The 83,442-nt window shown below is 55.0% G+C and carries 109 protein-coding genes and 4 tRNA genes (1 of these 113 cut by a window edge); 20 read left to right on the top strand and 93 right to left on the bottom strand.

Going from position 1 to position 83,442, the window contains the following annotated elements:
- Both EU556_RS19700 and EU556_RS19705 read left to right on the top strand, forming a co-directional pair.
- Positions 1–1,004, top strand: partial view of a site-specific integrase gene (locus EU556_RS19700; protein WP_135435849.1) — the 3' portion only. 268 nt of this gene lie to the left of the window's left edge; the window shows 1,004 of its 1,272 coding nt (coding positions 269–1,272); its start codon lies beyond the left edge, outside the window; the stop codon is at positions 1,002–1,004.
- A gap of 97 nt (positions 1,005–1,101) precedes the next feature.
- Entirely contained in the window at positions 1,102–1,341 is a 240-nt protein-coding gene (locus tag EU556_RS19705) for a hypothetical protein (protein ID WP_135435850.1), read from the top strand.
- A 468-nt stretch (positions 1,342–1,809) separates the two neighbouring features.
- Here EU556_RS19705 and EU556_RS26690 read toward each other — a convergent pair whose 3' ends face one another.
- The 14 genes from EU556_RS26690 to EU556_RS19770 form a co-directional block, all read right to left on the bottom strand.
- The gene (locus EU556_RS26690) at positions 1,810–1,938 is read right to left on the bottom strand and encodes a hypothetical protein (RefSeq protein WP_262709644.1); all 129 of its coding nucleotides are present in this window, start codon (positions 1,936–1,938) and stop codon (positions 1,810–1,812) included.
- A gap of 29 nt (positions 1,939–1,967) precedes the next feature.
- On the bottom strand, positions 1,968–2,321 hold the full coding sequence (locus EU556_RS19710) for a DUF3307 domain-containing protein (protein WP_135435851.1): 354 nt from the start codon (positions 2,319–2,321) through the stop codon (positions 1,968–1,970).
- A 2-nt stretch (positions 2,322–2,323) separates the two neighbouring features.
- The gene (locus tag EU556_RS19715; RefSeq protein ID WP_135435852.1) at positions 2,324–2,779 is read right to left on the bottom strand and encodes a hypothetical protein; all 456 of its coding nucleotides are present in this window, start codon (positions 2,777–2,779) and stop codon (positions 2,324–2,326) included.
- 608 nt (positions 2,780–3,387) lie between these two features.
- Positions 3,388–3,753 carry a hypothetical protein gene (locus EU556_RS19720; RefSeq protein ID WP_135435853.1) on the bottom strand — a complete coding sequence of 122 codons (366 nt, stop codon included), beginning with the start codon at positions 3,751–3,753 and terminating at the stop codon, positions 3,388–3,390.
- Positions 3,754–3,780: 27 nt separating this feature from the next.
- The gene (locus EU556_RS19725) at positions 3,781–4,251 is read right to left on the bottom strand and encodes a M15 family metallopeptidase (protein ID WP_135435854.1); all 471 of its coding nucleotides are present in this window, start codon (positions 4,249–4,251) and stop codon (positions 3,781–3,783) included.
- Between the two features lie 3 nt (positions 4,252–4,254).
- Entirely contained in the window at positions 4,255–4,533 is a 279-nt protein-coding gene (locus tag EU556_RS19730) for a hypothetical protein (protein ID WP_135435855.1), read from the bottom strand.
- Complete coding sequence (locus tag EU556_RS19735; protein ID WP_135435856.1) at positions 4,533–4,718, bottom strand: hypothetical protein; 186 nt, start codon at positions 4,716–4,718, stop codon at positions 4,533–4,535. Before EU556_RS19735 ends, EU556_RS19730 begins: the two co-directional genes overlap by 1 nt.
- The gene (locus EU556_RS19740; protein ID WP_135435857.1) at positions 4,715–5,401 is read right to left on the bottom strand and encodes a hypothetical protein; all 687 of its coding nucleotides are present in this window, start codon (positions 5,399–5,401) and stop codon (positions 4,715–4,717) included. Before EU556_RS19740 ends, EU556_RS19735 begins: the two co-directional genes overlap by 4 nt.
- A gap of 12 nt (positions 5,402–5,413) precedes the next feature.
- Positions 5,414–5,614, bottom strand: coding sequence for a hypothetical protein (locus tag EU556_RS19745; protein WP_135435858.1), 201 nt, complete (start codon positions 5,612–5,614; stop codon positions 5,414–5,416).
- A 170-nt stretch (positions 5,615–5,784) separates the two neighbouring features.
- Complete coding sequence (locus tag EU556_RS19750; RefSeq protein ID WP_135435859.1) at positions 5,785–7,518, bottom strand: IPT/TIG domain-containing protein; 1,734 nt, start codon at positions 7,516–7,518, stop codon at positions 5,785–5,787.
- A gap of 2 nt (positions 7,519–7,520) precedes the next feature.
- On the bottom strand, positions 7,521–8,552 hold the full coding sequence (locus EU556_RS19755) for a hypothetical protein (RefSeq protein ID WP_135435860.1): 1,032 nt from the start codon (positions 8,550–8,552) through the stop codon (positions 7,521–7,523).
- Positions 8,552–9,697, bottom strand: coding sequence for a collagen-like protein (locus tag EU556_RS26135; protein ID WP_167855647.1), 1,146 nt, complete (start codon positions 9,695–9,697; stop codon positions 8,552–8,554). Before EU556_RS26135 ends, EU556_RS19755 begins: the two co-directional genes overlap by 1 nt.
- Complete coding sequence (locus tag EU556_RS19765; RefSeq protein ID WP_135435861.1) at positions 9,697–10,995, bottom strand: hypothetical protein; 1,299 nt, start codon at positions 10,993–10,995, stop codon at positions 9,697–9,699. Before EU556_RS19765 ends, EU556_RS26135 begins: the two co-directional genes overlap by 1 nt.
- A 77-nt stretch (positions 10,996–11,072) precedes the next feature.
- Positions 11,073–14,171, bottom strand: coding sequence for a hypothetical protein (locus tag EU556_RS19770; RefSeq protein WP_135435862.1), 3,099 nt, complete (start codon positions 14,169–14,171; stop codon positions 11,073–11,075).
- A gap of 211 nt (positions 14,172–14,382) precedes the next feature.
- On the opposite strand from EU556_RS19770, the gene EU556_RS19775 reads away from it, so the two are divergent.
- From EU556_RS19775 to EU556_RS19790, 4 genes are all read left to right on the top strand, one after another.
- Positions 14,383–14,730: a type II toxin-antitoxin system RelE/ParE family toxin gene (locus tag EU556_RS19775; RefSeq protein ID WP_135435863.1), complete on the top strand. Its 348-nt coding sequence runs from the start codon at positions 14,383–14,385 to the stop codon at positions 14,728–14,730.
- 67 nt (positions 14,731–14,797) lie between these two features.
- On the top strand, positions 14,798–15,124 hold the full coding sequence (locus EU556_RS19780; RefSeq protein WP_135435864.1) for a helix-turn-helix domain-containing protein: 327 nt from the start codon (positions 14,798–14,800) through the stop codon (positions 15,122–15,124).
- 502 nt (positions 15,125–15,626) lie between these two features.
- A complete protein-coding gene (locus EU556_RS19785; RefSeq protein WP_135435865.1) occupies positions 15,627–15,902 on the top strand; it encodes a hypothetical protein in 276 nt (91 codons plus the stop codon).
- Positions 15,903–15,908: 6 nt separating this feature from the next.
- Positions 15,909–16,382, top strand: coding sequence for a hypothetical protein (locus tag EU556_RS19790; protein ID WP_135435866.1), 474 nt, complete (start codon positions 15,909–15,911; stop codon positions 16,380–16,382).
- Positions 16,383–16,388: 6 nt separating this feature from the next.
- On the opposite strand, the gene EU556_RS19795 is transcribed toward EU556_RS19790, so the two are convergent.
- From EU556_RS19795 to EU556_RS19910, 25 genes are all read right to left on the bottom strand, one after another.
- On the bottom strand, positions 16,389–19,931 hold the full coding sequence (locus tag EU556_RS19795; protein ID WP_135435867.1) for a tape measure protein: 3,543 nt from the start codon (positions 19,929–19,931) through the stop codon (positions 16,389–16,391).
- Positions 19,931–20,200, bottom strand: a complete 270-nt coding sequence (locus EU556_RS19800; protein ID WP_135435868.1) for a hypothetical protein — start codon at positions 20,198–20,200, stop codon at positions 19,931–19,933. The genes EU556_RS19795 and EU556_RS19800 overlap by 1 nt, the downstream gene beginning before the upstream one ends.
- 65 nt (positions 20,201–20,265) lie before the next feature.
- Entirely contained in the window at positions 20,266–20,673 is a 408-nt protein-coding gene (locus EU556_RS19805) for a hypothetical protein (RefSeq protein WP_135435869.1), read from the bottom strand.
- Positions 20,674–20,678: 5 nt separating this feature from the next.
- The gene (locus tag EU556_RS19810) at positions 20,679–21,101 is read right to left on the bottom strand and encodes a phage tail protein (RefSeq protein ID WP_135435870.1); all 423 of its coding nucleotides are present in this window, start codon (positions 21,099–21,101) and stop codon (positions 20,679–20,681) included.
- Between the two features lie 12 nt (positions 21,102–21,113).
- On the bottom strand, positions 21,114–21,542 hold the full coding sequence (locus tag EU556_RS19815) for a hypothetical protein (protein ID WP_135435871.1): 429 nt from the start codon (positions 21,540–21,542) through the stop codon (positions 21,114–21,116).
- A gap of 62 nt (positions 21,543–21,604) precedes the next feature.
- Positions 21,605–21,814 carry a hypothetical protein gene (locus EU556_RS19820; RefSeq protein ID WP_135435872.1) on the bottom strand — a complete coding sequence of 70 codons (210 nt, stop codon included), beginning with the start codon at positions 21,812–21,814 and terminating at the stop codon, positions 21,605–21,607.
- Complete coding sequence (locus EU556_RS19825) at positions 21,811–22,185, bottom strand: HK97-gp10 family putative phage morphogenesis protein (protein ID WP_167855649.1); 375 nt, start codon at positions 22,183–22,185, stop codon at positions 21,811–21,813. Before EU556_RS19825 ends, EU556_RS19820 begins: the two co-directional genes overlap by 4 nt.
- Positions 22,148–22,480 (bottom strand): phage head completion protein, encoded by a 333-nt coding sequence (locus tag EU556_RS19830; protein WP_135435874.1) that lies wholly within the window; start codon positions 22,478–22,480, stop codon positions 22,148–22,150. The genes EU556_RS19825 and EU556_RS19830 overlap by 38 nt, the downstream gene beginning before the upstream one ends.
- A gap of 1 nt (position 22,481) precedes the next feature.
- Positions 22,482–23,069 (bottom strand): head-tail connector protein, encoded by a 588-nt coding sequence (locus EU556_RS19835; RefSeq protein WP_135435875.1) that lies wholly within the window; start codon positions 23,067–23,069, stop codon positions 22,482–22,484.
- Between the two features lie 6 nt (positions 23,070–23,075).
- On the bottom strand, positions 23,076–23,417 hold the full coding sequence (locus tag EU556_RS19840) for a hypothetical protein (protein WP_135435876.1): 342 nt from the start codon (positions 23,415–23,417) through the stop codon (positions 23,076–23,078).
- A 2-nt stretch (positions 23,418–23,419) separates the two neighbouring features.
- Positions 23,420–24,643: a phage major capsid protein gene (locus tag EU556_RS19845; protein WP_135435877.1), complete on the bottom strand. Its 1,224-nt coding sequence runs from the start codon at positions 24,641–24,643 to the stop codon at positions 23,420–23,422.
- A 15-nt stretch (positions 24,644–24,658) separates the two neighbouring features.
- Complete coding sequence (locus tag EU556_RS19850) at positions 24,659–25,375, bottom strand: HK97 family phage prohead protease (RefSeq protein ID WP_135435878.1); 717 nt, start codon at positions 25,373–25,375, stop codon at positions 24,659–24,661.
- A gap of 146 nt (positions 25,376–25,521) precedes the next feature.
- Positions 25,522–25,788, bottom strand: coding sequence for a hypothetical protein (locus tag EU556_RS19855; RefSeq protein WP_135435879.1), 267 nt, complete (start codon positions 25,786–25,788; stop codon positions 25,522–25,524).
- A 75-nt stretch (positions 25,789–25,863) separates the two neighbouring features.
- A complete protein-coding gene (locus EU556_RS19860; RefSeq protein ID WP_135435880.1) occupies positions 25,864–26,094 on the bottom strand; it encodes a hypothetical protein in 231 nt (76 codons plus the stop codon).
- Between the two features lie 2 nt (positions 26,095–26,096).
- Positions 26,097–26,303: a hypothetical protein gene (locus EU556_RS19865; RefSeq protein ID WP_135435881.1), complete on the bottom strand. Its 207-nt coding sequence runs from the start codon at positions 26,301–26,303 to the stop codon at positions 26,097–26,099.
- Between the two features lie 399 nt (positions 26,304–26,702).
- Positions 26,703–27,443, bottom strand: coding sequence for a phage minor head protein (locus EU556_RS19870; RefSeq protein WP_135435882.1), 741 nt, complete (start codon positions 27,441–27,443; stop codon positions 26,703–26,705).
- A complete protein-coding gene (locus tag EU556_RS26855) occupies positions 27,443–27,802 on the bottom strand; it encodes a BC1872 family protein (RefSeq protein WP_167855650.1) in 360 nt (119 codons plus the stop codon). The genes EU556_RS19870 and EU556_RS26855 overlap by 1 nt, the downstream gene beginning before the upstream one ends.
- Positions 27,803–27,804: 2 nt before the next feature.
- The gene (locus tag EU556_RS19875; protein ID WP_135435883.1) at positions 27,805–28,062 is read right to left on the bottom strand and encodes a hypothetical protein; all 258 of its coding nucleotides are present in this window, start codon (positions 28,060–28,062) and stop codon (positions 27,805–27,807) included.
- A gap of 21 nt (positions 28,063–28,083) precedes the next feature.
- The gene (locus tag EU556_RS19880) at positions 28,084–28,416 is read right to left on the bottom strand and encodes a hypothetical protein (protein WP_135435884.1); all 333 of its coding nucleotides are present in this window, start codon (positions 28,414–28,416) and stop codon (positions 28,084–28,086) included.
- Positions 28,417–28,530: 114 nt separating this feature from the next.
- A complete protein-coding gene (locus EU556_RS19885; RefSeq protein WP_135435885.1) occupies positions 28,531–28,770 on the bottom strand; it encodes a hypothetical protein in 240 nt (79 codons plus the stop codon).
- A gap of 2 nt (positions 28,771–28,772) precedes the next feature.
- Complete coding sequence (locus EU556_RS19890; RefSeq protein ID WP_135435886.1) at positions 28,773–29,102, bottom strand: hypothetical protein; 330 nt, start codon at positions 29,100–29,102, stop codon at positions 28,773–28,775.
- A complete protein-coding gene (locus EU556_RS19895) occupies positions 29,099–29,377 on the bottom strand; it encodes a DUF7352 domain-containing protein (protein WP_135435887.1) in 279 nt (92 codons plus the stop codon). Before EU556_RS19895 ends, EU556_RS19890 begins: the two co-directional genes overlap by 4 nt.
- Positions 29,378–29,380: 3 nt before the next feature.
- The gene (locus tag EU556_RS19900) at positions 29,381–29,689 is read right to left on the bottom strand and encodes a hypothetical protein (protein ID WP_135435888.1); all 309 of its coding nucleotides are present in this window, start codon (positions 29,687–29,689) and stop codon (positions 29,381–29,383) included.
- A gap of 7 nt (positions 29,690–29,696) precedes the next feature.
- Positions 29,697–29,951, bottom strand: coding sequence for a hypothetical protein (locus tag EU556_RS19905; RefSeq protein WP_135435889.1), 255 nt, complete (start codon positions 29,949–29,951; stop codon positions 29,697–29,699).
- A 58-nt stretch (positions 29,952–30,009) separates the two neighbouring features.
- Positions 30,010–30,564 (bottom strand): hypothetical protein, encoded by a 555-nt coding sequence (locus tag EU556_RS19910; RefSeq protein WP_135435890.1) that lies wholly within the window; start codon positions 30,562–30,564, stop codon positions 30,010–30,012.
- 87 nt (positions 30,565–30,651) lie between these two features.
- On the opposite strand from EU556_RS19910, the gene EU556_RS19915 reads away from it, so the two are divergent.
- Positions 30,652–30,852, top strand: coding sequence for a hypothetical protein (locus tag EU556_RS19915; RefSeq protein WP_135435891.1), 201 nt, complete (start codon positions 30,652–30,654; stop codon positions 30,850–30,852).
- Here the strand turns inward: EU556_RS19915 and EU556_RS19920 are convergent.
- The 34 genes from EU556_RS19920 to EU556_RS20080 form a co-directional block, all read right to left on the bottom strand.
- Positions 30,849–31,292: a hypothetical protein gene (locus tag EU556_RS19920; protein WP_135435892.1), complete on the bottom strand. Its 444-nt coding sequence runs from the start codon at positions 31,290–31,292 to the stop codon at positions 30,849–30,851. The genes EU556_RS19915 and EU556_RS19920 overlap by 4 nt on opposite strands.
- A 415-nt stretch (positions 31,293–31,707) precedes the next feature.
- On the bottom strand, positions 31,708–31,968 hold the full coding sequence (locus tag EU556_RS19925; RefSeq protein WP_135435893.1) for a hypothetical protein: 261 nt from the start codon (positions 31,966–31,968) through the stop codon (positions 31,708–31,710).
- A 241-nt stretch (positions 31,969–32,209) separates the two neighbouring features.
- On the bottom strand, positions 32,210–33,571 hold the full coding sequence (locus tag EU556_RS19930; RefSeq protein WP_135435894.1) for a phage portal protein: 1,362 nt from the start codon (positions 33,569–33,571) through the stop codon (positions 32,210–32,212).
- The gene (gene terL, locus EU556_RS19935; protein WP_135435895.1) at positions 33,568–35,031 is read right to left on the bottom strand and encodes a phage terminase large subunit; all 1,464 of its coding nucleotides are present in this window, start codon (positions 35,029–35,031) and stop codon (positions 33,568–33,570) included. Before terL ends, EU556_RS19930 begins: the two co-directional genes overlap by 4 nt.
- Before the next feature lie 2 nt (positions 35,032–35,033).
- Positions 35,034–35,555, bottom strand: a complete 522-nt coding sequence (locus tag EU556_RS19940) for a hypothetical protein (RefSeq protein WP_135435896.1) — start codon at positions 35,553–35,555, stop codon at positions 35,034–35,036.
- A 69-nt stretch (positions 35,556–35,624) separates the two neighbouring features.
- The gene (locus EU556_RS19945) at positions 35,625–36,161 is read right to left on the bottom strand and encodes a hypothetical protein (RefSeq protein ID WP_135435897.1); all 537 of its coding nucleotides are present in this window, start codon (positions 36,159–36,161) and stop codon (positions 35,625–35,627) included.
- On the bottom strand, positions 36,158–36,415 hold the full coding sequence (locus EU556_RS19950; RefSeq protein WP_135435898.1) for a hypothetical protein: 258 nt from the start codon (positions 36,413–36,415) through the stop codon (positions 36,158–36,160). The genes EU556_RS19945 and EU556_RS19950 overlap by 4 nt, the downstream gene beginning before the upstream one ends.
- Before the next feature lie 17 nt (positions 36,416–36,432).
- Positions 36,433–36,705, bottom strand: coding sequence for a hypothetical protein (locus tag EU556_RS19955; RefSeq protein WP_135435899.1), 273 nt, complete (start codon positions 36,703–36,705; stop codon positions 36,433–36,435).
- A 50-nt stretch (positions 36,706–36,755) separates the two neighbouring features.
- Complete coding sequence (locus EU556_RS19960; RefSeq protein ID WP_135435900.1) at positions 36,756–37,043, bottom strand: hypothetical protein; 288 nt, start codon at positions 37,041–37,043, stop codon at positions 36,756–36,758.
- Positions 37,040–37,621 carry a hypothetical protein gene (locus tag EU556_RS19965; RefSeq protein ID WP_135435901.1) on the bottom strand — a complete coding sequence of 194 codons (582 nt, stop codon included), beginning with the start codon at positions 37,619–37,621 and terminating at the stop codon, positions 37,040–37,042. Before EU556_RS19965 ends, EU556_RS19960 begins: the two co-directional genes overlap by 4 nt.
- Positions 37,622–37,647: 26 nt before the next feature.
- Positions 37,648–37,911 (bottom strand): hypothetical protein, encoded by a 264-nt coding sequence (locus EU556_RS19970; RefSeq protein ID WP_135435902.1) that lies wholly within the window; start codon positions 37,909–37,911, stop codon positions 37,648–37,650.
- A gap of 42 nt (positions 37,912–37,953) precedes the next feature.
- On the bottom strand, positions 37,954–38,382 hold the full coding sequence (locus tag EU556_RS19975; RefSeq protein WP_135435903.1) for a hypothetical protein: 429 nt from the start codon (positions 38,380–38,382) through the stop codon (positions 37,954–37,956).
- Positions 38,383–38,385: 3 nt separating this feature from the next.
- Positions 38,386–38,592 (bottom strand): hypothetical protein, encoded by a 207-nt coding sequence (locus tag EU556_RS19980; protein ID WP_135435904.1) that lies wholly within the window; start codon positions 38,590–38,592, stop codon positions 38,386–38,388.
- A 3-nt stretch (positions 38,593–38,595) separates the two neighbouring features.
- On the bottom strand, positions 38,596–39,450 hold the full coding sequence (locus tag EU556_RS19985) for a hypothetical protein (protein ID WP_135435905.1): 855 nt from the start codon (positions 39,448–39,450) through the stop codon (positions 38,596–38,598).
- Complete coding sequence (locus EU556_RS19990; protein ID WP_135435906.1) at positions 39,422–40,444, bottom strand: hypothetical protein; 1,023 nt, start codon at positions 40,442–40,444, stop codon at positions 39,422–39,424. The genes EU556_RS19985 and EU556_RS19990 overlap by 29 nt, the downstream gene beginning before the upstream one ends.
- Positions 40,441–41,136, bottom strand: coding sequence for a GIY-YIG nuclease family protein (locus EU556_RS19995; protein ID WP_135435907.1), 696 nt, complete (start codon positions 41,134–41,136; stop codon positions 40,441–40,443). Before EU556_RS19995 ends, EU556_RS19990 begins: the two co-directional genes overlap by 4 nt.
- 270 nt (positions 41,137–41,406) lie before the next feature.
- Entirely contained in the window at positions 41,407–41,760 is a 354-nt protein-coding gene (locus EU556_RS20000) for a hypothetical protein (protein ID WP_135435908.1), read from the bottom strand.
- A gap of 158 nt (positions 41,761–41,918) precedes the next feature.
- On the bottom strand, positions 41,919–42,533 hold the full coding sequence (locus tag EU556_RS20005; protein WP_135435909.1) for a nucleoside triphosphate pyrophosphohydrolase family protein: 615 nt from the start codon (positions 42,531–42,533) through the stop codon (positions 41,919–41,921).
- 2 nt (positions 42,534–42,535) lie between these two features.
- Complete coding sequence (locus EU556_RS20010; RefSeq protein ID WP_135435910.1) at positions 42,536–42,778, bottom strand: hypothetical protein; 243 nt, start codon at positions 42,776–42,778, stop codon at positions 42,536–42,538.
- A 2-nt stretch (positions 42,779–42,780) separates the two neighbouring features.
- On the bottom strand, positions 42,781–43,287 hold the full coding sequence (locus EU556_RS20015) for a hypothetical protein (protein WP_135435911.1): 507 nt from the start codon (positions 43,285–43,287) through the stop codon (positions 42,781–42,783).
- Complete coding sequence (locus EU556_RS20020) at positions 43,284–43,544, bottom strand: hypothetical protein (protein WP_135435912.1); 261 nt, start codon at positions 43,542–43,544, stop codon at positions 43,284–43,286. Before EU556_RS20020 ends, EU556_RS20015 begins: the two co-directional genes overlap by 4 nt.
- Positions 43,545–43,780: 236 nt before the next feature.
- Positions 43,781–44,656, bottom strand: a complete 876-nt coding sequence (locus tag EU556_RS20025; protein WP_135435913.1) for an adenine nucleotide alpha hydrolase family protein — start codon at positions 44,654–44,656, stop codon at positions 43,781–43,783.
- Positions 44,657–44,962: 306 nt separating this feature from the next.
- On the bottom strand, positions 44,963–45,349 hold the full coding sequence (locus EU556_RS20030; RefSeq protein WP_167855652.1) for a DUF551 domain-containing protein: 387 nt from the start codon (positions 45,347–45,349) through the stop codon (positions 44,963–44,965).
- A gap of 234 nt (positions 45,350–45,583) precedes the next feature.
- On the bottom strand, positions 45,584–45,748 hold the full coding sequence (locus EU556_RS26145; protein WP_167855653.1) for a hypothetical protein: 165 nt from the start codon (positions 45,746–45,748) through the stop codon (positions 45,584–45,586).
- Positions 45,749–46,031: 283 nt separating this feature from the next.
- Positions 46,032–46,304 (bottom strand): hypothetical protein, encoded by a 273-nt coding sequence (locus tag EU556_RS20040; protein ID WP_135435916.1) that lies wholly within the window; start codon positions 46,302–46,304, stop codon positions 46,032–46,034.
- Positions 46,305–46,308: 4 nt separating this feature from the next.
- Complete coding sequence (locus EU556_RS20045; protein WP_135435917.1) at positions 46,309–46,713, bottom strand: hypothetical protein; 405 nt, start codon at positions 46,711–46,713, stop codon at positions 46,309–46,311.
- A 4-nt stretch (positions 46,714–46,717) separates the two neighbouring features.
- Positions 46,718–46,990: a hypothetical protein gene (locus EU556_RS20050; protein ID WP_135435918.1), complete on the bottom strand. Its 273-nt coding sequence runs from the start codon at positions 46,988–46,990 to the stop codon at positions 46,718–46,720.
- A gap of 11 nt (positions 46,991–47,001) precedes the next feature.
- Entirely contained in the window at positions 47,002–47,241 is a 240-nt protein-coding gene (locus EU556_RS20055) for a hypothetical protein (RefSeq protein ID WP_135435919.1), read from the bottom strand.
- Positions 47,242–47,316: 75 nt separating this feature from the next.
- Positions 47,317–47,493 (bottom strand): hypothetical protein, encoded by a 177-nt coding sequence (locus tag EU556_RS26150; protein ID WP_167855654.1) that lies wholly within the window; start codon positions 47,491–47,493, stop codon positions 47,317–47,319.
- 33 nt (positions 47,494–47,526) lie between these two features.
- Positions 47,527–47,865 (bottom strand): hypothetical protein, encoded by a 339-nt coding sequence (locus tag EU556_RS20060; protein WP_135435920.1) that lies wholly within the window; start codon positions 47,863–47,865, stop codon positions 47,527–47,529.
- A 27-nt stretch (positions 47,866–47,892) separates the two neighbouring features.
- Entirely contained in the window at positions 47,893–48,642 is a 750-nt protein-coding gene (locus tag EU556_RS20065) for a methyltransferase (protein WP_135435921.1), read from the bottom strand.
- Between the two features lie 137 nt (positions 48,643–48,779).
- Entirely contained in the window at positions 48,780–49,100 is a 321-nt protein-coding gene (locus EU556_RS20070) for a hypothetical protein (RefSeq protein WP_135435922.1), read from the bottom strand.
- Positions 49,101–49,103: 3 nt separating this feature from the next.
- On the bottom strand, positions 49,104–49,823 hold the full coding sequence (locus tag EU556_RS20075) for a Rha family transcriptional regulator (RefSeq protein ID WP_135435923.1): 720 nt from the start codon (positions 49,821–49,823) through the stop codon (positions 49,104–49,106).
- A gap of 24 nt (positions 49,824–49,847) precedes the next feature.
- On the bottom strand, positions 49,848–50,186 hold the full coding sequence (locus EU556_RS20080; RefSeq protein WP_135435924.1) for a hypothetical protein: 339 nt from the start codon (positions 50,184–50,186) through the stop codon (positions 49,848–49,850).
- A gap of 418 nt (positions 50,187–50,604) precedes the next feature.
- Here EU556_RS20080 and EU556_RS20085 point away from each other — a divergent pair, with 418 nt between their 5' ends.
- Complete coding sequence (locus EU556_RS20085) at positions 50,605–50,994, top strand: hypothetical protein (protein ID WP_135435925.1); 390 nt, start codon at positions 50,605–50,607, stop codon at positions 50,992–50,994.
- Positions 50,995–51,280: 286 nt separating this feature from the next.
- Here the strand turns inward: EU556_RS20085 and EU556_RS20090 are convergent, their stop codons facing one another.
- Positions 51,281–51,589: an ArsR/SmtB family transcription factor gene (locus EU556_RS20090; protein WP_088845163.1), complete on the bottom strand. Its 309-nt coding sequence runs from the start codon at positions 51,587–51,589 to the stop codon at positions 51,281–51,283.
- A gap of 233 nt (positions 51,590–51,822) precedes the next feature.
- On the opposite strand from EU556_RS20090, the gene EU556_RS20095 reads away from it, so the two are divergent.
- Positions 51,823–53,052 (top strand): Glu/Leu/Phe/Val dehydrogenase dimerization domain-containing protein, encoded by a 1,230-nt coding sequence (locus EU556_RS20095; protein ID WP_135435926.1) that lies wholly within the window; start codon positions 51,823–51,825, stop codon positions 53,050–53,052.
- Between the two features lie 135 nt (positions 53,053–53,187).
- Positions 53,188–54,333, top strand: a complete 1,146-nt coding sequence (locus EU556_RS20100; protein WP_135435927.1) for a mechanosensitive ion channel family protein — start codon at positions 53,188–53,190, stop codon at positions 54,331–54,333.
- Positions 54,334–54,431: 98 nt separating this feature from the next.
- Here EU556_RS20100 and EU556_RS20105 read toward each other — a convergent pair whose 3' ends face one another.
- A complete protein-coding gene (locus EU556_RS20105) occupies positions 54,432–55,310 on the bottom strand; it encodes a TerB family tellurite resistance protein (RefSeq protein ID WP_135435928.1) in 879 nt (292 codons plus the stop codon).
- Between the two features lie 313 nt (positions 55,311–55,623).
- On the opposite strand from EU556_RS20105, the gene EU556_RS20110 reads away from it, so the two are divergent.
- A tRNA-Val gene (locus tag EU556_RS20110) sits at positions 55,624–55,698 on the top strand.
- Positions 55,699–55,723: 25 nt separating this feature from the next.
- Positions 55,724–55,798 (top strand) — tRNA-Val (locus EU556_RS20115).
- A gap of 63 nt (positions 55,799–55,861) precedes the next feature.
- On the opposite strand, the gene EU556_RS20120 is transcribed toward EU556_RS20115, so the two are convergent.
- A complete protein-coding gene (locus tag EU556_RS20120) occupies positions 55,862–57,145 on the bottom strand; it encodes a hypothetical protein (protein WP_135435929.1) in 1,284 nt (427 codons plus the stop codon).
- A 90-nt stretch (positions 57,146–57,235) separates the two neighbouring features.
- On the opposite strand from EU556_RS20120, the gene EU556_RS20125 reads away from it, so the two are divergent.
- The 3 genes from EU556_RS20125 (at position 57,236) to EU556_RS20135 (ending at position 61,735) form a co-directional block, all read left to right on the top strand.
- A complete protein-coding gene (locus tag EU556_RS20125) occupies positions 57,236–58,861 on the top strand; it encodes an ArnT family glycosyltransferase (protein ID WP_135435930.1) in 1,626 nt (541 codons plus the stop codon).
- Between the two features lie 7 nt (positions 58,862–58,868).
- Positions 58,869–60,488: an ArnT family glycosyltransferase gene (locus EU556_RS20130; RefSeq protein ID WP_135435931.1), complete on the top strand. Its 1,620-nt coding sequence runs from the start codon at positions 58,869–58,871 to the stop codon at positions 60,486–60,488.
- A gap of 71 nt (positions 60,489–60,559) precedes the next feature.
- Positions 60,560–61,735: a GNAT family N-acetyltransferase gene (locus EU556_RS20135; protein WP_135435932.1), complete on the top strand. Its 1,176-nt coding sequence runs from the start codon at positions 60,560–60,562 to the stop codon at positions 61,733–61,735.
- 52 nt (positions 61,736–61,787) lie between these two features.
- On the opposite strand, the gene coaE is transcribed toward EU556_RS20135, so the two are convergent.
- The 8 genes from coaE to EU556_RS20175 form a co-directional block, all read right to left on the bottom strand.
- Positions 61,788–62,393 (bottom strand): dephospho-CoA kinase, encoded by a 606-nt coding sequence (gene coaE, locus EU556_RS20140; protein WP_135435933.1) that lies wholly within the window; start codon positions 62,391–62,393, stop codon positions 61,788–61,790.
- Positions 62,394–62,504: 111 nt separating this feature from the next.
- Positions 62,505–63,467 carry a YbbR-like domain-containing protein gene (locus EU556_RS20145; RefSeq protein WP_210116331.1) on the bottom strand — a complete coding sequence of 321 codons (963 nt, stop codon included), beginning with the start codon at positions 63,465–63,467 and terminating at the stop codon, positions 62,505–62,507.
- A gap of 13 nt (positions 63,468–63,480) precedes the next feature.
- The gene (gene yajC, locus EU556_RS20150; RefSeq protein WP_135435935.1) at positions 63,481–63,813 is read right to left on the bottom strand and encodes a preprotein translocase subunit YajC; all 333 of its coding nucleotides are present in this window, start codon (positions 63,811–63,813) and stop codon (positions 63,481–63,483) included.
- Between the two features lie 170 nt (positions 63,814–63,983).
- Positions 63,984–64,505 carry a DUF1573 domain-containing protein gene (locus EU556_RS20155; protein WP_135435936.1) on the bottom strand — a complete coding sequence of 174 codons (522 nt, stop codon included), beginning with the start codon at positions 64,503–64,505 and terminating at the stop codon, positions 63,984–63,986.
- A 110-nt stretch (positions 64,506–64,615) separates the two neighbouring features.
- Positions 64,616–65,620: an isocitrate/isopropylmalate dehydrogenase family protein gene (locus EU556_RS20160; RefSeq protein ID WP_135435937.1), complete on the bottom strand. Its 1,005-nt coding sequence runs from the start codon at positions 65,618–65,620 to the stop codon at positions 64,616–64,618.
- Between the two features lie 195 nt (positions 65,621–65,815).
- Entirely contained in the window at positions 65,816–66,127 is a 312-nt protein-coding gene (locus EU556_RS20165) for a YtxH domain-containing protein (RefSeq protein ID WP_135435938.1), read from the bottom strand.
- 77 nt (positions 66,128–66,204) lie between these two features.
- Positions 66,205–67,389, bottom strand: a complete 1,185-nt coding sequence (gene nusB / locus EU556_RS20170; RefSeq protein WP_135435939.1) for a transcription antitermination factor NusB — start codon at positions 67,387–67,389, stop codon at positions 66,205–66,207.
- 144 nt (positions 67,390–67,533) lie between these two features.
- Entirely contained in the window at positions 67,534–68,625 is a 1,092-nt protein-coding gene (locus EU556_RS20175; RefSeq protein ID WP_135435940.1) for a Glu/Leu/Phe/Val dehydrogenase dimerization domain-containing protein, read from the bottom strand.
- A gap of 380 nt (positions 68,626–69,005) precedes the next feature.
- On the opposite strand from EU556_RS20175, the gene EU556_RS20180 reads away from it, so the two are divergent.
- The gene (locus tag EU556_RS20180; protein ID WP_135435941.1) at positions 69,006–70,790 is read left to right on the top strand and encodes an ABC transporter ATP-binding protein; all 1,785 of its coding nucleotides are present in this window, start codon (positions 69,006–69,008) and stop codon (positions 70,788–70,790) included.
- Positions 70,791–70,863: 73 nt separating this feature from the next.
- Here the strand turns inward: EU556_RS20180 and EU556_RS26155 are convergent, their stop codons facing one another.
- Complete coding sequence (locus tag EU556_RS26155; protein ID WP_167855655.1) at positions 70,864–71,166, bottom strand: T9SS type A sorting domain-containing protein; 303 nt, start codon at positions 71,164–71,166, stop codon at positions 70,864–70,866.
- Between the two features lie 526 nt (positions 71,167–71,692).
- On the opposite strand from EU556_RS26155, the gene EU556_RS20190 reads away from it, so the two are divergent.
- Positions 71,693–71,766 (top strand) — tRNA-Pro (locus EU556_RS20190).
- A gap of 104 nt (positions 71,767–71,870) precedes the next feature.
- Positions 71,871–71,944: transfer RNA gene (locus EU556_RS20195), tRNA-Pro, on the top strand.
- Between the two features lie 163 nt (positions 71,945–72,107).
- Here the strand turns inward: EU556_RS20195 and EU556_RS20200 are convergent.
- Complete coding sequence (locus EU556_RS20200; RefSeq protein WP_135435943.1) at positions 72,108–72,626, bottom strand: hypothetical protein; 519 nt, start codon at positions 72,624–72,626, stop codon at positions 72,108–72,110.
- Between the two features lie 12 nt (positions 72,627–72,638).
- Positions 72,639–73,793: a zinc-dependent alcohol dehydrogenase gene (locus tag EU556_RS20205; protein ID WP_135435944.1), complete on the bottom strand. Its 1,155-nt coding sequence runs from the start codon at positions 73,791–73,793 to the stop codon at positions 72,639–72,641.
- Between the two features lie 386 nt (positions 73,794–74,179).
- On the opposite strand from EU556_RS20205, the gene EU556_RS20210 reads away from it, so the two are divergent.
- Complete coding sequence (locus EU556_RS20210) at positions 74,180–74,827, top strand: hypothetical protein (protein ID WP_135435945.1); 648 nt, start codon at positions 74,180–74,182, stop codon at positions 74,825–74,827.
- A 71-nt stretch (positions 74,828–74,898) separates the two neighbouring features.
- On the opposite strand, the gene EU556_RS20215 is transcribed toward EU556_RS20210, so the two are convergent.
- The 5 genes from EU556_RS20215 to EU556_RS20235 all read right to left on the bottom strand — a co-directional run bounded on the left by EU556_RS20215 (position 74,899) and on the right by EU556_RS20235 (position 80,031).
- Positions 74,899–75,420, bottom strand: a complete 522-nt coding sequence (locus EU556_RS20215; RefSeq protein WP_135435946.1) for a hypothetical protein — start codon at positions 75,418–75,420, stop codon at positions 74,899–74,901.
- A gap of 99 nt (positions 75,421–75,519) precedes the next feature.
- Entirely contained in the window at positions 75,520–77,295 is a 1,776-nt protein-coding gene (locus tag EU556_RS20220) for an ABC transporter ATP-binding protein (RefSeq protein ID WP_135435947.1), read from the bottom strand.
- Between the two features lie 87 nt (positions 77,296–77,382).
- The gene (truA, locus tag EU556_RS20225) at positions 77,383–78,174 is read right to left on the bottom strand and encodes a tRNA pseudouridine(38-40) synthase TruA (RefSeq protein ID WP_135435948.1); all 792 of its coding nucleotides are present in this window, start codon (positions 78,172–78,174) and stop codon (positions 77,383–77,385) included.
- A 44-nt stretch (positions 78,175–78,218) separates the two neighbouring features.
- Complete coding sequence (locus EU556_RS20230) at positions 78,219–78,758, bottom strand: GNAT family N-acetyltransferase (RefSeq protein WP_210116332.1); 540 nt, start codon at positions 78,756–78,758, stop codon at positions 78,219–78,221.
- 73 nt (positions 78,759–78,831) lie between these two features.
- Positions 78,832–80,031 carry a thiolase family protein gene (locus EU556_RS20235; RefSeq protein WP_135435949.1) on the bottom strand — a complete coding sequence of 400 codons (1,200 nt, stop codon included), beginning with the start codon at positions 80,029–80,031 and terminating at the stop codon, positions 78,832–78,834.
- A gap of 94 nt (positions 80,032–80,125) precedes the next feature.
- On the opposite strand from EU556_RS20235, the gene EU556_RS20240 reads away from it, so the two are divergent.
- The gene (locus tag EU556_RS20240) at positions 80,126–80,602 is read left to right on the top strand and encodes a DUF4293 domain-containing protein (protein WP_135435950.1); all 477 of its coding nucleotides are present in this window, start codon (positions 80,126–80,128) and stop codon (positions 80,600–80,602) included.
- Positions 80,603–80,680: 78 nt separating this feature from the next.
- On the opposite strand, the gene EU556_RS20245 is transcribed toward EU556_RS20240, so the two are convergent.
- A complete protein-coding gene (locus EU556_RS20245; RefSeq protein ID WP_135435951.1) occupies positions 80,681–82,984 on the bottom strand; it encodes a GH92 family glycosyl hydrolase in 2,304 nt (767 codons plus the stop codon).
- Positions 82,985–83,442 lie beyond the last annotated feature (458 nt).

The following is an 83,442-nucleotide window of genomic DNA, read 5'->3' on the forward strand; positions in this document are numbered from 1 at the left end:
AGCAAGTGTATGATAGTCTTAAAAGTCAGGGCCATGATCCTACCCCCGCCGAAATTCGGGAGGTGCTACGCGGCTCAGGCTCCCGCACGCAGAAGAAGCAGACCTTGCTGGATTGCTTAGAGCTGCTATACACGCACCTATCAGATAAAGAGCGGCAACCTTCTACTCTCACCAATGCCCGCCTCGTCATTGGGTTTGTAAAGGAATACTTAGCGGTGCTGCGCAAACCCAACCTCCCAGCCGTGCAGGTAGACCGCAAGTGGTGCCGGGCCTTGGAGCGCTGGTGTATTGCCCGTCCCATGACGGGGGCTTCCATCCGTAAATACATCAGCTTCATCATTCGAGCCGTCAACATGGCTATTGACGAAGGATGGCTAAAGGACAACAAGCTGGCGGGCTATCGTTACGTGTCGGAACTGGAGTCCGCAGAGAAGCGGTATTTGACCCAAGACGAGCTGAATAAGCTACGGGTGTTCTGTTTCACTACGGACACGAAGAATCAGACCTTGGACCAGGTGCGGGACCTGTTCGTGTTTTGCTGCTATACAGGACTCTCTTTTGTAGACTATGTGCGCTTTGCCCGCACTCCCGATACGTTTCTTTCTTCCGTACCGAACAAGGCTGGCCAACCCGTGCAGGGTATTGGTATGTCCCGTCAGAAGATTCAATACTTAGGCAAAGGCTTTTGGGTGCCCCTATTCCCCGTGTCGAAGGAGCTTCTGTTCACCAAGTACGCTCGTCAGCTCCCAATTTATGAGTCGTCCTATGTGAACGAGAATCTAAAACACATTGCCCGCTTAGTTGACCTGAGCCTACTGGACTTGAGTCATAAGGATGCCCGCAGCACGTTCGCTCAGATGATGCGTGACCAATTTGGGTTGAAGCTAGCGGCTGAGATGGCCGGGCACACAGAGGCAATGGCGAATGCTCGCTACTCCAGTGCCAGCCCGCAATACATTATCGAACAGCTATCTATTCTTGGCGCCCCTCTCACGCACAACTAATGCCTACTCCCCTCACCTCCCGCAAACGACTCTACATCTTCCGCTGGTGGCGTACGGCTGCTGGTCGGGCTAGCAATGTGTATTAACAAACACCACTATGTTTTGCAACACAAAAGAGAACCCCGCCTCCCTGTGGGTAGGAGACAATTACTTTGCTATTTGGCAAGAGGATGGTGGCATTCGAGCGGAGATACCCAACCAAGGCGGTACGTGGTGGCACCAGGCCAAGCAGCCCCACCGCAATCTAGAGGAGGTACTCGACAGCATGTTCCCCGGTTGGCCCGTTGCCTTCAATGTAGCCGTACGAGGGGCTCAGTTCTGTGAGCCTTATATATAGACACACGAAACCCCCAGCTGGTGCGCTTCTAGGAGTGGCGTCCGGGGGTTTATTTGTGTGTTATAGATAAGCGCTGCCAGTCTGATACACGCAGGAAGCTGGCTAGCTGTCATCTGTCGCGGGCTCGAACCGCGCTCCTTCCATACCCCAAGTATGGCGGCCAACCTTTGCCATCAGATGATAGAGTAAATATACACAAAACCCGGCGGCTTCTGCACTCCCAATCGAGTACCGCCTATCCGGGTTGTGGTTAAAACAGGGCAAGTCCAAGAACCCCTGCCTGACGGAGAACGCACTGGCTACTTCGTAGTCCAAGCACCCGTGTTTGCCGGTAGCTAAGCGGCTTGTGCATACGAATATACGACAACTGAAGGACATTGATGCCCCTCAGTTAGATATAAGAAAGCCCTGGCACTACTTGGGGTAGGCTAGGGCTTTCGGTTGTCGTTATGGTAAGGGAGAGTAGGGTTACCAAAAATACCAGATAGCTGCAATGGCTATCACTGTATAGGTAAGCCAGCCTAGTTTCGTGGTGGGGTTGAAGAACAGCAGGAAGCCATCAACTAAGCCTTCTAGGTAATCGTCGTGGTCGTCCATAGCTTACTTTGTCTGATTCTAAAAGGGGGCTACAGCCAGCGCATAGCTGCGTAGTTGATTGTTAAATGCAGGGTATTATCAATGATTACCATAAGCCAGAACGCCATGTAGGGCGGCTTACTTTCGGCATATCCAAAAGGCCCCACTACCTCAATCCGATTATATATTCGTATCCAATACAACGCCAACCGATAGCGGTCAATCAGGAAGTGTGTGCCAAATAAGACAGCCCAAGCCAGCGGCGAAGGTGCAATTAGGGTAAAAGGCAGCGCGTACAGCAGAGCGTGAACAAAGGCGGGCCAATGGGCTTTTGTCTTGTTCTGTGCCATCCAATCGTTTTGCAACACGTAGTCGCCCAACAAGTGCAGGAGTATTTGCTCCATACTTATGTGTTAGTAGTAAGAATTGGTTGCTTCATAATCTTCTGGCAGCCGGGGCATACATACCCAAAGCGTCCTGTGTTTACCCAGCCCTTTTCGGTGAGTTGGTCAGGTAGGATCAATACACCTTTACCTAAGTCCTCCACCGTGAGGCACACGCCACAGGTGGCAAGCCACGGGTTAGGGTTATCCCAAAGAGAGGATGATGCCTCGCGCGCTACACTCCCTTTCCTTTGATTGGTAGTTGCGTCTGAAGCATCAACAACAACAGGCGGCGCGTCTAAGCAAACAGGATTGCCAGCGGGTTCTGCCCCATAAGAACGTCTTACAATTCGGGCGGCTCTAGCATCCCCCTCTTGGTCGAAGTGCGTGGCAATAAGGGCAGCATAGTTCAACACTTTTTGCGTGTCACCTGCTAGTGCGGCCTCTACAATCTTGGCTACTTGAACGGCGTTGCTCATGTATAAATATACACAGAATAAATGGTTTAAACTATTGATAATCAGTATACTTATCCACAATTTTACCACATATCAACACGAAGAAAGCCGACGTGCACACCGGCCTTCCCTCCGATACAAACCTCGGCGTGACTGTGTGCAATCACTCGGGTTACCCCTACCCGAACGGTCCATCCACATCTGAGCTGGGTAGGGGATGCGTTAGGCCACTTGGTCAAACAGAAGCAGTAATTCAATTGCTCCTACCCAAGCCACAATGCGTAAGATGAGACTAGCCAGTCTCCCTGATGACTTAGGGGTAAGTCTACGGAGTATTCTATCTAATACTGCTGATTCCCCCACTGTGAAGGCAGGCACTCCAACTGTGTGATTTAGCACCACATCAAACACAGCGAGACGTAAGAGCAGTCCCACCCCTGCTAGGTGCAATCCATACTTGCTGGCTACAGCGCCAACAAACAGCCCATAGCATACAGGGTATAGGGTGTGCAGCGACAGGTTCACTGTAGGCTGCTCAACTGGTGGCACATAGCGCCGTGTCAGCCTATTTAATAGGCCTTGAGAGTAAGCATCAGCTAGCACATACGCTAGAAGCCCAAGTGCGCCAACTACTTCCATGTCTGCTGTATTGCGACGGTCTGATCGTATCCTTCCGCATTAGTAAAGGTGTAGGTGGTTGCTAGTTCCTCTGCCTTGGCAGCGGTAGCTTCCTCCCGCACTAGTTCAGGGTCGCGTTCTACGGCGCAGCTAGTGGCACCAGCGGCTAGGAGTAGCAGGGCAACCACAGGCACAATGTCGGTTTTCGCCGAACGCCAGTACACGAATACAAACAGCGCAACACACGATATAGGCCACCAAATAGTAGACAAGTCGCCGTGCCGCTGATAGTCGGTGTAGGTGAGTACAGCGCCCACTATGCCAATTAGGGCAATAGCTAATAGGGTAAATTGAGAGCCTTTAGAAAGACGTTTCATAGGAAAGGACGTAAAGAGTGAAAGGGATTAGGATACTTTCTTGACCTTGCTAGCCCAGCCAGTCACCTCAAAATGAGGCAGGTCTTTAAAGGAGTGGAAGTTGCCGCCCCACGTAATACCCGGGTACCGTAGCACGTAGGCGGCGAACTTCTTGAATAAGGATTCCGACCAGTCTAGCACACCATTACCCTTATCAAAGGCCACATCGAAGGCCATAGCGGGCAGGTAGTTATGCGGACTCTGCCCCCCCTTGGCGTTGGTTACCTTGCGCTTGCCTTCCACCGGCCCGAGCAAGTAGAGGTTCAGGGGTTTGCGGAGTGCATTAACCTTTGCCAGGGGTTCGCGGCCTTGGGCGTAGAAAGCATTCTGCACCGCAGGGCTTCGATAGGTGAAGCTGAGTAGAGGTTTTGGCAGCGTGGGGTTGTCTTTAATAAACTGTGCTTTCGCCTCGGTATAGGCGTGCTGCAGCAGCGAATGGAGTTGGTTGATGTCAGCCATATATCAGAGGTTAGGAGTGACCATCTTTTCTTCGGGCTCCACTGCTGGGGTTATCTGTGAGGCATCATCTACCGCCAGGGAGCAGATAGCCGCAATACCCCCGAACAAGGCAGCAGCACAGGCCAAAATCGTTGGGAGCACCGGTGGCAGCTTATCCGAAATGGTAGCCACCGTGACCGTTAGCGTAGTGAAGGCTGCCGAGGCAGCAGCGGTGCGCTTCTGTACTTTCTTCCAAAAGGCAGGAGTAGGCAGCGAAAGCCTAGCTTTGATTTCGTCGAGCATTAGTGATTCGATTTAGTAGGCGGGTAGTTCTGAGGCCGGTAGGGAGAGAGCCAATCCGGCCGGCGGCTGGTAGTATCCACAGCGGGTTTATAGTTCACTTGGGTAGCGGGCAACTGTCCGTCATTGATGAATTGAGACGTGCGGCACCCCGTAAGCAGGCAGAGGCCGAGAACTAGACGGGTCATAGCCGCGGGGTTTGTCGTCGACGAATCAGCCACACAAGGCCGGCCACAACCAGAAAGAGCAGCAGCCAAAACCAGCTTTTTAGTATCAGCCACAGCTTGGCCCAAAAGCTGGGCTTCTCAATTCGAATAGGCTGCACAGTACCCTGCTTGATGATGGTGGGCACCTCTACCTTGCGCTCCTTGCTAATGGAGCTGACATGTACTACTCCAGTCGGGTCAACCCATGCCTTTACTATCAGATCGCCTACTTCCTGCTTTACTGTATCACGGCTGAGTAGCGGCCGTTCATGCAGGATTTTCGCAAGCCGGGCCTTGGTACGGGCTAGGTCGGCTATACTGGCACTGTCGGCTTGATGGAGTTGATGGGAGGCACTTTGCAGTAGCGAGTCGACCAGGGTTTTATCTGTAGCCGGCGTCGACTTGGCGGGCACCGTTACCGTGATGGTTTCGCCGGGCACCTTCACAATCACAGTCTTTTCAACCACTTTGGTTGTCTCCCCTATCAGGCCGGGGTTCTTCTCGACTAGCCCGGCCAGCTGCTCTTTGGCAGGCAGGCGGGAGACGCGTAATGCTTCATCGGCGGCGGCGCGTTCAGCCCGCTTCACAGAGCGTTTAGCAATCATGCGCTCTGTGCAAGATGAAAGTAAGAGCAGGCAGCAGAACAGGCGAAAGAGGTGTTTCATGGCAAAGTCAGGTTAGGGACGAGCAGCCGGCCGTGCGCCAACTGCAATGCGGATTTGGGTAAGCGTCTCTTGGATTTCGGCGCGCCATTTCTCATCCTTATCGGCCTTGGCCTGGATGGTCGCGTTAACAGCATCTAGTTGCTTGGCAACGGTTGCCTTGTAGTCAGCATCCTCTTTGATGTGAGTTTGCTTCCAACTTTTGAGGTCGGTCACATCTTCCCGTAAACTGTTCCCCCATCCCGCCACAGCCACCAGCAGGGTTAACAGCAAGGCCAACAGAGGCCAAGGAAGTGTTACAGTAGAATCATTGTTGATTTTGAGGCTAGACACGGGGTATACATGAGAGGTGGCACAAGGGCACTAGGTGTGGAGCAGGGAGTAGGTTAGGCAGTCTTGTAGAAGGCCGCATTCGGGCCGGAGGCGGTGAACTTGTCCACCCAGATAAAGCCAGCGGAGGTACCGCCCTTTCGCCGTATGGTCACGGTGCGGCGGCTGGCATCGGGGAAGTTGACCACGCACTGCACATCGGCCGTATCCTGCGCAGCGTACTGAACCGCCGTGCCTACTACTTGCCCGGATACCACTACTTCATATTCCCCGCCAATCGGGGTGGCCGGCGTGCTAACGACCAGCTTGTTGCCGGTCATGTCGAACACGCAGGAGGCTGTATCGGGCGAGCTATTGTTGTATTTGAGTATGCCGTTGTAGGCTAGCGCGTTATTGCCTGGAGCCCACGAGCCCAGGGGGTAGTAGCTCAGGGCCGCGTTATCATCATCGATCACCACTGAATCAGCCGCTACCGTGACCGTGAAGCTATTCGTGCTTACCGCCGTGCCACCCGGCGTTACCACCGACCACACGCCAGAGGTAGCCCCTGCCGGTACGGTGGTTTGAATAGCCGACCCGTTGTTGCTGTTGATGGCGGCCGTTGTGCCGTTCAGCTTGAGCGAGGTGGCCCCCGTTAGGTTCGTGCCATTGATGGTTACCAAGTCCCCTACCGCCCCGCTGGTAGGGCTGAACGAGGTAATAGTAGGCGCGGGCGTAGCCCCTGGGCCGGGCACCGTGTTGGTGACGATCTGCAGGATTTTCTCCCGCGCCATCGTGGCTATCTTCGCGTAGGAGGCATCATCCAAGTGGATGCCATCGGGATAGTTTATGCCATCAATGGTGTGATACGGCGCGTAATTGTCAGCAAAGTTGCGCCAGTTGGCCGCCATCTGACTGTTTACATAATCCTTGCGCGAGGTGAATTCAGCCTGTGAAATGCCGTAAATGGCATCATAGCGCGGCAAGATAGAGGCTACGATGACTTTGATGCCCTGCGCCCGCACCTGTTGCGCCTGGGCTACAATGGCGTCGTAGGCTTGCTGGGCCGATACCTCCCCGTTGGATAGCGATAAGTGGTTGGTGCCTTCCCACAGCACCATGATCCGCAGGCTGTAGGTGCCCGCCAGCATTTTCGGCAGGATTTCCCCCGAGAGGCGGGCCGTGAACTCGGTGGTTTTTTGCCCATCTACCCCGAAGTTTAGGCCCGAGTACCCGTTGCCTAACAGGTTCATGGTTTGGGCGGGGTAGTCAGTTTTAGATAGGTCAATCAGCCCGTTAGGGTGGCTGCCCGGTTGCCAGCCAGTGCTGCCCTTGCCATCGCTCAGGCTGTTTTCGCCAAAGCCAATGAGGGTCGGGCCGCTGGGGGCACTTCCCGCCTGCGTGGTGGCGGATACAGCAGCGGAATAGCCCGAATCACTGTACGAACCAGTACCCAGGGCTTTTACCTGCGCATAGTAGGTAGTCGAAGCGGCAAGACCCGTGAGGCCCAGGCTGGTGGTATTCGCCCCCGTATTCTGCGTGAATACGTTTTGAGTGAAGTTGCTATCCGTCGCTACCCGTACTTGATAGCCGCTGTTGTTGGCCACGTTGTTCCAGCTAGTGCCGATCTGCGAGGCACTGGTAGCGGTAGCTGCGAAGCCGGTGGGGGTAGCAAGTTGAGTGGTAGGTGTGGTACCACCTTGCAAGGCCTTGATGGCATTGACCAGGTTGAGGAAGTTATTGTCTACCTCATCTGGTGTCAGGTTGCGGTTCAGCCCGCTTCGATAAATGATGTCGTCGAGAAAGCCCATAGTTAGTCGTGGGTAGCTAGAAGTTGAATAGTGCCGGCAGAAGCCAGCAGCGCTAGCAGTCCGGTGTTTTTGAGGATTATGGTGCAGCCATTAGCTGTCTGAACTGGAGATGCGGCCAGTACCCACGTCATCCCAAGCAGGCTATTGTTGCCAAGGAGGGCACTGACCGTGTAATTCGCAGAAGGCATAGGCGTATCCCAGGTAATAGCCACCGGCACCGACGCGCCTACCGCCATAGCTGGCGTAACTACCCGCTTGGTTTGCTTGAAGCGGTGCAGGTTGTTGGCGCTGGTGTGTGCATTGAGATCGACACGCACCCCATCAGCCGTGGTCTTTGCTGTTTCCGCAGTGCCTTTGGCTGTGTCCGCAGTTACTTTCACCGCATCAATCCGGCCGGTCTGTGTGGTTAAGTCCGTCCGAATACCATCGGCCGTGGTCTTGGCAGTGGTAGCCAAGGTTTGCGCACTAGTGGCGAGAGCTTGGGCCCCATCGGCAGTAAGCTGTGCCGCGGCGGCCTGCTGCTTCACCTGCGTAATGCGGGCGAATACATCAGCCATGGTTACGTTATCCTCCTGAATCTCCGCCTGTAAGAGGTTGTAGAGTTCTAGCAGCGAGTGCGCGACACCGGGGGTATTGGCGCCCGTGAGCATTTGCACCGTAGGCACGAAGATTTCCTGATGGTAGGCGCTGATAGCATCACTAATCAGGTTGGGCACGGCTTTCTGCAGTGCGTCGTGCTGGGCCTGCAAAGCAGCGTGGTCCGTAAGCAGGTCGCCTACTACGTCTGTTAGGTCATCGAGTCGGCGCGTAACCCGGTTGTTGCTCATCCGCCAGTTGCGGGGCGGCATGGTTTCCTGGCCCGTGATGAGCACCCGGTACTCATCGAGCATGATCTGCATCTGCTCCTTTAGTTGCTCTAGTCGGGCGTCTACCGCGGGCGGGGGCATACCGACGCCATTCCCCTGCGCAACCTGTAGGCCTAGTTGCGTAGCGGCGGTGCTGAGTAGCTGCTTCTGTTTATCTCCGAAGGCCATTACGAACTCACGTATCCAGATTGTACATAGCCCGGCTGCACGTAGCCGTTTCCAGTTGGTGGCGTCACCACGGAGCCCGCAGCCCCGTTCCAAAGGGTCATCCAGATATGGTCGCCCGTGTTCATCTCCGCGGCCACTGCTGGCGAGAAGGTGATAGTGGGAGTGGCTAGCGTGAAGTCACAAGAGAAGTCCCCACGACGCTGGCGTAGGTCTTGGTTGTCATCCGCTACCACATCAAAGACTGCAGTAGTCTTAGGCAGTAGATTGTAGGTGAGCTGGCCAGCTACCCAGGTGATATCCCAGTTAATCGGGCCGGGCAGGTAGGCTTGGGCTTGCTCTAGCTGTGCAATGCGCTGCTCATGGTCTGTTATAGTGGCCGTGTGCTGAGCAACTGTATTTTCTAGCTCTACTATCCGCCCCCGTAACTCGGCGTCATTGTAGCCATCGGGGCCGCCCCCTGCTTCTAGCTCCGCGATGCGGGTTTCGTGCCCATCTACCTGATCCTCTAGCTGGTCTATCTGTTGCAGCAGAGCGACTAGCCCCGTTTCCACGCCGGTTATCCGACTCTTCAGCGGGCCATCATCATAGCCTAGGCGCGTCCAGAACTGCCCCCAGTTGGAGTAGGAACCGGGTTCAGCGGTGGCGTTATCTATGCCTTTGGAGCGGTAGGTAAATCCATCGGAGGCGTAAGAGAGAGTACCTTCTGGTTGTGGACCATGGGTAAAAGGCGGCGCAGGCGGGCCAGCATTCAGACCGTCTTGCCCCGGTTCCCCTTGATCGCCCTTATCCCCTTTCGGGCCGGGCTGTCCATCAGCCCCGGGTTCGCCCGGTTCGCCTTTCTCGCCCTGTTCACCTTGCGGGCCAGCCGGACCAATAGGGCCAGGCGTACCCGTGGCATTACCGCCTTTGTAGACTAGGCCAGCATCCGACAGGTCCGACTCTTTCCACCAGTACTCATCACCAGCTATGTTGACGGTTAAGCCATCATAACGCACCTGAGGCGGGACATAACTACATGCTTGTGCAACCGAATCATAGGGTCGGGACGGTGCCTCTCCTACCTGAGGAAGCGAGTAGTAAGCATCTACCGGGGCAGGGTTAGGTATGCGAAGGCCCGCGCCGGGTTGTAGTTCGGTGCTAGCCATTAGGTGGTAGTAATAAGGTGGCGGTGATTGCTCTGGTAAGGCACTGCCTGCACCTTCGCATACTGGGTGTAATTGGCAGGGGTGCCGCCCGCATCCTCCACACTCACCGTGGAGGGTGCGTAATCAGCCGTGATAACTTGGTTTAGATTATCCAAGTCCACTACCGACACCAGTTGCTTCCCAGGTGGTAGGGCTACCACGAATATTCTCTCTGTAGTGCCAGAGTTGAGAATAAATTGAGTGCCTTGATAGGTGAGCTGCGACCCGGCTAATGCCCGCACCTGCTGAGAGGTGGTTGGCACTACTGGTGTTGGGCCATAGAAAATGCGGTAATACCCTGTGTAGTAGATAACCCCGGATTGGAAACCCACCTCGGCGGCCTGGGGCGCGTTGGGGTTGCGCACTTGTGGAGCGCGGTCATCAGGAGTGTTCCCAGGGGTGATGAGTTTTTTCGGGCCAGCCGCATAGTCGGCTACCGCATACAGTCCCGAGGGCGTGAGGCTGCGCACCATCTGCACCGACACGGATAGCGGGTTGCTGCTACCTGCCCCGCTGGGCACTTGCACCCCGTTGCGGTAGATGCGTAGCTGACTGAGCGGCCCGGCGTCGCTTTGGTTGAAGCTGGCCTGCAGGTTGTTCGTAATGGATTCGCCTAGCTCCCCATCAGCCGGTGCGGATTGCCCGATGTAGATTCCAGCTGTACCGTAGGTGGGGTAGATGGATTCTATTCCGGCATCCTGAATAGCTTGTACAGCAGTCAAGCCAGTCCACGGGGCGGTCTGCCCGTTGGTGTATTTACCGAAGGACTTACCGTTACTAAGTGAGAAAGTAAAGGGGGTTAGAAAGGTATCTCCCCCGCCCCCTGTATTCTCTTTCCGTACCCACCGGGCTAAGGTTTTGTTACCCGTAAACGAACCATCCACCCATACATTCAGCGGGCCCGTGGGGTCGCGCTGCAGTTCGTATTCGGTATTCGATGTGCCATCCTCATCCGCCTCGACCGTAGCAGTAGCGCCTAGACTCAACAGGTTGCCATCCAACTGGTCGAGCGAGGAGGCACCTGGGTTATAGTCTGGTTGGGAAACGGCCTTATACTGCACCGATTTGCGCAGGTCCCGCCGTAGGTTCGGTCCAGGCAGGAACTTGGCGGCAGCTTGCAGTAACACCCCAGCAGGCAGCTTAAAACTGATGGGCTTGCCCGCGGCATCCACCCCTTCGACTTCAAGGGACTTGCCGAGCAAATCCTCCGGCAACGTGAGGCCGGGTAAGTCGTTGATGAATACCTTCGTTTCTGCCATACAGCACGAAACTACCCTTGCCCCTTCCCCACCTAGGGGCAGGGAGGGAACAACTTGTCGAATACCTCGCTTACCTCTTACTCGCTCACCGTACGGTAGGAGTTAAGCGAGGTGTAGCGCGGCCCCAGACTACTATAACGGATTCTGCCTTCTAATTCAGGAGCGGTGATATAGGAGCCTACAGCCAGCCGCCGAACGACAATGGTGGCGTGCATGCTACGCTCATCGTGTTGGCAGCTCACCACCAGAAACCGTCCGTCTTCATCGTAGGGCGCATCCACCATGCATCCCACCCCCAGTCGCCACACCCCCGGCCCGCGGACCGTACCCGTCATGCCCACCCCGGGTACCGTGCGTAAGTCCATACGCTCCACTGCCGCCGTTTCTAAGAGAGGAAGCGACAAGGGAGTAATGCCATTGGATAGGCGCCGCACCCATTCTACGGTTGCAGTCCTAGGAGCTAAGCTCAGCGCATGGCGCCACGCGTCCACATCCATCTGCGAGATGGGCGCGGGTAGCCCGTTCGCCAGGGCTAGCCGGGGAATGTCCGCGTGCACGAGTTCCACTGGGGGTAATTGGTAGTACCCCCGCCGTTGGTTGATCGCCGTGAACTGGTCTTGGTCGCCCCAACTCCGGGCCGCTGGTATGACGGCTAAGCGTATGTATTCTACTAGCACACGAACCGGGTCAGCGGTCGAGGATGCTGGGCCACTAAGGAGTTCGGGAGGGAGTAGCTTTACCCGTAGCTGTCCTTCGCCTAACCCAGCAGGTAGCAGCGTTTCCTGCGTGCTCATCTTCGCCGCCGACTCAAACTCGAAATTGAGAATATCGCCCACGGGTACTCCGTCTACGCTAAGTTCTACGGGCAAGCGGACGACCCGCTTTTCGGGCACGGGTCCACCAGGGTAACTGGTTTGAGCGGGAGTGAACGCACTAATAGACAGCCGCATCGGGCTCAGGTCCTGCCCACTGAGCAAGCGAACGGGGGAAGAAAGCAGCCCGGTAATACTACCCGGCAGGACAGAGCGTAACTCCAGCCAATAGCGCTTTGCTTTTTCCGCATTGACGCGCATAGCCACAATCCCCCCGATAGGAGTCCAGTTCAAGGGCCTGCTCTCGTCTGCGGCCCACGCCTGAAAGTCTGAGTTCTCCAGTAAGCTTTCTTCCAACTGTAACTTCACCGTGGCCTGCACCACGGCAGCCGGGGGAGTTAGTTCAAGCACCTGTCCTGCCTCTATCCAGAACAAATCGTGGTCGGATTCCACCATACCCGGGGGTAGAATGTGAAAGGGCTCTACGATAACGGGCGCAGGCATGGGCAGTCCTTCCCCGGTAAACCCACGGCGCACTGGTTGCCCGTCAATTTCGGGGATGGCTTCTAGCCACCACGCTCCATTGCGTTGGCACAGCTGCAGGAAGAACGGCCGCAGGATGGCTTCGAGCACTTCCCGGCAAGTCGGTGGCTTTAGCTCATCCGTGCCGTAGGCGGTGCGGTGGGCCCATGCTTCAAGCAAGGGTTCTGCTACCTGTGACATCGTGGTTTCCCGCAGGTTCCCTGCTACGTACAGGGGTAGGTTGACATCACAGCGAGACAAACAGTGCAGGATGGTCGAGAGCAGAGGTCGTCTCCCCCGCATGGGCTTGGCCTCGTGGTTGAGGAATTCAATGGTGTCCAGCGGTCCTAGTCCATCCGACGCCATGACGGTCACCTCCTGGCCAGGAGCAAGTAAGGGTTCGCGGTAGGTTTCCGGGGCGACATACCCCCGAAAGACGAGTTCATTGGTAGATGCCCGGTGAATATCTACGCGGTGTTGCCGGTCATCCCGTAGGCTTAAATCTGCAAACTGCTTCGCGCGCTCCGTGCGTAGAGTGAGCGTAACCTGTTGCCCGATGACTTCCGGGAAAGCTCCCTCGGGGTCGTTACCGGCCCCCTCCTGCCCTCGTTGTACTGGTTCTGCTCCCCCGCAGATCGTTTCGACTGCGCCTGTAAAGCCTTGCTCCAGAATAGTTACCCGCAAGGTGTTCCCTTCTAGGTCATCTACGGGCAGCACCCACCGGGGGCGGTAGCGGTCTTCGATTTCAATAGTCAACGAAAGGCTACGCCCCGCGGCATCGGAGAGGGTAACGGGATACTCGCCTTCCGCTAATCTGTTGAACTGGCCGGTGTTGTTCACCAGATCACCCACTTGGTAGCGGATGGGCGGCGCGGGAGTCTCCGCTTCCAACCACAGCCTACCTGTTTGGGTACCTGCTTCGTCAATATCGGTTTTGATGTAGTTGAGAAGCGTTAACTCCCCAATCAATACATCGGTAGCGGGTACAGTTTCCTCAAACCGAATCCCCCCGTTGCCATCGTGGTAGACGCGACGCAACGTTCTGCCATCGGGCAGGGTGTACTTATCAATCTGTTCCCGAATGTTGCGGGAGAAGAACAGTCCTCTCTCTCGTTCGTCGGTAACAATCACATACTCCACTACCTCCCGGGTAGACAGGCGGTAAAAAGAACCCCGCCGTTCGTACGTTATGCCCAGGATTTCGCCGGTCTGGTCGTTGGTTTCTACCAACTCAAACACCGTCCACTTTAGTTGGAGTTCGTCGTCTGTATCCCCGATCCCTCCTAGCGCTGGGTCCCTAGTTGTGATGGTAGGAGCGAGCGTATTACACCCAGCTCCATCTTCTACCGCCACCGTGTAGGTGCCATTGAGCGGGACTAGGAACGAGGCATAAGCACTCCCAAAGTTGTTGGGGGCTGGTATGGCTTGTGGGTTTTGCCCTGGCAGGGTAAACGTGATAGGGTAAACACTGCTGTTTGCATATAACTCCAGCCGCCATTGTTTGGGGTTGCCCTCTACCAAGGTAGCGGAGGGTTGCGCTACTGTAAGGTCACACCCTCTGGGACAAGATGGGCTATTATACACTGGCTCGTCCACACTGATCTCGCCATTGCCCGCATACCGAAATACCAAGAGCGTCCCATATAACGCCGTTGGGTCAGGGTTTGGCCCACACAGTTTTCCTATCTGACTATTTACGGGTAATTCAAACGGGCTGCATTCAAACGTTTCTTCTGTTACCGTTCGCACTGTAAAAGCCCCGTCATCCCAGTAATCAGATACTTGGGTGTACTGGCCGTTAGTTTCCTGACAGGTGCGGCGAAGAAGAATAGGATCGGGCATAGAGTAAAACTACCCCCATGCTATGCCGGGTTGACGCAGGCCCCAGATAACTTGTCGAATACCTCGGGCTACCAATAAACATCACTACAGCGCTCTAAATGCGCATTCCCTCTATGTGTAAACTTTTATTCCCTATATGTGTAAACTTTTTGTATCTTTGTATCGTATTAGTGCTTGTATCATCTTTCAACTAGGCCAAAACACTCCGCCTATGATAAAACCTATTGAGGTCTCGCTCTCCGATGAAGCCGATGAGTTCATAGAAGACCTACCCGCCACCGTTCGCAAGCGCTTCACTGCTGCCTTTGACAAGACCCAATTAGGGATCAAAGGAGATTGGTTCAAGAAGTTACCTGATACCGATGACATTTGGGAGTTCAGAGTAAATGGAGCCAATCACACCTACCGCGTTTTCGCCTTCTGGGATACTCGCGGAGACACAGAGACTTTAATTATCTGCACCCACGGGTTAGATAAGAAGTCACAAAAGACCCCTGTGATGGATATATCCAAAGCAGAAAGGTTCAAATACGATTACTTCCAGAACGGCCCCTCCTAGTGAGGGGCCCCCTCTGCCCTTAATACCCCCGCTCTTTTGTCCCACTTACCCTTGTTCGGTTCCTCCTATGAATGATTCACTCAAAACCAAGGATGAGGCCATACGCCCCATTCGTCTCAAAAAATTCAATGACGTAAAAGATAAATACGTCGGTGCTTCTGGCACTCCCGAAAGGGAAACTTATGAAGCAGAACTTTCAGCTGAAATTGCTGAGACAATTAAATCACTACGAAAAGCCAATAAGTTAACCCAAGAAGAGCTAGGTGAGAAACTAGGTGTTAAGAAATCACAAGTATCACGCCTCGAAAGCTCTACTGCTAATATCACTATTGATACCTTACAGAAGGTAATCAGTGCCTTAGGCGCTAGACTCGAACTCAATATTATAAAATAGAGTAAGTTTTTTTGCCCTGATTTGTCATTAGGTAATGACAAGATTTTAAATATTCTTTTCTCGCTTTAAGCTCAATGAATGCACATTAAAAGGAGTAGAAATTTAGTCTAAGCAATAGACCTTGCGCCGATCTACTAATTAGTGGGTCGGCGCTTTTTTTATCAGGAATAGTTATGTGAATTAGGTTGCAACGAAACTGATTTAGTCAGGTCGGCGCTTTTTCGTATCGTTGTACAAACTATACCCATCTATGCGTCTACTTGCTCTATCCCTTTTACTTACTCTTGCGGCCTGTGGTGGCAAGGGTTCCGACCCAGCGCCCGCGCCAACCCAACCAACTCCGGCGCCAGTACCCAAAGAACACACGCTAGAGCTAACCTATTCCTTACGGTCTAATGGAGATGCCTCTCAACTACCTAGCGAGTCGCCCACTATTACAGTGGTATTGCGAACAGTAGCTCCTATAGCTACAGGTGGGTTTGCTTACCAACCTGATAAGGTTGTGGCCGAAATTAAAGATATAACCACTACCGCAAAGAAAGTGGCTCTACCTAAAGTAACAACCTACGCGGGTGCTCCAGAGCCTTTACTGATTTCAACGGTCACCGTCAAACAGGTCCCGCAAGAAGGATTTCGTCTAGGATATGCAGTAGATGGATTTGCCACTACCGATGGCGTCTATGACGGCACTACGTTGGCAGCTTATTACACAGCTTTCGCGGCCCGAAATCAAGGCACACCACTTACTCATAAGGTAGAACGCAAGATTCTTCACTAGTCTTTTATGAAACGCCTAGTTATACTTTCAGCCTTGTTGGCATCTACTGGTATTGTGGCAAAGCAGACACCACTTACAGTAAACTCGAAAGAGCCATTTAAAGGCGCCAACATTATTGTCATTCAAGCCCCCGATAGCGCTAGTGTGGCCCTGCAAAAGTTTGCGCGCGTCTTGGTTGAGCAAGGATTTTCGGTTGATAAACTTGATCTTAAAATAGGCTACCTAACTACTGCGCCACGCCCCTATGGGCAAATAAGTCCAGCCGAGTATACCTATCGGGCGGTGGTTAGCCCCTCAACAACCGGATCAACCTTGGCTGTGACTGGTTCCTATACTGTTGTGGTTGGCCTTCGTAAAATGAGTGAAGATATGTTCTGGGCAAAAGGTAACCTAACCCAAGGCAAACAGTGCTTTACGACTATAGAAAAAGCCACTAAGGCGTACCCTAGTGGCTCTATACTCTACAGTAAGAAGGACTAACCCCCTTCAATTAAAGCGCTTCGTTCTATACTGGTCTACATTGAGAACCCCACGCAAGCTGGGCCCGTCTTGCCGTAGCGTAACCGGAGCAAACTCCACACTAATCTTTAACTCTTGTGGCTTTACCGATGCAGGGGCGGGTGCCACCGCACCCCCCGATAAAGCCCCAGGTGAAGCACCGCCAGACCCCGTAATTCCTCCTAGCTTCGCGGCGCTGCTTTTCGCTACCGCAGAGGCAATTCCTGCCAACGCCACCAGCCCGATGCCCGCTGCTATCGCCAACGGGCCACCTGCCGGCCCTTTGAACAGCGTGTCTAAGGCGAGCTTACCAATGCCGATGGCAATGAGCTGCTTGCCAAAGTCCGCCATAAAGCCAGCTAGTGCCTGTAGAATTCCACCAAATACGATGGACAACCCATCGCCTATAGACGCTCCGCCTGTCACGATTGCCCCTGCAGCTTCCCCGATAGAGCCCGCAATGCTACTCAGGGCGTTAGACACCGGCCCGGCGAGGTTATCAAACAGGGCTTCAATCTGTTCATTGAAAACGGCCATGCGCTCTACTGTGTAGTTCGACATGCCAGTTACCGCATTCACGACCCTGCTAGTTGAATCCTGAACAACCTTGCTGGACACCTCGAAGTTAATGTAGTCAATTGCTCCCAGGTTAAATGGTTGACTCACAGCCGTGCGGAACCGGTCTAGTTCGTTCCTCTGTTGCGCAAACACATCGGTACCAACCCCTTCGAACTGCAAGGCAGGTAGTGGTGGTAGCGATAAGGCAGGAATAGTATCAGGAAGGTGAGTAAGAACTTGGGTAACCCGCCCAATGGAGTCATCAAATGCTTGTGTGTTCAGGGCGGGTACACTCCCATTTACTGCTTGCGTCAAAGCCGCCCGTAAACGCGCCAAACTATCCAGTGGAGCGCTAATATCCAGCCCACTCACAGGGTCTAGTACCACTCCCTGCGAAGGCAGTGTATCAACTGCCGCCACCAGCTGCTGAATATTCTGAATAGGAACCGTTATATCCAGCCCTTCCAAACCAGGCAGGTCTTCAACGGCAATCCCCGTAAGAGCACTCAGTTCCTGCCGGACTTTTTCTAAGCTGGTCAGCGGCTGGCTAATATCAAACGCCCCGAGTTGTACGCCCGTCAATGAAGAGAGTGTATTCTTTAGGGCCGCAATACTCTGGATAGGTTGCGTTACGTCAATCGCACCTGCATCTGGCAGGTTTGTTAAGCGCGCGGCTAACGCTTCGAGCTCATTTGCACTGGCTGTAAATCCAGTGGTGTCCAGCGGGGGCACTCTAAACCCAAGCCGGGCGAGTTGCTGCTGAATGCGTTGCGTAGCGGAATCGTCTAGCGGGTTTACCTCTACGGTTACCGCCGCCTTTAACTGCGACAGCCCTTTAGGCAACGACGCAGCCACCTCCGCATAAGCAGCAGGTAATGCGCGCAGTTGCGTCAGCAAGCCCTGTACTTCTTTGGATTGAGGGGCAAACCCCGCGCTTACCAAGGTTCTAGCACCGGCTTCCAGGGCGCGAGCCCGTTCTGCCGTGTAGTCATAGCTTTTACCCAAGGACAGCGACAACCTATCTACTGACCGCAGGCTCTCTTGCACCTGGGTATAGGCTTTCGCGGCTTCACTATTGGCAACGCCCAACGCCTGCAACCGCTCTATCTGCTTCTGAATGGCGGCGATGGTCTTATTATACCCCTCTACTTGCTCTTCTGTAGTGGCTGCTTTCTGGGCATCCTGTGCAGCCTTCAGCTTCTTTTGCAGTTCATCCAGCAGTCCATTTAGTTTACCAACCGGTTTGCTGGTTAGCGCGGCTACACTCGATAGACTTAGGAAGGCATCAGGGTTTAGGTTGAGCTTCGGGTCAAAGGTTTGCTTGCTGATGGTTACGAACGTAGCGCGCAGACTTTCCATTTCCTGACGCGTATTGCCAACAGCGAATTGCAGATCGCTCACCTTGCCCTGCAGAGTGCCTACTCCATCTGATGCAGCAAGTGCCGTTGTGCCAACCGAAGTAAAGCCAAGTGCCAGCGCCGCCGTCCCCACGGTGCGAAGCCCACTCCCCAACGGCTCAAGTACTGCTGAGAGCTTATCGCGCAGCGTATTACCAAGTTGCGCGGCCCGGTCGCTAATCTCATCCCAATTCTTGTACAGCAGCACGCCAGCCGCTACTAATCCAGTAATAGCCAACACAATTGGTGCGACAGGACCCAGAATAAAGGTCCATGCTGCCCCAGCAGCCGTTCCTACGGCCCCAAAGGCAGTGCCGAGGAACCCCAACCCAGCAACCACGGCTGGCACCGCCGCCCCAACTGCTCCAATGGCTAATACAACTGGGCCAACGGCCGCGGCTAGGCCTGCTACGACGAAAATAGCCTTCTGAATCGGGGGACTTAAGGTTGAAAAGGCCTCTGCTGCGTTGGTAATCGCATCACTAAAGGAATTGATTATTCCCTCGACGTTAAACGCCTTGTTCAGCGCGGCTCCTACTGTGGCCGCAGACTTTGTAACAGAGTCGCTGGCGTTTTCAAAGCTATTATTCAGCCCGCCTACCACGGGTGGTAACTGGCTTAACCCTGTGATGATAGTATCAACTACTTTCTGGGAGGAAATACCCAACTTCTGTAGTTCTTCGCTGCGCGCTGTACCAAAGGCCTCTTTGAGCAACGGCGTTACCTGCGGAATTGCTTCCTTGATGATGTTCAGGTCTTCCCCCAAGGGGAAGTCTGTATTCGCGAGTTGTTGCAGTCCATTTAGAGCGCGACCAAACTCCTCCCTGCCTTTGCCTACGGTAGCAACAGCATTACCGAATGCTTTGATTGACTGCTGGGCTTTTTCCGCCGAGAAGCCAATGGTTTCTAGGTTAATAGCCCCCTGAACAGATTCCTTTAACCCCAAGCCGGGCAGCTTGGCAACTTGATTTAAGTCCGCAAACTGCTTGGCGGTTTCAGCCAGAATTTGCTGCTGGGAAACTAGTGGGTTCTGTGTTCGCAGTGTCTGCTCAACAACTGCTTTCAAGCCATTTTGCAATGACTCAATGCCCCCGGCTGCTTTCAACGAAGCGGCCCCCGCTCCCAGGATAGGTACGGTTAACCCCAGGGTTAAGCCTTGCCCCACGGATTGCAAGCCAGCGGCTTTGCTGGCTAGCGACTCAAAGCCGCTCGATGCCTTTACAGTGGCCGAACCCAAGTCGCCTGCTGCTTCTGCGGCTAATTTAGCCGAGGAAACAAAGCGCCCATTACTGTCGCGCAGACGACCAGCAGAGTCAACGGTTCGGTTTAACGCTTTATCGAAGTCGCTTAGCCCCCCATTTGCGGCCCGTTGCGCGGCAATACTAACCCCACCCATGCTGGCAGCCGCAGCGGCGGCGGCTTGCCCCATACCCTGCATGGCACCCTGTGTTACTGCGCCAGCCTTCACCGCATCCGCAGCGAATGACTGCACACTGTTAGCCCCCTTGGCTAAGCCGCGTTCTAAGCCGCTGGTATCGGCGCCTAACAGGATATTGAGTTCTTCGGTCGTAGCCATTAGTTCGGGCGGTAGTAGTTACGGCTGGCCATGCGGGCCAGGAATTCAGTATCAGTTTCCTTGGGTTTTGCGGGAGCAGGGTCGGTCGAGAGGTCGAGTAGGCGCCGGCCTTTCAACTCCTTCTTCAGGTCCACTCCCCAGAAAGCGGCCATCCACTCGCCATGCTGGCGGGTGCGCTCCCACTCTCTTGTCTGGCGAAGCTGATAGCCACGGGAGGCGCGCTCCAGATCGTTCCACGTAAAATCTGCCGCCCAGAATTGATCGGGCAACAAGCCAAGCTCGCCAAGGGCGTAGTCTAGCAAAGCGGCCCACGTCTGAGGTGGGCCGCTTTGGGTTACTTCGTCTTGGTCTTGTTGACTGGCTGCCCGGCGGCGTTTCCCGCAGGAGGGTCACCAGGGGCGGTTTGGTTGAGGGCAGCTACTACGGCAAAGAACCGCTGCCACTCCGTAGCTGGCAATTCATCTACGGCAAACAGCCATTCGTCCTCCTCTACTTCGAACGCTACCTTATCTCGGCGGGCTCCTGCCTTTAATGATGACAGCAGCCAGTCACGCAGTAAGTCCTGGTCCTGGATAGCGCCGTTGCTATCAAAGAGCGTGGCCATTAAGCCGCGGTACTCCGCCAACTCAATGCCGCGCATCTCACACAGGATGCGGCCTTGCACGGTTGTCCCTACAGAAAATGGACGCTCAGCTTCTAGGATGGTGAGTTTACCATACCCCCGGATTGCCAGATCACTCATTAGACTTAGGCGTTGGGAATCAAACCATACGGACCATTGCCCGTGAAGTCAGCCGACCAGGTGCACACACCTGCTTCAGGCTTGCTGATGGCCAGGTTCGACAGGTAGGCTTTGCCACCATACCGCTCGCCCAGATCACCGCCGAGGGTAAAGTCAAAATCTAGCTCTGTGCCATCCACTAGGTAGCTCAGCAAGTCCTTATAGGAAATGTTAACTGCTTCTTCGGCCGTGGGGAACACCCGCACAATGGCGCCAATAGAACCCGACCAGCTACGCTCGCCAGGGCTACCTTGGGCCCATCCGCCCGAAGCAGAGCAGGTGGCGGGGTCAATGGTACGGGATACAGTTACGTCCATTGACTGGGCGCAACCCACGACAACGTCGTTTAGGGAGGTTACCACATCCGTGGCGTTGATGATAGAGGCCATGAGGCGAAGTGATTAAGAGTGAAATTCTAGGGTAGTGCGCAGGCGGTAGTAGCGGTGTACATCCACGGTTTCCTTCGCTGTGTCGTCGGTGACGGTACTGGCTTGGGAGAGGAATACCGGGCTCATCTGCCAGCCTTGCGTAAGCGGAAGGCGCTGACCTCCTAAACGCTGCACGAGTTCCGCCCCGAGCTGCAGGGCGGGTAGTTCATTTACCTGTCCGCTGACAGCGAAACTGCTGACGATATCTACTAGTAGGGTGCAGTCCCACCGTTCACAGCCAGGCAGCCATGGCAAAGGGGTAGCAACCCACTGACTTAGCAGGATGTAGGTTGTTCCACTAGCCCCCTGCACAAACACTGGGGCCGCAGTACCACCTCCCCCACTGAGATAACCCGGCCCCACGTACCCCACGCTTACATACCCACTTCCATCCCCAGCCACCAAAGGAGGTGCGGTAAGGGCGGTGTAGATCGCAGTTTGTAAGGGTATCTGAGGGTCGTGCACTAGCAGAAGCGTTTAGCGCGGTAAGAGTCGACGGTGAGCACACCACGAAGGGCGGGGCCATCCATCGTAAGGGAGACTGGCTTGATCTCGCCATGCACCTCAAGTGGCTTCTCTTTGCGGAGCAGGCAAGAAGCGAGCAAGTGCCCGATTCCTAACCCCGTCAGCAGGCAGCCTAGGCAAAGCGAGAAAATGGCGTAGTCCTGAGTCATAGCAGCTTGAAGCGGATAGCCTCTTTGAGTTTTTCAATAAAGCGCGGGCGGTTCAGCTCGAAAGCTCGAAACAGGAACCCCGTGCCAGGCCGGCCGCGGGCGCCGAGTTCCACCCAAATGGCGTACTCGACATCACTGCCCACCGTGCGCTGCAGGGGGCCCGGTTTGTCCGCGTGAATAGAGGCCCGGAGGCGTCCGGTATCCACGGGGGTTAGCTCTTTGGCTGTAGATTCAACTAACAGAGCCGTTTCATCAAGCACCGTTTCTACCCGAGCTTTCGCCCCGAAGCGAAGAGCATTGAGCTTATCAATCAGACTGGCGGCCTGTCCGTTGTTAATCTTTATCGACACCATAGAGCACAGCGTGGTCACGCTCCAGCGTGGGTTGCACGAAGGTTAAGGCCATGCTGCGACCCTTCCAGACCAGCCGTTGCAGGCGGCTGACATCCGGGCCGGGGTTCTGACGCACCACAATGCGGTACACCGTACCCCCTTGCTCCAGACCTAGCCGCAAGGCCTCCGTTCCCCGCAGGGCTTGCACGTTGGCGTACACGGACTCCTCTTTTTCAGGGCCAGTAGCCGTTGCGCCAAAGGGCCCTTGCGTCGAAGGGCCCGGCGTGTAGAGCGTTACCCGCTCGGTCAATTCACCAGCTGCAATGCGTCCCATATCAGACTAGAATAGGGCGTATATCCAGCGGGGCCAACTTCTGGCGGTAGCTCACCGGTAGCTCACGAGAAGCTATGCCAGCGGAAGAAGAGGTTTCCCGGTTACGGTACCACTCCCCCGTTAGCTCAAGAATGGCAATCTTCGCCAGGGCGGGGCACTGGGTAGCCAAGGAATCATCCAGCGTGACCGTAACCGTGTAAGTTTGCGTAGCCGCTTCCCCCACGGATAGCTCCCGGTTGATGGTAGCTCCCTTGCGGTACTCCTCCCAGTTGAAGCCTTTCAGGTCGTCTAGACTCTGGAAGAACCCACGAACGGTCGTAGCCGTGGCGCCCGCAGGCAACGCGTACGGCTCCCGTAGTTCGTAGGTCAGTTCCAGCGTGCGACCACCCGCGAAGTAGCGCCCGGTTCCACCCTCACAGGCTTCGCGGGCGCTACTCAGCAGCAGCTGCAGGTACTCCACTTCTGCTTTGGCCGTATCATCCGTGCTGGTCAGCAAGGATTGCTCTAACCGCAAGTGATTCAGCACGACGCTCATCGAAACGGGCTCCGTGATGGGGTCAGTAGTGGATAGAACAACGGCGGTGGGCATGGGGGCTTACTCGGTGTCGGTTGGGGAATCGGACTTGGTTTCGCGGCCTTCGCCAGGCTTGGGCTTCTTCTTGCCCTTTACCGTTTCGGTCGTAACTGGCTCAGCGTTGAGAGCATCCGCCGCAGCTTGCAGAGAAGCGGCTAGGGCTTCACCCGTTACCACAGTGGCTCCGATAGCGTCGGCGGCTTGCTCCAAGGAAGACTTAGGAGATGACTGGTCAGACGACTCAATCACAAGACCTTGCTCAATGAGTTCGTGGGCGCGGTGAGCCGAAACGGATTTCGTTTCACCGGCCCGCCACATCCCCTCGTTACCATGAAAGGATGTGGCGGCGGTTACGCGTACCATCGTTAGGCGACAGCGTTAGCAGCGGCAATAGCCGTGTCGAAGGTGCCTTTCACGAAGGAAGCGGGGCGGTACACCGCTTGCATCAGGCGCTCTTCCAACACGACCGTTACCAAGTTTTTGATAGCGTCGTCTTCGTTCTGGTCGAAGATGCGGATAGTCAGACCCTCGCGCTCGTACACCTGTGCACCACGGTCAAATGCACCCACGAGGAATTCACCTTCGTTCATGGCATCTACTTCCACGATCTGCACGCGGCCAACATTGGGCAGGGTGCCCGTCAGGACGGTGGGGAGCAGGTAACGACCCTCGGCGTCCTTGGTCAGTTCCAGGGCAGCCACATCGTCGGGGTTCATTAGGATAGCCGTAGCGCGGAACTTAGCGCGGCGCACCTGAGCAACGGCCATGCGCAGAATATCAATGCGCTGAGGAGCGTCTACTTTGATGCCACTGGCGTCGAACGCAGTGGCAATCGGGTAGATACCCTGCAGGTGAGTAGAGGTGTTGTCGCCGTACAGCAACTCAGCATCTTCTACATCCTTGATGGCTTCAGCTGCTTGGGCCTGCATGTACGACACGAAGGCAGGAGCGTCGGCTACCAACTCCGTGGAGAGCTTGAAGTACACGGGGATTTTCTTCACCGTGCCGATTACCTCCTCGAAGGTGAACGACATCTGTGGCTTCTTCACGCCTTCTGCCGTTACAGCAGGGTCACCTTCCTGGCCGATAGCACGGGGGTAGGTCAGCGTGTTGCTGGAAAGGTTGCCAGCGGCAATCAGGTCGCGTACGTGCTGGAAGGCGTTTTCACGGCCTACCAGAGCACCCGTAGCGGTCGGGATGATACGGCCAGGCAGCGTAGCACCCGTGAGCATCGTCACAGCAGCTTTAGCCGACAGGTTGAACTCCACAGCCTTGCCACGCTCACGACCTTTTACCTTGTCGATCTGCTCGGTGTACTCTTCCAGAAAGGACTTGCCTTCGAGCTCCGAACCACCAGAGAGCTTGGCGCGCTTAGCAGCGGTAGCCATCTCGTCAATGCGGTCGTTGATTTCTTTGGCCTGCTTTTCAGCGTTTGCCTTGATCTCTTCAACTGCCTTCTGGGTGTCTTCTGCTGTAGCTTTAACATCGGTGGTGGCCGCCTCTACAGCTTGCTTTACAGCCAGATCAATAGAGGTTTTTACCTCAGCTTTCAGGCGGTCAGCCGCCTCTTTCAATTCTTTTTCGTCCATGACGAGCGGGAGTGATTAAATGAGTTGGAAAAAGGTTGAGAGTGCCTTCTCGCCGCTCGGCTCCGTAGGCTCCGAAGTGGCATCGGCCGGCTTCGGGGTGGCGCTAGGGAGTGAAATCAGTCCTTTGTAGGCGGTTTCTAAGGCATCTAGCTCATCAGCGAGTTGATGCCCCAGTGTATCGGAAATATGCCCGTGTCGCAGGGCATGGGTTAGCTTGGTTTTGCGGTCGGTCACGCGGGCAAAGCCTGCTTCCCGACTCTTGATTCCGACTAGTGGAGTCTCCGCATTGGCGCCCCAGGTCACAGAGGATACCTCCCACAGCTTTAGCTCGGTGAGGCGGCGCACGTAGTTGTCGGGGTCGGTGTTGTCGCCCTCCCACTTGATAGTCTGGAACCCTACCGAGTGCTCGAACAGGTCCAGCTCATACAGGGCTAGGGCATCGTTACCTTCCTGCGTATCCGCAATGATGGAAGTGCACAGCAGGCCTTTGGCGTCCTCCTTTAGTTCGGTGAACTTGCCAATGATGGCGCGGGTGTTGTGCTGCAGCAGGTGTTTAATACGGGGCTGGCGACTGCCCGGCCCGTTCTCCAAGATGGTCTTGGTGTAGGCACCCGGCATGATGATGTCGCCATCACTATCCTCGTTGCCAAAAGCAGAGCCGTAGAACTGCACGGTGCGACCGGTGGCGTCTATGTCCTTAATGCCGGCGTAGGGGCGGGAGAGCTGTTGCATATGCTAGCAAACCTACCCCGTGGGCACCCCTGGCGTGGTACGGGTGCGCCCCAACTTGTCGAATACCTCGCTATAGGGGAATAGTAGGGCATAAAAAAGCCCCAGCCTCGAAAGAGACTAGGGCTGTTAAGGGGGCTGCAATAAGCCTATTGAGCAAACTTCTTGATTCTAGGCTTAGTGAGCTTAAGGGGTTGTACCTCCTTTTCTAAAACGTACACCACATGTATTGTTCCATTGCGGGAGCCTACATACCCTTCATCGTACACATCTGGTATAACTGACTGGCTTGTATGGACAATCTTGAAACCAGCAGCTATGGCTGCCTGAAGCGCTCCATTAATTTGAAGCTCATGGTTGCTGTTTTGCCCTGCGTGATAAGCCTGCAGTACGATCTTTTGCTCTACTTCTGCCATTGTATAATGATTGATTAATGAATCATCAAGCTATCAATATTCCTACTATTCCACTATAAGCAACTTAATGAAGCACTAACCTACAGCGTATTCTTCCACAGCGGTATACTCGTCCTGGTCTTCGCTAATGGGTGTTAACTCCACGTCTTCAGGTGGGGTTACCCCGTAGCTTTGCAGCACATCCCGCAGCATAGTAATGCGTGCACTGGGTACTTCGAACAGTTGCCGTGTCATCTTGAAGCTGACGAGGTGCAGATGTCCGGTAGTGTCGCGAATAGGAAGGTTGATCTTGAGGAGAGCAGGCATTGTTAGTTGGCGCTTAGGCCGGTTAAGGTAATGCGGAAAGACATGATGTGGGCGGTTTTCTGTAGCCATGCTGTCTGATCCAAGGCGAAGGACGTAAGCACGCAGCCATAGCGCTTCCGAATAGCAAAGATCAGCGTCTTGTCATTGGGTGGGCAGGAGCGCTGCACCTCCAACATGTCCATCTCGGCTAGTAGGTATAGGTGCTGCATTAGTTGGCGCTAAGTCGTATGAGGTTGAACCGGACTAAAATAGTGCCATCGGGTAAGTCATATACGGCTTCCGCCCCGACGAACTGCGCTACCCACGAACCAGGCGGCTGTCGTTCAAGAAAGGTAATGAGTGAGAGAGGGTAGCGGTATAGGTTAGGCATTACACAGGATACTTTCTACTGTATGCCTCCCATCGTTTATCCCACGCCGCAACTTCTTCCGCTGATGCCCCAGGCTTTGGGGGTGGCGGGGGAAACTCTGTGATGCGTTTTCTCATGTACTCCATGTGTGCGTTCTTATCCCTCAAGGATGCGGTGAGCATCAGCATAAGGGCCGCAAACAGGGAACCACTCGCTATAACAAACAGGATAAGTTCAGGCGTTGACATAGGGCGTGTGGTTACTCTATTGGCACATAGGTCTGCGTGCACCGGCACCGCGCGCGCTCTCCCACTGGCAGCAACGGGTCACCCGGGTACCGCCCCTGTCCTGCCCCCACGGTAAAGAACCCATCCAAGGCAACCGTTTGCCCGTTGGCGGCGACGTGGGTAGGCCGGGCCCGACCATCCTTGGTATCCAGCCACTTCTTGCGCAGCTTAAGTCCCGTGGCTTGGGCGCCGATTAGGCTACCGAAATTCGAAGAGGCGTTGAGTTCTGTTCGCACAATGGCTGTGGCCCGCTCCCTTGACACCGTAGCCGCTTGCTCCCGTAGCCGTTTGGCGGCATCCTGCACTGATAGTCCGAGGGTTTGTGCTTCTACTAGCACCTCTTGTACGAGTTCGCGGGTGCGCTGCGTCAGTCCGTTCAAGGCTACTCTGCCTTCTTCCCGGATGAAGCGCCGGGCCCGAGCTAGCCAGCCTTCCCGCGCGGTTACAGGGGGTGCGGCTTTCTGCCCTTCCGTTAGCTCGTCATACGTGCGGGTGGCTTCCGCTACGGCTACTGTTCGGTAGAGCTGTTCCAAGACGGTAGCTACGTCGGTTTCCTTCACGAAGGCCGCGGCAAGTACGGGGGTAGCCCCTTGCTCATAGGCTGATACGGCAGGTTCGATGGAGCGAATGAGAGCCGCCCGCAGCTTGGGAGAGAACCTAGCTTCGTAGGCGGTGAGGCGTTGCTCGCGGGCTTCGAGGGTGTCGGTGGGCATTAGATGAGGTTAAGATGCAAGAGCAACGCAGCACGGCAGATAGCTAGCGGGGCAGTATCACCACGACCCAACACGACAATTCCTTCCAACTCCCCTGTTTCTGGCTTTCGTTCAGGTCGGTATACCAACCATTCCCCCTCTTGAGACTTTTCGAGGGGGAAGTGCATGGGTTCGAACAAAGGCCACACGGCGGCTATATCTACCGACAAAGCAGGTGGGTATGGCTGGGACATTACCCCAGAAGGCTCCACCCACCGACTGATGCTGCGACGGTATTCCCAGCCAAGTAATAGTGCTACCAACTTATCTAGCCCCCGCCCCGCTGGCATCTGCTCAATCTGTTCACGTGTCAGGTTCATAGTTAGTACCAGTGAGTTAGTTCAACTATGCGGAGGAAGTCGCGCCTGTTATGCAGCACCCCTCGAAATACAGTGCAATACTCTTTGCGCACCTCTAGCCACTTCTTCATTTCCACCACCCCATTGAAGAGGATAGAAATATTAGTCTCCTCATTATCCGAGTGGTAGAGTTTAGCCGGCCCTTCTGCCAACATCACGCCCGTACCATCTTCGCTATAACCGAAGGCGCGTAAGCGTTCAATACTGGGGGTGTAAGCCATAACAATTCATTTACCGGCCTCTTACCAAGGCAATTCCATGTATTCCCCCAAGGCGGTGATAGTATATTCATCATCTTCTGGTTCAGTGGGTGCTTTTGCTTTAAGCTCCTCCCATATCTTCTTGGGTATATCCCATCTGTACTTTGTGGGGGTTTTAGCTGCCTCAGCGTCTGCGAGGTGGCTCCACTCCTGATAAGCCTGCTTATAGTGCTGCCATGCTATCTCCAGTGCTTCGTTCTTTGGTGTTATGTAGGCCTGCGCCTCTTCCTTCGAAGCGAAGACAGCTACTGGTTTTACTCGTAGGCTAGTACTCGTTTGAGCCCCACTTACTGCACATACAAGCCAGCTTTCCATAGTCGTCATGTTTAGTCACCCTCCCCTACCTACTCACCGACACCTTGTTCCCAACCACTCCCCTAGGTCTCGTACAGAAGCGGGGTATGGCTGTTTCCTAGCGTGGGCTTTCGGTTAGGCGGGCACCCCCAACTCCCTCGTTAACACCTGCTCCAACGCCTGCTTACTGACCGCATCCGCTTGCAGCAGGTTGAAGCCACTTCCCCAGATGAATAATCCAGTGGCTCTCCCATGGATAGCGTGTAAGACGGGATGTTGCTGGTCGGTGGGACGTTGGTAGTAGTTCTCGGACTTCTCGATGAAGCCCCAGGCGCTGAGGGTGGCGTGGTGGTAGTTGGGGTGTGGGATAGGCATGGCTAGCGGTAGTAAGAAGATAGCCAAGCCGTGTGCGAAAGGCACCCGCGGCGCTGGCTATACGTTATCGGTTGACCTTCACGCACGAAATAGTACCCGTTTTGATTAGTGTCAATCCGCTTTGTTTGGCCAGCTTGCTCCACTATCAGTGTGTAATCAGCAGGGGTGTAGTGCGTAGTTGAATGCCCCTTGCTATCGGTGGCATAAGTGGTGTGCGCAGGGATGTACTCCCGGCCAACTACTATGGCAGTCACACGCTCGGTCTTACCGCCAGCGCAATCAGCAATGAACAGCACGGCAATAGCGCATACAGCAAATAGGGTAGCTTTCATCCTACAGCCGGCAAATGGTACACATGAAACACATACGGCCCGACCTTCACCGTATCAATGAACTTGGCCGCCCCGCCGTTGTGGTCGAGTACATGGCCTGTGCCATACACGTAGAGCGTGTGCGTCTCCGTTTCCTGCTGCTGGTCGTCTACCTCAGCATAGACCACGATGCTGTTGTTCTGCTCAACCGCCGACAGTACGCGGCTACCACGGGGCAGTGGCAGAGGTTGTTCGCCGCTGGGCTTGAGGGGGTATTTGTGGATGGTGCGGGGCATGGATTAGGATTTAGACCGCTTGAAGAACATGCTTACCACGACTAGTAGCACTACGATACCACAGCTACCCCGATAAGACAATTCAGGGCCGTTGAAGCTGGCAACTACAGCGTTCCAGCCCCATTGTATAACCCAAGCCACAACAGCGTAGATAATAACGGCTAATAGCACCGCCACTACTACTCCAATGGCTTTACCTGCCATCTCTGTACGGCGGCGCTTCTTGCGGTACGCCTGATAGGCCTCTTCACCACCCAACGCCTTTATTTGGGCTGCTCGTTGGGCTTCTTCTAGTCGTTTGACAAAGCTCATAGTGCAGCTAGTCTACCTGAGTGATGATTACGTCGCCACTGACCTCTGTCAGCTTGCCCGTGGCAGCGTCCATGAAGTAGTACCCATCTGATTGGTTGGCGCTACCTACTTTGCCAGAGCTGGTGTAGGTGCGAACTACCTGCCCACCAGATAGTACTTCCACTTTAAATGAACCACCATACCCACCAAAGTGGGCTTTTGTGGCATCCGTGCAACCGACTAACAGTAGGGCGGCACTGGCAAGAATGAGTAGGTGTTTCATACGTCTCGCTTAGTTACTGCCGCACCACGGGGCGGCGGGGTTTTCGGGAGTGGCTAGGTTAACGCCAGAAGTCACGGCGTTTGCACTTTACCATGCGGCCATCAGGGTGATGCCAGACTACGCCTTCAAAGTTGATACCCTGCATGTAGGCTTTTAACCCATCGAAGTCTGTAGGACAATCAAGAATCTTGTTCTCGCCGTGGCGAATCAAGTAATGCGCCTGCAATGACTCTGCATTGCTTTGCACTTTCGGCCCGCATAGCTCATAGGTACCATCAGCAAACCCACAATCTTCGGGGGTATCACCTGCAATGGCTTCTAAGTGCCAGCGATCAGCGGGGTTGCCTACCTGAACTGGCACCCATCCCGGCCAATGTCCGGTAACAGCATCCGGCTCTTGCGCTGGTATAAACCCTTCGGGCGGCGTCTTACCCCGTTTGGCATCATAGCGCTTATACAGCCGGCCTTCTCTCACTAAGCAGCTTGTGCCATCCCACTTACGGGTAGCCACGCCTTCGCTGCGTTGCACCCATTCCGAACCAGGCACAACTTCGTTGTAAGCGAGTCGGTCACCTGTGTAATCGCGCTGGAATAGAGACTTGATCTTCTGCATATCCAAAGATAACGCTATAGCATTGCTATAGCAACAGCATAGCGAAAGTATTTATTCCTTACTTTGCAGTACTATTCCCTGTACCCTATGCCTGACACCGACAAGCCCGCCAAGATGGACACCCGCAACCAGCGGTCTTACACCTTTGTGTTTGACGAAGTGGGCGACAAAGAGAAGTGGCTAGCCTACGCGCAACGGGTACACCGTATGAAGCTTCCGCAGTTGCTCCAGAAGCTGCTAGAAGCGGACGCAGCGAAGAATGAACCTAGCGGCCCGCCTGCGTCCTAACCTACCAACTCTGGGTAATGCCGCCACTCCCGCACCACCGGCCCGGCTAATACCAGTGTCCAGCACTCCCCTTCTGGTAGTTCAACAATCCGGTGCACCGTATGCGGCCAAATGGTGTGGTACCCACCTGCGGCGCGTAACACCCGTTCGGTTCTACCGTCTTCGTGATAGATGATTTCCCAGTAAGCCCCCTTCAAAACATGGCTATCCATCCTAGTGGGGTGGTCATGCGGGCTTCCCGTGTCGGCTTCCGTCAAACGATGTAGCATGGCCCACCGTCCGTCCGGCATCTGCCCAAGGGTGTACTTGGTCAGCGGCCCGAACTGCTCCACCTTAAAGGGGTTAATAGGCCACAAGGGTTGTAGCAACGCCTGCAGCACCTCACCATGCGTGGACAGCAGCTGCTCTAGTTCCTCGACTACGGGTGTGTGGCTGTTCATAAGTCCGATATCCAGATTTGTAACATACTGGTGACTTTGCATTCGGGGTAGCGGCGCTGCCACCAGTCAAGAGAGTGCACGGAGTTTTGCCCTACATCATAGACTATACCCCTGTTGTATATCAACGCCCACCAGCAGCCTTTCCACCCCCACGAATCGGGCACCTTCACCCGCATAATGCAAGGCCAGGGTGTGGCAGGGTCCCATTTAATGAACCGAGGAGTGGTATTATAACCTAACAGCCGCGCCACCTGACTAAAGCTACTGCCTCGCCAACTACGGGCGTTATGCAGTGCAGCAGGGAGCTTATCCTGTATCTCCTCTTTGGGTAGGCCTGTGATAGTAGCCAGCAAGGAGAGATGATAGTCGGTATCAGTCTCGCTCGCTACAAGCTCTATTTCGTAAGCCTGCGCGCTCATTTCACCACTTGGCGCCGGCCGTTACCTACCAAGGACTCCTGTATATCCCAGATGCTGTCAATGCGGTGCTTGGCTATCAGGTGGCCCCGTTCGTTGAACTCACAGGCAATGGCTACCCCCGGGCGGGGTGTGAGTGTCAGGAAGTTACCCGAGGTCATGGCGCGGAAGTACGACCGCGTTGGGTAGGGTTGCGCGGGGCTGTTGGTCTTGAACCCGAGGCGGGTTAGTTCTTCTTCGGAGGGTTGGAATCCAGGCATGGGGAGAGAGTTAAGATGTTGCACGATTTGTCAAACGGTACCATACATAGGCCCAAAACACGCCGCCCTTTAGCGCGAAGTAGTACAGCGCCCACCACCGAAATCGAATCTCAATATTCAGTTTATTAGCACTCTCTGACCTGAGTGACGTAATCACGAACGGACTGAACCACTTCTTCATAGTGCAATTTTGTTTAGTATAATACCGGGCTTACAGAACCAACTTCACGGGAATATGCAATTATCCACCCGTGCCCACACTGGGGTACTCTTCAAAGCGGCGACTCTTCTCTCCCTCTGGCAAGGCATCAGAGGCTTCTAACCCAGCGGGGATGTAGTACTTGGGCAGGGTGTTGTCCACCTTCGCTCCTACCATTTCCTGCTTCTCTTGGGTGCTGACCCAGTAGGCATCCTTCAGCCAGGCCACGAGGGCAGCCTTATCGGCTTGCAGTTCCGCTACTCCACTCGTGTCCACCTGCAGCCACGTCCCTTGCTCGAACATCGGGCAGGCCCACCGGCTCCACTCGGGTAGAATCACTTCCAAGTAGGGTAAAACCCCATCCGTATAAGCCGCCTTGCGAGCTTCTGCCACGTTGTTGTAGGTGCTTTTCTCCTTGTCGCCAACGAGCTCCGAAGGGACTCCCCACCAGGAGCAGATAGCCCGGAAGTTGGCCTCGGTCACGTTGAGTATATCCAAATCAACCGCCGACACTCCAATCCGCACGAACTCTACTTTTTCCGTCACCACGGGCAGGGCTCCCTTCTTGGTGGGGCCGGTATAGTCCTGCTTCAGCCGCTCGCGAAGCTGTTGCTTCTGCGGCTCTGACAAGGCAATGGTAGTGGTCCCATCGGGCGGGAAGGATACAATACCTACTGGTCCTTGATTCTGCAGCTGACTTACTTGGGTAGTCGTAGTCGCCAAGTCCAGCGTCACTTCCCGATTAGCCGATTGAATGGTGCTTACCCCCATCACTTCCCCGGGCAGTGGGTCGTTTTTTAGGTGCAGCACATCCGAGGCAGGCAGGTCCAAGTACTCCCCGGGCTTACCCAGGTCAGGTGTAAAACGGTAGAAGTCCACGGGAGACATGGCATCCCCACCCATTGGTTTGGTGTGCCCATCGGGCAGAATCCAGAACTCCTGCGCTTGCCCTTTGCGGGGGCCGTCTTCCAACCGGTTAGCCCAAATAAAGACATTGCCCGCCCCGTGGTAGAGGGTGCACTGTTGCCGCATAAACGCCACCTGCCCGACCATCGGGTTGGGTTGCCAGAGGCGTTCTAACAGGGGGCTGTTAGGAGGTAGTTGCTGGGGCTTGCCATCGGGGCCGTTCCGCCAGAGCGTCCACGGCAGGGCAGCGGCTTTCTTGGCGAAGTAGCTGTTGACTCTGCCTACCTGTCCCACGAGACGAGCACGCAATGCCTGCCCGGTAGGGCTCACCCACTGGGCTGTACCTCCCACGTACTGGTAGTTCACCGGGTTCAGACGCCCGATGCTATCCGTGCCTACGAGGGCTTTTTGCAGCAGAGAGGTATCGTAGGGCGTAGGAGCCTGTGACCGGAGTCCAAGCGCTTGTAACCCAGCATCAACAAGAGCAGGTAGATTCATAGTATCTGTACTTCGCGGGTTTTTCTGATTTGGCCCGTGGTGTGGCGCTGAATAGCCTGCACCAAGAGGTCGGCGCTTTCGTCGTGGGCAGCGTTGGGGAAGGCGGACAGCTCTTCGATAAAGGGGGTGTTCCACGCTCCATCAAGCAGGACGACCCGCAGCGACTCCACGAAGGGAGCCACGCTGTTGACGCGCGTTACCTTGCCTTCCGTGGGAGAGGGAGCTTCCGCTACGTTGATCTTGGTGTACTCCCGGATGGTCTGCACCGTGCTCTTGCCGTTGGCCTTGGGCTCGATGTAGAGCATGCTTTCGGAGGTGTAACCGTGGCGCTCCACGAACCCGGCGATATGGCGACACAGGGGCCCGATTTCCAGCCGCACCCAATCCACGTAGCGGATGTACAGGGTTCCGCCGACGTAAGCCGATGACATGAGTCCGGTGGGGTCGTTCTTCTGGTCTTCCGTCATGGCCGTGTCCGCATCGAACTGCCACACCACGGGCAGTCCTTTGGTCAGCAGCTCGAACCCCTGCCAGCTGATGGTTTTGAACCACGCCTTCTTGAGCTTGCCACCCCCCTCGGGGCTAGGGCGCTGTTGAAACTGACCAGCATAGCCGTAACTCCCCAGGTCTTGCTTGGCCTTGATAATGGCCTCTTGATCGAGTCGGTTGGTATCCAGCAACCCGTTGGTGTAGCGGGCCCTGGCCTCAACTGGTCTAATGTCGTCGCTGGCTTCCGCTGGCAGGCAGATATGCCGCAGGTTGGGCTTCTTATTCAGCCACTCTCCTGCGGGGTCTAGCTCGTGGAGGCGCTGCATCACCATGATGGTCACGGTGCGCTTCTTGTTGGTTTTCCGAGTCGAGAGGGTCTTCCCCACAAATCGGTTGGCCCGTACCCGGGTGGTTTCCGATTCGGCTTCTTCGGGGTTGATCGGGTCGTCTACGATGATGAAGTCCCCGTGCATACCCGTTACCCGACCTCCCGTAGAGGTGGTAAAGCGCTGGCCCTTGCGGGTGTTGCGATACGCAGTCTTACCTCCTTCGTCGGCTTTGATTTCCACGAGGCCCGGAAACACAGCCCGGAACTTATCACTCAGCAGGCAGTCACGGGTTTTCACTGCGTGGGCGGTGCTCAAGTCTGCTGCGTAGGAAGAACTAATGACGCGAATAGCTGGGTTCTTCACCCACAGCCAGGCGGGGAAAAGCTGCGTGACTGTGGTAGATTTACTACTACCCGGGGGGACGTTAATGAGTACGTCGGGCTGGCTTTCGCCGCGGGCCCACGTCTCGTACACTTCCTGCAGGTGGTCGCAGATGTATTCGATGTGCCAGTTCGGGACGAGGTCGGCGGCTTCAATTGTCTCCCAGAACTCTAGAAAGAAGTCGTAGAAGCGGTCGGTGCAGAGCTGCGCCACAAGTTGCTCTTCGGTGGGCAAGTCCACCAGCATCTCTTCCACTAGCATACTCACGAGCCACCCCCCTCCTCGGGCTTCATCTTCCGACGGATAGCGAGCAAGGCCTGCAGGTCTTCGCGGCTGAGTTTGGAAGTGTCGGCAGGCGGGACTAAGGGGGCGCCATCCTTGCCTGTGACTTCACTGCGGTCTTTGTACTTCTCAGGGCGGTGTGCCTTCAGCAGCGCCAGAAGCACCGAGTCACTGCCTACGTGCTCGTAGTAGGGCTCCCCGGTTATCGGGTGCAGGATGGGATTGCCTGCTTTATCGAACTTATACTGAATGCCTTCAAAGTTGGCGCGAGCCCAAGCTCGCTCCTCCAACTTGTCAGCCGCCTCTTCCAGTGCACTATCCCACTCCTCGGCAAAGCTGGGGTCATTGGCGCGACACTCGTAGCAGTACTGCCGGTTTACCTCGGCGGCGCGGGCGGCTTTGCTGACGTTGGCGCAGTCGGCCAATACAGCCAAGAAAGCCTTCCGCCATACAGCCAAGGGCTTCTGCGCGTGCGTTGAGGTGTCGGGTTTTGTCGGAGTCACCAACGAAACTACCCCGCCCACCCACGCAGCGCGGGACAGGTGGGGTAGAACTTGTCGAATACCTCGCGCTTACACAGGGTGCAGGCGGTAGTACCCCGGGGCCCCCACTACCTCCTCGCCTAGGCGGAACTGCAGGCGGGAGCGCACTTGCCGGGGCTGGCCTACGCCAATCGGACGGGAGAAGTGATCACGGTGCAGGTTGTGAGAGGTGGCAAACTCATACCGGCTGTCAGTTGTCTTAGGAAGCCGACGCCCTGCGGTGGGGCGGGTATCCAAGTGCCAGATACCATCGGTATGCCCTCGCCCGGTGGCTGGGGGTACTAACTCTACGGGGCTGCCTTTCCCAAACTTGTTGGCCTGTTTGGCTAGCGTCTCCCCTGGTTGGCGCTTGGCGTCGTTTACTTGTTTGACAAGTTCAGACGACAAGGTAACGCGGTTGGGCAGGCGCACCGATAACAGGGGTTCGGCAAGGTGAGTGCGCTTGGGGGCGGGCTTTACTGGCGCCGCTGGCACCTGCACTACCCGTGCTCCCGTTACCTGTGGATGGATAGAGGTATGGGGGTTGTTTAGGAAGGCGGTAGGACCGTGTGGGGGTTTACTAGTCATATCTTGATAAACTCATTTTGTATATCCGATAAGACCTTTTGTTTTTCCTTGATATAAAGGCTCATTGCCTCAATCAACACCGTTTGCGAGACGGGTAATTCCGCTGGGCTAGCCCGCTTGGGGATTACAATAAACCCGTTCTCTGATTCGTCTTCCGTCCAATCAGTTAGGTCTTTCGCTTGCTTTATCTGGCGCTTCGTTAACTCAAATCGCTCCCGGTTTTCTTTCGCCTTGAGATAAGTTTCTTCTGTCATCTCTCTCACTGTCTTCGTTATACTTCCCGCACACCCAGCGCTTGGGCGGCGGCTTTTAATCCTTGGGCCTGCTCTTCGGTAAGACCATGGGCGACGAACCGTTTCCCGTTGAACCCCTCGAACGTGCCTACTTGGAATTGAGGACGTAGGCGGGCGGGAGTCGGGTCGGGCTTTTTACCCGTGTTTTGTCGGTCTTCCTGCGACGCGGGGCCTTGTGCTGGTGTCGTCGTAGCCTCTTGGGTTCTTGGGTTCGTGGTGAGGCTGTTTTGCGCTCCTTTCAGCGGACCCATGGTTTTCGGGTCTATGCCCTTCTCTCGAAGCTGAGCCTCCATTGCTGGCGTCATCCCACCCCTCCCTTCTGCAACACTTGCTTTACAAAGCGGTTAGCGGCCAACGCCAAGGCAGCTTTATTTCTGGCTACCTCGTCATCGTAGCGGTAGAAAACGCCTTGGTAGCACATATCCAGCCGTGTATAGCTGTATTTGTCGTTCATCATGGACTCTGCCCCCACAATGCCAGCTGGGTGGTAATAGTCGCCTTTGATGCCACTCCATTCGCCAGGCGCATCCTTTATGGTTTCGCGGACATAAAAGGCTGGGCGGCTGATTTTAAAAGAGGTGATGATCATCCCTCCACCCCTCCCTTCTTGCACGCTCCACAGGGGGTGGGGCAGGTGGTCTTAGGTGGTGCTGGTACTGGCATCCAATGGCTATACCAATGGCGAGGCTCGTCGCAGCCGTGTGCAGCATCATACCAACTTTCCGCCCCTGGTTCGTAATGCCGAATGCCAGGTGGGCGGCCTAGCCCATACACATACACCGGATGCGACAGGCGGTCATTCCATCCAACCTCTGGCAACCGCTCTTTGGTAGATACCCACCTCTCTTCTTCCTGTGTGGCGTGGTGGAGCTGTTCGGAGAGGGAGGCGGCGTGCTGGAAGGCGTCTTCTGCTACCTTCTGAGCATCGGTTAGCTGTTTGCGAAGTTTGATGCTATGAACACCATCTGTTCCTAGGTTATGGCCCACTGCAATAGAACCAGTCGGGAAGTCCTTTCGAAACCGCATCACAGCTTGGCTAGGGTCTTGGCCTTCAATAAACACACACTCGGATTGCACCCAGTACCCACGAATGCCATTGTACTCGGCTGGCTCATTGGTGTGAGCGGGGAGCCCTTGGGAAATACGTTCGGTCTTGTTCTGTTCCATAGGATTGTTCTTTGTCTTACAGGGGGCTAGGAAAGGGGTGTTCTGTCCTTAATCACCACTCGCATGTTGGAATCGTGACTGGACAGCGTCACGTCGTTCTTCCCGTCATCAATCCAGTTAAACTCACTGAATCCCTTTAAAACCTCAGCTTTCATCTGCTCAGGTATCTCTTCACTTTCCTTCACATGGACTGCGGTAGCTAGCAACTTTGCTACATCAATCAGCAGCGTTTGCAGGTTGTCGGACTTCGCTACCTGAATCAGGTCAGCAATCGTTTTGATGTGTGGCATATCGTCTTTCCGGTATCGTTGATCTTCATGGTCGGGGGAAGGCTAGGCAAACAGCGGTAGGGCTCCCTGTTTCGCTAGTCTAGTAGCGCGGGCCTTGGCTTGGTGTCGTTCCCGATCGAGGTAGAGGTGGCAGGACTGGCACAGGGCCGCTAGTCGGTCATCGGGGCAATCCAGCGGGCCATCATTCGGGCCGGGCGGGCCGGTGCGGTCGAGGTGGGCAATAGTCAGCACCACACTGGTAGGCCGGTAGTCGGAATCATCTTCACCTAAGTCGCAGCCATTTGGGTAGCGCCACTTGAGGCGGTCGTCTTTGCGGCGGTAAATGACTTCGTGGTTGGGGACTCCGCAGTGTTCACAGGTGGCTTCGCGGAAGATGCTGCCTTTGTCATCGAGCATTTGACCAGCGCGGGCTAGCACCCGGTTGCGGCGCTCTTTCCAGTCAGCAGGGTATTGAGAATAGTCGCAGGGCATGGCTTAGTAGAGAGTGCACTGTGATAGAGAAATTGCCATTAGCCATTTTAGAATTGATTCCGGCAAGGATTCACCGATAAAACAGCCGGAATCTTGCCCGTGGGCCACAGTGCGTTTTTGCAGGCTGATTCGCTTCCATTCCCAGGCATGGCCCAGATGAATAGCCTCATAGCGATATCCGTTTAATTCGATAGCAACAGGTTCATGCATGGCTTAGGCAGCATTAGGGTCTTGGCGGTGTACTACTTCCATTTTTGGCGGCTCAGGCTTGAGCACATCGGAAGCCTTGGGTATTCCTTTGGCCGCAGCGAAGTGCTTCACGGCTTCGGCTTCTAGGTCGGGGGCTGGGTAGTTGGCCGCGTCATACTCTCCTATGAGGGCGCGGGCCTTGGCGCGGGCTTCCTCTATGCGCTCCGCTTGCTTTTTCACTTCTAGCTGGCGCGAGGCGACCACCTCTCTGGCCACCTCGATTTTGAGGGCGGCCTCTGGGGCTTCTGGGTGGCGTTCAAACCAGGCTATACCCTCCTGTAACTCTTCATCCGTGCGAGTTTCCAGGGCTAACCGAGTGTAGGCGCGGAACATGTCGTTGTTCAGGGCGCGGCCCGATTCGATAGCGGCGTAGCTGGCCAGCTGGTTTTTGGCGTCGGTTTCCATCACGCCAGCTTGTATTTGCTCTTCGTAGGCAATGCACCACTGGCCTACTACCTGTGCATCGAATCGGTCTAGTATCCGGTTCTTTTCCCCTAGGCGGCCCGCAATGCCTTCGCGTAGCATCACAATGAACTCATCCAGGCGCCAGTAGTAGTAGCGCTTCATCAAATCCATCGTTAGGAGCGCTATCTGCACATTGGTCAGGTTGCGCACCACGTTGAGTTGAGCCGCGGCGAAGGTGAGCAGGTTGCTGAGCGCCTCGGAGGTGGCTTCTGGAGCCTGCCGACTTAAGCCGGATATTTGGGGGGAGGTGCGGGCAATTTCAGGGGTTAGCGCCCCCTGCCGACGTGCCAACCGCAACGCCAGGGCGGGGTGTTGGGCTACCCTGTCAGAATGGGATGTCTGATCGGTCGGCATTCGCTCCGAAGACTGCGCTAGCAAGGGCGCTAGCCATTTGCCCCGCTCGGGCGTCAGGCTTCTGACCTCGGATAGCGCTGTTGAAGCCGTTGTTGCGTGTTGAAGCTGCATGACGGTTGAGATTGAGGTGAGCGTTTTCGGGTTTAGCGGCGAGGTACTCGGCAAACTTGCGGTCGGTGTCCTCGTAAATCAGGCCGGTGTAGCCGTTGGTGATGGCCTTGTCAAAGAGCCTGCTGCTGAACTCTTCGTCGTAGGTGCCGAGCTTGTCGAGCATCTTTTGCAGGGAGGCGGGCTTAAGCTTGTCGCGCTTGCCCTGCCGGAAGTCCACCCACTGTTGCCACTCAGCGCGGAAGGTGTCGGTAGCCCAATCAGGGAAAACCAAGTTGACCGCCGCGCCCCCTGGTGTGCGAAGCCCACGCGGCTGGGTCTTCAGGGTGGCAACTTCCTCTGCCAGCTTATCCCGCTCGGCAGTCATCAAGACCAAATCAGATTGAGCCGAGGCAAGCGCGGCGCGAAGCGTCGCCAACTCTTCATCTTTGTTTACTAGAACCGTTTTTAAGTCTTCTACCTCTTTAGTCTTAGAGTCTATAAGTTCTTTATTGCGGTCAGTAGAGGGAGCTATAGAGGTATCGATAGAGGTGTCTATAGATTCCCTGTAGAAGGCCAGTAGATTACCTATAGAGGTACAGAAATGGACTTCTATAATTGGCACAGTAAACCGGTTAGCGCCTGGGGTGTAAGTCAGAAAACCCCATTCTTCAAGTTCCTTTAGCGCTGTTAAGTAGGTTGACTTAGAACCTATACCTGATAACTCCATCCCGGTCTGGTAAGGGAGCGTATATCGACTCATGCCACCCTTGTTCTTGCAGATAGTGGCAAGCGCGAAGTAAAGGGCGTGGTGATGAGACTTAACCTCGGGCGTAGCATAGGCAAAGGCTGCCCAACGGTCCATCATTTGGTAGATGGGAAACACGGGTTTGGCTTCGCTGCTCATAACTGCATGAGCGCGTTAACATCCTCTACTGAAAGGGCAAACCATTCACCCCGGATACGCTTCTCAGCATATAGCTCGTGCAGCTCACGTTCCTTAGCAGTGGTACCCACAAACCACGTGAGCATCTCAATTTCTGGCTCCTCGGCTTGAAGGGTCTTTTCGCGAAACTTGGGCACCGTGGAATGGCCTATTTTATAGTACCCGTTGCGCTTATTAAGCATCAGATAAACAAACCCATCTTTAGCAGCTCGTTTTGCCGTTGGCGGCAATACAGGCATAGCAGGAGCTTCAGGAAGCTTCTCTAAATGTGGAGTCTTGTTAACCTCGCCATACAAGGCCCTCATTGCACCTGTAGGCCAATACATGGTAGTGCCCACTTGAGAATCCAGCCAACCTTCTACCATAAGACTGATCAAAGTCTTTCTAGCAAGTTGAGGCGTAGTGCCATGAGCTTTGCCCATCGCAATCGGATTACCATCAACTGGGTATTCACCAGAAGCATGGTAGTCTGAGCAAACAGCGGATAGCATCATCTGCGCTAAGCGGCTGAATTTCTTACCTGGCAAGTGGTAAGCAGCATATCTAATGCGCTGCTCCAGCTGCTGGTTGTATTCGTGCAGTTCGGCTTGGGACATCATATGCTTTAGGTTTATATAAAGATACTGCATTAACAGTGTTAATGCAAATACCATGCTTTGTTAATTCTTGTTTATCTTCGTGGAAATACCACATGACTATGGCAGCCCGACCTAAATCCGATAAGTCCGCCCGCAACCTGCGAGCCTTCACTTTCTACTTTGAGTCAGAGGAAGAGAAGACTTCTGCCACTGAACTTGCGAAGGCTCGCAGGAGGCCACTGGGTGCTTTAATCAGGGATTTGCTTCATGAGGACATGCAGCAACTGCAGAAGGGCAACTAGTCCTAGTTCTTTTTCTTCTGGTAGGTAGAGGGAAGGCAAGAGGCTAGGCGGCGGGTAGATACCCGTTTGAGGCATCTTTACGCACCGTCTCTTCTATACACATGGTGTAGATGCCCCGACCACGGCCATAGATGGCAAAGCGTCGGGTAACCAAGTGAGGCTTGCCCATGATGGTTGTTGAAACCTGTATGTCTGATATGCGGCAGGTTCCATGCGAAGGGTAAGCGGCACAGTAGCGCGTTAATTCGTCCTGTAGCTGCTGGTGTACCTGCTCAATAGTTAGGTCACTAGGGTCCGCTAAGTGGCAAATGGCATACAGCACCATATGTGCTTCTGTCCGGTTGCGTATTTTGCCAGCATTGGACTGGTAGAACCGGTACTGCTCAAGCGTTTTCATACCCCTACCACCTCCTTCCCTACCCCTACAGGTTCTCCTACTACTACTCGTAGGGTTCTAGGTGGGGCCTTGTCGGTGTCAGAGGGGTCCCGCTGGGCAATGGCTTCGAATAGTTTCCCGCCTAGGCTAGCGAGATAGAGAAAGGCAGCTAGCATGGCTTAGTAGGCTTTACCGTGAAGACGTTCCCGCGTGGCATTGTAGCGCAGCTTTAGGTCGATGTGGGTGGCTAGGTCGACGTGATGTTGACGGGCCAATACCTCAATCCAAGTCAGCGCATCAGCCAGTGGCCCTTCCATGCAGTTGTTGGCAAATCCGGTGCGGAGCCGCACCTTCTGCATATCCATAACCGCCTGTACACAAGTCAGCAGTGCGTCGCCAAAGTTGTCAGTTCCAATAACCCAGTGGTTGGGGTCGCACTTTTGGATGCTGATTAGCGCCAAGTCTAGATTAAACCCACCAGCGAAGTCACAGAGCCGGATATAGGCGTCGGCTAATTCGTCGCCTACGGTATCCTTTACCGTGCTTTTAAAGAACCAAGGATAATCTTCTGAGCTTTGGGGCGCGTGGTAAGTACCGTTAGACATAGCCACTAGGCGGTCAATGTCTAACGCCCCTGCGTTGCGACCCTTTCGGTCGGCTTCTTGTGCCTCTCCTAATTCTCCTATAACCAGCATTAGTAGTTGCCCAGCGTTCGGGCGTACATCCCAAAACCCTTTGGCTTTCGCCGCTTCATGGCACCGGGGAATGAGTTCAAGTAGGTTGATGGTCTGCATGGTTACCGGCGACGTTTAGAAGGTGTAGGAGTGGCTGTTAAGGCTTGTAGTTCCGCAATGGTGCGCGGGGCGGAACCCGCTGGGGCGCCTGGCTTGGTGGCCTTTAGGTAGGCCAGCCGGTCAGGGTGGTTGAAGTCAAGACCCCGCATGTAGGCGGCTAATCCAAACTTGGGTTCTGGTTCTTTATCACCACGGGCAATGGCTCGTTCGCGGCGCTGCTCAGTGAGGGTGTTCTTGGTAGGCATGGCTAGTCTTCTGAATAAGGGGTGGGGGCTGGGATGTACACGAGGTTGGCTTTTGCCATCTCCTGCATGTGTGTCATGGCGGCTTGCTTCTGGCCAGCATCCAGGCTGCAGAAGAGGCGCAGGGCCTCCCCTACTGAGTCGCTGAGCTGGTTGAAGTAGTCTGAATCCTCTAGCCCGAAATGCGCCTGTATGGCGACCATCAGCTTATCGACGTGGGCGGTGGTAAGGCCTAGCTGTTGTTTGGCCGCCTGCTTCATCACGCCGAGGTAGGTCATCTGGCGCAGGCTGTAGTCCAAGGAGAAGGCCGAGCCAGCCATCAGTTCGATCAACGCCCCAGCACGTTGGCGCTTCTCAGGGTCGAGGTTGTTGGTAGGGCGTGGGCGGTGCGTATGGATGCGGCCAGTAGCGCGGGAGCGTTGGGCCATGGTAATTGGTGCTTCTGCCGTAGTGGTGGCAAAGAGGGCGGCGGGCGTAGCAGGCGCCATGCCCAGGGTTTTCAGGGTACTCATGATTCAATGATTCTGGTGAAGCTTCCGAAGTCCAGCAGGCGCTGCAGCTGGTTGGGGTAAGCATCGGGGTTGATGGGATAGGCCGGGCGCCACGCGGTTTCTGTGGGCAGTCGGCGTTGCATTTGCAGGGTGGTATTGGACCGGTCAGTGTGGGTGACTCTGTACACCAGTTGGTCGGTGTGGCACTGATAGAGGCCACACAGCGGGCTCGGCGGGTTAGGCTCGGCGGCTTTTGGCTTGCTTGACTTGGGCGGCATCACGTTTCGGTTTAAGCCACTCCCATTCATCATAAGCAGCGGTTGCCCATGCCTCTGGTTTACTGAGGGCTTCCTGTCCTAGCTTAGCTACCAAGGACTCTAGCAGCGCCAGGCGGCTTGGGAAGGGTGGCAGGCGTTCAGTTTGCTTCTTCGGCTCCGACTTCGGGCGGTGGCCCGTGCTGCCGAACGGGTTGCGTGTCCCGCCCGGCAGTCCATAGTAGTTGCGGCCCATAGAGTTAATCGCCGCAGAAGCAGCTAATAGGTTGAGGTGGGGCTTCTAGTAAGGCGCGGCGCTGGTCTTCAATGGGGCGCCGGCCAACACGGTTGAGAAATGCTTGCAGCGGGAGCTTATCAATGAAGGTGGTGCGAGTAGCTTCTTCTGTCTCGGCAAGCACTTGCGCTGCAATAGGGGTCTCATCGGTTAAGAGCTGCAGTTTTGCCTTGTTCTTTTCAAAGCAGAAGCGGCAATTACCCTCGTAGCTTTCAAGCTGCAGATCAAAGGGTTGGCGTCTCCAAAAAGCCCGTACATCCTTTTCTGTGATACCTGCGTCGGCTAGAGGGTAAACATTGTCCCAGCGGGGCTCTTTGCTATCCTTGCTCTTGTGTAGCCGGTGGGGCTCGTCAGCACGAATACCTTGCACCATTTGCCAGTGTGTGTATCCTTGACTGCGCATAAAGTCGCGCATCACACGCACCTTCAATTCTTGGGTGCAGAACTTAGCCGCAATATTGGGCAGCATCAGCACCTCTCGTATCCGATTGGGCTCCTGGAACAGTGGGTAACCTTTTGCTGCTCTGGCTTTAGCTTTGTTATCACGGGGCTTGCCAGGGGAGAGATACGCGGCCATGATCCGACGCCAAAAGGGGGAATTAGCAATGGCTTGCCGGAGGTAGGCTACATCGGTACTAAACCAGTCTACTCGGGCGCAGGTGTCATAGGTTACTTCCTTCCACCCATTAACAGCGCAGTACTCTAGGTAGCGAATGGGAGCCCCCCAATACAGTTGCTGATCGCGGAGGAAGTCAAGACTGCGGTTATCCTCCCAGCCTGTATTGACAAACAAGATGTAGTCATCAGGGCCTAAGCCTTTCTGTATTTCCAGGTACGTCATGACACCTGAGCTGCGGCCGCTGCTATCTGATATTACTCGTGGAATACCCATAGATCAGAGATGTAGCAGTGAACCCAGTAGGGCGAAGAAGGCGGTACCTAACAGCACCAAGGGGAGCGGTAGGATGCGCTGCACGGGGCGGGTTTCTAGGGCTCTCATAGGGTGGCAGGTTTTACTTTGTAGTAAGATTTCCCACCACAGCGCGGGCAGGCTAAGTCACGCACTACTGGGTCTTTTGTGGGCACCCAAACCCGTTCATCGTAGGGATGCACATTGCGGCACCGCGTACACTTGCAGGTCTCTGGCTTACTCACCTTCCACCCCTCCTTTCTTTCCTACTGTGGGGGCCTGGGGGAGTGGTTGCCAGTGAGTTACTTCCCATAGGCACCAACCGTCCTCTAGTAATTCCCAGTTAGTGCCATAACCTTTGCATACCGCCACCAGCACCTTGAACTCGCTTGAGTTGCTGAATGGGCGGGCATACACTAGCACCTCTTCAGACCGACGCACATTCAGTGCATCCTCTTCGTCGTAATCATCTTCATCGGGGGCGCTGCCGTAGGTAACTTTATCAGGCAGTATCTCCGGCAACCTATCCTCTACACTCACCCACTTCTCTACTTCTGGCGCTACCGTGGTGGGCTGTTGGGCTAGGGCACGGAGAGGCGTTGCAACATCGTGTCTGCCTAGCATCTCAAGAACACTTATTGCGTTTTCGAGTGCTGGCGCTACCGTGGTGGGGTGGGACGAGAGAGCGATAATTCCACTGAGAGCATCACATACTAGGCTACGAGGTACTAGCCGGCCTTTGCCCTGGCCTATCAGCTTCTTTACGTGCTCTAATTGCTCTATTGTATTGCTCATTACCTTCGTATTGTTATTAGTGGAGTACCAGAGCCAGCAGGTCGTATCTGCTGGCTCGTTTCATTAGCGGCGACGATGCAGCGAGAGGATGGTAGGCTGATCGTTGGGTAGGCCAGGATTGGTAGCCGCAGTGGGCAGTACTACCGCCTGTTGGTAGGCTCGTTTCTTGGCCGTGATGTGCTCCCCTAGGGTGGGGAGCTGGTAGTCTTTCTTGGTGGGGAGGGCCATGGCTAGTTGGCTTCTGGCATGGGATGGCCTGGGCACCCCGTTTGATAATCCCACTTATCACAGTCCCCCATAGGCAGGACTCGCTTGCCCTCCCGTTGAGCCTGTCGCAATTCCTCTTTGGCTTCTTGGGCTGTTAGGTCACGACCTGTTTCAGTGTCCGTAAAGAGGTTTTTTAGTTGACTCTTAGTCATGTTGCGGAGAGCACCTTCGACGCTCAATCCCATGTGGCGAGTGTACATTGTCATACTTGTAGGCACTTTAGAAAGCTGAGTAACTGAGAGGACTAGGCGGCGGCAGAGGCGACTACTTGCACCGTGTAAGGCTTGACAGGGGCCATAAACTCTAGCTCGGCATCGGGCAAGGCCTGCTCCAGATGGGCGTAGATGGGTGCATAGGCGGCTTGCTCTTCCTCGTATTTCTCAGCGCGGAAAGCATCAACTACTTCTAGGTAGTCGGTATCGAGGCCGGCCTGAAACAGGCGCTCCCGTAGTTCGTTGAGGGCGTTGGTGGCGCCAATGGCTTTGTTAGCGGTGGCGTATTCTGCGGTAGTAGGCATAGGATTAAGCAGCTAGTCGTTGGAGGGATTGGCGTTCGTTGTAGCGGCGGTCAGTTTCTTTCCGCACATTCTTGAGCCAGCGTAGGAGTTCAGACCAATCGGAGCGGGTTTGCAGGTTGGTCTCTATCGTCTCTATCTCTTCTGGCTCGTAGACCGAAATGGCGTTCTTGGCCTTGGTCTGCTTGAGGATGAGCTTGCGCAGCTCGGCTAGCACCACGAATTCAGCGAGGTCGGGCTCTCTTCCGCAGCGCAGCGCGTGTATGGTTTGCGCTACTCGCAGCCGGTCTTGCCACTCAGAGGGGTTGACGTTCTTCGGCAGCAGGGCCAGCGCTTCCCAGGCGGCGAACTTGCCTTCTGTCTGGTAGAGTAGCCCCCGTAGGCGCTGCTGGTCGTGGTAGCTGGTTGCCATCGGGCTAGGCCTCGTACTTCACCCCGCAAAAGGGGCAGTAGGTAAAGTGGACAGCGATAGTCTTCTTTTCAATGCGCCCCGGCGTCTTGTCCTTTTTAATGCGCTGATAGTTGTATCTGTAATCGAAGTGGCCCCTCCACACCCCAGTTCGCATGTTCACAACTAGGTTTTGAAAGCCATTACTTGCATCTCCCTTTTCAATGAGAGCAGATTCACCAGCCCGGTCTTTCAGCCATTGGAGCGTGCTGGCCTCGTTATCAATAATGCAGTTACACATAGTCGTATCAGTTAGAGAGAGGCAGCGCTGATGTGCAGCTGGGTTTCGTTTTCCTCAGCCGCTTTGAACTCGGCTTCCAGGTAGGCGGCCTCATCGGTGAGGTCCATGTTGTCATGCAGCTTGGCGTACACCACAATGGCTTGCATGGCCTGGTAGCGGCAGCCCACGGCGCAGGCGGCTACGGATTGGCGCAGGTAGCGCAGCTCTACCGGATTGATGCGGGGCTTGATAGTTGAAGGCGCAATCGTCATCTTTGCAGTCGTTAAGTAGGTTAGTGAATGGCCCCGGTTTTGTGTCCAGCAGCACCGGGGCTGTTTGTTTTTAGGTTAGTCGTTGAAGCCAGCTAGCGGGCTGGTGTAGTAGATCCGGGCATCTTCAGCGGCCCATGCCTGCGTGAATGCAGTCCAGCACTTGTCGCACATGGGCTTGTTGCCTTTCCAGCTGATGAAGGCAGTGCGGCACTTTATGCAAAAGCATTGCTTAGGGGCGGTGGCGCTTCTCATAGCACGCGGGGCTGTTTGTGTGTAGAGGGGCAGCTAGGGGTGGATAAGGCCTAGGTCAAGCAGGTACATGACCCCAGCGGGCGTAATCATATTGAAGCCGTGCCCGCGAGTAGCTAGCCCGGCATCTACTAGCCATGTGCGGTCGGATTTGCTGATGAGGTCACCATCCGCCGTGCATTGCATTAATTGGAGTAAGCAGGCTTCAATGGGCTTAGCCGTGGCGGGGTCGAACAAGGGAGTAGTGTACCCCTTGGCGATGCTGCGCAGGTTATCTACTGTGTCAGCCAACTCGACTATGGCGCCGCTGCGCTCATCTATGTGTTGCGTTGGACCGTAGTAGTTGCGTAATTCTTGAATGCGATCTGAGTTCATGGTGGGGGCTGTTTGTGTGTAGAGGGGTTAGGCGTTGGGGGCAGTTAGCTTGACCAGTACCGTCTGCACATTTGTGCCACTCTCTTTGAAGGCACCCGCTTCGAACCATTCCACCACTCTGCCGTGGGCTTCCACGAAAGCGGCGAACTCAGTGCAGGCTGTTCTAGCTGAGTGCAGGAAGGCGGGGCTCATAATGGCTAGCAGGGTGCCGCCTGGCTTGAGGAAATTGAAGGCATGGCGCACATGCTTCATGTCTTGACCCTTCGTAAAAGGAGGGTTCATAACTACCATCTGGTAGTCTGGGGCGGCCTTCACGGTGAGAAAGTCGCAGTTCATTACATCGTATCCTTTACCCCGAAGGATAGCGACACTGTCAGCGTCTATCTCGCAGCAGTCCACGTCACCGCCTGCTTTATACAAAGCATCAGCGATGGCGCCTTCGCCAGCAGAGGGCTCTAGAATCACACCTTGGCGGATGTTGGGGCAATGCGCTAGTACACGGGCCACCACTGCGGCAGGGGTGTAGAAAGCTTGCGTTGCCTTCTTTGTGCTTACTACCGTTCCGCCTGCGAGTAATTGGGCTAATTGCTCACGAGGGTCACGTTGAAATAGAAAGGCTTGACGCTTGGTGTTCCACTTACCGCCAGCGGCTTCTAATACCTTCTTGAGCTCGTTGTACAACTTAGGTTCTACCCGCTCAACAGGGGGAGTTACCATGTCTGCGGTTTGCGTGCAGCGGGCGAGTAATTCGGCGGCTTGTGTGCTAATGTTCTTCATGGCGTTCTAGCTACTGGTGTGGTGGCTGCCCCCAACTGGGGGTGTGCCGGTGCGGTGATTCAAAGGTGAAATATTTACGTATAATTACCAAATGTTCTACGTAAATATTTCACCTGAAAGGGCAAAAAAATATCTGCTTAGAAGGGAGGCGCTAAGTTGTTAGGTAAATTATTCCCGTGTTTTTCATCGTATTCCTTATCAAATGCCGCCATTTCCGCTAGCCTTTCCTCTTTACCTTCCTTTGGCATAAAGGTGCCGTGGGGCTGAGCTTTTAAGAAGTCATTCAGCATATACACCATAGAGGGATGTATATGCAACTCTATTTTTTGGCCCTCTGGCTCACTACGGAACTTTAGAATCAACCCCTCAGGAACCACTTTCAGCTTAAACCCCGCCTCAGAATCAAGCCAACATGCATTTAAGGCGCCAGGGCCTTCCTCGATCAATACAGTTATCATGACTTATCCGTTAAGCTGTGTGGGGCGAAAGCCTAGTTGTAAAAGGCCCGCAAATACTTGAGCGGCTTGGGTAGTCACCACAGAAGCCTGCTCAATCGTAACACGGCCCTGCCCAGTGCGTACTATTTGATCTGCTAGGGACATAGCACATGCCGTTGCGGGCTGCGTGTGGCGCAATACCTCTTTCGCAGACGTGCGCAACTTGGAAGGCAAGCCCTTCTCTTTGGCCTCCTTTACAATGGCGTTGGGTCGTTTACCTGTGTGGGCTATGCAGTTGGCCCGGTTGTACTCAATTACGGAGCCCACGCCACCTAATAGGAACTGATGGTTGTTGATGCTCTTCGAGTTGGCTACCTGTACCTCCCGGCTGGTGTGCTCTAGCAGATTAATAAGTGGGCTATCATGCTCAATGGAGCGCAACTGGCTTTCCATCTTATTGAACTGCTCTATGTAGTCCTGCTTGAACTGAGCCGCCCGCTTGCCTGTGAAACCCATCACCAACATGGTGAAGCCTTCTTTGGTCATTATGATGCAGCGCTGTTTCTTACCGCGTTGGTCGGTGTAAGTTCCCGGCGCAAAATTGAGCCGCGAGAATTCAGCGTCGCATTCTAGGTTGTCAATGGCTCGTAACACATTCTTGTGTGTCTTAGAGAAGCCCTTCGCTACTCGCAGCGAGTCGGTGGCTGGGTTGCCTTTCTTCGTTGGAAAAACCAAATCTTCCATGTGACTATATAATGAAAGTGAAAACTATGCGGCGGCTTGCAATGCAGCTTGAACCTTGCGCCCTGGGCGCGGCTCCCAAGTGCGTAAAAACTTGCGTGCGTCCTTCTCGCTGCGGATTTTATCGGGATGGTACTGCTTAGCGAGTTCTTCCAATACATCTACTATAGCCGGGTTGTCGGGCATATTCCCATCATTCTTAAGGCTATACAGCTGCTGGTCGGTGATTCCGTAGTGTCCCTTCTGACGCAGGCGGTCTTGGGCTAGGGCGGCATAGTATTTAGGCAGGGCCGGGCTAAACTGCGCCCAACGAAGCAGAAATGCGGCATACCGGGCCCGATAGGATTGCAGGGGTGGCTCTTTCATTATTCCGTAAAAGGTTTGGTAATACGTAAATCTTTCCTACGTTTGCCGTAGAACACTTGGTAAATATACCAAAGTTCATCAGCAGCCACAAAACTTTACGTAAAAATATATGCAAACGGTTAACAATCGTTTGGCGTCTCTACCCGATCTTTTAGGGTATGATTCGCCAGCCGCACTTGCGAAGGCGGCGGGGATTGACCCTAACACTCTGCGTAAGGCCATGCAGGGGCCAAGCAAGCCAAGCTTCGACACGCTGGAAGCGATCACTAATCGTTGGCCTAAACTGTCGGCTGCATGGCTTTTATCGGGGAAAGGCGAACCGTTTGAGCAAGAGTCTACAAAAGCAAATGACCGAGTAGAATTCCTACCCGGTGGTGCCCTTAATAAGATGGGCGCTACTGTGATGCCTAGGGGTGGTATGCCAGACATCCCAATGGATGACGCCTCGGAAGATGCACCGATACCCAAGAAGCGTGGCCTACCCGTAGTGCAGACCGACCAGGAGTTTCGGGATATGCTGATTCAGCAGCTCAACAAATACAAGGAGGATGCTCAACGGCACCAGAGCGAAAACGAAAAACTGCACCGCATCATTACAGACCAACAGGGTACTATTCGCTTCCTACAAGAACAAGTGCAGCAACTGCAGTCTATGGGAAAGATCGACGGTAATCATTACGATGCCCCTGATACCCTAACTGTCGCTGCCGAGCCGATCAATCCCATTGGATTCGGGCGCGTGCGGTCTATGTATCCAAACGGCTTGCCCGACGTGGTACATGGGACTTCGCATAAAGCAGCAGCTTAGGTGACCAGATTGATTACCATGGGTTGTTGAAGCGCAACAACTGGGCAGACTATCAAGCACTTACATAAGAGCCCTTACCTCCGGCGTGGAAGTAAGGGCTTTTTAGTGCCCAAGCGTTTCCGCACTAGTGCAGCAAAGGCAGTTTCCGTTTTGGTCTTCTCGTTAGGATAGGCCTAGGCCACCGCTATAAACACAAAAGAGCCCGCCGGAAATACTTTCGGGCGGGCTCTTTTGTGTAGGCTAGCTGAAAACCCACGGGCGTGCGCCAAAGCGCAGGCCTTCTCCCTTACATGGAGTCGCAGCAATCCTCTAGTGAGTCGATTACGTCGAGCAGCTTCGGGATGGAGAGGGAGTAGTAGATTTTGGTTCCTACTTTAAACGACGACAGAATGCCGCGGTCTTTCAGAGTAATCAGGTGCTGCGAGGCAATAGCCTGAGGTAAGTCGAGAGAACGGTAGATTTCCGTAACGGTCATCTTTTCCTCTTTACCAAGCAAATCTACAATGGCTAGGCGCTTCGGGTGAGCCAGCACTTTCAGCATGGCAGCAGCCTTATCAACCTTTTTTGATTCTACGCGGGCAAGCAATGGTTTCATAAGAAGTTACAACGGTGGTTGTTCGGGAGAGGGGTATTCAGGAATATCGGTAATACGATATTCGAGGGCAGGTAAGTTCCTTGCCAACGTACCAGCACCCGAAAAAATTTACAAAAGCAGGAATATTGTACCTGACATACCTTGTACGGACCAGCTCCAACAAAGGACAAACCGGCTTGCCGAGGGCTGCTTACCTTTGCGCCCACTATTTCCCACCCCACCTTGCCTATCGTATGAAAGAGCTCCTGGCTAAATTTGAGAATAAGCGGCCCGAAATCGTGTTTGAATGGAAAGATTCGGAAACCGAAGCCGAGGGCTGGGTAGTCATTAATTCCCTTCGTGGAGGCGCCGCCGGCGGAGGCACGCGCATGCGTAAGGGCCTCGATAAGCGCGAGGTAGAAAGCCTGGCCAAAACCATGGAGGTGAAGTTCACCGTTTCAGGTCCGGCCATTGGGGGCGCTAAATCTGGTATCAACTTCGATCCGCAGGACCCGCGCAAGCGTGGCGTGCTGGAGCGTTGGTACCGGGCCGTTATTCCGCTGCTGAAAAATTATTATGGCACCGGCGGCGACCTGAACGTGGATGAAATTCACGATGTAATTCCCATCACGGAGGACTACGGCCTCTGGCACCCCCAGGAAGGCATTGTAAATGGGCACTACCGTGCTACCGAGCCCCAGAAAATTCAGAAGCTAGGCCAGTTGCGCCAGGGCGTGGTGAAGGTGCTGGAAGATGCCAGCTTCTCCCCCGACCTCAGCCGCAAATACACCGTAGCTGATCTGATTACAGGGTACGGCGTAGCTGAAGCAGTACGCCATTACTATGAGCTGTGGGGCGGCCGCTCAGTAGCCGGCAAACGGGCCATTATTCAGGGCTGGGGCAACGTAGGCGCGGCAGCAGCCTACTACTTGGCTACGCAAGGAGCCCGCATCACCGGCATCATCGACCGGGCAGGTGGCCTACTCAAGGAAGATGGTCTCTCACTAGAGGAAATCCGGGCGTTGTTCCTGAACCGTGATGGCAATGCCTTGACCGCCGACAATTTGCTTTCCTTCGAGGAGGTTAACCAGCGCGTATGGTCTTCGGGTGCGGAGATTTTTATTCCGGCGGCGGCTTCTCGCCTCGTTACTCGCGGGCAAGTTGATGCGCTGGTGGCGGGTGGCCTAGAGGTGATTTCCTGCGGCGCCAATGTGCCCTTCCAGGACCCCGAAATCTTCTTCGGCCCCACCGGCGAGTTTGCCGACGACCACACCAGCGTCATCCCCGATTTTATTGCCAACTGCGGCATGGCCCGGGTATTTGCTTACCTGATGGAGTCCAACGCCGAAATCACCGACCAAGCTATTTTCCAAGACACTTCGCGCATTATTCGCTCAGCGCTGGAGCGTACGCGCCATCAGAGCGAGGCTCGCACGGGTATCGCGCAGAAGTCGTTTGAAATGGCACTGCGGCAGTTAGTATAGTGGGGTTTGGAGTCTTAGGGGCTTAGCATTTTGGTTGATATTCAACCCTGGCAATGACATTCTGTTGCCAGGGTTGAAAACCAAGCTGCTGAGTTTCTAAGGCCCTAAGTCCCTAAGCTCCCAAGACCCTCACCAATGAATCTTCAGGAATTTCTGAACCTGCGCATTCTCGGCAACAACGTGGGTGCCTACCTGACGTGCGTCGGTATTCTGCTGTTTGGCTACGTCTTTAAAACGCTGCTTTCGCGGCTGCTCTCCAAGCTGGTCTTCCGTTTCATTCGAAAGCGGACGGAGGGCGTGAGCGAGGCCCAATTTCAGGCTTTGTTGATTCAGCCGGTATCAATCGTGGTTTTCTTCGTCACAATTTACTTGGCGTTTCAGGTGCTGGATTACCCGGTCCGGAGCTCCGAAATCACGCGCCATGAGCCGTGGCCGAAAGTTGCCCTGTTCCGCCTGTACCAAGTAGGCCTGATTACCGGAATGGCCTGGATAGCCTTGCGCGTGGTAGACTTTTTGGTGTTGGTATTCCAGCGGAAAGCCGAAACCAACGTCTCTCGTCTCAACAACCAGTTGATTCCTTTCGCCAAAGACTTGCTCAAGGTCTTGGTCCTGACAATGGCCTTCCTAGTACTCTTGAGCAAAGTATTTGGTGTCAACGTTACGGCTCTCATTGGGGGCCTGGGCATCGGTGGCCTAGCCGTGGCCTTCGCCGCAAAGGAAAGCCTGGAGAACCTGATTGCTTCCTTCACTATCTTCCTCGACCGGCCCTTTGCCGTGGGCGACTTAGTGGAAGTAGGCGCTGTGACGGGTACCGTAGAGAAGGTAGGCTTCCGTAGCACCCGCCTGCGCACGGCAGAAAAGAGCTATGTCACAGTGCCTAATAAGGCCATGATTGACAAGCCCCTGGACAACCTTTCGTTACGGACAGCCCGCCGGGTCAACTTCACCTTAGCTTTAAGTCATACTACTACCAGTCAACAACTGCACCGAATAGTAGAGGAAGGGACGCGCGCTATTCAAGACAACCCCTTGGTGACGCAAGAGGTGCAAATGCAATTCTCCGCCCTTACTCCCGCCGCGAAAGAGGTAACGGTGCAGTACTTCGTGGAAACCACCAGCTACGACGAGTACTTACGGGTAAAGCAAGACCTTAATTACCGCTTAGTTGAAGTGGTGGAGCAAGCGGGCGGCGCCTTCGCCAGTACCGGTAATACTGTAGTGCAACTCACCACCGGCGGCCGCTTTGATAGCCTCAATCCGGTAGGCACACCCGTAGTCTAATCAGGCCGCTCTCGGTAAGAGAAAAGCAAAAAGGGTCAGTGAAGCAGGTGCTTCACTGACCCTTTTTTATCATGAGGCAATTTAGAGGAGAGGCTAACCTAACGGCCACCAAACAGGCCGCCAAGTAGGCCACCCATACCGCTACCCAATAAGCCGCCGCCACCGGCGCTACGTGGCGCCGAGTTTGGCTGGCCACCTAGGCCACCCAGGATGGACATCAGTGAGCCTAAGCCCCCGCTGCCCACGTGTGAGCCTTGCTGCGGGTAGTTGCCGTAACCGGCCTGGCTTTGGCCACCGCCCATCATGCCGCCAAGCAGGCCGCCGCCGAGCAAACCGCCCAGGAGGCCACCCATGCCGCTATTGGCCGCACCACCGAGCAAGCCACCCATGGTGCTGCCCATCATGCCACCACCGCCCATGCCCCCGCGGCCACCAGCCACGCGTGAAATTACCATGGGGGCCACTACCCCCAGCAGACCAGCCATGAGCGCCCCTTTCGGAATGCCTACGCTGCCCAACTTGTCGGTAATACCGCTCAGGAAACCTTGTTTGCCGGGGTCATTCGGATCGTGTGGTACAGCGGCCGCTTGGTCAACCACTTGCTCTAGGGCTTGCGTTTGCTGCTGGTTGATGCCCAGATAGGCCGAAATCTTGTTCACCATCTCCTCCTCTGTGTTGGAGTAGGCGCCATCGGCGCGGGCGAAACTGATAAGGTCTGTTACGAGTGAGAACCGCAGGTCGCTGGAGCGAAGGGTATCCAGGTTTTGCTTGATGGTTTCGTTGGTAGAGTCTTTGGCAGCAGCTATTACCTGCTGCGTAGCGCCACCCGATAAACCTGCTTGATGGGCCAGTTGCTGCAGAAATTCCACTTCCGCCGCTGAGGCTTCGCGGTCGGCAGAAGCCAAGCTGGCAATAACACTTAGGTAAGCGGCTTTTTCTTGATCAGAGTAGTTTTGCAGAAGTTGATTATCAGCCATGATGAAAGGAAAGAAATAGGGTGGATGATGTGAGGTGCTTAACGCGAAGTGTGCGGCATAGGTTGAACTGCTCGGCTACCTAACCAAACCATCAGGCACAGCACTCTCACTCCTTATAGGGCTGCCCAGACTTTGGTGGCGTAAAAAGATATCGAAGCTCAACTTTTTTTTACTAGCCTAAACCTGTTGGCTATAAAGCATTTGCCAATTATAAGCCACCTTGTCACAAAATTTCTTGTAGAATCTTATGCCTAAGAGTTGCGCAAGAAAAAACGACCTGCCATATTTGCCATCCCAAACGGGACACGCCCATGGGAGATTAGCTCAGCTGGTTCAGAGCATCTGCCTTACAAGCAGAGGGTCACTGGTTCGAACCCAGTATCTCCCACTTTTTCATAGTACGCACACCCCACGGGAGATTAGCTCAGCTGGTTCAGAGCATCTGCCTTACAAGCAGAGGGTCACTGGTTCGAACCCAGTATCTCCCACACAAACAGGACAGTCGGAAACGGCTGTCCTGTTTTCGTTTTACGCGTAGCATAAGCCAAAAACTAAGAAACGGCTGATGCCGTTCGCTGCTGCTGCAGCCGCACCCACGTAATCAGAGGGAATAGCAGTAGTGCAGGCTCAGCAAAGAACCGCCAGCGGAAGCCTACGAAGAACACTAGGCTCAGCAACCACACGGCTACAAGCGGGGTAAGCAGCAAGGCGTCGCGGCGTTCAAACCGTAGGCCCTGATAGCGGAAAATAGTGAAGGCCAGGGCTACGAAAAAGGCCAGGTGCACTACCGCCGTAAAGGGGCTCCAGGGAGTGCGGATAGCGTCGGCAATAAAATTTTCAGGCGAGAAAAACAGTAGGGTCTTGCGCCACCACAACTGTAATTCTTCCGCCGGATGTTCCGTTACCCATTGCCGCGCCAGCCGCGCGCGGGCCTGACTTTCCTGGTATTGATTGAGCGAATCGAGTTGGGGCACGTATGCCCTTACAAACCGGTCGAAGGGCCCCGTGCGGTCGTCCCAGTCAAACATAAACCGGCCCTGCGTCACGGAATTATGCCCCTGGAGCAACTCAAAGCCGGCTTGGTTGCTTAGCGTCCAGGCGCCAAACTGCCGATGGTTTTTCTGCAGAATGGGAACATGAGCTAGGCCTAGAGCCAGCACTAGGCCTAGACTGAGCTGCCAAGCCATACGCCGGGCCGCAATCCGTTGACGCATCATCAGCCCCAAGAATACCACGAATAACATCCCATACACGGCCAACAAATACCCCCGTAGCAAGCACGACAGCACTACTGCGGTGATAATGATGCATGCATCGAGGCCCCTCAGACGCCGACCTGCTTGCAGGCGCAAAAGCTTGTACACCACTACTATCAGAAGGGGCAGAGCCAGGTTTTCAAACCACCAGAAGCCCCCAACATAGTATATCACGCCCGGCGACACGGCCCACAGTCCGGCTCCAAGCCAACTGAGCGCGCGGCTAGCTCCAAAGTGGCCTAGGGTGCGCTGCACGTAGAGTGCGCCCAGCAGATAGCACCCTGCGGCTGCTAAGTAAACCAGAAAGGTGAGATAATGCCGTGGCAGCCCCATCTTGCTCCAGCCCACATACACAAACACCGGAAAGCTGGCGTGAAAAGAGTCGGGGCGCACTTGCTTCCGCTCAGGGTCGAGGCTGACGTAGCCACGGCCGGCCAAGTAATTGTCGGCAATGCGGGCGTTACGGCGCTCGTCATAGTTCATTTCCAGGCCGGGGTTCAGGTGCAGGTTTAGTAGCAGCCGCAAGCCCAACAGCAAGATGGCCACGGGCCAAACAAAACGAGGAATGGTACGCAGCACGACCGGAGTAAGTGGTTTGGGAATGAATTGCCGAATTTAGCCGCCTAATCCGGATTACCTTCGGCCCGCGCCTTTCCGCTACGCCTCTTTATGCCCGCTTCAGCATCTGCCACTTCTGGTTCCCGCGTGCCCACTTCGTTACGTCGTTGGATGGTGGGGGGCTTCTTTGGGCTTTTGGTGCTGCTAGGTCTAGGCCTCTACCGCAACTACGGGGTAGGCTGGGATGAGCAGATTGACCGCCTGAACGGTATCATCAATGCCAAATACGTGGCTATGCAGCTAGCCCCGGAGCTGGCCAAGCGTCAGCCCACCTTCGCGGCAATTCCCAATTTATATGGCAGTCAGGATACCGACCACGGGGTGTTTTACCAACTCCCGCTGGTGGTGCTAGAGAAAGTGGCCCGCGTAGAAGACTCGCGTGACGTATACTTTCTGCGACATTTGGTTGTCTGGCTTACGTGCGTGGCGGGTACCTGGGTAGTGTACCGCTTGGGAGCGTGGCGTTTCGGTAGTTGGCGCTGGGGCCTTCTCACAGCGGTATTACTGGTACTCTCGCCCCGGATGTTTGCCGAGTCCTTCTACAACTACAAAGACCCCGTATTTATGGGGTTTTTCGCTTTGGGCATCTATACACTAGTGCGCTGGTTGCGAAAGCCTACTTGGCAAAGAGCCCTGTCACACGCGCTGGCTACCGGCGCCGCTATTGATGTGCGCACTATGGGAGTGCTGCTAGTGCCTCTAACGCTAGGGTTTGCTGTAGTAGAGTTGTGGCAGCGTCCTGATGTCCGGCGGCCTCTGCTGCTTTCTGGCTTGCTCTATCTGCCCCTAACGGCAGCCGTAGTTGTACTGGGCTGGCCCTACCTCTGGGAAAACCCCGTAGGCCACTTTCTGGAGGTGTTTCAAAGCTTCAGCCGCTACCGCACCGATATGCTGACGGTGTACCTCGGCCAGGAGATATCGGTGCGAGAGCTGCCCTGGCACTATGTACCCGTGTGGCTGTTTGTTACCACGCCTGTACTCTATTCGGTGTTGTTTGTGCTAGGCCTGGTGGGAGTATATTGGGCTGCGCGGCGCCCATTTGCTTGGCTGAGCACTACTTGGGGGCGCCTCGATTTACTACTGGTAACTTGGTGCCTCGGTCCGGTGGTGGCAATCATTGTGCTGAACTCCGTGATTTACGACGGGTGGCGACACTTGTATTTCATCTACCCAGCGTTTCTGCTGCTGGCGGTCCGGGCCCTGCACACGCTATGGTATGCTTGGCGTTCAGCTACTAGTTCTGCTGGGCTAGTGGCGGGGTGGCTCGGCCTAGGCCTGTTTGTAGCCAGCCTAGCCACCGTGGCCTACCGCATGGTACAAGACCACCCTTACCAGAACATGTATTTCAGTTTGCCTGGTGCCACCGCGGGGCGCTTGTTTGAGCGCGACTACTGGGCGCTGTCTGGCCGCGAGGGTGTTGAGTGGATTCTGGCGCATGATACCGCACCTCAGGTGGCCGTGGGCACGGATGCCCGTAGCCGGCTGGTGCTGCATAATGCGCAGCTGCTGTTACCCCCGGCTGAGCGGGCACGCCTGCGCATGGTGCCGCCCGAACAGGCTACTTACTTCCTGACGACGTACCGGTGGCATCCGGGCCCTTATCCCGCCTATGGCAAGCCTCTGTATGAGCGCCAGGTAAACGGGGTTACTATCTTATCTATTTTCCGGCTTCGCTGAGTACTCTATGCTAGCAGATTGGTTATCGGCTACTTCTATCCCTGGCCGACGCTGGGTGGTAGGCACTTTCTTTGGCCTATTGGTGCTGCTAGGCCTAGCCTTGCACCGCGATTATGGTGTATCGTGGGATGAGCCCACCGACCACCTCAACGGCCTGGTGAACGTTAAATACATTGTCGGTCTTATTGCTCCCGAAAAAGTCAGCCAAGAGCCATCTGCCCATCTGATTCCGCCCCTGCAAGGTTACCGCGACAACGACCACGGTGTTATTTTTGAGATACCAGTGGCGGCGCTCAGCTATGTGTTTACCCATAACGATTCGCAGGCCTTTTACTACATGCGGCACCTGCTGATCTTCGGCACATTTGTGTTGGCCGTGTGGGGCATCTATGAGATAGGTCGCATTCGGTTTGCCGATTGGCGCTGGGGGCTACTGGCTGCGCTACTGCTGGTACTTTCGCCCCGACTCTTTGCCGAGGCCTTCTTCAACGGCAAGGATGTTCTCTTCATGGGCCTCTTCACCCTAGGCATGGCCACGCTGGTCCGCCTGCACGATAGGCCCAGCACATGGCGAGCCGTGCTCCATGGCCTGGCTATCGGGCTGGCAATTGATGCGCGCATTTTAGGCAGCCTGCTGATTCCGTTTACAGTGGTGCTTATGTTACTAGAGTGGCCTAGGCTTGCCACTCCCGAGCGCCGGCGGCGGCTGGGCTTATTAGCTATCATGCTGGCAGTGGCCATCATCACGACTATAGTGGGCTGGCCCTACCTCTGGGAAAATCCGCTCGGCAATTTTGTGGCGGCCTTCCGCAACATGAGCCACTACCCCTGGACCTTCACCAACTATTACCTAGGTCAGTACTATAAAGCATCGGCCATACCATGGCACTACGCTCCCGTCTGGATGCTCGTAACAACTCCCATCCCGTACGTGCTTGCGGCGCTGGTAGGCCTGGTAGTAGTAGTGGTGCAAGTTGTGCGGGCGGGTTGGCGTGGCTTGCTAGAAAGGGATCTACGGCTAGACCTGTTGCTGGCGGGCTGGTTACTAGGCCCTTTGCTTTTGATTATAGCTCTGCACTCGGCCCTCTACGACTCGTGGCGGCATGTATATTTTGTATATCCAGCCCTGGTACTGCTGGCCGTGCGGGGGGCCGTAGCATTAGCCACAGTAGGCCGCCGGCGCCTGCGCTGGGCGGTACTGACCTTGGCCGTTTTAGGGGTCCTCGAGACGGCGCACACGGCCATCCGGATGGTGCGCATGCATCCTTACCAGAATCTTTACTTCAGCTTCCTGTCGGCGCCGGTTGTGGAGGCGCTGTTTGAGCGAGACTATTGGGGCTTAACCTTCCGGCATGGCTTAGAGTGGATGCTCCAGCACCAGCCCCAAGGACCTATTCGGGTATATGTTCGGTGGCCTTGGTACAACCCACTTTACAACAACAGCCTCATCCTCAAACCTGAGCAAGCCCAACGAATCAAGTACGTGCCGCTGGAGCAAGCCGATTACTTTATGACCGCTTACCGGTGGCACCCCCAAACCTACGCCGATAGCATGGGCACGGAGGTGCATACGCTTCGTACGGAAGGCATCAAGATCCTCTCCATCTTTCGGCGGCCCACCAAGTAGGCCACATATTGCCTCCGGAACCTGTTTCTTTGCGGCTTGCGCGTGCCACGTTTTTCTCGCGCCCCTCCCCTATGCCACTACTCGAAGTCACTACTCCTGCCCTGCGCCGTCAGTTCCTTGATTTACCGGCGCGCATCTACCAGAATCACCCGAACTGGATTTCTCCCCTCGACCACGATATTGAAGCGGTTTTCGACCCCAAACGCAACCATAACTTTACGCATGGCGAAGCAATTCGCTGGGTTCTGACCAGCCCTACCTCGGGGGAAGTTATTGGGCGAGTAGCTGCATTTATCAACCACGAAACTCCACAAACCGACCCAACGCTTCCGGTAGGTGGCCTAGGCTTTTTCGAGTGCATCGATGACCAAGCTGCGGCCAATGAGCTTTTCGACGCGGCCCGACAGTGGCTCGGCCAGCGGGGCCTAGCCGCCATGGATGGCCCCATCAACTTCGGCGAGCGGGACCGGTTCTGGGGACTGCTGGTCTCGGGCTTTACCGAGCCGAACTACGGCATGTTTTACCATCCGCCGTACTACCAGCAGTTGTTTGAGACGTATGGCTTTGAGGTGTTCTTCAAGCAATATACCTGCTACCGCGAGGTAGCCACTCATCTGCACCCTACCTTTAGCCGTGCCTTCGAAAAGTACGCGCAGCAGTACCCTACCTTCCGGTTTGAGCACGCTAATAAGCGCGACGCTGAAAAGCTAGCCCGCGACTTTCACCATGTCTATAATCTAGCCTGGGCCAATCACAGTGGCGTAAACCCCATGCCCCTGGAGAAGGCTCGGGAGCTGGTGAAGGAGATGAAGCCGGTGCTGGATGAGCGCCTGCTCTGGTTTGCCTACCACCAAGACGAGCCCGTTGCGTTCTTCGTGAGCCTGCCCGAACTCAACCAGATTTTCAAGCACGTGGGGCGCAACTTCAACCTGTGGGGCAAGCTCCGCTTCCTATGGGAGAAGCGTAAGTACATGCAGCGCACCGATAAAAAGCTCTTCGGGGTGATTTTTGGGGTGGTACCGGAGTGGCAGGGTAAGGGCATCGAGTCGGCGCTGATGGTGCACGCCCGCGCTGAATTTATGCGTGCCGGCTACTCCGAGATTGAGATGAACTGGATCGGCGACTTCAACCCGCGTATGCTGGCCCTAACCCGCTCTATTGGTGCCCGCATCTATAAAACCCACGTCACCTACCGCTTCCTCTTCGACCGCACCCGGCCCTTCGAGCGCAGCCCAATTATCCGGTAAAATAGTACGTGGGGCGGGGCTGCCTTGGTGGCCTAGGCAGCCCCGCCCCCATTTATTTTTTGGCTAGTTCACGGAAGGCATTGTGCAACTCTAGCGCCTGCGGAATGAGTAAGTGAGCGTCGTCGTTGTACACCACATGATCGGCGCGCTGTATCTTTTCTTCCTCGCTCATCTGCTTACCGATGATATTCTGGATGTCGTCGGCGGTACGGTGCGGGTCGCGGGTTTGGATGCGGGCCTGCCGCACCGCCACGGGCGCAAATACCGTGATTATTTGATCGAGCTGCTGATAAGCTCCCGATTCGTACAGTAAGGCGGCTTCTTTGAGAATGTAGGCGTGCCCTTCAGTTTGCCGGGCGCTAAGCCATTGAGCAAAATCACGACCTACGGCGGGGTGCACTAGGGCATTGAGCCGCGCCAGTTGTGCCGGATCGGTAAAGGCGACACGGGCTAGATAGGTGCGGTTGAGGTGGCCTAGCGCATCAAATGACTCGGGGCCAAAAGCTGCTAACAGCTCATCGCGCAGTCGCGTATCATTGGTCATTACCCATTTCGCGCGGGTATCAGAGTCATACACCGGCGCCCCAAGCGCGGCAAACAGCCGACACACTACACTTTTCCCAGAGCCTATTCCGCCCGTAATTCCAATTTTCAGCATGTGTGCAGTAATGATCCGGGCCGTACGCGGCGGTGATGTTGATTGGTTATCCAACACCACCCTTTACGCAGACCCTCTAGGCCAGTGATGCACCCTTTCTAGCAGGGCAGCTTATTTTTTTACGGTTACCCGCACCCCGGGCGTCAGGACTTGGCCACCCCGCGCCGCTGCGGGCCGTTGCGACAGAAAAGGCCGCAGGCTAGAGTCGGCGTTGATGAATTGCCCGTAGTGCAGCTGCACGTGCACATCTGCGCGCCGCAGGCTAGCGGTATCCTCCGGAAAGCACTGCAACTGCACCTGCACTAAAGCCGGACTTAGCTGATACGTTCGCCCCGTGGGCGCATCCATTAGCTCGGGCACTACTTGCAAGGGTACCGTTACCAGTGGGCGGTGCTGCAGCCGTACCCGTACATCCTGCACGTTGGGCACCACCAAGTCAGGCCCCCCAATAGGCACCCGAATATCGCCGGTAGTGCTGCCTGCTGGTGCCTGGGGTAAGTGTACTGGGTAAGGGTTTGGGAGCGTGTTTACCTTACCGGCGGGTCCGCGGAAAAGAATTGATTTCGGGCTAAAGCTCGCCGCGTACGGCAAAGCCGAGCCATCGGTGGCCGGGCTCAGGGCCAGCGGCAGCCGTCGGCTCACCAGCCGGTCAAATTGTATCCAGAGGGTATCGGTGAGCAGATAGTTGAACTGCAGCCCTTCCATGGCCTGCTGCAACGCCGGGCGCAGGCTCCGGGCCGTAACGTAGCGGGTACTGGGCAGCGCGGGTAGCAGCATTTCCGCCGGCTTCACCTCTAGGGGTAGGCTACGTCGCAGCAATTTCCAACCGCGGCCCGTCACGTTCACGGCTACTTCGGTGGGCAGAGGCTGCACGGGCACAAACTGCGCTTGGTTGTAGCGCCACGCCACAGGATACGTAATGCGGGTAGTGTACGTCTTATTAAGCGCCCGCAAAACCCAGAAGGTACTGGCGGCCAGAAAGCACGCCAGCACCGCCCGCCAATAACTCCACTCCTGCCCCACAAAAGGGCTCAGAAACCAACGGAGCATACGAAACGGGCGGGCAGGCGGCATACACTAGGCGAGGTTACGTGGTAGCAGTTGGGGTGGCGGCTACGGCTGCTTTGCCGGCAGCTTCACGAGCAATAGCGGTGCGGTCGAACTTCAGGCGCACACCTTTGTCTACTTCCACAATCACCGTATCCTCGTTTACTTCCAGCACTTTGCCGTGTAGGCCACCAATGGTTACTACGTTGCTGCCCTTCACAATAGATGCACGAAATTTCTTCGCATCAGCAGCCCGCTTTTGCTGGGGCCGGATCATGAAGAAATATACCACCACGGCAATAGCAATGGGGAATAACAACGAGGTAAGGCTCTCACCGGAGGCACCAGCTTGCAAAAGAAGGGTCGAAAACATGCTGTAAAGTAAAAAGAAGCGGGTAGCTCCGCGTATAAGATGAAAACAAAAACGCCTGCCGGTGCGGGTGGCCTAGTAGCTTTTCGGTAGGGTGGGTACCGAACTAGTACCCGGTTGCTCTACCGCAGAACTGCTAGGCCACCCGCACCGGCAGGCGTACTGCTAGGCCACTACTGACGTACGGGGCCGGCAGCGCCGTCAGACAGTACGTTGGCTTTGATAACCACTTTGGTGATGTTGGGCTGGGTGTTTGCCTGAATGGCTACCTCCTTGTTCTGAATGCCCATTTTGCCGTGGCTGTCAAACTGCACGTCGATGGTGCCTTTCCCACCGGGTGCAATGGGCTCCTTGGTCCAGTTAGGCGTGGTGCAACCGCACGAAGCCGTAGCATTTTCAATCAGCAGCGGCGACTTGCCGGTGTTGGTGAACTCGAACGTGTGCTTTACAACCGAACCGGGCTGAATATCGCCGAAGTCGTGCTCCGCTACGGCGAAGTTCATTACGGGAGCGTTCGGGTTAGGAGCCGCCGTTTCGTTGGTTACGTTGGGGTTGTCAACTACAGGGTTGGCAGCGGCTTCGTTAGCGGCGGCGTTCATGCCGGTTGCGCCTACTTCGGCCGTCTTTTCGTTGTTGCAAGCTCCCAGCAGCAGGGCGCTAGAAAACAGGAAAGCAGAAAACAGATTGCGTTTCATATGCAGAAAGGAAAGGCAGTTAGTTGCCTTCAGAAGAATAAAGATACTAATCAGTTATGAGTTGCGGGTTGCCAAGGTGGTACTTCCTGGCTACCCGCAACTCATGCTGCTTACTTGTCCAGGTTATCGATGATGGCCTGGGCAAACTCCGTTGTTGAGGCTTTGCCCCCCAGGTCGCCGGTGCACTTATCCTTGTCCTGCAGGGTCAGCTCCAGCGCCTTCTCCAGACGGTCGGCGTGCTTGTGCTCGCCAATATGGTGCAGCATCATCAGGGCCGAGCGCAGCAGGGCAGTGGGGTTAGCTTTGCCCTGACCAGCAATATCAGGGGCCGAGCCATGTACCGCCTCAAAAATGGCCATGTCGTCGCCGATGTTGGCACCCGACACCACGCCTAGGCCACCTACCAGACCTGCGCACAGGTCGGAAAGGATGTCGCCGAACAGGTTGGTGGTTACTACCACGTCAAACTGCTCGGGCTTGTTCACCAACTGCATGCACATGTTGTCGATGATCTTGTCTTCGAACACGATGTGGGGAAACTCGTTGGCGGCCTCTTTGCAGGCGTTGATCATGATGGTGCCGGCCATCTTCAGGATGTTGGCTTTGTGAGCCAGCGTCACCTTCTTACGGCCGTGCTTAGAAGCGTAGGCGAAAGCCGCGCGGCAGATTTTGCGGGCACCCTCAACCGTAATGCGGGCAATAGAGTCGGAAATACCCAGGCGCTCGTCAAACACCTCTAGGCCAGAATACAGACCTTCGGTGTTTTCGCGGAACAGCACCAGGTCGATGCCGGTGTAGCGGCTCTGGATGCCCTCGGTGGTTTTAGCCGGACGTACGTTCTGGTAGAGGTCGTATTTCTGGCGCAGGGTAATGTTGATGCTGCGGAAACCCTTACCCACGGGCGTTGTGATGGGGCCTTTCAGCGCCACCCGGGTTTTCTCCAGCGAGTCCAGCAGCGTCTGCGGAATCAGCTCGCCCGACTGGTCGAACGTGGTCTGACCAGCGTTTTGCTCTTCCCACTGCACTGGCACCTGCGCCGCCGCGAAAATATCCGTTACTGCTTTCGTGATTTCGGGGCCAATGCCGTCGCCGGGGATAAGGGTGATGAGGTGCATTCTATCTGATTTACTGATTGTTTGATGTTCGTGGCTCTAGGCAACTGGCCTAGCAGCCTACCACCAAGTGGGTGTAGGCCTGTTTGCTGCCGCAAAGGTACCCCTCTCGGAGATGTACTGAAAATGAAAATGTGCTGACGTGCCCATGATTTTGTCTCATAAGCACATCAGCACATTCCGTGGCTCACCGCATGATTATACCGTCTTGCGGGAGTTAATCTGGTTGATGAGTTGGTCTACGTCGCCGAGGAGTTGTTCCGCTTTGCTTTTCGCGTCCTGAATTACGCGTTGGCCTTCGCTCTTAGCGGAGCTTGGTCCCGCGTCGGCGCGGTTCGTGACCAGGTTCTCGGTGAGTTCGGCCAGCTGCTCACGATACTTTTCCAGCTTATAGCTGAGCCAGCTGCGCGTTTCGCGGCCCTTCTCGGGGGCGTACAGAAGTCCGATGACGGCCCCAGTAAGGGCACCGCCGGCGAAGCACAGAATACCGGTAGTGGTTTTGCTACCCATAATGCAAGTGTGGTGGCGTGGTGGGAGGTAGAGAATACCCTATATAGACGACGTTACCCCGGTGCGGGTTGTCGGCACTATTGATTGTCCAGGAGTCCGCGGCCCGATTTGCGAATGGCACCGCTGGCGGTCAGATCCTGGGCCAATTTATCCAGAATACCGTTTACAAACTGCTTGCTCTTGGGCGTGCTGTAGATTTTGCTGATTTCGATGTACTCGTTGATGGTCACTTTCACCGGAATAGCTCGGAAAAGGTGCATCTCACAGAGCGCCATTTTCAGCAGAATTTTGTCGGTAAGCGCCACGCGCTCCACGTCCCAGTTCTGCACCGACTCAGAAATCAACTGCTCGTACTTGGCGTCGTCGGCCAGCGTCTGCTTGTACAGGCTTTCGGCAAACTCCTTGTCATCCTGCCAGTTTGCGGAGAGCGACATCAGCACCAGGTTTTCGTCGGCAGCCTCGTCAAGCATTTTGATGGTTTTTACCACCAGGTTCTTTACGATGGGCCGGTTCTCCTCCCAGTTCAGATCGTCCTCTTCAATGTAGGCCGGCAGGCTTTCGCCCTTGAACACATACGTTTTATAGATGTGTTTCAGGATCTCTTGGTCCTCGGCATAGTTACCGGCCGGAGCCGCGAGGTAACTCAGCAGCTCGGGGTCCTGCTTCATCTCATTGCGCCAGGCGCTCCGCAGAGCGTCTAGCTCTTCCTCTCCATGCCACTTCAAGGACCGACGAATGGTGAGGTCCTGGAGCTGAATGTTGTTGATGAGCTTCTCGATTACCTGGTTTTCCTGCAGGCGTGTAGCATCTAGCAGGGGCTCCTTAGCAGCCGTGAAGCGGCGCGAGTCGCGCACTTTCTCCTCCTCAATTACCTGCAGCAGGGCTTCCGGGATGTTGAGCAAGTGAATGTACTGGTCGTGAATGCTCTCGGCGGCCTGTACCATTTGCCCCCCGTAGAATGAGCCATCCTTAGCTACGGCCTTGCGGTAGTAGCTAATAGCGTCCTTCACGGCGTCGTTTACATCCTTGTCATCGGTGCCTTCAGGCTCCTGACCGTTCTTGTGCCACTCTTTAAAAATGACTTCGGCCATTTTGCGCTGGCCCTGCAACTGCTTGCGGTCTTGGGGCTCAGGCGAGTTTAAGTCGGGCGCGAATGTGTCCGCAATCTGGTCAGTGGCGAGTAGAAAATCCGACCCTACGGCCTGATGATAGGCGTACAGGGCCTGCATGACCTTAATGCGGAGCGTGCGACGATTGAGCATTGGTTGGTATAGGTACTGGTGAAGCTTCCGAAAAACAAAGAACGACGGGCAGAACAACGCTTCTCCCCGGTTAGTGCTGCAAAAGTACGCTTATTACTTTGGAGCAAGAGAATTCATTCTGCCCGTCGGGCTGCTCTTTGGGGGTTAGTAGGTTGATTTCACCTTGCCGATGGCGGCAATGCGCTCCTCAGCTTGGCGCGTAGCAGCCGCCTGCGGGTGGCTCTGCTCCTGCTCAGCCTTATTGAGCACTTGCGTGGTGATATCGTAGATTTTTTCGGTCTGCGTGAGGGCCGTCTGGCGGCTACCGCCAATTACTTCCGAGTACACATTGATCAGGCCACCAGCGTTGATGAGGAAGTCGGGGCCGTACACGATGCCACGCTTTACCAGCTCTGGGCCGTGTGTGTTTTCGTCGGCCAACTGGTTGTTAGCGCACCCGGCAATTACCTGGCACTTCAGGCGGCTAATGGTGTCGTCGTTGATGGTAGCACCCAGCGCGCACGGCGAGTAGATGTCCACATCCTGGTCGTAGATTTCATCTAGGCCTACGGCCGTAGCCCCGAAACGAGCGGCGGCTTCCAAAGCGCGGTCTTCGTAGTAATCGGTCAGCACCAGCTTGGCGCCTTCTTTCTGCAGGTAATCCAGCAGGTAAGTGCCTACGTGGCCTACGCCCTGCACCGCAATGCGCTTGCCCGCGAGGCTGTCAGACCCAAAGGCTTTCTTAGCCGCGGCCTTCATCCCCATGTAGGTGCCGTAAGCTGTCACCGGTGATGGGTCGCCGCTGCCGCCCATGCTCTCGGGCAGGCCCGACACGTGCTTGGTCTCCATCCGAATGTATTCCATGTCCTTGGTGGTCATGTTTACATCCTCGGCGGTGATGTACTTGCCGTTGAGGTTCTGCACGAAGCGGCCGAACTTACGCAGCAGGGCCTCTGTCTTCATGGTTTTAGCGTCGCCAATGATGACGGCCTTGCCACCGCCCAGGTTTAGACCGGAAATAGCGGCTTTATACGTCATGCCACGCGAGAGGCGCAGTACGTCGTTCAGGGCTTCGGCGTCGGAGGCGTAGTGCCACATACGGGTGCCGCCCAAAGCGGGACCGAGTACGGTGTTGTGAATGCCGATAATGGCGCGTAGGCCAGTCTCGTGGTCGTGGCAGTACACTACCTGCTCGTGTTGGTGTTCGGCAATTTGCCCAAAGACCGACGTATCGGTTAGCACTTTCGTTTCAACCATGCGGAGTAGAAAAATAAGAAAGGGGTGGGTTGTTGTACCTTTGCGGAAGCAGTAACGGGATGCAGCGCTACGCGTATCGTAAGTACGAATGGCCTGGGTGGTACACCATTCGCGGGTCAGACGAAGTACGGAGCGAAACGTTTCATGATGTCTTTCGCACTGCTCCCCGCAATTCGGGTGCAAAAGTAACCTGTTTTTCCGACTTAAGCCACCGCGGCTCAGTCTTTGGCCAGTATCCCTCTACTATTAGACGTTTGGAAACGAAGGAGTTAACAAGGGTTAGCACCGCTTCCCTAGGCCTATCTAGGGAGCCACTCAAAACCGCTAGGCCTGTTTCTAACTTTCTATATCCCAACTGCTAACCCACCATTCGCTTTCCTGTGCGCGCTTTATCTGCTGTCAATAAATATATTCTGCGCTACAAATGGCACTTCCTCGGTGGAGTGCTTTTTGTGGCGCTTAGCACACTGCTAGCCATCTTCCCGGCCCAGATTGTGCGATACGCCTTTGACCTCGTCAGCGAGGGTATCGACCTCTACCATCTCTTCGAAGGTACCCAGGCGCAGAGCGGGGTCTACGAGTTGTTCGGGCGCAACGTGCTGCTCTACGGCTTCCTGATAGTAGGCATGGCGCTGCTGCGGGGCATCTTCCTGTTCTTCATGCGCCAGACGCTCATTGTGATGTCGCGGCATATTGAGAACGACCAGAAGAACGAAATTTACCAGCACTATCAGTCGCTGCCTCTCTCCTTCTACCGTCGCCACAGCACCGGCGACCTAATGTCGCGCATTTCCGAAGATGTAGGCCGGGTGCGCATGTACGTGGGGCCGGCCCTCATGTACTTTATGCAGCTCGTCATTCTATTCGTGCTCATCGTGCCGCTCATGTTTATGGTGAACGTGAAGCTCACCATCTACACCTTGCTGCCGCTACCTATCCTGAGCGTGAGCATTTTCTACGTAAATAACCTCATTGAGCGTAAGTCCGATGAGATTCAACGCTCCTTGGCTAGCATGACCACGTTTGTGCAGGAGGCCTTTTCGGGTATCCGGGTACTGAAGTCGTTTGTGCGTGAAGAGGATTCGCACCGCCAGTTCTCAGTGGCTTCTGATAACTACAAAGACAAGTCACTGAGCCTCAACTTCGTTAACTCGCTGTTCTTCCCGCTCATCCTATTCCTGGTAGGCCTCAGCACCATCGTTACCGTCTGGATTGGCGGACAAGAGGTTATCCGCGGCACCATTACCACCGGCAGTATTGCGGAGTTTTTGATTTACGTGAACCTGCTTACTTGGCCCGTAACGGCCCTGGGCTGGACCAGCAGCCTCGTGCAGCGCGCCCAGGCCTCACAGGCCCGCATCAACGAGTTTCTGGATCAGAAAACCGATATCGTTTCGCGCCAGAACTTGGAGCTAGATATCAAAGGCGACATCGTCTTTGACCACGTTACGTTCACCTACCCAGACACGGGTATCCAAGCTTTGCGCGACGTATCGTTCCGCATTCATCCCGGCGAAACACTGGCCGTTATCGGCAATACGGGCTCCGGTAAAAGCACGGTGGCCGCCCTGCTTAGTCGGCTATATGACGTAAGCAGCGGCAGCATTACGGTGGATGGCGTTGATGTACGCGACTTGTCACTCAGCTCCCTGCGCGAGCAAATTGGCTACGTGCCGCAGGATGTGTTCCTCTTTTCTGACTCTATCCGCAACAATATCAACTTCGGGCTGGAAAACCCCACCGAGGAGCGAATGCTGCAGGCCGCCAAGGATGCCAACGTGTACGAGAACATCATCCGCTTTCCCGAGGGCTTCGATACTAAGCTAGGTGAGCGGGGCATTACCCTCTCCGGCGGCCAGAAGCAGCGCGTGAGCATTGCCCGCGCCCTCGTAAAGGAACCCAAGATTCTGATTCTGGACGACGCCCTTTCTGCCGTTGATACCAACACGGAAAATGCCATTCTGGGAGCATTGCAGCGCATCATGCACAACCGCACTAGCCTCATCATCTCCCACCGCGTTTCGTCGGTCAAGCTCGCCGACCAGATTCTGGTACTCGATGACGGCGTGATTGTGCAGCATGGCACCCACGAAGACCTGATGCGGGACGTGGACGGACTATACCGGGCTCTCTACGAGCGACAGTTGCAGAGCGAAGAGGCCTAGGTCTATTACCTTCACGAAAAAGCCCCGTGCATTCTCTAATGCACGGGACTTTTTCGTTCATGAGCGGATGCTTCTACTGGCCTAGCGAAACGCGCTTGATACCACGCCGCTCACCAGAAGTGCATTGCACTATGTATGAGCCAGCTGGTAGAGAGCTTACGTCCAGAACTAACGCGTCGGAGCCCGACATCATGTCGCGGGTAATAACCGGCCTACCATCGGTGCCATTCAGTTCAACCCGAGTTGGTCCCGAGGCATTGGTTCGCACGGTCAGGCGCTTCGTCAGGGGGTTAGTGTCGGCTCGCACTTTCAATGCATCCGTGTTGGGCGCAGGCGCTTCCATTTTGTCGGTGATGAGTGCCGGAGGAGTAGCCATAGCCACTGCCGTATTCTTGGCAGGTTCTGCTGGCTTGGCCGCCGCTGCACCCGAGGCTACTGCAGTTGGCTTAGGGGCAACTGCGGGTTTAGGGGCTGGTTTGGCAGCCGCAGCTGCGGGCTTTGCAGGAACTGGTTTCGTAACCTTGGCTTGAGCGTGTGCAGAGCTTACGCACAATACCATAGCAAGCAGGCTTCCCAGAAAAGTAAAAATTTTCATACGCGTTCTTAACAAGTTTATTGAACGATACGGAATTCGTAAAGGTAACTGTTTCTGCGCTTTACTTTGTATTATCCGTACCAGAAGGTGTTTGAACGCAGGCAAAACGCATTCCATTTTTCATTATTGCGTCTTTTGAGCTCAAGAATTATTTTTTGATTTTGCTACGCCTGCAACCTTCGACAAATGAGCGGAATACAAAACAGTTGCTCAAGTTCAGGCTAGGCTTACTGGATTTGAACAAGAAAAAAACGCACATACTCTTGCGAGCAAAGAATTGGCCCCTTACATTTGTGGCACAATTCATCGGGGTGTAGCGTAGCCTGGTATCGCGCCAGCATGGGGTGCTGGAGGTCGTAGGTTCGAATCCTGCCACTCCGACCGAAGAGTTTCTTGTTCGAAAGCCTCTGGGAACCCCACCCGGAGGCTTTTTTCGGCAAGGCCCAATACAAAAGTATCCGTAGTGCTATCTGAGCACTACTATTCGGGGTGTAGCGCAGCCCGGTAGCGCGCGTCGTTCGGGACGACGAGGCCGTAGGTTCGAATCCTGCCACCCCGACACTAGTACTCTCTTTCAAAAAGGGCCCGTCGAGCTTTCGCTCAGCGGGCCCTTTTTTATTTGATCAACCGAGATACACGAAGTGGCCTACACCTTTCCCGCATTACATCGAGAACGTGTAGGCCACTTTTATACAGTGAGCAAGAGCTTACAAAGGCAGAGATTAGTACTCGTACTTTTTATTCTTGCGCTTTCCTTTGCCGTCGCGGGTCAAAAGCAAAACGGCACCTGTGGTTACTAGTGCAATGGTGGCCATCTTGGTTACGAAAGCCGTGCGGTTATGCTTCCACTCTACGGCATACCCTTTCTCCGCGAAAATATTCGGAACCTTCCCGTGGGTGAGGTCTTCGAGCACTCCTTCCACCACATTCACCCGGTCGGCCAGCAACAGCGGGAGCCAGTGGCCATAGTGCGATTCGCTATACTTAAAGGCAAAGCGCCGAATCATGCCGCTTAGACCAGTAGGCGGAGCGGCTTCGCCAAATACCGCCGACACATTCGGTCGCTCGATGGTTTTGAGTACCTCAATATCAACAGGCTGCAGGGAAGCCGGACGGTGCTTGCTATCGGGGTCTTGCGAAACGTTCAGACGCTCCCGCATTGGGTACGTCGGGTCGTTCTCAGGATTTGCATCTATGCCCCAGCCTGGGAGCTTCTGCGGATCTTTCACAGTATTTTCCATGGATGGTCAGCGTTAGATTTTGTTAGGGAAAACGATAAGAGGCTTAATGCAGTTGTCGAGCTTAGCCGAGAACATCCGATAGCCATCGGCTACTTCTTCCAGCGGAATGCGGTGAGTAATCAACTCCTTGGGCTTAATTACGCCATTCTGTACGTGGTCAATCAGCCGGGGCAACAGACGCTTTACCGACGCTTGGTTTGCCCGTATAGTCAGGCCTTTGTTAAGCACGTTTCCGATGGGTACTAGGTTATCGGTAGGGCCATATACCCCCACAATCGACACCACTCCACCCTTCTTCACGGAGTTAATAGCCCAGTGCAAAGCCGTAGTAGAACCAGCCTGCAACAGCAACTTACGACCAGTAATAGTCTGCATGGCATTACCAGCTGCCTCGGCTCCTACAGCATCAATTACGCAGTCGGCACCCATGAAGTCGGTGGTCTTTTTGATGAACACCACTGGGTCGTCCATATCCTTCTCGAAGTTGTAGGCCTCGCAGTTGGCGTAGTTGCGGGCAAACTCCAGACGGTAGTCTTCTTTGTCAATGATGATGACGCGGCCAGCCCCGAACAACCATGAGCACCGAGCGGCCATTATACCTACGGGTCCGGCTCCGAATACCACCACCGTGTCGCCGGGTTGGATACCCGCCATTTCAGCGGCCTGGTAGCCCGTGGGCACCACGTCGGTGAGAAGCACGGCATCATCGGGGTCCATTCCTTCTGGAATAACCGTCGGGCCTACGTTGGCATAGGGTACGCGAGCATACTCTGCCTGGCCACCATTGTAGCCCCCAGCAGTATGCGAGTAGCCGAAGATACCTCCTACGGCGCTAGCCTGAGTATTCGACTCGTGACAGTTGCCGAATAAGCCTTGCTTACAGAAGTGGCATTCCCCGCAGGCAATATTAAACGGTACTAGCACATGGTCGCCTACCTTAACCTTGGTTACCTCAGGCCCTACTTCTTCTACAATACCACAGAACTCATGGCCAAACGTGGAGCCTACCCGGGTATCTGGCACGTTGCCATTGTAGAGGTGCAGGTCGGAGCCACAGATACAAGAGCGAGTAACCCGCACAATGGCATCTTGTGGATGCTTTATCTCGGGCATTGGCTTTTGGGTGGCGCGGACCCGCTTGGGGCCCCGGTAATCCATTGCTAGCATAATAAGTCTGTTTTAGGTTCGGTGGGAGATTACGCGCATCAGCCCCTTGATGCCTGTTCAGCTTGTTATACTGATCACGGACAGCACTTGGGGAGTAGTGGTAAATCTGTACTACCCCTATTGCTGAAGGTTTCCGTAACCCGACCTAATCACGTACTTATACGCGGAAATAATTGCATTTAATCAGTATAAACACGTAAAGCCGTGCTAGACCCTACTCCAGCTGCTTTATGGGTGTTGAAGCATCAAGTTCTTTAAATGCCATGCAGCTGGCTATAATCCAACTAGTTAATTATTTATCTATATAGCTTTTCAAATAATAAGCCTTAAGCTCCCGTTAAAGCGACATTCTAAATCTTCAATCCTTCTCATTCTATTTCAACCACATGAAAAAGCTAACATTTAGCATCTTATTACTTGGCCTCGTCAGTGGAGCTAAAGCGCAAACGGGCGCGGGTCATTATTTAATAAGTGGCCTGATCAATTATAATTCTTCTAAAACTGATAACAGTCCTAATACGAATAGTCAGAACATCAAAAGCCAATATGTACAGTTTATACCAACTGTCGGGTATTTTGTAGCTGACAACCTTGCAATAGGGCTATCAGGTAACATAGCCAGTAGCAAACAGACACAAGCAAGTAACAGCTATGGCTATACTACTAATTCTGTCGGACCATTCGTTCGGTACTATAAGATGGTAACGGAGAAGCTAGGCTTTTACGGCCAGCTAGAAGGTAATTATGTGAGCGGCACTAACTATACAACCTCCGAGACGGTTAACGGCCAGAATACTAGCTCTCGTAGAACAAGAGGCGGTTCGGGCACGCTTACTCCCGGTATCGTCTTTTTTCCGATTGAGAAATTAGGTCTGCAACTAGGTATAGGTAATATCGGGTACTATAGGACTAAGGAAACGCCAAAATCACCAGTCCCGGTAAATACATGGAGTACTACATCCTCCTACTTCAGCACTAATTTTGGCTTAGCCTATCTTAACTTAGGAGCATCCCTTCACTTAGGAGGCAAATAGATCATCAATTAGTAAAAAGAAAGCGCCACCGAGCAAATGCTCGCTGGCGCTTTCTTTTATGAGGTATATGCCTACTTCAGCACCGCCAGAACTTCTGGCTCACCCTTTTCCGGGAAACGCTCTAAGTACACATCCTGCAGGGTAATCTTGCGCTCCTTGGCGTAGTCCTTAATGCCACCGTAAAGTTTATCGGGGGCCACCATGTAGCCGGCATCAATGTGGGCATGTAACACGCGCTGGCCCGCTGGAAACACGCGGTACTTGTAGCCGCTAGGAAGCTTCTGGGTGGTATCAGCTACCACCAGGCCTACGAAGGCTTTCGCGGCCGTGCGGGTATCCTCGGGGCTGTTGTAGAAGATGTTGCCAAAGTCGCCGCGAACTTGGCCGGTACGGCGTAATTCGTAAGCTTTGCGCGTTAAGTCACCAAAGGCTTCGTCATCGGCCGGGCCCTCATAGTACTGGCCGGCCACGAAGTAAGGCTGAGCCAGCGTTTCCTGCGTGACGGTAGCCGCTTTGAAGCCTCCCATCTTCCAGTAGGCCACCGTAAAGCCGATGCCAAGGACGAGACTGAGGACTAGAAAAATTCGATTCATACGTTGAGAAGAAAGCCGGAAGAACAGAGTGCCCTTCCGAGCCGCAAAGAAACAGCACCGCGGGTAATGTCGGCGGGCCGGAGTGGCCTAGGCCACTCTTTAACTTTCCAGCACGCCCTTATACTGCATCTGATAAAGTTGGGAATAGAAACCCTGGTGGCGCAGCAATTCCTCGTGAGTGCCAGCCTCCTTAATTTCACCTTTGTCGAGCACAATGATGCGGTCGGCTTTCTGAATGGTGCTTAGGCGGTGGGCAATAACCAATGAAGTACGGCCCTGCATTAACTTCTCAATGGCTTCCTGAATCAGCTCTTCCGTCTCGGAGTCAACGGATGAAGTAGCCTCATCGAGAATAATGATGCGCGGCTGGTACACCATAGCCCGCACGAAGCTGATAAGCTGACGCTGGCCTACGGAAAGTGTAGCACCGCGCTCCATCACCTTGTACTGTAGGCCACCCGGCAGGCGCTCAATGAAGCGGCGGGCACCTACCAAGTCGGCGGCGGCCCAGATTTGCTCATCGGTGATGTCCTGCTTACCCAGCGTGATGTTGTCGCGGATGGTACCGGCGAACAAAAACACATCCTGCAGCACTACCCCAATGTGGCGGCGCAGGTCTTTGAGGTCGTACTCGCGCAGGTCGTGGCCATCCACACTGATGGTGCCTTTGTTGATTTCGTAAAAGCGGCTGAGTAGGTTGATGATGCTGGTTTTACCCGCACCGGTGGCTCCCACAAAGGCAATGGTCTGGCCGGCTTGCACCTCGAAGTTCACATCGCGCAACACCCATTCTTCGTCGTTGTAGGCAAACCACACGTGGTCGAACTTCACATCGCCGCGCAAGTCAGTTGGGATGTAGCTGCCGTTGTCGGCAATCATTTCCTTGCTATCAAGTAGCTTCAGCAGACGCTCCGTGCTTACTAGGCCTAGTTGCAATGTATTGAAGCGGTCGGCAATCTGGCGGATGGGCCGGAAGAATAGGGCGTTGTACATGATGAAGGCAATAAGGGCGCCCTTCGAGATGGTGCCCTCAATCTGGCCCTGCGCGGCGTACCACACCAACAGGCCTACGCCGGCAGCAGCTAGTACCTCAGCCACCGGGAAATAGATACTGTAGTAAAGCACCGAGCGGATGTTGGCGCGGGTGTGCTCTTGGTTGATCTTCTCAAACTTGCGGAACTCTCGCTCCTCGTTATTGAAGATTTGCACCACGTTCATCCCGGTTAGGTGCTCCTGCACGAAGGAATTCAAGTTAGCAACGGCCGTGCGCACCTCCTGAAACGACTTCTTCACCTTCTCCTTGAACACGTAGGTGCTGAACAACAGCGGCGGAATCACCGCCAAGCTCACCAACGTCAGACGCCAGTCGATGTAGAACATGAAGGCCATGATGAACAGCAGCTGCAGAATGTCGCCGATCATAGCGGCTAGCCCTTCGCTGAACACGTCCGAGAGGGTTTCTACGTCGGAGATGTTACGGGTCACGAGCACGCCAATAGGGGTGCGGTCAAAGAACTTCAGGCGCAGATCTAGAATATGCTTGTAGAGGTCCACCCGAATATCGCGCACGATATACTGGCCTAGCCAGCCGCCAAAATAGGTTTGGAGGTAACTCACGATGGCATGGGCTACCAGCAGTACCAGCAGCAGCACAAACATGCGGTTCAGCCCCGACCAGTCGCTTTGCTCAATGGTGACATCGACCATGCGCTGAATCAAGAAAGGGCGCAAGGTGCCCAATGCCGCCGTGGCAATGGTCAGGAAAATCAGGAAGTAGAAAATGCGCTGATACGGCCGCACGTAGGCCATCAACCGGCGCAGGACCTGCCAGTCGAAGATATTGCCGCTTTTAGTGGCAGTAGTAGCTTGCTCCATTCGGGTGGGGAGGGGAAGTTAGATGAGGAGGTAACAGCCGACGCCGCAGATTGTGAGAACCGGCCAGCTAGTGCCCAACCGGTGCCCTCAGACTTTTGAGAAGTACGGCAAACCGATGGGCAGGTCTATGCCCGCCACCAGCTCCGCCGGATACTCTACGCGGCACAGAAACAAGCCGTTGGCCAACGCAGCCCCGCTGGCGTGCACGCGATTAAGAGAAGTAAAGACTTGCCCAAATTCTTCCGGCGTCATCTTGCCCCGCCCTACCGTCAGCAAGGTGCCTACCACCAAGCGCACCATACCACGCACAAAGCGGTTGGCCCGAATCCGGAACACTAGGCCACCCGGCACCTCGTGCCAGCCAGCCTCCACGCACGTACACACGTAGTGCTTTTCACTGCCCTTTACTTTCGAGAAGCTCGTAAAATCATGCGTGCCCAGCAGCATAGCGGCCGCTTGGTTCATGGCCGCTACATCGGGGGCGCGGTCGAGGTAGAGGGAGAAATTCGGGCTGAACGGGTCGGGCACGAGCCGCACGTGGTACTCGTAGGTGCGGTACTTCGCATCGTAGCGGGCATGGGCCTGATCGGGCACCGGGTGCACGGCCTGGGCTCGGATATCGCGCGGCAGGGCTCGGTTCAGGCGGTAGAGCAGCGTTTCTAAGTCCAAGGTATCGGGCAGCTCTGCATCAAAGTGGGCCACTTGGTGACTGGCGTGCACCCCTGAATCGGTGCGGCCGCTGCCGAGCGAGTACACGGGCTGCCGCAGCACTTGCGAGAGGCACCGGTCTAGCTCCCGCTGCACCGTTACGGTGTTGGGTTGGTGCTGCCAGCCGTGGTACTGGGTGCCATCGTAGGCCAGGTGAAGAAAATAACGCAAGTGAAGAAAGGTAAAATAAGACAGCCGAGCACTTCCTGAGTGGCCTACACCACCAAGGCGTAAAGCAGTGAGTCGAGCGTTTGCCCGGCTTTAGTAATGCTGCGCCGCATCCGGGCTTCCAGCTCGTATCCGGCTTTTTCCAGTACCCGCGCCGAGGCGGCATTCGTGTCAAATACTACGGCATACAACCGGCACACATCAAAGCGCGCCAGCACGTACTCCGAAACCGCCTTGGTGGCTGCCGTAGCTAGGCCTCTACCCCACTGCTCCTGAGCCAGCCAGTAGCCTACCTCCGCCGAGCGCCGTCGCACATCCGTTTTGAAGTGCACCCCGATGCTTCCTACCGCCACGCCATCTAGCTCAATAGCTAAGTACAGGTCACGCTGGTTATCTGCTACCAAGGCCAGAAAAAACTCGGCATCCTGAGTGGTATATGGGTGCGGGAATGTGTCGCGCAGGTTTTGCCAGATGGCGCGGTCATTGGCAAACCGAGCCAGCGCCGCCGCATCGGAAAACCGCCAGGGCCGCAGGCGGGCACCGGGTATCGGTAGTTCCAGCGTAGGCTTCAGCAGCGGGCTCATCATAGCAGGCGCAACATAAACCGCACCGTTGGGTGGCCTACAAGATAGTTGTACGCCACCCAACGGTGCGGCAACATTATATCTTTTCGTAAATCACGGCAGCGCCCTGGCCTACGCCTACGCACATAGTGGCTAGGCCATAGCGCACACCTTCGCGGCGCTGCATCTCGTGGAGCAGAGTAGCGGTGATGCGTGCTCCACTAGCCCCCAGTGGGTGGCCGATGGCAATAGAGCCACCGTTCACGTTTATTTTGCTGGGGTCGAGGTCTAGGTCACGGATACAAGCAATGCTCTGGGCCGCGAAAGCCTCGTTCAGTTCGATGAGGTCCATGTCCTGTAGGGTTAGCCCAGCGCGCTGCAGCACTTTCTGAGTGGCAGGCACAGGGCCTAGGCCCATATACGCCGGATCAACACCTGCTACTGCCGAGGCTACTACCCGCGCCATCGGCTTCAGGTTATACTTCTTCAGGGCCTCTTCGCTCACCACGATAACCGCGGCGGCTCCATCGTTGATACCCGCGGAGTTGCCCGCCGTTACGGTGCCATCTACCTGGAAAGCTGGCCGAATCGAAGCCAGCTTCTCCATGCTCGACAAACGTGGGGGCTCATCCTGATCAAACAGGGCGGTATCACCTTTGGGCTGGGGCACGAAGACCGGCGCTATTTCTTTCCGGAACCGACCTTTCTCAAATGCCCGCTGGTATTTCTGCTGGGTGTTGAAGGCAAAGGCATCCTGCTCTTCGCGGGTGATGCCATACTTCAGTGCCACGTTCTCGGCCGTTTCGCCCATGGCATAGGGGTGGTGCATCTTCGAGAGCTTAGGGTTTACGAAGCGCCAGCCCAGCGTAGTGTCGTGGGCCGTAAAATCGCGGGCAAACGCCGTCGACGACTTCGCCATCACGAAGGGAGCCCGCGTCATGCTCTCAGCTCCACCAGCCAGGTAAATGTCGCCTTCACCTGCCTTAATAGCCCGCGAGGCATCCATGATGCTCTGCAGGCCCGAGGCACAGAGGCGGTTCACCGTGATACCGGGTACCGTAATGGGTAGGCCAGCTAGCAGCGCAGCCATGCGCGCCACGTTGCGGTTGTCCTCGCCGGCTTGGTTGGCAGCTCCGATAATTACGTCTTCAATAGCTGCTTTATCCAGAGAAGGGTTGCGGCGTAGTAGCTCACGCAGAACGTGCGCGGCTAAATCGTCGGGGCGCACGCTGCTTAGGGCGCCACCAAATTTGGCAATAGGGGTGCGGACAGCGTCCACGATGTATGCGGTTGGCATTGGCTTATAATGCAGTTATTCCGGTCGTTGTTGGCTACTTTTGCCAGCCCGCGCAGGCGGGGAGAATCGTAGTCTGAACTGTCAAAACACAAAGATGATACAAAGAATCCAAAGCGTATTTCTGCTGCTGCTCTCCTTGGCCATGTTGAGCGTACTGTTCCTGCCAATCTGGAGCAAAACCGATCCGGTAAGTGGTCAAACGCTGGTAATGACCGCCTTCCAACTGGCCTACGAGAATGCCGATGCGGGTATGTCGGTTTCAACAAGCACCTGGCCGATAGCCGCGCTGGCCGCTGCTTCCACCTTGGTTGCTCTCTTCGAAATCTTTCAATTCCGCAACCGCTTCACGCAGCTTAAGCTAGGCATGGTCAACTTCCTGCTGATTGTGGCAACCATTGGCGCCGGCTTCTACTTCTCTAGCTTAGGCGAGCAGATGCTCAACGTGAAGATGCCCGGCACCTTTCAGGCCGGCTTTTACCTACCTACCCTTGCACTGCTGCTGAACCTGCTCGCCAACCGCTTCATCCGCCGCGACGAGCAACTGGTCCGCAGCATGGATCGGCTCCGTTAATCAGACACATTTTCCGTTAAAAAGGCTCCCACCAAGATGGGAGCCTTTTTTATTAGCTAGTGGCCTAGCGGAGCTAGTTTACTTCTTCACTACTGGCCTAGAGGTCATGATAAAGACCAACTCGCCTCCCTGCATGATGTCGCTGTGCTTGAGAAAGGGCCGCGTGAGGGGCTTGCCGTTCAGCATCATCTGCTTCACGTACACATTCTTGTCGCTCTGGTTCTTGGTCTGGATGGTAAAGGTCTTGCCATTTTCAAGCCGTAACGTAGCACTCTGCACCGCGGGGCTGCCAATGGCGTACTCATTGGAGCCCGGTGCCACGGGGTAGAATCCTAGGGTGCTGAAGATATACCAGGCGCTCATCTGCCCACAGTCGTCGTTGCCGCCTAGGCCATCGGGCGTAGGATGGTACATGCGCTTCAGAATCATGCGCACGCGCTCCTGTGTCTTCCAAGGCTGATCGGTCCAGTTGTAGAGGTAGGCCGCATGGTGAGCTGGCTCATTGCCGTGTACGTAGTTGCCAATGATACCGTCGCGGGTAATATCCTCCGTTTCGGCAAAGAACTTATCCGGCAGGTGCATGGTAAAGAGCGAATCCAGGTGCGGCACGAAGCGTTTGTTTCCGCCCATCAGCTGAATAAGCTTAGCCGGATCCTGCGGCACGTACAGGCTGTAGTTCCAGGCGTTGCCTTCAATGAAACCCTGGTTGTTGGTGCTTAGCACATCAAACTCTTTCCGGAAGCTGCCATCACTCATCCTGGGTCGCATGAAGCCAATGCTGGCATCGTACACGTTTTGCCAGTTGCCAGCCCGCTTGCTAAACTCCTGATAAATATCCTGCCGGCCTAGCTTCTGCGCGGCCTGAGCAATGCACCAATCATCATAGGCGTATTCGAGCGTCTTCGACACCGATGAGCCGCTCTTGTCTTCGGGCACATAGCCCAGCTTTATGTATAGGCCTATGCCATCGTACCACTGCTGTCGGGCCGTCGTCACACAAGCATCGAGAGCTTTGTTAGCATCAAACGGAGCATTGCCCTTCACAATAGCATCCGCAATAACCGGCACACTGTGGTACCCAATCATGCACCAGTTCTCATTTGCATAGTGTGACCATACGGGCAGCATGTGTTCCACACTTTGCTGAAAGTGCGCCATCATCGACTGCGCCATATCCGCATTGCGCTTCGGCTGCAGAACGTTGAATAGCGGATGCAGCGCCCGGTACGTATCCCAAAGGGAAAACGTAGTGTAGTTCGTGAAGCCCTCGGCCTTGTGCGTATTCTGATCTAGGCCTCTATACTGCCCGTCCACGTCCATATAGGTTGTTGGGCTAAGGAAGGCATGATAGAGGGCCGTGTAGAAGTTATCCTTGTCTTCCCGCTTGGGAGCCTGAACCACCACTTTGCTTAGCTCCTGCTGCCACTGTTGCTGGCCTTGCTGCTTGACCTCATCAAAATTCCAGCCTGGTACTTCCGCACGTAAGTTCTGCAACGCTCCTTCTGTGCTCACCGGCGACAGCGCAAATTTGAGTTTGATTTTCTCCCCTTCCGTGGTGTTGAAGTCAAAATACATCCGCAGTTGCTCACCTGCTAAGTCGGGGAAGTTCTTTGTCTGATCGAATCGACCCCAGAAACCGCGGTAGGCCTGCCTCTTGTCATACTTTCTGCTACCATATTGCCGGAAAGGCTTTGAGAACTGCAGAGCGAAGTAAACCGTGCGAGTCCGAGCCCAGCCATTGGTTTGCCTGTACCCAGTTACCAGCGAGTCATTCTCTACCCGTACAAACGTCCACACGTTCTTATCCGGGTAGTTATAGATACCCGCCATCAGGTCCAGAATAATGTGCGCCTGGTCTGACTTGGGAAAGGTATATTGATGAAAGCCGACCCGGTTGGTGGCCGTCAGCTCCGCCAAGATATTATGATCCTCCAGCTTCACTTTATAGTAAGCTGGCTCTGCTACTTCTGACGTATGAGTAAATACTGATCGGTACCCACTCTGAGGTTTGTCGGCAGTACCCGGATTAAGCTGTAAAGGACCTGTTGTGGGCATGATGAGGAAGTCACCCAGATCCGAGTGCCCCGTTCCGCTGAAGTGCGTATGGCTGAAGCCTACAATCGTTTTGTCTTCATACTGGTAACCCGCACAATACTTGTACACGTCCGGATTATACTTGCCATTCTGCTCATAGCTGAGTGTGTCCGTATCAGGGCTTAGTTGTACTGCACCAAATGGCACTGTTGCCCCCGGAAAGGTATGTCCCATCTTTTGGGTCCCCACAATCGGATGCGCATATTGTACGAGGTTCTCAGTGCCATTCTTCTGTGCAATTCCGCTTAGAGGAAGTACTACCAGTAATACTGCAAATACTCTTTGCATAAACGTTTTATCAGTCGTTGGAATGCTTTAGTAGGCAATGTACAAATGCTAGAGCGTTTCGAATGATGAAGTGTTAGCTAGAGACTTTAAAACAGCAATAGTAATCTGCTTAAAAGAAGATACTATTTCCACACCTATATGGAAGAGGCCTAACAGATCATTCGCTAAACCTCTGCATAGTCGTTAGAATATATGCCCCACACGCAACTGCTTTAAACACACAAAGGCCTCGCACCAATAGGATACGAGGCCTTTTCTACGATACCCTTCCGGCGGCGAGGGCATTGTTCCACCGGGCCGGGGGGGCCTGAAACGCCACTGAGCCGCTCCTCCCCGGCGGCGCATCCTCGCGGACTAGGTCCGGGACGCAGCTCGCCCGCTAGGAAAAGCGGCTCAGCAGTTCAGTAAGGTTGGCGGCGACCTACTCTCCCGCCGGTGAAGGCAGTACCATGGGCGCT

The sequence above is a fragment of the Hymenobacter fodinae genome (assembly GCF_004745825.1).
GTDB classification, from domain to species: Bacteria; Bacteroidota; Bacteroidia; order Cytophagales; family Hymenobacteraceae; genus Hymenobacter; species Hymenobacter fodinae.

Excerpts from the sequence above, each read along its gene's own strand:
- EU556_RS19705 (WP_135435850.1), top strand. The coding sequence starts at position 1,102 with ATGTTTTGCAACACAAAAGAGAACCCCGCCTCCCTGTGGGTAGGAGAC.
- EU556_RS26690 (WP_262709644.1), bottom strand. The coding sequence starts at position 1,938 with ATGGACGACCACGACGATTACCTAGAAGGCTTAGTTGATGGCTTCCTG.
- EU556_RS19710 (WP_135435851.1), bottom strand. The coding sequence starts at position 2,321 with ATGGAGCAAATACTCCTGCACTTGTTGGGCGACTACGTGTTGCAAAAC.
- EU556_RS19715 (WP_135435852.1), bottom strand. The coding sequence starts at position 2,779 with ATGAGCAACGCCGTTCAAGTAGCCAAGATTGTAGAGGCCGCACTAGCA.
- EU556_RS19720 (WP_135435853.1), bottom strand. The coding sequence starts at position 3,753 with ATGAAACGTCTTTCTAAAGGCTCTCAATTTACCCTATTAGCTATTGCC.
- EU556_RS19725 (WP_135435854.1), bottom strand. The coding sequence starts at position 4,251 with ATGGCTGACATCAACCAACTCCATTCGCTGCTGCAGCACGCCTATACC.
- EU556_RS19730 (WP_135435855.1), bottom strand. The coding sequence starts at position 4,533 with ATGCTCGACGAAATCAAAGCTAGGCTTTCGCTGCCTACTCCTGCCTTT.
- EU556_RS19735 (WP_135435856.1), bottom strand. The coding sequence starts at position 4,718 with ATGACCCGTCTAGTTCTCGGCCTCTGCCTGCTTACGGGGTGCCGCACG.
- EU556_RS19740 (WP_135435857.1), bottom strand. The coding sequence starts at position 5,401 with ATGAAACACCTCTTTCGCCTGTTCTGCTGCCTGCTCTTACTTTCATCT.
- EU556_RS19750 (WP_135435859.1), bottom strand. The coding sequence starts at position 7,518 with ATGGGCTTTCTCGACGACATCATTTATCGAAGCGGGCTGAACCGCAAC.
- EU556_RS19755 (WP_135435860.1), bottom strand. The coding sequence starts at position 8,552 with ATGGCCTTCGGAGATAAACAGAAGCAGCTACTCAGCACCGCCGCTACG.
- EU556_RS26135 (WP_167855647.1), bottom strand. The coding sequence starts at position 9,697 with ATGGCTAGCACCGAACTACAACCCGGCGCGGGCCTTCGCATACCTAAC.
- EU556_RS19765 (WP_135435861.1), bottom strand. The coding sequence starts at position 10,995 with ATGGCAGAAACGAAGGTATTCATCAACGACTTACCCGGCCTCACGTTG.
- EU556_RS19770 (WP_135435862.1), bottom strand. The coding sequence starts at position 14,171 with ATGCCCGATCCTATTCTTCTTCGCCGCACCTGTCAGGAAACTAACGGC.
- EU556_RS19775 (WP_135435863.1), top strand. The coding sequence starts at position 14,383 with ATGATAAAACCTATTGAGGTCTCGCTCTCCGATGAAGCCGATGAGTTC.
- EU556_RS19780 (WP_135435864.1), top strand. The coding sequence starts at position 14,798 with ATGAATGATTCACTCAAAACCAAGGATGAGGCCATACGCCCCATTCGT.
- EU556_RS19790 (WP_135435866.1), top strand. The coding sequence starts at position 15,909 with ATGAAACGCCTAGTTATACTTTCAGCCTTGTTGGCATCTACTGGTATT.
- EU556_RS19795 (WP_135435867.1), bottom strand. The coding sequence starts at position 19,931 with ATGGCTACGACCGAAGAACTCAATATCCTGTTAGGCGCCGATACCAGC.
- EU556_RS19805 (WP_135435869.1), bottom strand. The coding sequence starts at position 20,673 with ATGAGTGATCTGGCAATCCGGGGGTATGGTAAACTCACCATCCTAGAA.
- EU556_RS19810 (WP_135435870.1), bottom strand. The coding sequence starts at position 21,101 with ATGGCCTCTATCATCAACGCCACGGATGTGGTAACCTCCCTAAACGAC.
- EU556_RS19820 (WP_135435872.1), bottom strand. The coding sequence starts at position 21,814 with ATGACTCAGGACTACGCCATTTTCTCGCTTTGCCTAGGCTGCCTGCTG.
- EU556_RS19830 (WP_135435874.1), bottom strand. The coding sequence starts at position 22,480 with ATGGGACGCATTGCAGCTGGTGAATTGACCGAGCGGGTAACGCTCTAC.
- EU556_RS19835 (WP_135435875.1), bottom strand. The coding sequence starts at position 23,069 with ATGCCCACCGCCGTTGTTCTATCCACTACTGACCCCATCACGGAGCCC.
- EU556_RS19840 (WP_135435876.1), bottom strand. The coding sequence starts at position 23,417 with ATGGTACGCGTAACCGCCGCCACATCCTTTCATGGTAACGAGGGGATG.
- EU556_RS19845 (WP_135435877.1), bottom strand. The coding sequence starts at position 24,643 with ATGGACGAAAAAGAATTGAAAGAGGCGGCTGACCGCCTGAAAGCTGAG.
- EU556_RS19850 (WP_135435878.1), bottom strand. The coding sequence starts at position 25,375 with ATGCAACAGCTCTCCCGCCCCTACGCCGGCATTAAGGACATAGACGCC.
- EU556_RS19855 (WP_135435879.1), bottom strand. The coding sequence starts at position 25,788 with ATGGCAGAAGTAGAGCAAAAGATCGTACTGCAGGCTTATCACGCAGGG.
- EU556_RS19860 (WP_135435880.1), bottom strand. The coding sequence starts at position 26,094 with ATGCCTGCTCTCCTCAAGATCAACCTTCCTATTCGCGACACTACCGGA.
- EU556_RS19865 (WP_135435881.1), bottom strand. The coding sequence starts at position 26,303 with ATGCAGCACCTATACCTACTAGCCGAGATGGACATGTTGGAGGTGCAG.
- EU556_RS19870 (WP_135435882.1), bottom strand. The coding sequence starts at position 27,443 with ATGCCCACCGACACCCTCGAAGCCCGCGAGCAACGCCTCACCGCCTAC.
- EU556_RS26855 (WP_167855650.1), bottom strand. The coding sequence starts at position 27,802 with ATGAACCTGACACGTGAACAGATTGAGCAGATGCCAGCGGGGCGGGGG.
- EU556_RS19875 (WP_135435883.1), bottom strand. The coding sequence starts at position 28,062 with ATGGCTTACACCCCCAGTATTGAACGCTTACGCGCCTTCGGTTATAGC.
- EU556_RS19880 (WP_135435884.1), bottom strand. The coding sequence starts at position 28,416 with ATGGAAAGCTGGCTTGTATGTGCAGTAAGTGGGGCTCAAACGAGTACT.
- EU556_RS19885 (WP_135435885.1), bottom strand. The coding sequence starts at position 28,770 with ATGCCTATCCCACACCCCAACTACCACCACGCCACCCTCAGCGCCTGG.
- EU556_RS19890 (WP_135435886.1), bottom strand. The coding sequence starts at position 29,102 with ATGAAAGCTACCCTATTTGCTGTATGCGCTATTGCCGTGCTGTTCATT.
- EU556_RS19895 (WP_135435887.1), bottom strand. The coding sequence starts at position 29,377 with ATGCCCCGCACCATCCACAAATACCCCCTCAAGCCCAGCGGCGAACAA.
- EU556_RS19900 (WP_135435888.1), bottom strand. The coding sequence starts at position 29,689 with ATGAGCTTTGTCAAACGACTAGAAGAAGCCCAACGAGCAGCCCAAATA.
- EU556_RS19905 (WP_135435889.1), bottom strand. The coding sequence starts at position 29,951 with ATGAAACACCTACTCATTCTTGCCAGTGCCGCCCTACTGTTAGTCGGT.
- EU556_RS19910 (WP_135435890.1), bottom strand. The coding sequence starts at position 30,564 with ATGCAGAAGATCAAGTCTCTATTCCAGCGCGATTACACAGGTGACCGA.
- EU556_RS19915 (WP_135435891.1), top strand. The coding sequence starts at position 30,652 with ATGCCTGACACCGACAAGCCCGCCAAGATGGACACCCGCAACCAGCGG.
- EU556_RS19920 (WP_135435892.1), bottom strand. The coding sequence starts at position 31,292 with ATGAACAGCCACACACCCGTAGTCGAGGAACTAGAGCAGCTGCTGTCC.
- EU556_RS19925 (WP_135435893.1), bottom strand. The coding sequence starts at position 31,968 with ATGCCTGGATTCCAACCCTCCGAAGAAGAACTAACCCGCCTCGGGTTC.
- EU556_RS19930 (WP_135435894.1), bottom strand. The coding sequence starts at position 33,571 with ATGAATCTACCTGCTCTTGTTGATGCTGGGTTACAAGCGCTTGGACTC.
- terL (WP_135435895.1), bottom strand. The coding sequence starts at position 35,031 with ATGCTAGTGGAAGAGATGCTGGTGGACTTGCCCACCGAAGAGCAACTT.
- EU556_RS19945 (WP_135435897.1), bottom strand. The coding sequence starts at position 36,161 with ATGACTAGTAAACCCCCACACGGTCCTACCGCCTTCCTAAACAACCCC.
- EU556_RS19950 (WP_135435898.1), bottom strand. The coding sequence starts at position 36,415 with ATGACAGAAGAAACTTATCTCAAGGCGAAAGAAAACCGGGAGCGATTT.
- EU556_RS19955 (WP_135435899.1), bottom strand. The coding sequence starts at position 36,705 with ATGGGTCCGCTGAAAGGAGCGCAAAACAGCCTCACCACGAACCCAAGA.
- EU556_RS19960 (WP_135435900.1), bottom strand. The coding sequence starts at position 37,043 with ATGATCATCACCTCTTTTAAAATCAGCCGCCCAGCCTTTTATGTCCGC.
- EU556_RS19965 (WP_135435901.1), bottom strand. The coding sequence starts at position 37,621 with ATGGAACAGAACAAGACCGAACGTATTTCCCAAGGGCTCCCCGCTCAC.
- EU556_RS19970 (WP_135435902.1), bottom strand. The coding sequence starts at position 37,911 with ATGCCACACATCAAAACGATTGCTGACCTGATTCAGGTAGCGAAGTCC.
- EU556_RS19975 (WP_135435903.1), bottom strand. The coding sequence starts at position 38,382 with ATGCCCTGCGACTATTCTCAATACCCTGCTGACTGGAAAGAGCGCCGC.
- EU556_RS19980 (WP_135435904.1), bottom strand. The coding sequence starts at position 38,592 with ATGCATGAACCTGTTGCTATCGAATTAAACGGATATCGCTATGAGGCT.
- EU556_RS19985 (WP_135435905.1), bottom strand. The coding sequence starts at position 39,450 with ATGCCGACCGATCAGACATCCCATTCTGACAGGGTAGCCCAACACCCC.
- EU556_RS19990 (WP_135435906.1), bottom strand. The coding sequence starts at position 40,444 with ATGAGCAGCGAAGCCAAACCCGTGTTTCCCATCTACCAAATGATGGAC.
- EU556_RS19995 (WP_135435907.1), bottom strand. The coding sequence starts at position 41,136 with ATGGTATTTGCATTAACACTGTTAATGCAGTATCTTTATATAAACCTA.
- EU556_RS20000 (WP_135435908.1), bottom strand. The coding sequence starts at position 41,760 with ATGAAAACGCTTGAGCAGTACCGGTTCTACCAGTCCAATGCTGGCAAA.
- EU556_RS20005 (WP_135435909.1), bottom strand. The coding sequence starts at position 42,533 with ATGCAGACCATCAACCTACTTGAACTCATTCCCCGGTGCCATGAAGCG.
- EU556_RS20010 (WP_135435910.1), bottom strand. The coding sequence starts at position 42,778 with ATGCCTACCAAGAACACCCTCACTGAGCAGCGCCGCGAACGAGCCATT.
- EU556_RS20015 (WP_135435911.1), bottom strand. The coding sequence starts at position 43,287 with ATGAGTACCCTGAAAACCCTGGGCATGGCGCCTGCTACGCCCGCCGCC.
- EU556_RS20020 (WP_135435912.1), bottom strand. The coding sequence starts at position 43,544 with ATGCCGCCCAAGTCAAGCAAGCCAAAAGCCGCCGAGCCTAACCCGCCG.
- EU556_RS20025 (WP_135435913.1), bottom strand. The coding sequence starts at position 44,656 with ATGACGTACCTGGAAATACAGAAAGGCTTAGGCCCTGATGACTACATC.
- EU556_RS20030 (WP_167855652.1), bottom strand. The coding sequence starts at position 45,349 with ATGCTAGGCAGACACGATGTTGCAACGCCTCTCCGTGCCCTAGCCCAA.
- EU556_RS26145 (WP_167855653.1), bottom strand. The coding sequence starts at position 45,748 with ATGGCCCTCCCCACCAAGAAAGACTACCAGCTCCCCACCCTAGGGGAG.
- EU556_RS20040 (WP_135435916.1), bottom strand. The coding sequence starts at position 46,304 with ATGCCTACTACCGCAGAATACGCCACCGCTAACAAAGCCATTGGCGCC.
- EU556_RS20045 (WP_135435917.1), bottom strand. The coding sequence starts at position 46,713 with ATGGCAACCAGCTACCACGACCAGCAGCGCCTACGGGGGCTACTCTAC.
- EU556_RS20050 (WP_135435918.1), bottom strand. The coding sequence starts at position 46,990 with ATGTGTAACTGCATTATTGATAACGAGGCCAGCACGCTCCAATGGCTG.
- EU556_RS20055 (WP_135435919.1), bottom strand. The coding sequence starts at position 47,241 with ATGACGATTGCGCCTTCAACTATCAAGCCCCGCATCAATCCGGTAGAG.
- EU556_RS26150 (WP_167855654.1), bottom strand. The coding sequence starts at position 47,493 with ATGAGAAGCGCCACCGCCCCTAAGCAATGCTTTTGCATAAAGTGCCGC.
- EU556_RS20060 (WP_135435920.1), bottom strand. The coding sequence starts at position 47,865 with ATGAACTCAGATCGCATTCAAGAATTACGCAACTACTACGGTCCAACG.
- EU556_RS20065 (WP_135435921.1), bottom strand. The coding sequence starts at position 48,642 with ATGAAGAACATTAGCACACAAGCCGCCGAATTACTCGCCCGCTGCACG.
- EU556_RS20070 (WP_135435922.1), bottom strand. The coding sequence starts at position 49,100 with ATGATAACTGTATTGATCGAGGAAGGCCCTGGCGCCTTAAATGCATGT.
- EU556_RS20075 (WP_135435923.1), bottom strand. The coding sequence starts at position 49,823 with ATGGAAGATTTGGTTTTTCCAACGAAGAAAGGCAACCCAGCCACCGAC.
- EU556_RS20080 (WP_135435924.1), bottom strand. The coding sequence starts at position 50,186 with ATGAAAGAGCCACCCCTGCAATCCTATCGGGCCCGGTATGCCGCATTT.
- EU556_RS20085 (WP_135435925.1), top strand. The coding sequence starts at position 50,605 with ATGCCAGACATCCCAATGGATGACGCCTCGGAAGATGCACCGATACCC.
- EU556_RS20090 (WP_088845163.1), bottom strand. The coding sequence starts at position 51,589 with ATGAAACCATTGCTTGCCCGCGTAGAATCAAAAAAGGTTGATAAGGCT.
- EU556_RS20095 (WP_135435926.1), top strand. The coding sequence starts at position 51,823 with ATGAAAGAGCTCCTGGCTAAATTTGAGAATAAGCGGCCCGAAATCGTG.
- EU556_RS20100 (WP_135435927.1), top strand. The coding sequence starts at position 53,188 with ATGAATCTTCAGGAATTTCTGAACCTGCGCATTCTCGGCAACAACGTG.
- EU556_RS20105 (WP_135435928.1), bottom strand. The coding sequence starts at position 55,310 with ATGGCTGATAATCAACTTCTGCAAAACTACTCTGATCAAGAAAAAGCC.
- EU556_RS20125 (WP_135435930.1), top strand. The coding sequence starts at position 57,236 with ATGCCCGCTTCAGCATCTGCCACTTCTGGTTCCCGCGTGCCCACTTCG.
- EU556_RS20130 (WP_135435931.1), top strand. The coding sequence starts at position 58,869 with ATGCTAGCAGATTGGTTATCGGCTACTTCTATCCCTGGCCGACGCTGG.
- EU556_RS20135 (WP_135435932.1), top strand. The coding sequence starts at position 60,560 with ATGCCACTACTCGAAGTCACTACTCCTGCCCTGCGCCGTCAGTTCCTT.
- coaE (WP_135435933.1), bottom strand. The coding sequence starts at position 62,393 with ATGCTGAAAATTGGAATTACGGGCGGAATAGGCTCTGGGAAAAGTGTA.
- EU556_RS20145 (WP_210116331.1), bottom strand. The coding sequence starts at position 63,467 with ATGCCGCCTGCCCGCCCGTTTCGTATGCTCCGTTGGTTTCTGAGCCCT.
- yajC (WP_135435935.1), bottom strand. The coding sequence starts at position 63,813 with ATGTTTTCGACCCTTCTTTTGCAAGCTGGTGCCTCCGGTGAGAGCCTT.
- EU556_RS20155 (WP_135435936.1), bottom strand. The coding sequence starts at position 64,505 with ATGAAACGCAATCTGTTTTCTGCTTTCCTGTTTTCTAGCGCCCTGCTG.
- EU556_RS20160 (WP_135435937.1), bottom strand. The coding sequence starts at position 65,620 with ATGCACCTCATCACCCTTATCCCCGGCGACGGCATTGGCCCCGAAATC.
- EU556_RS20165 (WP_135435938.1), bottom strand. The coding sequence starts at position 66,127 with ATGGGTAGCAAAACCACTACCGGTATTCTGTGCTTCGCCGGCGGTGCC.
- nusB (WP_135435939.1), bottom strand. The coding sequence starts at position 67,389 with ATGCTCAATCGTCGCACGCTCCGCATTAAGGTCATGCAGGCCCTGTAC.
- EU556_RS20175 (WP_135435940.1), bottom strand. The coding sequence starts at position 68,625 with ATGGTTGAAACGAAAGTGCTAACCGATACGTCGGTCTTTGGGCAAATT.
- EU556_RS26155 (WP_167855655.1), bottom strand. The coding sequence starts at position 71,166 with ATGGCTACTCCTCCGGCACTCATCACCGACAAAATGGAAGCGCCTGCG.
- EU556_RS20200 (WP_135435943.1), bottom strand. The coding sequence starts at position 72,626 with ATGGAAAATACTGTGAAAGATCCGCAGAAGCTCCCAGGCTGGGGCATA.
- EU556_RS20205 (WP_135435944.1), bottom strand. The coding sequence starts at position 73,793 with ATGCTAGCAATGGATTACCGGGGCCCCAAGCGGGTCCGCGCCACCCAA.
- EU556_RS20210 (WP_135435945.1), top strand. The coding sequence starts at position 74,180 with ATGAAAAAGCTAACATTTAGCATCTTATTACTTGGCCTCGTCAGTGGA.
- EU556_RS20215 (WP_135435946.1), bottom strand. The coding sequence starts at position 75,420 with ATGAATCGAATTTTTCTAGTCCTCAGTCTCGTCCTTGGCATCGGCTTT.
- EU556_RS20220 (WP_135435947.1), bottom strand. The coding sequence starts at position 77,295 with ATGGAGCAAGCTACTACTGCCACTAAAAGCGGCAATATCTTCGACTGG.
- EU556_RS20230 (WP_210116332.1), bottom strand. The coding sequence starts at position 78,758 with ATGATGAGCCCGCTGCTGAAGCCTACGCTGGAACTACCGATACCCGGT.
- EU556_RS20235 (WP_135435949.1), bottom strand. The coding sequence starts at position 80,031 with ATGCCAACCGCATACATCGTGGACGCTGTCCGCACCCCTATTGCCAAA.
- EU556_RS20240 (WP_135435950.1), top strand. The coding sequence starts at position 80,126 with ATGATACAAAGAATCCAAAGCGTATTTCTGCTGCTGCTCTCCTTGGCC.
- EU556_RS20245 (WP_135435951.1), bottom strand. The coding sequence starts at position 82,984 with ATGCAAAGAGTATTTGCAGTATTACTGGTAGTACTTCCTCTAAGCGGA.